A 110736-nucleotide genomic window follows, 5' to 3' on the forward strand; every position below is an offset into this window, starting at 1 on the left:
TTGCTTGAAAGACCTGGCCGGCGTCAAGTCGCTGCGGCAGATTTCGCTCAACGAGTGCTCGATCGATCCGCAAGACCTGGCGGAGGTCGAATCGATGCAGCTTGATACGCTGAACGTCTCGTGCAAACCATCGAAGCTGCCAATCGATGCCTTGCTTCGGTCGACGCTCGCCACGGTCGTTCTACACTGGAAACAGCCGCTCGACGACGAAGACCAGGCGGTGATCGATGCCTTCCAAAAAAGTGACCCAAAGCGTGCGATGTCGGTGTTCGACGTGTATAACCCAGGTTAATCCTGGCCAGCCTTTCCACACTTGAACCGTCATGATCCGCAGCTTGCGCTACGTTCGTATTTCGCTAAACACTTTTCTCGGCTTGATCGCGCTGGTCGGGCTGCTGCTTGGGTTCGTCGCTTGGACGTTGCCGCGCGATGACGACTCTGCCAGGGCCCGCTTGCTGCTCGCTCAGGGATTTAACGTGGTCAGTACGGTCGACGAAGTCTTCCTTCCCTGGTCGGCGGCGACAAAGATCATGATCATTTCTCTGGAATGCGAGCAAACGGTCGATCCCGAGAATCCACCGCGGCGCACGTTGAGCGAATCGTCCCTCGCGGCGATTCAAAGTTGTCGCCACCTGGTGACGCTTGACCTCACCGGCTGTCGCGTCACCAGCGACGATCTTCTGAAACTTCAATCGCCCCATCTCGAAGCCTATTATCTCGCCCATACGGCCGTCGACGATCGCTTTCTGGCGGCACTTCGCGATCGAGAATGGCTGATGGAATTAGACCTGCAAGGCACCCAAGTCACCGACGAAGGACTGAAGCATCTGGCGACCTGTCCGCATTTGATGTCGCTGCATGTCGGTGGTCCCCAGGTCACCGGATCGTTTCTCCCAGCGCTGGATGGGCATCGCCGACTGACCACGCTGACATTCAGCGGGGACGCGATCGATCCGCAGCACCTGGTGAACTTGACCGCGATGCCGGTCGTCTCACTGAAAGTTCCCTGCAAGCCAGCGGCCCTTCCACTGAATGCCCTCCAGCGTTCCTTTCTCTACAATATCATCTTCACCTCGCCCGAGCCTTTCGACAAAGAAGACTGGCAGTTTGTCAACGCGATCCGAGACAGCCGCTTCGACATCAAGTGCTCGCGAGAACCGCGCGGAACCACCACCAATCCCTAACCCGCCTTAAGCCCCCCTCGCATGAACCAACGCCCAAGCCACTTCCGCCTCTCGTTAAAAGCACTGCTGGGGCTGGTGACGGTGGTCGCGCTTCTGCTGGGGTTTGTTGTCTGGACGACGCCACGCGATGAAGATGCTGCCCGGGCGAAGGCGCTGCGTGAAGCGGGACTCGATGTCGATCTTGAAATTAGAAACGTGTACGGCTTGCCTTGGTCGAAGGAGGAAAGGATCGTTCGCGCGACGCATACGCTGCGTCCCTTTCCCCGCACGCGGCGAAACGGCCTTTCGGTTCCCAATCCGTTGGTGTTCGATGAACTGCAACATTGTCGCTTTCTGGAAGTGATCGCGCTGAGCGATTCCGAAATTCAATCCGACGACGTGTTACCCTTATTGCGGCTGCCATATCTTCGCAACATCGCGCTGATCGACACCGCCGTTGACGACCGCTTTCTGCAAGCCTTGGATGGCCACCGGCTGGTCACACTCGACCTGCGACACACGTTCGTCACGGGAGCAGGGCTATCGCACCTGCGAGGCTCACCCGATTTAAGAAGCTTGTGGGTGCGAGGCCCCGGCGTCACCGGCGACTGCTTTCAAGATCTGGCAACCTGTCCGAAGTTGGCTTATCTGTGGATCGGCGGAACGGATCTGACCGGCGAAGATCTGCATCACCTGGCCGCGGCTCCGTCGCTGCAAGAACTGCATCTGGTCGACGGCCATGTGCAGCCAGAAGACCTGGCGTTTCTCTCTCAGACGAGCATCCGTTTTCTGACCGTGACGTGCAAACCTTCTCAGCTGCCGGTCGATACCCTCATGCAGTCGGCGGTTACCAGCGTTTCCGTGAACTGGCATCAGCCCCTCGATGCCGAAGATGACGCCGCGATCGCTGAACTCCATCGACAGGTGGGCGTCAACATTGTTGGTCGACTCGACACCTTTTAAACGCCGCCGCAGCCCCGTCATCTCTACGTACAAAGCCCCGACATAACCGATGCCGGGCTGAAGTATCGGGCGACGTGCCCGCGACTGGTTCACCTAGAAGTGAGCGGCCCGCAAATCACCGGCGCGTTCCTCAGCGATTGCCAGCGCATGCCGGCGAATTTGGTACCTGCTTGGGCAAAGTAAGCCGCGTGCGTGCTTGCACTGCTAGACCGCTCCGCAGCAGCTTTTATGGAACTTGCTTTGCGATGCAGCATGTGCTGTCACTGACGCCACACGCGGAGCGTGGATCGTCTAGTCGTCGACTCGCAAATTACGTGACAGGTTTGTTCGTTCGTTTTATAACCCAGGAGACCTACGCCGAACCTTTGAGATTTTATGATTTTGCACCATTTTTCCTTTCGCATTTCGCTGAAAACCGTGCTCGGCCTGGTTGCCGTCGCGGGGTTGGCGTCTGGGTTCGTGGTATGGACCATGCCACCTGACGACGACGCGGCCGAAGCGGAACTGCTGCTCGAAAGAGGGTTCGACGTTCAGGTCGCCCATGAATCGTTCTGGGGTCTGCCATGGACCGAACACACCATCGTCACGAAGATCTACTTCGCTCGATCTCCCCAAGAGTTTTCTTCAGACAACCCGCCCCTACCGATCGATCCCGAGGCGATCGCCGCGATCCAGGCTTGCGGCAACTTACGGACGCTGCAACTGGAAGGTTGCAACCTTCGCAGCGAAGACCTGGCCGCGCTCAAGACGCGAACGATCCGGCATCTTTCTTTTTCCAATACGGCGATCGACGACCGCTTTCTCGACCAGCTTCCCCCCAACAACACGCTCGGCACGCTCGACATTCATGGCACCCGGGTCACCGATGCCGGTTTACGAAAGCTAGCCGGCTGCCAGGCGCTGATGCACCTGGAAGTGGGTGGGCCCGAAGTGACCGGGTCGTTTCTGCCGGTCATCGCCAAGCTGCCGCAGCTTCACTTTCTGTACATCGCAAGTGGTCCGCTCGAGCCGCACTACCTGGCTTGCCTGGCCGATAGCGAACTTGATATTTTGTGGGTGGCCTGCAAGCCTTCGTCGCTGCCGGTCGAATCGCTGCTGAAGTCCAACCTTTACAACATTAACTTCTTCTGCCCGCAACCCCTCGACGCGGCCGATCGCCTGGTGATCGAAACATTGCAAACCTCTCGCCACCAAACCGAGTGCCGCGTCAACTTCGGCCCGCCCGAGTTCGCCGACGCCCGAGCCAACCCATGACAAAGCGCCGCTATCCGTTTCGCCTTTCGCTGAAAGGACTGTTCGCCCTGGTTGCTGTGGCGGCGGTGCTGATCGCTTGTGTTCTGGCGATGACGCCGCGTGACGAAAAGGCCCTCAGTATCCGTTTGGCAGGGTATGGCCTGGCGGTCGGCAAGTTCATCAACACGCACCAGGGACTGTTTCGTCAGACCGTGATGGAGGTGACCGTCGTTCGGATGGAGCCGGGCAACTTCCCACCGCCGCGCGAAGATGGCCGCATCGTCCTTTCGCCAGAACTGATCGCCGACGTGCAGAAGTGCGAGACGCTGCATATCTTGGAACTTCCTCAAACCACGCTCACCAGCGACGACTTGTTGGCGGCGAACTCGCTCGATGAACTCGAGAGCCTCGTGCTGTCCGACACCCTGGTCGACGATCGCTTGCTTTCGCGATTGGCGGGCAGCGCGAAGCTGAAGGAGATTTCGCTGATGGGAAGCCGCGTCACGCCGGCCGGGGTCGTGAAGCTGGCCGATTGTCCGAACCTGCAATGGCTGTGGCTCGACACGACGATGATCGATGAAGCGAGTCTTCGCGCGATCGCGCAGATGCCGGATCTCGTTTCGCTGTCCATCCGCGGACAACGCAGCGACATCGACGACGATCGCTGGCCGGCCGACTCGGCCCGAACGCTTCCCCCGGAAACGATTGCCCGGCTGGCCGCCGGCAAGCTGGAAGTCCTGGCCGTGCCCTGCAAGCCTGCCAACCTTCCGCTGGACGCGCTCCGCCAGTCGAGCATCAATACGCTGACCATCTATTGGACGCCGGAGTACGACGCCGACGACGACCAAGCCACCAAGGCGATCCAAGCCGGCCCGAACACGATCACGCTGTGCCTCTTCCCCGATGGCTGACCGCCGCGAAGAACGGTGCGTCTCGACGCACCATCTTGCTTCGCGGTCATCCATTCAAGTTCGCATCTTGCCACTGCCGGACGAAGTCTTCGAAGTCGGGATACTGCCTGGTGGCCGCGGCGACGATATCTTCCCCGGTGCCCGGACACTCCGCATTCAGACGTGCTTTCAGCCAATCGCGAAGGGGCTGCGCGGCTTCCCAGTCCGGCGATGGCTTCGTCAAATCATCCCATTCCAATTCGTCGTAACCACATCCCAGCAGCCGACAGAACTCGCTGCAATTCGTCGCCAAGACCAGCATTGCCCCTTCCGACCCCAGCACGACGACCGGAGCGCGATCGGCCTCGATTCCCTCGCGTAGCCACAGAGCATAGACCGAGCCAGTGGATCCTCGTCCAAACACCGCGAAGCGATTCTGCATCGCTTCATCGTTGGGAAACCAGGCCCCCATGTCTTGATCGCCGATCGTGCTGATCTCGAAGCAGCCGCTGATCGGGTAACCATGGGCATCCAAGTAATCGCATAGCGTGCGAACGCCCAGCGGCAGACCAACCCCAGGCGGGAACTTCGAATGAACATCATTGGCGAGCATGGCTTGGACCGACCCTTGCCACCGTTCCCCAGGCCGCGAAGAACGATGTCGATGGAAGAATCCGCGCGGCCTGCGGCTTCGTGTGCCAGTGGTGTTATCCCGCGACGTCGTCCCCAGGAGATTCCCGCAACACTGGCAGCTTGCCACGTAAGACCGGTTCGACCCGATTTAAGAGGGAACTCCCGAAGACGCAAAGCGAGGCTTGCCACGGGTGCCCGAACGTTCCGAACGAAAAGTCGTCGGCCAGGAAAACGTAATAGTCCCCATCCGGATACCAATGAAAGGGGCGGCTGCCATCGGTAGCGTCGGGGTCGAAACGGTAACACGTATGCTGCCAATCGAGCCAAATCATGCGTTGGCCTTTCGGTGTAAGCGTTCGAAAGGATTCGAGCAGCAGCTCGTCGATCTCCGACAGTAACTCTTCGCTTAAATCGCCCGAGAGATCGAACGTGACCGAAGGCCGGGGCTCGTCAATCGCCGGTTGAAAGCGTTCAAAGTAGTCCGGTTTGAACTTGAACTCTGCGTAGAACCGATCCCAGATCTCGGCATATTCGTCGTCGGTAAACTCAGACCAGGCATTCATGCAACGGCTCAACTCACGTTCATCAGTTCACGATGCGACCCGAAGGTTCTTTCCGGCGTGCCGGTGTTGGCTTGGGTCGTCTCCAGTTTATCGTAGGGCGCCTCTCGACGCACGTTCGCGGTGGCTGGTCACCAGTGCCGAGAACAGCAGAGCGAACACCGACGCAGCCGCGAACATCAGCCGATAAACGAGATTGCGATCGGGGTAGAATTCCGGTTCGATGTGCGCTCGATCGGCAGCAGCCACGTTGTGGATCGAGGCAAGTTCACGCAAGCGGGCCTCAAACTGCGAAGCGTACTCAGGCGAAGCAAACGCTTCCAATCCCTTCGCCGCGAAAGCCGCCACGATGGCTCGTTCGTCGGCCGGAACCATCGCTGGCTGCAGTTCGATCTGCACCTGCGGGTTGAGGGCAAAGTTGAGCGACACTTTCTGCTGGTAACTGCCATTGATGAACCCATTCGCATATCCGGAACGGAACGTGAAGTCATCCTTCGCTCCCTTTCCGCGGGCCACCAGCGTCCAATCGACCTGGTCCTGGTTCTTGTAGGTCTCTTCCACCGCCGCGACGACGTGGTTGTATGGAGTCAAATTCCGCACCAGGCCAGCCGCCGGCACGTAGCAGACATGAAACACCAGCGACGCAAGAAACAGCGTCAAAAACGTGGTTGCCGCTGTCGAGAGATAGCGCTTGGTGATCAGCGCACAAGCACCATAAAGCAGTAACGCCAAGACGCTGAAGCCTGGCACGATAACGATCGCCCAGAGGTACCAGCCCGACAACATGCCATCAAAATCGATCGCCAGCAAGGCGGCGATCACAAGCGTAGGAATTGCCGGTAGCAGGAATTTCATACGTATCAGTTACCATTCGGATGTCTCGGCCCAGGGACCAATCTGATGGTGCTGGGCGACGGCCTCATCAAACAGAATCAGCACGTTGTCCGCCATGCCATACAGCTTATCCGAATCGCCCAGAAACTGCGCCGCCGATAAGTAAATGCTGCGCTGGTTCTCGAACGTTAGACGTATATCTTGCGGATAGTACGTCCGTTTCGCATCGGCCTCCATGCTCTCGCCCACCCACGACCAGTAGCTTGCGACGCTGCTGACTCTGCTTCCGATGAAGGGGAGCCACTGCGGATCCGCAGTGACATCGTACGCGACGCCGGCCAAGACCTTTTCGCCTGGCACATCGATCGAAACGCCCAGCCCGTATTGGAAGAAGGTCGCGTCCCAGGTAACACAAACCGATCGGCCTGAACGGTCAACCAGCTCGACACCATAGTCCAGAAAGTGGCCGGTATCCGCACGATCACGGAAGTGAGACTGGCCGTCCTGATAATCGAGTTCGAAGTAAGTGACACGTTCGATCACGAACCCAATCAGCCGGTTCAAGTTTGCTTCGTACTCTGCGCGTGTTTCCATGCGTGCTCTTGGCTGCCTCGAACCGTCGGTCATTCGGTTCCGTTTGAGTCTGGCGAAGGCAGACTGCTGTCCTCTTTTGGAAGAGAGCAAGCAACGTGGTCGATCAATTCTAACAACGTTTGCTTGTGGAGTGCACTGTTCATGCGATGGCTGATGAACACGATCCCTCGGTTTCGACAATACGTCGGCGAGCCAAGGCAATCGATGCTGACAAGTCTGGCATCTGCGATTGTTTCGCCGCCGAGGAAATGTCTTCGGGCCACAGACCGTACGCATCCAAGCCACAACAGTCGGCGACGCAATCCGTTTCCAGTAGGTCGAAGAATGGTTCCAGCGGCTTGATAATACCATCCAAGTCGACCCAGCAGGATCGTTCCGAATCGAGTTCGACGAACTTGATCCACTGCTCTTTGCCAATGTTGATATCGTGGGGGCCTTGCCTGGGCATGGGCATTTCCTGTTGGATGTCTGGTCTTCGCGACGCGAGCATCTTTCCGCCGGGCACTGTCATGCTGGTCCCCGTCACGCTGGCCCCTGTGCGTTCTCGAGCACTTCGAGGTAAATCTGCGCGACGAACTCATCGGTAAGGTACGGCTTATTGGATAGCAACCATCCGTCGCCGATGCGCTGAACATCGAGCGTGGTTGTCTCGAGCGTTTCGCGAATCCCTTCCGGCGTGACCTGGTCCGCGGCCGGCATCCGTTTCGCCAAGTCTTGCCACAACGCGTGCTGCGTTTCCGACGAGCGCGCCGGATGCCACACCAGCCGGTGTTGGGCGGCATCGAACGTTTTCAGCGGCGGCGTGACCGGGTAGGTCGCCAGGCCTTCTTCCCAGAGACGCCGAATGAACTTCAAGTCGTCGAGCAGCGCGGCTTCGTCGGCGAACCAGGTCGCATGCGCATTGAACGGCAAGCTCAAACTTCCTTCGGTAAACAGCTTCAGCGAGCGGGGCCCGGTCGCTTCGATCACGCGCACCAGCAACGTTCGCAGGGCGTCGTTGTTCTCGGCGACGCCCATGTTGTACGCCGCTCCGGCGGGATGGCCCGTGGTGTCGGACCGCGGCACGTAACACTCGACAGGCGTGATCGAAATCTCGGCCCGGCCGCCCAGCGAGGCGTCGTATTGCCGGCCCGCGTGCTCTTCGTTCCAGCACTCGACGTCGAGGCCCGCACGGCCGTCGACCATCCCGTTTGCTTCGCTCGTCCGACACGCGATTGGCACGCTGGCGAAGATCGAACCATCCGCCGGAATCTTCTTCCACGCGGCTACCTTCTGCAGTTCCGCCCAGGTCCAGGTCTCTTGGTTTGGCAACCGTACCTGGTGGTTCACCCCGTGCCCAATCCGCAGCGATTCCCACGCGTCGCGTTTCGACTGCCACGCTTCGACGCACTCGGTCAGCTGGGTAAACAAGGGCCCCGCCGACCGATGATCGCCATCGCCAAACCACCGCACGATCAGGCACTCCGACATGGACGCTGCTTTCTCTCTGAGGGAAGGGAGTCGGCCAGGAAAGGTCGCCGTCGATCGATCGCTACGTTAAGTCGATGCGAGTTCGCAGGAAGGCGAGGTACTTCGGGTTTTCGTCCTCGAAGATCGCCAGTCCTTCGGCCATGTAGGCCCGCGTGAGTTCGTCCGCCGCTTTGTCGAGGTTGTTCTCCTCGAACTGACATTGGCCGAGCCGCAGATGAATGAACGGATTGCCCAGGCCATCGGGGCAGAGCACCGCGTTGCTGAACGCTTGCCGGGCCCGGTCGAAATCTTGCTTCGCGAACCAGGCGTCGCCGATCGCCGCATACACCCACAGCGCCGCTTCCCAGGAAAGCTTCGGGCTGGGGATCAACGCCTCGGCGGCCTGATACTGCTCGAGCGCCGCGTCGGCATCTCCTTTGGCCAACAGCGCCTCGCCCCGTTCGCAATGCTCGTTCAACTGGTCGTAAATCTCGTCGGGCATTTCCATCTCAGATTCCTTCGTAGGATCGCTTTCCGCCATTCCGCAAAACGCACGATTGTACCGCGCCGGCAATCACGCAAACAACTCGCCCACATTCTCTGCAGCACGTTTCAGCCGCATTGTGCCACGGCGGACTTGGTGACTGACGTCGCTACGGGGTTGGTTCGCTTGGGCTGGCGAAATATCGCTTCACGTCCCGCAGCAGTTCTTGAGCTTGCTGACTCTCGCCATCGAAAGTTCGTGAGTCGTACTGGCCGGTGTCGTTGAGCGAGATATTGTTGCACTCCCAACAGATCGCCACCACCAGAAATTGCCCGTCGGCGAACTGGGCAGAGATCGCATAGCGCGGCACGTGGCAACGATACGGCTCACCGGTCGGCAGCGCGAATAGCCGCTGCAGCAGCGAATAGCCAACCTCGTTTTCCAGCATGGCACCGCCGTCGATCGTAAAGTGCGTCGACCGTCCGCTGCTGAGCGTGTGCGGACCAGGCTCGTCGCACAATGCCGCTTGGACCAGCATGACGGTTTGAAGCAGTTCCGCCTGCGGAAGCTTAAACGACATGACATGTTTCCCTTTTGCAATGGGATGGCGGCGACTCTTAATGAACGTGACAGGTCAGCGGTTCTCGTCGGCCTTATTCGCGTTCGCTGTCTGCTCTTTCAACTTCTCGAAGTAGAACTTGTTCCAGAAACAGCACGCCTCGGCATGAATCTCAGGCGTTACCAACTGTCGGTTCTGCGGATCGGTCGGGCTGCCTCCCAACGCCAGCGGCTGGACGAAGTGAAGCTCCTTCCCGAAGTGGACATGCGTCTGGTCGGCCACGATCAGGTGGGCCTCGGTCGCGTCACGCAGCGACTGGAAAGAATAAGCAAACGGGGTCGCATGCCGGGCAGTCATCGGAATGAAAGGTATCGCCCACACCGACTGGTCGCCTGCCAGGCACAAGGCATCGCCCGGTTTCGCAGGGCCATCGACCGAACCAATGATGGTATACCCTGGAATGTAAACGGATGCCTGATACTGCTGGTTGATACGCTCCCAGTGATTGGGATCGTACAAGCGGAGATACTGTTCGTTCAGAATGCCTTCGAGGTTGATCATCCATCGATCCCTTCAGTGAGCAGAGCCGGCTACTGCGGTTCTCAATCTTCCGTCGAGATTGGGCCGCTTTTCAGGCTCGCCAAGACTCGTCGCGCTTCTTCGACAAGGTAAGTCACCTCGCCTGGCGAAGGATCGTAGCTGGTGCCGTCGATCCAATCGCAACCATTATAAAGATCTCCGAGCCATGTCGCCGCCGGCGTTGCCTCGAGAAACTGCGCATCGAAGCGGCCAACCAGCTGGCACAACTCCGCTGGCCGCAGCTTTCCATCGAGAAACATCTGCAAACGCTCAGCCAGAATCCGCCGCGCGACACGCTGAACATCGCTTCCGTCGTCTGAGAACGCTGGCACCTCGGCGGCAACGACCTGACGTAGAAAGCCGACCAGCGTTTGCCGCGCGTCGGGTGAACACGGGTCGCACGCCACCATCGACTCAATTACTTGGGATGTGTCCCCCAGGGCTAAACGGTGACATGCCCATTGATGGATTTCGTCTGCGGAAGACTCCCCCATCAGCGCTTCTGCCAGCAGTTGTTCCGGTTTCAAGTTTCCACACTGCATTTCATCATCCGGTTCGTGATTCATCCAGATTCCATCAAGCTCACAACTTCCCCGTCCCGCGGAAGTCTTTCATGCGGTCTTCGAAGCCTTTTTGGATGGCCATGGCGTCGAGTTTGCGGCCGATCTGGCTGTTGGCTAGTTTCTGGGCGTCGACCGCTTTCTTCTTCAAGCCGGAAACGATCGCCTCGATCTGCTTGACTTCGGTCATCTTCATCAGCGACGCGCACTCGTGCAGGACGTCGTACACCTTATAGAACTCCCCGGCCAGCGCTTCCAGTTCTTCGGCGGTCAGCGTCTCGGCGCGGTTGGCGATCTTGCGGCCGATCCTGTCTTTGATGGCGGCTTTCTTTTTGCGAGAGGTCGCAGGCGTCCCTTTGGCCGAGATGGTTTTCGGGGCGGGGGAAGGGGAGGCGGTGCTCTTTTTGCGGGTGGCCATGGGGCGGATTGCTTTCGTCCTGGAAGCTGCCGAAGTTGCTCTGCAACCATGTTCTCACTTTCGTTACGCAATGTAAACCTAAGCGTTTGACAAAGCGTGACGCTTTTCCATATCATGACACAAGCGTCGCCAAAGCGTCACGCTTTTAACAACTGGTGGCACACTTCGTTTCGCCCTGGTTTTTTCGGCTTTTTAAGTGAACGTTGCCCTGCGTTGGGCTTGATTTGGAAGGGTATTTTTCACGTTGTTTTCTTTCTTCGTTGATCGCCGTTTTTCGACCCTCGGGACACCCTTTGCGGGGCTGTTGGGCCTGTCGCTCGGCTCGATTTGCCTGCCAGGCAGGCGGGCTGGTTCTGGGGTCGTTCCTTCTTTCACCGGAGCCTTCTTGATGCCTCGTACCGATCCCAACTTGCCGCCACGCTGCATGGCGGACGATTGCCAGCGGCCGGCTCACGCTCGCGGGCTTTGTTCTTCCCACTACCAGGCCGCCCTGCGAGTCATTCAGCAGACCGAGCTCACCTGGGAGGTCATCGCCCAGTCTGGCATGTGTCGCCAGCAAGCCAAGGCTGGTCGCGGTCGTTGCCGGTTTGCCCGGCGGTTGGTCGGTCTGGCCCAGCGACTTACCGGCGGGGCTGCCACAACAGAAGCCAACGCCAGCAACGACAGCGCCGCTGGCACTTCATCTTCGTGCGAAGCGTCCTGACGTGATCAGGCTGGTTCGTTTGGCTGCTGCGGTTGTTTTGCTTCGTCCCTTGGTTTGAAAGGCCTCGCCCATGTCCGATTCCTCGACCAATCCACCTCTCGCGGAAGATCGTCAGCGGCTGCAACAGGCCTGGGACGATGCCTTGGCGATGCAGGATGGGCAAACATTCTCCGGCGGTCGGCATCGTCGGCAGTCGTTCACCCAAGAGTGGAAGGCGCAGCAGCCGGAAGCCTCGGCCGATCGACGCCAACAGGTACCCCCGGCGGATGAACGTTCGCGTCCAATTCGTTAACTCTTCTTCAGGATGGTTGGTTCGATGCAGCATTTGATTTCGCAGCAACGCGTTCATCAGCTTCGCGAGAAAGCCCACGCCGGCTGGAAGCTGACCCTGCGTGCCCAAGGATGCCTCGCCACGTTTCGCACGCTGGGCGATCCGGTCGCGTTGGATCAGGCCGAGCAAACGCTCAAGTCGCTGGAGGAACACCTTCACGCGATGGCCAATGGCACGGAAAGCCCTTGTTCTTCCGCTTTGAAATCGCATTGTCACGGCTCGCCAGCTTGATTGCCGGGGCTGCTGTGCTCGTTCGTTTTGGTTTCGTTCGTTTTCCTTTCTCCCCCAGGAATTACCATGCTTGTTCTTACTCGACGTGCCCAGGAAGAGATCCGCATTGGCGACCAGATTCGCGTGGCGGTCCTCTCGGTTCGCGGCGGCCAGGTTCGCCTTGGGATCACCGCTCCGCACGAGCTGCGGATTGAACGTCACGACTTCACGCCTCCACCTGCTCGCGGTCCGGCCGCGTCTTTGGAAGGCTCTGTCCCATCCGCTTCCATCAATCGGCCGACAAGTGATTCGCCGGCGCTGAACGAGATCCCGCAGACCGATTAACGCCGCCGTGCGAAGGCTGTCGGCTTCCTCGGTTCGCCCCTTTCTCGTTCGCCACTTTGCCCAGGGAATCTCGCGATGAAACAGATTTTGACCACCAATCGCATGCAGTCGTTCAAGATGTGTCGCCGTAAGCATTACTTCGAGTACGAGTTGGGGCTGCGGCAACAGGTCGATGCCCGCTCGCTGCGGATCACCACTGCCGGACGTGCCGCGCTGCATGCCTTGCAGCACGAACGTTCGTTGGTGGCGGCGCTCGACGCGCTGCGACCGTTCTACGAACCTTGCCCACCGGCGACCGATCGTCGCGAGTGGGACTACGAACGCGAGACGGTGGCCTGTTTGATCGCCGGGTATCGTTGGCGATGGGGCGAACCGTTGACGATGATTGCCCGGCCGAAGCGATTTCAGCTGCCGGTCATCAACCCGAAGACCGGCGCCGCGTCGACCATCTGGGACACGGCTGGCCAGTGGGATGGCATCGCGAAAATGCCCAACGGGCAAACCGTCGTCGTCAAGCATCGCTTCACCGCCGAAGACCTTTCAAGCGAAGGTTCGTTCTGGACGCGGCAGCAGCTGGATCACCGCGTGACGCATCTGCTCGACGCCGGTCGCCAGCTCGGGCACACGCTCGACGGCGTGCTGCTCGACGTGATTCGCAAGCCGCTCATTCGACCCGGCACGCTGCCGATGCTGGACGAGGCAGGCCACAAAGTGGTGATCGATCGCAGCGGTCATCGCGTCTTCAACCCCAACGGCCAGCCACGGCAAACGGCCCATGCGGCGAAAGGGTTCACGCTGCAAACGCGGCCGATGACACCGCTGGAATGGGGCGAGAAGCTGCTGGAAGACATCGGCCAGCGGCCCGAGTTTTACTACGCCCGCCAGGTGATCTCGCGCCGCGATGAAGAGATCGCCGAGATGCAGTCCGAGGCATGGGAAGTGCAGCAAACGATCCGCGACGCACAGAACAAACAGCGTTGGTTCAAGACGGTAAGCCGCGATACCTGTTCGCTCTGCAGCTTCCTCACGCTTTGCACGTCGCAGTTCGATCCGCAGCAAGGAACCCCGCGCGGGTTCGTCCGCCTCGACGATGTCCATCCGGAGCTTCAGGGAGAATTCGATCGCCCGAAGGGTTCGTGCTGCCAACCACCTTCCGCCACCAGGCCTGAAGATGTCATCGCCACGCCGGTACAAACAGCCCGCCCAACCGGCCACCCGGAACGATTCACCCCGGCCAACGAGGCTTCCCAAACGCTACCAACCAGCACCATCCCGGAGGATGACATCCCGTTCTAAGCAAGGCTGCAGTGCCGTGTGCCACTGGCCTCTGGCCAGTGCGAAGCAAGTAATCGGTGGCCGACCGTTCGACCACAATCAAGACACTGGCCAGAGGCCAGTGGCACACCTCTTACTCCTGTCCCCTCGCCCCTACGGGGAGAGGGGACAGGATTTATTCCCCAACACCTATCCATCTTTTCTCCAGGAGTTCTTCATGACTCGTCCGACTGACGAGAGGCGTTTGTCTGGCAGTTTGCCGCCTGATTCCGTTTGTCCGGAGCTGCTTCAGGTTGTGGTCGAGTGCGACTGCGAGGAGCAGCAGCGGGCTTTGTTCGAGGAACTGGTTGCCCGGGGGTTGGTATGCCGACTGTTGATGCTGTAGTGCGGTGCCCGATCGCGCCGACGTTTCGTGTTTCGCAGCTTGCCGGAATGTTCGATCTGCCGCCGGAGCCTCACACCGAGCGGCGATTTCAGGTCGAACTGCCAGGACTCGATCAGCCGTGGCAAGTCGGCTTGATCGTCGGTCCTTCCGGTTCCGGCAAGACCACCGTGGCGGCCGCCGCGTATGGTCGCCGGCTGCGAAAACGACTCCGCTGGCGGCGCGATCGGGCGGTGGTCGACGGGTTCGATCGCCGCTTGTCGACGCGTGCGATCACCCAGGCCCTTGTCGCGTGTGGCTTAGGTTCGCCGCCGGCCTGGTGTCGGCCTTATCACACGTTGTCGACCGGCGAACAGTTTCGCGCCGACCTGGCTCGCGGGCTCGTTTCCCCAGGCAAACTGCTGGTTCTGGACGAGTTCACCAGCGTGGTCGATCGCCCCGCCGCGCGGCTGGCTTGCCATGCCGTCCGCCGAGCGCTGGATCGCCAGACGTTCGCCAAGCGGTTGATCGCGGTGACCTGCCATGAAGATGTGGCCCGTTGGCTGCGGCCGGACTGGGTGCTGCGGATGCCAGAGGGAACGTTGACACGGAGGTGTCTTCGGCGACCGCGACTTCGCCTGGAGATCTTCCGTTGCCGCCACGACGTGTGGCCCCTGTTTGCACCGCACCACTATTTGACCGGCAAGCTGAACCACGCCGCGCGCTGTTACGCCGGCCTGGTCGATGGCGAGCTGGCCACCTTCGCCGCGACGCTGAATCACTTTCGACCCGATCGCTTGCGGATCAGCCGGTTGGTGACGCTGCCGAAGTTTCAAGGCGTCGGTCTTGGCGGCGCGATGCTCGATGGCATGGGTTCGCTGCTGAGCGAGGCAGGGGCCGAGTCGATCACCATCAACGCGGGTCACCCGGCCGTGATCGGTCACTGCAATCGTTCGGCGAAGTGGGAGTTTCGCCGGCTGTACAAGACCGGCCGTAAGCCGAGCGGAATGTACCTTCAGCATCCCCACTGGAAGACATCGGCAGGCCGCGCGGTGGCGACGTTTCGTTGGAAGTTTTCGTGAACCGTGGCGAGCGGTTCGCTGCACGTTGTTTCATTCATCAAGCAGGAGATCAACCATGACCGGTAGTTGGATCAAGCTTCACCGCAAATCGCTCGACAGCCGAGTCTTCAGCGACGCCAACCTGTGGAGGCTGTTCACACTGTGCCTGCTGCGAGCCAACTTCCGCCCCGGCTACTTCCAAGGCGAACTGGTCGAAGCAGGGCAGTTTATAACAACGCAACGAGCACTCGCCGAAGAACTGGGTTGCTCGCGGACTAGTTTGATTCGGTGGATGTCCATCTTGGAAGAGTGGGAATGCCTGAAGGTCGATTACTTGACGCAGACAACGCGCGTCACCGTCGAGAACTATCCGCTTTACCAAGAGCTTGATCCGACATGGGAACCAACCGCTGTACCAGCAAGTGAACCACCAGGTGTACCACCAACTGTACCACGGGGTGTACCAGCAGCTGTACCACCAAGTGAACCGCGCGGTGTACCAGAGGTGGTCCCTATAGAAGAAGAAAGAGAAGAACAAGAACAACAAGAAGAACCAGAAGAAACAAAAGCCCCGGCGGGGCCCCTTTTGTCCTGTCGGGGGGAAGGGGAGAAGGCTCCGCCGGCAAGAGCTCGCCGGGCGACCTTCGACGCGACCACCTTGCCGATGCCGTTCGCAGGCGAGCCGTTTCGCCAGGCCTGGACGCAGTGGTGCGAGCATCGTCTCGAACGCCGCATGCCGCTGCACGCCCGTTCCGCCCAGAAGCAGTTACAGCAGCTCGAACAACTGGGAGAAGCCCAAGCCCTGGCCGCGATCGAGCATTCGCTCACGGCCGGCTACCTCGGCATCTTCGAGCCCCCGCGCCAAGCCAACGTGCCGCGTGGTTCCGGCGAACTCAAGAGCGTCGCCGAACTGCTCGCTGATCGAACCTTCGATTAGTTGAGCCTCGAACACCCAGGCACGTACGATCAAACGTCGCAGCAAGCAACGCAGCACGGTCGTGTGCCACGGGCCTCTGGCCAGTGCGAAGCAGGCAATCGGTGACCAACCGTTCGACAGCAACCAAGACGCTGGCCAGAGACCAGTGGCACACCTGCGAACCGTTCCACCGATTCAAGGTGCGTCAAGACGCACCCTACGAAACCAGGAACACCCCTCGATCCATGTTCCCCTCCGGTCCCCTCGACCCTATGGGGAGAGGGCGAGGGGACAAGACGTTTCATCACCCGTTCTTCACCACTTCCTTCATCTTCGTTCAGGATTTGCTGATGACTCCGGATCAGTTTGAAACCTGGTTTGATCGGGCACACGACTTTTTCCCGAGCGTGCGGTACTTCTTCGATCATGCGAAGGACCCCAACCAGTTGAAGCGGCGGTGGGCCGACATGATCTTGCCGCTCGACTATCAGGCGGCCCGCGACCTGCTCGACCAGATGTACGCTGGCATCGCCGAGCCACCCAGCCACATGAGCCAGCTTCCCCGGGCGATGCGCGAACGTTTGCTCAGCCGCCGTACCCGCGATCTCGACAGGCGGCCGAACTGGTGCCGCTGCTTGAATCCGGCGTGCGGCAAACGTTTTCGGATGCAGCCGCGGTGCTTCTTTTTCGACGACCGGCGGTGGGCGGTCGAGGTCGAATGTCCCTTGTGCGACGATCGCGGCGTGCTGCTGATCTGGTCGCTTGAAGCGATGTACGCCGCGCGGCATTCGATCGATCAATGCCTGCCGCCGATCACCCCGCCGCATCAACGCGAGTGTGTTCGATGCCACTGCGAAAAAGGCCAGCGGATGCGTTGGCCACGACTTGTTTTTGATTCGGCATGCATGTGCCTTACCAGCGAACCGCTGGAAACTTTTCTGCTGTGATCGCCCCCTGCACGATGCCTGGCCGATTGCCGCCTTGCCTTGAAGGAACCGATTGAATGCCTGACCCTACCGATGCGAAACCAGCCCCCAGCGTTTCGCCATCGACCCCGCCGGCGACGGATGCCCCACTGCGAACCCTGGTCGAACGATACCTGGCGGCCCGTGATGCTCGCCGCGAACAACAAGCGGTCGAACGCCAACTGCGCGGGCAACTTCTGCTGCACATGCTGCAGGCCAACCTCACCGAAATTCCGCTGAACGATCGTGGCGAGAAGCTGCAGCGGCGCAGCAAAACGTTCGTCCGCGTGCGGAAGCTTCGGCCCGGCGAGCTGTAACAACCATCGTTCGTTTCGCGCGGCCCACCTGGGCGGCGCGACGTTTCTGGCGGCATGCCGACGCGTTGTTTTCGCGGCGTGCCGCTTTTCCCCAGGCCTGTCATCTACGAGAGCGAAATGCCGAAAGCTTGTGCCACCGAACGCGACGCCGAACGAGTCAGTCGCGAGATCTTCAATCTGCTGCGAGCCGGAGCGTTGTCAGGCTGTATGCATCGGCTGGAATGTTTCATCGACACGTTGATCGTGCCGGTCAGCAAGTTCGCCGGCTTCGAGAACGTGAACGTTGTGCCACTGGCGCTCGCCGATTTAGAACTCGACGTCGAGAACGCTTTGGAAGACAACGGCATCCGCACCGTCGGTCAGTACCGCGCCGCGACCGAAGCCTTCATCCGCCGCATCCCTGGCATCGGTCCGAAACGATTCGCCCGGCTCGACGCCGCCATCGAAACGATGATCGACGAATTCGTCGACTGGCAAATCGACGGCACCATCCACACGCCAACCCCGATCCCACTTCCGGCCAACCTGCAACAACCAATCCCGCCCGACCAACAAAGCTTCCTGAAACGCTGCATCGAAACCCGCCTGCAATCGAGCAAAGACCTCTGCCAGGCCCTCCAAATCGCCCCGCCCGAGTGGCTAAAAGAAGAACAACAAGCCGCCGAAGCCGTGCTGCGGATGCTGAAGGCCGGGGAAGAGGAGTGAGAGGGCCTGATTGAAGCGGCGACGAACAACCAACGTGTGCCACTGGCCTCTGGCCAGTGCGAAGACATTCCGCCCCAGAGACGCATCGTCAGCCGGGCCAATGCGATTAAGAACTGTTTGCGTCCATTAAGGCACTCAACAGTACATCCCCGACAACCGAATCTAACCAAATGCCGGCAGGTTGCTCGGAACGCTCTGACACATCCACACACACCTATGCATTTGTCAATTAACACATGTCCTCTGCTTCTAGGTCCCACTCATAATTTTTAGCCTCTTGAACGAGCTCACGAATCTTGCGTTGAGTCAAATAACGTTTTTGGCCAACCTTCGCAAACTCCTCAGCAACCTCTTCCCGAAGATCGGAAGGAATATATGACCCCACATTTGACAACAACGTTGCTGGCAGGTTGATTGGGTCTGTCACGTTCTGTGTCAATGACGCTAACGTTGCAACACAGTTTGCCAGATAATCCATGCTCATGGCGACATGAAACACGTAGTCATCCGCTTTCCCAATATACCTTACAATTCTCCAATACATACGATCCATAGTCAGAAGCCACACTTTATACCCATAATCAGTACCCTCCACCTTAATAGTTCCGCGGAGCCTCTTGACAGCAGTATATGCATTAACATCATTTTGGACTAACACCTCAAACTGCTCTTCTTCCATTTTACCATAACGACGTTTGTTCCCTAGCCAAGATTCATATACAAGCGCCCACTCCTCTTGGTCAATTGGATCTACGACGCCCGGTACTTCCTCGACCTCGATCTTAAATTCATGCCGTACGAAATCCGTAGCATTCTGATATCGATTACTGAGACCGACAATTTCTTCAACAATTTGCTCCAATCCCGGCCCTCCAAGCCGACCTGATCGTGCAAATACCTCCAGCAGTCTAGGCGAGGCTTTAAAACGCTGCTCTTGCTGCTGGGGGCTCAAACTTCTAAAATGGTTTCTCCATTCCAAGAGAACCGGACCCCGCAGGTGTGCCACGAATTCTTCGATAAATGGACGAAATGTTTTGATCTTAATGCCCACACTCCTCGCTGTCTCAAGTGTTCGCAGGAGAAATCGCGGCGAATCTTGATCGTACAACTCAGCGGTGCAATGAATCAATGCCGTTGTATCCACATAGATGACATCCTGACCAAACAATTTCTTGCACGCCTTCTGTATATCCGGCGTTGCCTGCAAAAATGCTTGAGATACGAATATATCCGATTTCACTCTCAGATATGCCATTGTATCCTTGTCACCCTTTGAAATAACATAATACACGGCGGACGGCGCAATATCCATAATCTCCGTCACACTCATATTGGTCTTTGGCGACTCGGATCTAATGAACTGTAGAACAAGCTCCTCTGTATTTAAGATATTCACCAAGTTCGAAATAGGATTTTGTATCTGCTTTCCCTGTTCACGCATATACCACAGTATGCAGCTGTGGACAAGTTGAGCCATACCACTATAGTCTACATCATAATCAATTTCGTTCTCGTTACACGCTTGTCGTATTGCATTGGCAATATGTGCACGAAACATCACCTCTGAGTTTGTTGACGATTCGAGTTGTTGTTTAAGTCGTTCCTTCTTCGTCTTTGACAGCACCACCTTCCCCGTTTTCAAGGAGCACACTTCTCCTTTAGTCGTTAGCTCTACTATCCGATGAGGCACGATTTCGTGGATCCTCGCATGATGCCCTTCAGGGAACAACCGGCAAATCACTTCCAATATTTCGGATTGCGTGAGGCCGCCATCTGTTCTGGCGTCATTTAGTGCTCCAAGAATAAATGCCTCGAATATCGCTTTCGTTAGGTTTCGTCCTTGTCTCCTATCTTGGCTGTGGAGTTCTAAATAGCGAATCACTTGCACTTCCTCAACATCAGATAAAAGTGCGGAATACAGCGTGTTCGGTTGCCACGCTTCTAATAGAGGATAAAGAATCTGCTGAGCGAACGCTTCGGATAGTTGCGATCGCTCTGGGGAAGACAATACCCGTTCTGTAAACCACGTTGCGTCGCAGACCTGTAGGCTTACTCGTTCAGAACGAAGGGCTTTCCGAGTATCGTCTAGAGACAGTCCAATAGTTCCTGGCGTGCAGTAAACCAGCGTATGCGGAGGATTGTCATGGAGCTTTTTCCAAGTCCCCAGTACTTTTGTACGCGCGGATTTTGGCGGCGAAACACACGATTGAAAGACAATTTCGTTCTTCCCATCGACAGTGACGATTCTCGCGTCCATTCCCTTGTCTTTTTTTGCCCCAAGGCCCTCTAACTCAGGGTAGTCCTGAAGAAGGAAAGCATTGGCAAATCGCTCAAACGCTTCGGAATGTATTTCAGTTACTTGGTTTAACGCCTGAGCGAGCTTTTGCGGTAACGTCACTTTTATCCTCCGATAGAGGTTTACCTTTACAATTCCAGGATACGTCAGCAACAGTTGCGAGTTTGTGCTGGATTGCCGTTCAGACTTACTCCTGTCGCGGATTTTGACCATTCAACGCCTATGCTATTCTTTTCGATATGACGATACAATGATGTCGCCAATAAGTTCACCTTGCTGGCTAATTCCGCTTAAGACAGCAGTCCTTGACTCTGATCCAACAAATTCCAGCCCGGGTGCCATGGTCCCGCCCCTGCGTGGCCAGACTTTCCCTCGCGAAACGATCGATCCCGGTCGAAGCGAAATTGACCTGGTGGCCTGACACGCACTTCGCACTGGCCAGAGGCCAGTGGCACACCTGGGATGCGGAAGCTGGAAATGGTCGTTCTAACTGACCGGGATGCTATAGGACGGGGAAGGGGAGCGAGCGTCCCTGATCGAACGAGCAACCTAACATCAACCCCGTAGGGTGCGTCTCAACGCACCAGGCAGCGCCGGACGAGTGGCAACCTTGAAGCGGGCAAAAGTCAAACAACGGCCAACTTGTGCCACTGGCTTCTAGCCAGTGCGAAGCAGGGACCAGGTTGCGACCTGTTTCGGCCACGAAGACACTGGCCAGAGGCCAGTGGCACACTTAAGATGCGGGAGCTGGAATTGGTGGTTGGCAGTGCCACCCGGCCGACACAACGAGTTTGCCAACATTTAGCGGTCGAAATTGAAATGAGTGAGTTCTCGCAAGTCAACACTGATTGTTTGTCCGATGACGACATCAACGCACTTAGACAAATCGCATCGACTTATTTGCAGCAAGGCGAATCGGTTCTTCAAATCAGGGCATTTGGAGTTAATGAAGTACGAATAGACATTGGAATTGTAGTCAACCGCAGGGCGGGTTCGGGGCGAAAAATAACAGTAGAAAGGAATGAAGGGAGGTGGGACGTGAAGGATATCAAGGGTTGGATGGGATAGCACCGACGGTTGCCTCAACATGAGTTGCCAGTGTTACGGCAGGGTGGCACTGCTGGGCCATTCACTCCCTCGTGTGCCACTGGATTCTAGCCAGTGCGAAGCAGGGACCAGGTCGACAACCTTTTTCCGCCACTAAGACACTGGCCAGAGGCCAGTGGCACACCTACGATCCGGAAGCTGGAATTGGTCGTTGGCAGTGCCACCCGGCCGTTGCGATCAAAACCTTCGCAGGTGTGCCGAAGTCAGGTAGGCTTTAGCAATATCGCCATCGATGACCGCACGAATCACCCCCTTTCCTTCGCTTGATTGCCTCTCACAACTCAGTTGCCACCAACAAAACATCCACCTCTACCTCCACACTCACCAATGACACAACCAGCACACCACGACGTTGCTTCACGCAAAGAAGAATTTGAACTCCTTTACGGAATGTTAAAGCAGAGCCTCACGGGACTCATTGACTTCGAGTTCAAGCATTCGGGTTTCATGGCATTAGTCATCGGATGGCTTGCCACCTCTCGACATGCACAACTAATCGTAGCGACGTCGTTCAGCCTAAGAGTAATGGCCACAATCGCCATGATCTGCCTCACAAGCCTTCATTGCCTTTGGTGCATCCGATGGTATTCCCGCGCGACCAACGCATACAACAGACTGCAGGCTCTCAATTACATGCCATTTGGATACTTCGAGCCTCATCGAATGCATTTCTATTTGCCCGCATCGTTTGCATTTATTCATGCTTTGCTGTCGACTGTTTTCATTGTCATGCTCTGGCAAATGCAGGAAATCATTGGGGGCCCTCCGACAACACTCCCTTAGCTGGCCCCCTTATCATCTTAAGAACTATGCAGGAAGCCGACCGCAAACACCTTCCCGCCACACTGGATTCTAGCCAGTGCGAAGCAGCGACCAGGTTGCAACCTCCTTCAGCAGCAAAGACACTGGCCAGAGGCCAGTGGCACACCTAAGATGCGGAAGCTGGAATTGGTGGTTGACAGTGCCACCCGGCCGGGATGCTAAAGGACGGGGAAGGGGAGTGAGCGTCCCTGGTCGAACGAGCAACCTGACATCAACCCCGTAGGGTGCATCTCAACGCACCAGGCAGCGGCGGACGAGTGGCGACGTTGAAGCGGGCAAAAGTCAAACAACGGCCAACATGTGCCACTGGCTTCTAGCCAGTGCGAAGCAGGGACCAGGTTGCAACCTGCTTCGGCCACGAAGACACTGGCCAGAGGCCCGTGGCACACCTAAGATGCGGAAGCTGGAAATGGTCGTTGGTTGTGCCACCCGGCCGGGCAATCATTCAGGGTGCGTCGAGACGCGTCCTATGAACGACACGAACGGTTACGGCTAGGGGCCGATTCTCATGGGAATAGATCGCCATATTCGACAGCCAATAGCATTGGTAACGATGCTGCTGATTTCCATCGCCACAGGCACAGTCACGGCGGAACAGCCTGACTCGCAATTGAGCATGATGGACATCCAGGCGGCTCTTATTCAGCAATATGAGCAAGGCATCTTGCTGTTAGACTTTGAAGGTCAACTCAAAGCGGTCAAAGAACTGCACGATCGCACTCAGGGGAGTAAGAATGAGCCACTTATTCTTAAATTGCCCGAAATTGAGTTCATCATGAATGACCTGGAGAAAGTGGCCAAGCTTGATCCAGCCCGCCGCAAAATTGCCGAGCAACAACTCGCGGAACAAGCCAAGGCTCACTTCAGCTCTCAGGCCGGTAAACATCTTGAAGCGGCTCGACACTTCAAGCACTCGCTCGATCTTGCGGAACCCCTTTACGGCCACTCGTCCTATATCGTGGTCAATTTACAAAGCAAATTCGCTGGCACTCTGTTGTATTGCCAAGAGAACTTAGACGAAGCGACTTCTGCAGCCCTCGACGCCAAGAAGGTGCTTGAGACCTTGAACTTGACCGAGAGCTATTTGCACCGCGAACTCCTGGTTACCTTGACGGGACTTTATTACGAGAAGAAGGATCGCAAGTCGCTGATACAAACCGGCGAACAGGCTGTCGCTTCATTTCAGAAAGATGGGAACGAGCAAATTTACGCGCGATTTGCCCTCGTCACCGGACTACTCGCAGAAGCGCTGAATCAAGAGAAGCAGCATGAGAAGGCGCTGCAGTATGCTCGAGCAGGGCTCAACAAACAGCCACCTAAAGTTGGCCCAGAAGCCCCTTTCTACCTGCGCCTTTTGCAAGAGTATGCCCGGGCCAAAGTCGCAGGGAATGACTACGACAAAGTCCCCGAGGCCTACGAGGAACTGCTATCCGTTTCGGGTCAACTTCCCGGCTTTCCACTCGAAAGAAGGCTAAAATATCGCGAAGACTACCTGCCGATCCTGAAAACTCTCGGACAAACCGAACGGTACGATCAAGTTCAACTCGAAATCACTCGGTTGAAAGAAAGCCTGCAGGGACGAAAGAGCCGGTACTCGATGTGATGGGAACATGGCAGCTACAAACGAGCCAACGCTTTCATCCAAACAAGCTACGTTCATTCGATTACCGCTTTAGTAATCTGATGACTCAGATCGGCAGGGGGGCAATATCAACTCCCTCGTGTGCCACTGGCTTCGAGCCAGTGCGAAGCAGGGACCAGGTCGCAACTTCCTTCAGCAGCAAAGACACTGGCCAGAGGCCCGTGGCACACGTACGATGCGGGAGCTGGAATTGGACGTTACCCGTGCCACCCGGGCGAGCCTAGCCAATGGACCAAGTACAATGGAACTGGCAGGTAGTGCATTAACAACACATCACCGAACGGTAGACGCTTGAAATGAACAACATAACTGCAATTCTAGTGGTGTCACTTCTGCCTCTTGTTTGTTGCGTCGATACAGACCTGCTCTTAGGTGACGAAACCCGCATTCCTGAGGGGGGAATTTATCCTAGTAATGTAACCGAGTTTGAAAAATTCCCCGGTGATGCCTTCACTCTTCAGCAAATCAAACTAGGAACCCATGTGCGTTACAGCACGCCTCCAACGCGTTCAACAAATCAGCTACGAGAACCCGTGGACGAAGACATTGAGAGACTTTCACAAGTAATCCACCTGGAATCAGTGTACTTATATGGAGGGTCGATTAGCACGAAAGGAATTAGGCATCTTGACAATTGTGACTCGCTAAGATCCTACAGGCACTTCGGCATGAAGACATCCGACACTCTAGTCGCCGTACTTTGTGCCATTCAGCCACAGCTAGTAAGGCTGGAACTTCCTGACAGTGATCTTACAGATCATGCTGCTGATGCAATTTCGAAGCTGAGCACTCTCGAGTATTTGGATCTCTCTGGCACGAACATTACTAGCGCGTTTTTTATCGGTCATACGTTCCCGAAAGAGCTTTCGCATCTTTGCTTGTCAGGTACGCAAATTGACTCCAAGGCAATTGTTCATGTACCTCCATCACTTACACATCTCAACTTACATGGCACAAATGTTGGAGAAGAGTCTTTGCCTCACCTTGTGAAGTTAAAGAAACTCAAGGCTCTCTTCCTTCCTTCTCGAAACTTCTCTCCTGCGGCGTTAGATCGCCTAGCTGAGGAATTGCCAAACGCTCGCATCGGTGAGACAAGCTTCTCGATCTACGAATAGCCGAATCTCGTGGCGACGAGCGTAGTTTTTAAGTTGTCTTTGTCCTGCTGAAAACCAATCTTCCGTTTTCAATTCCCCGACGGCAGGCTGGCACTGCTGGGCCATACCCTCCCTCGTGTGCCACTGGCTTCTAGCCAGTGCGAAGTGGGGACCAGGTTGGCAACCTTTTTCAGCAGCAAAGACACTGGCCAGAGGCCAGTGGCACACCTGTTTCGGCCTGTGTCGGGCAGGCACGTTTTAAATGCGAGCTTTCCATGAACAGCAGCCAGGTATCGACTCGGTCAGGTCGCGATCGGTGGCTGGGGTGTGTTCGCCTGGCGGTGGTGGGGCTGGTGGGTATCTATGTTGCGAACGTGACGCTGATCGACTTTTGGGGCTATCGTTATGTCGGCAGCACGAAGGTGTCGGGCGGGGTGCTGGCCGAAACGTATGGCTGGCCGTTGACGTATTGCACGCATGTTTCTTCGTCGCCTGACATCGACACCGCGGAAGTCGTGCGATGGGCCGCGGCTGAAGGCTTCGCGACCGAGTCGTTGGATGGCGTCGCGCTGGCCGCGGATCTCGTCTTCTGCGGGGTGGTCGTGCTCGGAACGAATCGGCTGCTCGCTTCGCTTGGAAGTTCCCGCTTGCGGCGCGGGCAGCTTTCCGCGGCGCTTCTGTTTCGCTCGATCTTCTGGGTTGGCATCGCGGCCGCCCTGGTGCTGGGAATCGTGCCGGGCGATCGCTCGCTTCTGGGGGCCGCCGAGTGGTTGCGAATGCACTGGGAAAAGATCGTCGTGCTGCTAGGAGCTGTCGTCGCGATCGACTACGTCGTGTTCCAACTCGGGTCGTTCGCCCTGGCCATGCTTCGCCCCGCAAAGAGCCCAGCCGAACCAACGACGCCGACCGGGGAGTCTCCGTAGAAAAGGCGAGCCGGCCAAGCCAGCTTCGTGCGAATCCAGGAACAGCGATGCTAACCAGTCGGGCGCTCGTTGGGGTGTCAGTGCCGAGCCGGTCACACTTTTTTATGCCACTGCTGCCCTCAGCAGTGCGAAGTGCCCATAAGCTCAAATCCATCGGCAAATCATTCTTTTCTTTCTTCCAACTCAGTACGATGAACTCATGGAACGTTCATCCGCCCATCGCAAACAGGTCAGGCACTATGAAAGGGCAGACGAGGCACTTGCCGAATACCAACCGATTGGAAATGGTCCAGCGCCAAGTTCGACGAAGAGAGAATAACAAGGCCTGAGTGGCCTAGATTGACGTTTCCCGATCCAAGTTGGTCGAACGGTTTTGGAGGTCAGAAGGAAAACAGTTGATGGGCCGATTGGCAGGTTCACACTGCTGAGGGCAGCAGTGGCACACCCTGAAGCGTGACAAATGACTGGATTAGCAGTGCCACCCAGCCAAACAACAGCATTTAATCCCGCTGGGGTTACACTTGATCTCCTGAAACAGCTTGGTTATTCCGGAGATGCCGCCCAATTGCAAAAAGACGCAAGCAACAACGTGACTGTCATACGTATCGAAGGAGAAGTCGTGGGTTTCCTACCTGCCGCGGGACTTCCTCCCACCATCGGCAATATTCAAACCATTGATCCTGGTCTGCCGGACAATCTCCAAGAACTATGGGACCAGAAAATCATTGCGGGTTTCGTTCAACGTCACTCAATGGACTTTCTGCTTAACGAGTTAAGAAAGATAGTGGAGGGATCATAACACATGGCACTGCTATTCTGTTCGCTAAAGAGAGCAATAAGACAGCGCCAGTCGCGATTTTTCATGGCTGCGTGCATTACCATTGCCTCACTGCTTATCAACACGGCCAAATGCGAGAGACAAGTCTACGCGGTGGACCCCACGACTTTAACGCAAAGCCAGCTTCGAGCGATCGTTGAAAAGGCATTTGACGAGGAAACGACAGTTGAACTAACCATGGCCCTTGTTGCTGCACAGCGTCTCAAAGTTACAGCCCTTATTAACCAAAAAGGGGCTGACATCAATGCAAAAGGAAATTTTGGTGTACGTCCGATTCATCTTGCGACCGAATGCGGGACGTTGGACAGTGTGAAGCTGGCGCTAGAATTTAAGGCGGATCCGAATGTGGTTAACCAAAGTCACCTGACGCCCCTGTACATGGCAACTAAAACTCCAGAGTCTTTTGGCAAGTTCAAGTTATTACTTGCAAATGGAGCAGATCTCTCCTTGGCGGATGAACATGCCATGGTCGGGTACAACTACGGGCTGGCATTTCGTCTTTTAAGGCAGTCCTGGAAAGATGGTCGATATCACGTCGAACTGGCGGAAAACTATTGGTGGTATTTAGACCATGGGGGAGAGATTGACGCCAGGCTTTTTATCGGGATGCCAATTCTGGAATATCTCCACATGCGCAATTCCTTCGAGTTTATCCACGTATTGCTTTCGCGCGGGGCGAATCCATTCCTCGATTCGGACAGCTACGCATCCAAGATGAAGCAGGAATATTATACGAGAATGGCGGACGATCCCGACCATTGGCTGGAAAAGATCAGACAGAAGCTAATGACGCTTGAGGGCAACAAGGAACTGAAAGAAGAAGCAAAAAGAAAAGACGACCAACTGGAAAAGTTGCATGCGCGATATCCATCGAAAATGGAAATAGAAGAAGGTCTGAAGTGGGAGGAGATGGAAGACATTCTCGAGTCACTCAAATCGCATGACAATCCGGATCACTAGAGGCTGTTTCAAAAACTACGTAAACAAATGAGCCCGTACGCTATGTGCATGAAGGCCTGGTAAATCCACGAGTGATGTTCGAACCGCAACGAATCAAAGGCGGCGGCAGAGTGGCACGGCCAGGCCATACCCTCCCCCGTATGCCACTGGCTTCTAGCCGGTGCGAAGCAGGGACCAGGTTGCAACGTCCTTCAGCAGCAAAGAGACTGGCCAGAGGCCCGTGGCACACCTGCGTCCGTAGTGATTCCGTCGACTTCTGCATCACGAGATCCGCAGCCACGTTTGTTCGACCAGAAACGCGAGCCAGGGATCGTCGTCCAGCTCTTCTTCATAGAACGTGATTTGTTCGTCGAGCGGGATGCGGAAGATCGCACCGTAGCGTTGCCCCATGAGGACGTTCTCGAGGAAGTCGGCGAACGTGTCGGCGAGGAACTCGAACGTTTCGCTGCTGCTGGTGCCATCGCCGAGGGCGACCTGGCCACTTTCATGAAGCAGTAGCGGATCGCCGCCGGCATCGTAACCAAACGGCAGCCATCGTTTGGGCAAATAGACGTCACCGTACTGCTCGATCGCGGCGGGAATGCGTTCGACTTCCACGAACCGGCATTGAGCGATATCGGCCCCATTGGTTCGCTGCAGGAACCGCAAATAGTCGTCCGACACAAACGGAAACTCTGCCTGCAAACTGCTCAGCCCGTCGGCCGAAACGCCGGAAGGCTGAAGGTAGAAGTCCTGCTCGATCTCTTCGTTGACTTCCAAACAAGCTTCCACCACCGCAAACTTCTCGTTCCAATCCATCGGTCAGGCCTCAATCAGACAGGGAATAAGTGACGACGACCACGACACGATCAACATCAACCCGGCATCTTACGCCTGCGCTGAAGGTGACACCAGTAGCGCCCACGCGCTGCGGTCACTCTATAATGCCACAGGCTGACAGGCTGACAGGCGGCAGAGTGGCACTGCCGGGCCATTCACTCCCTCGTGTGCCACTGGCTTCTAGCCAGTGCGAAGCAGGGACCACGTTGCAACCTCTTTCAGCCACAAAGACACTGGCCAGAGGCCAGTGGCACACGTACGGTGCGGGAGCTGGACTTGGTTGTTGCCAGTGCCACCCGGCCGGGAGTTGGAATTGGTCGATGTCTATGCCACCTGGGCTGCCCCTCTTTCGCCGACAGGAATTAAGTAGTGAATGTCTATTGTTGTATACGACCAGTGGTATCTGTATTCGCCTATGCAGTATTGTGCAGTGGTTGTCAGGGCAAATCGACAACACCCCAGTTCAAACCCGTTAAAGGGATGTCGGCAACCGTTTATGCTGTACCCGATTTAGGGATTTCAGCTATTCCTAAGGTAGAAGTGCCTCAGGATCAGTTGCCGCTACTTGTGACTCTTCTAGCGCCCAGCGAGGTGTACCCATTTAAAATCTCTCAGATTGCCAGCTACCACGTTGCGGATATTGTTGTAGAGCACGTTGACGGGACTTCTACAAATGTAATGGTACGATGGACGGGAGATAATCCTGCAGCTGTCTCTCTCGATAACGGCGCATCATTTTTCTGTGGAGGCAGCGATGGTTTTTCCAACGGGGCACTCAGAATAGTTCACTTGCTCAACAAATATGACTACCAAAACCGCGAGGCAGGAGGGTGATATTTTGGCGATCCCCTTTGTCGAAGTTCCCGAAGACCAATTGGCCTCATTCGGCAGGCTGGTACTGCCAGGCCATTCACTCCCTCGTGTGCCACTGGCTTCTAGCCAGTGCGAAGCAGGGACCAGGTTGCAACGTCCTTCAGCAGCAAAGACACTGGCCAGAGGCCTGTAGCACACTTAAGATGCGGAAGCATGAATTGGTCGCTGCCTGAGCCGCCCGGCCGAAAGCAATAATCCAAGCAGACTTTCTTAATCCGCTGAAAAAGCAAGGTAAACAATGCTGCTTCTCAAAAAGATAATCCTCTTCAGTTTGGTCGCGATCATTGTGGCATCACGGGCACTGGATCTTCCGGCTCAAGCTGCAGATGAGGAGAAGTCTTTCGATTTCAACGCAGGCAAGACAGGCTACGTGCAAAATCCTGGTGGCACATTTTCCGATGCGGAAATTGCGCGTGGGGAAAGCGTTCAGTACTTAGGACTTCCTAGTAAGTTGTTGAAGCCCGGCGTCAAAGAACCGGAACCGACCGATGCCGATCTGGCGCTGATCAGTCGCTTTCCAAAGCTGAGGATTCTCAGCATGTGGGGCAAGTCCGTCACCAAGGAGGGTATTGCCCAACTGGCGAAGTGCCAAAAGCTGACGTCATATCGCCATGCTGGTCTCGAAAATTCGGATGAACTGGTCCCTGTGCTCTGCCAAGCCTGTCCCCAACTGGTAGATCTTCAGCTCCCCAATTGCGACTTGACCGACAAAAGTGCCGACGCCATCGCGAAGTTGGAGAAGCTGGAGCAGTTGGAGCTTAGGGGTACAAAAATTACGAATGAGTTCTTTATGGGTCGCACCTTTTCGAATGACATTACTCGTGTGGACCTACTGCAAACTGGCGTCGACTCACAAGTAATTGCTCATCTGCCGCCCAATGTCACCTCTTTGGACCTAAGTGGAACCAAGGTGGACGGCAAATCACTTCCCGAACTCCTAAAACGCAAGAATCTTAAATACTTAGAGTTGCCATTCTACAATTTTTCTCCTGATGAGCAGGAGGCGCTAAGTCGACAACTCCCGAACACCATGATCAACGGACACCGATACGCAGATTGAAACACAGAAGACAAACCGCGTAATTGAATTAAGCCAGAGTGCCACGGTCACGCCCCAACGTGGCCATGCTTTCCACCGCGACACGATCACGCACTTCGCACTAGCGAGAGGCCTTTGGCACACTTAAGATGGCAGGTTGAAATTGGTCGATGTGACTGGCATCTGGCCGTAGCGTTCTACCTTCTGCAACCGACAAGCGTTCTCTTTGAATGAACATGAAAGCACCGCGTTCCAAACCGGCGAAGCCTGCGGCCGCGATTCCGTCGCCAGATGGCAAGCCTGTGATTGCGTTTGCTACAACCAACAAGCTGGAACGATGGCTTCACAAGCATCATGCCGAGCATGGCGGTGTTTGGATTCAGTTCTTTAAAAAGGAGAGTGGCCACAAGAGCATCACGTATGCCGAGGCACTCGACGTCGCATTGTGTTACGGCTGGATCGATGGCCCGGTGCGAAAAGGGGATGAAGTCTCTTGGATCCACAAGTTCACACCGCGGGGGAAACGAAGCGTGTGGTCCCAGGTGAACAAGAAGCATATCGAACGCCTCACTCGCGACGGCCGGATGAAGCCTGCCGGTCACGCGGCGGTCGAGTTGGCAAAGTCAGATGGACGCTGGGACGCCGCGTATGCCTCGAGTTCGACGTTCCAAGAGTCGGAAGCATTCCTGGCCGCGCTCCAGAAGTCTAAAAAGGCAACGGCCTTCTACGCGACGCTTTCCAAGTCCAAAAAGTACGCTTTCTATTATCGACTCCACAACGCCAAGAAGCCTGAAACGAAAGCACGTAAAGTTGTGGAATTCATCGCCATGCTCGAACGCGAAGAAACCTTCGGTTGAGCCCCGGTGCCAGGGTCACGCCCCTGCGTGGCCATGCTTTCCACCGCGAAACGATCACGCACTTCGCACTGGCCCGTGGCACACGTACGATGCGTGAGCAGGGTCTGGTCATTGCCAGTTTCAACTGGTGGTTTACTTTTCGCTACGGTCGACGGCAAGCGTCTTCCACTTTTCAAGTTCCGACCGCTTCTCATCGTAGCTCATATGCTCGAAGCGACTCCCGTCGCGAGCGAAAAATCGAGCGTTCTCCACGGCGATGGTGCTATCGACATACTCTCCCTCCCACCATAACGCGCCATCCGGATAGAACCCTTGGGCCATACCGACGTCAAAGTCATCCTCGATTCGGCCCACATACTTTATCTTCCCGTTTTCGTAGGAATAGCGATACACGCCATTTCCCTGGCCAGAACGATCTGCATCGACACTCCATTCTCGCCACACACCACTCTTGAGGATTCGCAAGCACTTGCCATCTCTTCGCCAACGGGACTGTTGATCCTTCCTTCGAAGCGTATCTACCGTTCGCGTGAAGGTCCCCGAACTGACCGGCATCAAATGAAGACGCACTTTGACATTGGGATCTTGGCCAACGTAGTCAAAGCTCACACCGTCTGACTCGCTAACCGGTTTGGCATATTCTCTTGTCCACTCTTGGTCGTCAAAGGTAAGTGTCGGTGGAATTCGATAACTTTCTCCCTTGGATTCAACAACAATAAACTTTCCACGGTGCGGGTCTTTGACATTGCCTCGACAACCCGCGACAGACAGAATCACCACCGTCCACGTCAACGCATGGAACGCCATGTCTCTCCAGGTCACCGCGCCACCATTCATTTGCGTACTTCTCATCCATTTCCCCCGCCGTTCAAACACACATCTCCCGTGCCTTCCACCGCGAAACGATCACGCACTTCGCACTGGCCAGAGGCCAGTGGCACACGTACGATAAGGGAGCAGGGTCTGGTCGTTGCCAGGGTTACCCGGCCGTTGAGTGCCACCCCGCCGTCAAGAATGGTAGATGGTTCTTTACTCGAAAAGTCACGACTCCTAGGGAATAGCCTTTCCGAACTAGGGCCATTCGCACTGCTCAATCTTTTCGTAGAACTCTCCTAAGCAGAGCAATATTGAACCGCCTGATGTTTTGATGGTGCCTCCATTGGTAAACATGATCGAAGCGTTCATCAGCGACTTTCCATTCAGCAACGGCGTATTGAACTTGTCATTGGGGTCGTTCGTTGAATATTCAAATTCTGCTTCGCTCACCCACAACTCGCCAGAAGAGACACTGGAAAGCACAATGTCTTCGCAACCCTTCAGGGATAGTGAACCACGAACTGCCCAGACATCGGCGACATCAGATTTCATCGGGATGGCACAGTAGCAAATAAGCGTTTCAAATTTTATCTCACAATCACCAGTGCTTTGAATATCGATTTTCTCGATTCTCGCATCATGAAAATCGCACATCAGCAGTTCTTGCTCTATATCCATACGGTCTCATTTCTCCCGTGGGCCACAAAGAACCGCCCGATGCCACGGTCACGGCCCGTCGTGACCATGCTTTCCACCGCGAAACGATCACGCACTTCTCGCTGGCCAGAGGCCAGTGGCACACTTAAGATGGCAAGCTCAGGTTAGTTGTTGTCCGTGCCGCCTGGCCGAAATGCAGTTACACAGCCACCTTAAACAGAAGACACAGGATAAGCGATGACGTTCTGGTGCAAAATGGCACTGCTGCTGGTTGTTCACTGCGGTTGGGTCACGCTTTTCGTCGGATGTGATGGATGCGATTCGAAAACCTCAATCGGTGCGTTCTCGGGCCCTGCAACAGAGGCAGATGGTTCGAATCGGTTTATCGATGGTCCCGAATTGGACCAGCTGACGCAAGAGTATGCCGACATTGCATTCTTTGAAATGACTCATGAGTCCTACAGGATGATCAAGCAGGAACTTTCAAAGCAGTACACTGAGATGGACACGAACCTGTCGGTCATCAGAATCGAGAGGAGTAAAGGCGATCACATCATAGCAACTGTGGGCACTGTTACCGCTTCCGCGGCAGGGAAGGAGCCCTGGGAAGTGTCATTCGATATCCGTTTCTTGAGGACCATGGAGCACGACAGCGTAAGTCACAGATGCATCTACGCTAAGATAGGAGATGACCTCCTTCTTGACCGACGCAACGATCCTCTCGTTGTTAAGACGCTCAGCGGAATAGGTAGCAGTCAAGGAAATGACTAGAACGGCTGTTCCCAACCGGACTAAACCGTCAGGGTGCCATGGCCATCGCCCTGGGCAGCCATGCCTTCCACCCCGTAACGCGGAATGTTCTCGAAGCCCGATGCCCGCGGAAGTTGGGCACGCACTTCGCACTGGCCAGTGGCACACGTACGATGCGATCGTTAAAGAGTCTTCAAGGTGCCGTTTCGCATCGACTGCAGGAGCGAACTGGCCCACTCCCGGATGGAATGGTGCTCGATGGGTCGGTCTGAGTCTGATTTCCAAAAAGCAATCAGTTGGCCAGCCATGCCACCGTCGACGGCCTCGGTGTCGACGCAAAGGTAACTGCCGCCGCCGTTGTGCAGGAAAGGGATCCAGCCACGCCGCCAATACCGTGGATCTTCAAAATCGCTGCCGATCATGCCGTCCAGCTCTGCCTTCGTTTCACAGACCTCGTCGAACGTCATGAAGGTCCGATTGCCTTGCATGGCATCGCTTGACATCGGATCTTGCCCGTCATGCCAGCGGTACAACGCGATCAAGTCTGCCGGCAATTTCTGTGCGAATGCCGCCGCAAACGCCGAGAACTTCTCAGGCATCACGCCTGACCGCAACCGCCGGAGGTAAGCAGGCCGATGGTCACGCATCCAGGCATCGATGTCGTTCAGAATGTCTTCCATTTCGACCTTTAACGCAGAACGAAAGCGATACCGGTACCGCCGCCAATCAGCGATGAGCTTCTAGCCCGCGTCAGCGGCGGCCAACGTTTGATCCGATCGTTTATACTGAAAGCCAATCAGGCAGCCAAGAGAATCATCGCTACCCACACGTCGTTCACAACGATTGCCAGGGTGCCATGAAACGATCGAACTGGTAGAAGTCCAATTCCCGAGGAACCCTGACACGCACTTCACACTGGCCAGAGGCCAGTGGCACACTTAAGATGCGAAGTTGGTGTTAGTTGTTGCCGGTGCCACCCGGCCGACGCATAGCAACATTTCGATATTCTCGCTTGCCACAAGACACCTTCCATGCGCCACCTGAAGAATCGACTAAAAAGCGAACGAGCACGCTCTGCCATTCTACTCCTCGTCGCTAGCATAATTGCCATGCTGTCGATCATTTGGCTCTTGGCACGCGCTGGCCTAATTGGCAGGCCAGAACCAGTGCCACTCCCCACAGACATTAACACTTCAGCTAACAAGCCTGACAGGCACTATCACGCCTTACTCGAGCATGAAGCGATTGACGGCAATTCCGACTGCAATGCCGGAGTCATTGTGCTCCAGTGCACATGGCCCAACAAACTGGACGACAATAACTATCTGATGGTAGCAGAGTCGCTTGGCATCAATCCCCCTCTAGCACGTGAACACAGCCTTCTTGACGAAGCGTATTTTCAAGAGATCGACAAATGGCTTAGGTTAAATGGACGCAGCCATTGCTCTACAGATCACTTCCTTCGCGAAGCAATTCGAACACCATGGACCAGAAGTGATCTACCCACACTGGAAAACTCATGGACAAAAGAGCAGGGCCCCGTCTTGGATAAACTTCACGCAATTAATGATTGCGATGGCTTTTTTTTGCCAGAGCCAAACCTCTTGTCATCCAACCACCTCCCCCTTGGGGACCCAGGCAGCTTCGCGACCGAACAAATCTGGATTGCCGCGACCGCACTGGCGATGCGATCCATGTATCACCTTGGAAATGGTGAGCACACTCAAGCGTGGGCCGATGCAGAAACATGCCTCGCACTGTCGTCGCTACCAAATTGCCACTGCAACAACGATCTTCGTTACCGAATACGAACAAGACGGGTTGCTTTGCACTGCTGTATTGCGATTGCAACAAGCCCGGGATGCGACGAAAAAGTCCTCGACTTAATGAGCACACGCATTTCTAATATCTCGAATGACAACAAACTCCTATCTGACACCATCAGATATCAGCGAATGTCAGCACTCGACGTGGCGCAAAGACTCTTTATACGCAAGGACGACTCAAACGAGTCACACGACTGGAGCGTATTCGACTATATCCATGACAATAACTATCTTGAGTTCGACATTAACCTGCAAGCAATCACTCGAGAAGTGAACAAGTGGTTCGATGACATTGAGGACGTTGCCCTTCTGGAGAACACGTCAATATCGACCATACAAAAGAAATGCCTGGCCTTAGCAGGCAAGATTCCCAAGCCATTATCTAAAGCCACTCTTGCCGAGGACTTCGTAGCGATGTCACCTGAGCAACGAGGACAGGCAATTGCTGGTGTTCTTATTGGGTTCAGCGATTCGATTAACGTAATTTACACCACGCCGGTAATCGCCGGATTAAAAGTAGATGCCCAGCTTGCCCTGATTGCCATCAGCTTGGCACGCTACCAAAAAGACAATGCTCGATTCCCTGATTCACTTGAATGGCTACCCTTGCCCGCAGCACAGATCCAAGACCCTTTTTCCGGTGACCCACTTATTTATCGTAGAATTGACGATGGATATGTTCTTTACAGCATTTATCTAAACGCACATGACGATGGAGGCAGCGGCGGAGGGCCAATTGTTGGGCAAATTGTCGACAGCGAATGGGAAACCACGGTGTCTGATGCCTTTAATACTGGTGACTTGGTTATACGCATACCAATCCCACCTTTCCAGGAGTGCGATAGCCGCTAAATCTCTCCATGCGACCACCTTATGGCGCAGACAACAATGACCCAATCAATGCATTTATCTGAGATCCAGCCATGACCCTGGCGAGGAAATGATTGCCAAACATTAACTACAACTAGGCTCTGTCAGAAAACGGTGTTTTGACTTTCACCGACAACACTCGAACGCCAGGGTGCCACAGCCACGCCTCCGCTTGGCGATGCTTTCCACCGTGAAACGATCGATCTCGTCGAAGCGATATCACTTGGCCGCCTGAAACGCACTTCACACTGGCCAGAGGCCAGTGGCATACTTAAGATGGCAAGTCCGGGTTGGTCGTTGTCCGTGCCTCCCGGCCGATGCTACGGACCACACGCGGTTTATTCAGAGCCATCATGGGAGCAATGGGGAGTTTCGTCGTCCGATTGTGGACACGGAGGAGAGAAGCCCTAACTCAAAGTCGTTTCATGGTAGCAGCCGTCACCAAACCGATTCCCTCTGGCGTTATTGCCTCGCTCTTGCTCCTGGTCATCATCAACGGTTGTGAGCGTGGGCACGTAGATCCCACTAGTCTTACCGATCGTCCCGGGGGCCGAACAACAAGCCAGGAATTAGCTGCGATCGCTGCGACCTTTCAATGGGAAACGGACAGGGACGTGGCCCAACGAAGGGGGGCGGCCATCGATCGCTTGAGTGAGATTGGTCACGTTGACATCGCACACGACTCGATGGACTGGGTCAACTATCGCGTGGTTGAACTCGAGAATCGTATCGACGTACCATTGCCTGACGAGCTTGTGGAAGGTGTGGCGTTCGAAATCGAATGGCTAGGGGGAATAACCGAGACCGATCTCGGCGTTCCAATTCCACCCATGGCTGAAGAGCCCACCAACCTTCCCCAGTGGAGAGTCAATGACGAGTTACTCGCAGAGACGTTACCCCACCTTCCCGATTGTCGATATTTGATTCTGCAGGGGTCGCTAGTAACCGATAACGGTATCGCAACGGCATGCGAGATTCCTTGCCTGGCAGAACTTCGAATCGCCAATACCTGGATCCATCGCTATCCCTCGTTAGTCACGAATCAGGCCATGCGTCACGTCGGCCGACATCCTTCTCTGCGAGAGGTGAGTCTCAAGTGCCAGCCGATCACCGACGAGGGAATGGAGCTTCTGAGTCAAAGCCGCACCATCGAAGAAGTCGACCTATGCAACTGTCCGATTACGTCGAATGCGATCATCTCGCTGGCCCGGATGCCGAATCTGTCGTCGTTAAAGGTGGGCACTTCTGACAGCCAATACATCGCCCCTCGGGCATACACGCCAGACCTCAGCAGCTGGACCCCAGAAATAGGTCAGGCACTATCAGAATTGGATGGGAAGTTGATCTCTGTGACCATCCAGAATGTGCCGCTTCATCCCAAGATCCGGCAGGCATTTGAAAACATGGAATCGGTAACGGACTTTCAATTCGATGAAGTTGCTGAAGCGGAGTAGGGGGTTTGTCCAGAGCAAAGTGGATCATGGGCCTGAACGCCAGGGTGCGATGAAACGATGGATCTCGTCGAAGCGTTGCCCACCCATCAACCTTCCCCGAACTTCGCACTGGCCGAAGGCCAGTGGCACGCGTAAGATGCGAAACTACTTCTAGTCGTTGCCTGTGCCTCCCGGCCGTCAGTAGACGCCGCTATTCGTAACGGAGTTCCGCTCAATCAGATCATTCAGGTCGGAGGCTGCGATTTGAAATTCGGCCCGCCTCGAAGCCCCGAGGATTTGCCTGTATTGTTGCATTCTTTGCCATTAGAGTACGAAACATGCGAATCGACATCATTTCCCCCACTGTGCCGGTTGAGGTTGAGTGCGATAGTCATGTGCCATTAGTGATCCGATTTGACGGTTACAGCGGTCCGACGTCGTCGGCACCCAAATACTGGCGAACTGGAGACTTCAAGCACACGCTTATCGAAGTTGCCGTCAACCGATCGTCCGGGGCGATATGCAAGATGGTTGTCACTTCGCTTTGTCCGCTTCAGTCGGAACCGCTAGCCACTGACATTCAATCCAACAAAACTGGAATTCCATTTGTGTCCATGTCGCAATGGGCAGACGATCAAGAAAGGGTCGACGTCGAACAAGTTGTGACAGCCTCACTTGTTGATCGGGAGTTGATGGTAGTTTTCGGAAACGTTGAGCCGACATCTCTCATGAGGATTGCCTGCGATCGGATATCCTTTTTGATTGACCAACGCAATGAGTTTCGTGGAATCACAGTTGGAAACCTGTCTGAACAAGAGGTAGCGAATATCCGCTATGCTATTGGCCAGACGAGTGCATGACATTGCTTTTTACACTTAGCTCAGGTTGCCATGGCCACGCCACTGCGTGATCATGCTTTCCAACGCGAAATGATCGCGCACTTCGCACTGGCCAGAGGCCCGTGGCACACGTACGATGTACGCTCTTGTTTGCTGCACAACTCTTATGGCTTGCTACGGCACAGCTCGGGACTATGGCCAATGATCATTCGTGATCGCGAGGGGCGGAATCTGGCTCAGGTTTGGAAGTCGCAGCGGCGGGCGATTCGTGCCGAGTTTTCTGCCGGGAACATTTCGGTTTGGTTCACCGGCTATGTCGAGTCGTATTCCGAGACCGAGATCGTCCTGGCCCGCGACTCCGATCAGGTTTCGATCTCGCTCTTCTGTGCGAACTTCCGCGTGATCGAACCCGATGGGTCGTCCAGCGGCATCCAGTGGCAAGGCTTCTCGCGGGTCGTCGTGATTACGACCGACGCCAATACGGCCTGCACGCTGTGCGAACTGAATGCCTGACGATTCGCCCCACTTCGACTTTTTGCTGGCCAGCAATCGCGCCGCCACGTAAGATGCGGGTCAAACGCCAGGCAGGTCGCCACACGAGAGAGCATGCGTGACCGTGACCCAAGAGATGCAGTGCCACCTAACGCTGAACTACGACCGCGACTGCGCCGCAGACCCCAAGTTCTACGACGATTAAACCGCTGCGCGAACCCGTCCAACCACATCCAGGACATGCCATGAACACCAAGCCGATGCGACGTTGCTGGATGGTGCTGCTGCTGGGCGTTGGCACGTTGGTCGGATGCTTTGGCATGACGCAGGTCGAGCACGCGCATGTTGGGTTCGATCTTTCGCCGGACGGACAGACAGTGGTTTTCTCGTCTTCGAAAGGGGACTTGTTTCTGTGGGAGATCGAGACCGAAACGCTGACTCGGCTGACCGATACCAGCATCATCGAAACGCTGCCATGCTTTTCGCCGGATGGCAAGTCGATTGTCTATGCCCGGAGCCAGGCCAAGGACAATTCGTTTCAAATCTGCCGGCTCGATATCGACACGCGGAAGGTCACCGAGCTGACCACGACGCCAGACACGAACGACATGTGTCCGCAATTCAGCACCGACGGCAGCACGGTCTTCTTTGCTCTGGCCACGCTGCTTCGCGACTATAGCCTGGGCGGAAAGGTTTGGGACAAGTGGTATGTCTGCCAGGTTCCCGCCGCAGGTGGCCCGGTCACGCAGATCACCGACGAACCTTACTCTTCGCTCTATCGCATCGTGCAACAGGCAGATGGCACGCTGGTCTATTCCGCCGAAAACTATAAAATGCCCACGGTTTATACGCGACTATATCGCATTGGCGAAGATGGGATTCCCACGCCGTTCACGCCGGCCGATCAAGACGCGGCCAGTCGCAAGGACGCGCATTACTACGACGTGGCGCTGGCATCCGACCAGCAGACGCTCGTCTACGTGTGCGACACGCGAAAAGACTTCTATTACGACATCCGCTCCGACCACGGAGACGCAGTGCCGCAGTTTCTCGCACGCAGCGAAGTCCGCATGAATCGTTACCCGGCCATGGCGCCCAACGACGAGTACGTTTATTTTTTGGCCGGCACCAGCGCCAACTTCAGCAATCGCACCATCTATAGCCTGTGGCGAGTCGATCGCAACGGCGAAACAGAAGAGGTGCTGCCCGAAGCGATGCTAACCGACCCGGTGCCGTAACGGGCGCCAAAGCCAGGTGCTTTGACCACGTTCCGCCGCGATGCGAACAACCTCATCGAAGCGTTTTCCACCGATTGACCTTCCCCTGACTTCACACTGGCCAGAGGCCAGTGGCACACGTAAGATGCGAAGCTGCTTCTAGTCGTTACCAGTGCCACCCGGCCGATAAGGGGTAGCGAATATGACGGCCAGCTCCTCAGAGGTGATCATAGAATCCCGGACCACTCGCTCATTTAGTATTGGCGTTTTGAAGGGAACACAATCGAAGGAGAGATTAAAATTCACCCGCCCGCAAAAATTACCGATCCAGCACAAAGAACAAAAGAAATCAGAACAGTCGCAGGGATAATGCGTGGAAAACTATACTCTCAATAGCTGGCGTTTGTCCTACAGTCTATCGACACTATTCTTACTGACAGGCATCATCGCATTGCCAGTGGGGTGGTGGTGTCACCTTCAAAGGCGAGTGGAACTCCTTCACTATTGGCACGAGGAGCTGAGGCCTTATAGCTGTGAGCTAGAGTTAAAAGACGGAACAGAATCGATGTTTGGGTTTGGCCCACAGACGGAAGAGGCAACCAGCCTGATTGCTCTCTATTGGTCACCGCTATCTGAGCCGAAAGTGATTTCAGCTCTCAAGTCGGTGGGAACGATAAATAGTTTGAGTGTTGGAGGTAAAGAGTTTTCAGAGAGTTCCCTTCAGCGTCTCCAGGAAATTCCTCCGCTGCAAGACATTTCATTTTGGGAGGCTGGAGTTCAAGACTTTGGCGATCTTCCTGCTCGGCACAGGGCGAGTATTCGGTCTCTGTTGATATACCGGCCGGCTTACGATTTAAAGTCGCTTGATGCCATTGGAGATTGCCGGCATCTGACGAGGTTGGAATTCGAGTGGGTAACCTTCAATGATCGCTGTGAATGGCTGAAACACCTTCCTAATCTAAAGCGATTCTTGCTAAACCGATCGGACGAAGTAGACCATATCGTTCCCTATCTCAGGTCACCTAACCTTGAGGAGTTTCTAGCCGACTCGACCGATCTGAAGGATGCCCATCTCCCTAGGATTGCCAGCTTGCCTTCCTTGCGAACATGCATTATTTCGACTACGGGGATAACAGATCGGGGACTGGAGTACTTCCGCGGCCATCCCCAGCTAGAGACGCTGTTCATTGATCGGACCGCTATTACGGATGAGTCGATCAGCATTGTTGAATCGTTGCCATCTCTTAAAAAGCTGTCTCTCACTGGGACACAAATGAGTGAAAAGGCGATTAATGATTATTGCCTTAGACACCCCGAGGTAGAAATTATCGAGTATTGAACAATGCGGGCGGGGAGGCACTGCTAATCCAGTCACTTGTCAAGCTTCAGGGTGTGCCACTGCTGCCCTCAGCCAGGGTGCCAGGGCCACGGCCCTGCGTGGCCATGCTCTCCGCTGCGATGCGAACAACCTCATCGAAGCGTTACCCACCGATTGACCTTCACTTCACTTCACATTGGCCAGAGGCCAGTGGCATACGTAAGGTGCGAAGTTGGTGCCAGTGCCACCCGGCCGTGCCGGTGCTGGGGCCGTGGAAGCCTGCCGACCCAGCCAAGCTGCAACCGTTCAAACCGGTACAGCCTGCGAAGATCGTGATGCAGAAGCCGAAGACAGATAACGGCCTAAAACGTAACGTATAGCCCCTTTTGTGACTGAGAGGCTTGTTGTAACAGGTCGATGGCCTCATCAAGTTCTTCTGAGGAATGTTGCTCAACGAGTTGCTGCAAGAATTCAAGATTCTCGGCCACCTGCTCTTTGCTTTGAAAATATGCCCCCATCTTTCCGGGATCAAAAGGGTCTTCGTTGGCCCCGACGACGGAACCCAATATCGGCGACGTTGTTCTGTCGGCAGGGATGAATTCCTGAATGTTTTGCCAAGCCGAGCCAAGCCCGATGTCATCGGTCGGATCGTAGTATTTTGTCAATGCAAAATCGCCATACTGGTAAGCGTCCTCTGTTTCGATCATGCCCTCCCAATCATCGTTCAGTGGCTCACCCTCATAGGGATCGGTCAGCGAATCCATATTTTGTTGGATGAAAGAGATCAACGAACTACACTCATTTGTTGAGAGTGCATTTTGAAGCAGCGGAAGAAGCTCATGCTCGAACTTCTCGTAATCAAATATGAATGCCTTGTGCTCCATCATGCTTTATTGTCTCACGGCAAGAAATCGTTTGGCGAATAGAGTTCTGTCAGAACAGCTTGACCAGTTTTCGGATCATATCGCTGAATGCCAATCACGTCTGGCAAGTGTCCCTCTCGTTGTCGATACGCCTCAATAAAACGAATCATCTCCTGACGGTCCTTGGCAATCGGTCTGCCAAGCGGCTTATCGTCAACGATCAGCTTGCGGCGGGGTGGCACTGCTAATCCAGTCTTTTGTCAAGCCTCAGGGTGTGCCACTGCTGCCCTCAGCAGTGTGAGCCTGCCAATCGGCCCATCAACTGTTTTCCTTCTGAACCCCGAAACCGTACAACCAACTTGGGTCCGGCAATGTCAGCCTTGGCCACTCAGGCCTTGTGGTTCTCTCTTCGTAGAACCTGGCGCTGGACCATTTCCAGTCGACGGGTCTTCGGCAAAGGCCTCGTCTGCCCCATCGTAGTGCCTGACCTGTTTCCGATAGGCGGATGAACGTTTCATGAGTTCATCGTAACGAGTTGGAAGAGGGAAGAGAATGTTTTGCCGATGGATTTGAGCTTATGGGCACTTCACACTGCTGAGGGCAGCAGTGGCACACACAAGAGTGAACGGCTCAGCAGTGCCACCCCGCCCGTGCTGGGTATCACAGATATCTAAACTTACCAACAATTTTGCAGGTTACTTGCCACTGCGTGTGTCATTGAAAATCTTCAAGGTCTCGTAGTCGCTGGCATCGGCGAGGCCACGAGTCAATGTAAACAGGGACTCTGGTCTTGATGCTTCAGCCTCCAGGTACTTTTCAAGGGGATGGTATTGTTCTACTTGCTTGTGAAGCCTAGGCAAGCCGATTGATTCAATCACTTCCTTTCTTGCGTAGATCCCTCGTTGATCATGTCTCGCATTTAAATTGAGGTGAAAATCAAATATCGCCTGGTTGTAGTCGTCAGGAAGGTACATCAGAGAGACCCACTCAACGGGGTTTCTTTCCTCGAGTTGACGCATCAGATTTGAAATCGTTCGGGGATAAGTCACGTATTTCTCTCCCTTCGACGCCTCTCCTTTAAAAGACATGTGTGAAATTGCCAAGTCCGCTAAGCGGAAAATCGATTGGGCACAATTGATCCACTTCAACCAAGCAGAGGACGTTAGCTCAAAATCGTCGTACAGCACTAAGCAATATATGGTCGGTTCCGGTCTCATGGTGAACTTACAGATCCTTGGGAATCGGCTTTCCGGAGTGCTTTGATGGAATATTTTTCAATTTGCATTTTCCAGCAAGATCTCCCAGTTCCTTTTTAATGTCTTCAAGTTTATCTAATATTTCATTGTCAGTCTGCGACTTGCTGGGGACCTCATAGCCATCAATCTTGCCATCGCTTTTACGTTTACCAAATACGTCTGGTCGCCAATTCGGCGAGATTCCAGGACTGACATTTCGAAGGCCCTTGATTACCCAGATTTCAGAATAGTCTCCACTGTCTGCCATTTCCTCTACGATGCCTTTAACCGTTTCCCAGTGGCCAGGTGTCTCATTCGAATGTGGCTTACTCGGCCAATGAATTCTGGTGCCGTTAGGCCGAAGTTCTGTAATTCGGGCTATCTCAGCGGCAATTCTCCGAGATTCAAGCCCCACCTTTAACCAGTCTTGCTCTTCGGCTGGGTGGCACTGCTAATCCAGTCTTTTGTCAAGCTTCAGGGTGTGCCACTGCTGCCCTCAGCAGTGTGAACCTGCCAATCGGCCCGTTAGCTGCTTTCCTTCTGAACCCCGAAACTGTTTAACCAACTTGGATCCGGCAATGTCAGCCTTGGCCACTCAGGCCTTGTGGTTCTCTCTTCGTAGAACTTGGCACTGGACCATTTCCAGTCGACGGGTCTTCGGCAAAGGCCTCGTCTGCCCCATCGTAGTGCCTGACCTGTTTCCGATAGGCGGATGAACGTTTCATGAGTTCATCGTAACGAGTTGGAAGAGGGAAGAGAATGTTTTGCTGGTGAATTGAGTCGATTGGCACTTCACACTGCTGAGGGCAGCAGTGGCACACACAAGAGTGAACGGCTCAGCAGTGCCACCCCGCCCGCGGCTGACGATCCAACGCATCTAGCTTGGACTTCGAAGCATAACAAATTAGCAGTTACAACATCATGCACAAATCTTGCGTTGAACGAGATTGCCTCCCATCTCCTTAGATTTCTACGCTCTATTCCTTCGAAATCCGTTTAAACACCTGTTTACAATACTTTATTGCGTCACCATCTTGGCAAGGCATTTGCAGCTTTTCTTCTAGCACATTAAATGAAGACTCATTTGGATTGCAAATGATAATGCTGTTCGGTGAAACTTGCTCTTCTATGGCTTTATTGTCTATGGCGCGTACCCCAATGTAGTTCGGTCCCGTGACAACTTCGACGAGCGACTCTTTATTACTTTGCTTTGTTTCATATGCAACAATTAGCCCCGAATCAATGCACGCATATGTGTCAGACTCAAATAATACGACGAGCCCTTCCCATACAGTAGCTTTCCTTTCGACGAAAAGTGGGAATGTCCGAAACGAATCAAAATCGTTTGTTGCCTGTGTTGCTTGACTTGGTCCTGATTTGTCATTGCTGTCTGGATTCACCCCTTGAACTCCATCATCACAAGAGCAACCTTCAAGCAATCCGGTATAGCATATCAGGAATGCTACAAGTAAATGTCGAATAAGCATGACACACCCCATTAAACTATTGTTGAATTGCGATCCAATGCGTTCCATTTCTACTCTTCTGCAATGACATCTAGATCCTCTTGGTCATATGCAGTAGGCACCGCTGGAATCATTTTCATTGGCACGGATTTGATCGACATTCGGCCCCCATAGTAGACTATGCTCGACGTTGCCGCCGTCGTCTAGTTGCAGAACGATCTGGTTCCCGTCGTAGACAAAGTGGTCAGTCGAGTCATTCGTGCCGTCGCCATTGCTGTCGATAGTGCGGCCAATCAGCCGGTCGTTGATACTGTCGGCGTCGGTGTAATCGACTCCCTGCTGATTGACGCACCCCAGCAAAATCCAGACCACCCGACTGTGGCACAATACGAAGCCTCGATTGCTTAAGGGTGTGATTGTTCGTGCGGTAACACTCCTTGTGCTGATTCTAACTCGTGGTTTCAGCCACTTCACGGGACGAGAAGTCACTTGGACTTGCGTTCGTCCCAAATGAGTTTTCCGCTCGATGTCACATATCCGATTGAAGAGTCCGATATATAAAGTTGGGTCGTGTCTCGAAACCATCCGACCCGGGATACGCCGTTCCGCATTGGAAAAGCTTCGTCGAACTGAAAATCAATAACCACATCGCCGTTTGCGTCAACGAATCCAAACCTACCATCGATGAGATAGCCTTCTAACGTCCGCTGGCCACCTTTGTACGCAAGGAACAAACCTTCTCCACACTCACCAATGTACGTAAATCTGGGACTAATTACCCAGTTTCCGCTTCGATCGATCACGCCCCAAGTCCCATCATCGCTCTCTGCACCTAGATATCCAGATCGAAATCCATCGTCACACCCGCAAAAGATCGGACTGGTAATCTGCTCTCCAGTATCATCAGCAATTCCAAAGCGAACCTGGCGATTTGCTCGCGTTCCAAATGCGACTCGTTGCTGTGACACCTGTTTTAGAATGTCAAATTCTTTGGATGTTACCCTATTGCCCTCTTTATCAATCAAGCACCACTTCTCTTCAGTTGTAAACCGAACCGAAGTGAGGTTCGTTTGAGGCAAAAAGGAGTTCACGTCGGACAATGACGGCGCAATCAGCCAACTACCAACTCGATCGATCATTCCCCATAAGCAATCGACCTGTACAAACGCTCGTTGGCTTGAAAACGGAAGAGCATTGTCGAATTCTCCTTCGAAAGGGCGATTACCGACAATGTCGATATAGCAGTCGCGATTGCTAGAGCTGCTCTCAATGGCTAGTAACCCGTCTGAAAATGTGGTAAGGCTACGGGCGTTCGGCACGCGTCCGTGAACGTTGAACTCATTGTCATAGATGACCAACGAGTTGTCCTGAATCGCATGACCGTATCCATCATTAAATCTTCCCGCAAATTCAAGATTTGCGTCTCTCAGGACTTCTCCGTTGTGGTCCAAGTAGCCCCACAAGTTTTCAACCCTAAAAGGTAAAGGGCAGGCTAGTTCGCTTTCCATTTTTCATATTTTCTTTCATACGGCGTGTGAAGCAATTCTGCCCTGTTGAAAACCGATCTTCCGTTTTCGATTCCCCAGCGATAAATTATCAGGGATGAGCACGAAGCAAAACAACCTGATCGCTGTAGCTAGGCTGAGCATGAAGCTGGCGGGCAAGTTCATGCGGCCCTACTCGCACGAACAGGCACCCAAGCGATACACGCAGCCGGCTGGGTGGCACTGCTAGTCCAGTCTTTTGTCAAGCTTCAGCAGTGCCACCCCGCCGAACTTCTTCTTCCAGCGATAGAACGCCTGCTGCCTGACGCCCAGCTTACGGCAGACCTTCTCCATCGGAGTCCCTGCCTCTGTCTGTTTCAGTGGGAATGCGAGCTGCTGATCCGGTAATTTCGACTTCTTCACAGTCAGTTTCTCCTCGAAAATGACGACCAGATTTTACACTGACATTCTCACTTACGTTGGTTCAGTCTTGCGTTGCAGGTCGAAGGCAAAACCGTTTCTGCTGCTACAGTTCTTTCTTTTTAAATTGCTCCCAGAAACCTGGCCTTGGTAAAGGGTCAAGATGAATTGAAAAATGCGCCGAATCCTTAGAACAATAGACGGCAAAACACTTGTACGCACCAGTCGTCTCATCATACGACCCATCGCACCTCAGCAAGGACCTACACTTTGGGCAGTGAACATCCTCACCTTGCTCCATATGTCGAAACAGATCAGTAGACGACATATTATTCCTACCATATACCAACATAACTTCCTCCGCCTAATCAATAGCCAGGGTGCCATGGCTCTGCTATCCGTCGCGAAGCGATACACCTCTTCGAAGCGCAATTTCCCCATGAACCTTCCCCTCACGTCACGCTGGCCAGACGCCAGTGGCACACGCACGCTGCGAAGCTGGTGCCAGGCGTTGCCAGGGCCACCCGGCCACTGGGGGATTGAAGACAGAAGGTTGGATTTCAACAGGGCGAGCTTTATTCTAACCCTGCCCGGGTGCCACAGCCACGGCCACGGCCTTGCGTAGCAACGCTTTCCGCCGCGATGCGTTCAACCTTATCGAAGCGGTTCCCGCCCGTGAACCTTCACTTCACTTCGCACTGGCCAGAGGCCAGTGGCACACGTAAGATGCGAAGCTGGTGTTAGGCATTGTCAGTGCCACCCGGCCGCTCAAAAGGTCTGGTCTGCTGGAACAATCAATTTTAAAGAACAGTACCAAAATGCAACGGGCACAAGTCTAGATGACTTTTCCATCAAGAGAAATTAGGTTGGCGAGCCCTAGCTGCAGAGGAGAAGGCCAATGATGCATTTCCGTAATCTTCGGAGACGACCTCTCATTGGTCTCGGCCTCTTGTCGGCGATTTTCGCGACATCCAGCATTGCCAATGGTCAGCAAGCTACGGATTTCACGTCTCAGGGGGAATATCCACCAGGATTTATCCGTTGTGTTCTCGATCTGGATAGGAAGACGGCTCGTGTTGATGCGTCGGAAGTCCGACTCGGTTTGGAAGCTTGTTACGGCACTCTCTTCAAAGAACACCAGATCGCTGATGCAATGGATGGCGTAGGGACGTTCACTGCACTCGAAGAATGTTCTTGGAGTGGGGATATACCTATGAGCATCTTGCTGAATCACGAGAGCACTAGCAAGAGATTGCGGCGACTGAAAGTGAATCTGGGTGAATTCAGGTCTCACCCATCGGAATATCCGACTCTTCCAGAATTGGAATCGTTGTCGTGTTCTTGTAACACGATGAGCTTGAAAGATGCCGAGGTTATTGAAGCGGTTCGAAAATCTCCAAAACTAAGGGAATTGCACCTGAGGTTAGCCAAATTAACGGAGGTTCAATTAGCTGAACTGCTACAAGCGTCTTCAATAGAGCGTCTCACGCTTGAACAATGCGAGTTAGAACACAACACCCTAGCGGCGATACCGATGAGCAAGTCGCTGACCGACTTGACGGTAAACTACGATGATATCCCCGAAGACACCATCGATGACCTGAGTGAACTCAAAAGGCTGACTGTTATCTTCACAAAGCCTGTTGAAAATGTTGACAAGCTAAAACGGATGAAGTTGAGCGGGGTTCGCTTCCACTTGCCAAACCCTGATGACGCTCGCTCAATTCTAGCTGCCCTCCCCAAGACACATGTGAGGGAGTTGTCCATAAACGGAAGGCTCGACCCGTCCCTTGTTGATCAGATTGTTCGCCTGCCTCATTTAAATCGTTTATCACTCCGGGGTGAATTTGATCGAGATGCGCTCGAACGAATTGGGCAGGCAAAGCACCTTGAGTATCTCAGCATCGAAAGCATGGTACTTGGAGAATCGCCTCGGCTTTCAATCACCTGGCTATCGCAACTAACCGCGCTGAAGCGATTGAAGTTGTCGCATCTGGAAATCGTCAGTGACCCAGCTAGTTTGACTAGACTAAAACTTCCCTCCCTTGCTTGGATAGAAATTGTTTCCGTGGAGAACGCTGGGAAGATGGTTGAACAGTTGCTTGCTAATGGCGACACGTTAAAGACCATCGCGATGTACCCAGATCAATTCAACACGCTAAAAGAAGACTGGGAAATTGACGATCAGTCATTTTCACATGTGGTGCTCCATCTAATTGCTGATGGAGATGACGTTCATGAATTGGCTGTTCTAAGAGGTGTACTATCAGGGAAACCGCATTTCAAAGCACTGCAGGTTGTCACAGATTTTATTCACATTGACGAAGTTCGTAGGATCGCAGCGAAGGGGGCAAGCATGCCATAGCTCCTCGGCAAACACTGAGGATGACTCAATGAATATGGATGAACACAATCTCAGCTCAGGTGCCATGGCCACGGCCCTGCGTGGCCATACTCTCCGCCGCGATGCGATCAACCTCATCGAAGCGCTCCCCGCCCGTTGACCTTCCCCCTCACTTCGCACTGGCCAGAGGCCAGTGACACACTTAAGATGCAAATCTGCTTCTGGTCGTTGCTAGTGCTACCCGGCCGACATCTTGGTTGTGCTGTCGGTCTACCCGGTGCAGAACCGTTGGATGTCGAGGATCTGTTCGAATACGCGATATGAAACTGCACACCTTCATTACGAAATGGTCGTTGAAAACATTACTCTTGGTGCAACTCGCCATTGCTCTTGGCCTGTGGAGCGTTGCGAGCTATTACTGGAGAGATTATGAAACTCCAGAACTATTGCGGAAGGCAGGGGCAATACCAAAACACGCAAGTGCGTTTTACGTCTCACGCGGCGGCGACATAGGAATTATGGGGCGTTCGGTCAAGGACGTAGAGAGTGAGGAGATCCACCTGGCTGCAAGTGATGTTGCCGGTGTATTCGTCAAGGACAAGAATTGGAATAAACAGGTGGTATTTCGCCTTTTGGATTGGCTTCCAAACCTACAGTTTTTATCACTGGAGCATCGAGAAATCGGGGATGACGATGCCAGGTTCCTGGCGACACTAGACGTCCCAATGCTTAATATCAGTTATAACCCGATATCGGATGACGGTCTTATGGCACTTACCGCCAACAAGTCACTTCGACAACTATGGGTATATAAGACGAACACAACTGAAGAGGGAATACAGAGGTTTCGTCAACTTCGCCCAGATGTACTACTTTATGATCCTCTCTGACAATGCGCTCGTGAGGCACGATCACGCGGGGTGGAACACCCTGAAGCCTGACAAATGACTGGATTAGCAGTGCCACCCAGCCGCAGAACCGTTGGATGTCGAGGATCTGTTCGAATACGCGTTATGAAACTGCACACCTTCATTACGAAATGGTCGTTGAAAACATTACTCTTGGTGCAACTCGCCATTGCTCTCGGTCTGTGGAGCGTTGCGAGCTTGTACTGGAGAGATTATGAAACTCCAGAACTATTGCGGAAGGCAGGGGCAATACCAAAACACGCAAGTGCGTTTTACGTCTCACGCGACGGCGAAATAGGAATTATGGGTGATTCAGTCGAAGACCTAGAGAGTGAGGAGATCCACCTGGCTGCAAGCGATGTTGCCGGTGTATTTGTCAAGGACAAGAATTGGAATAAACAGGAGGTATTTCGCCTTTTGGATTGGCTTCCGAACCTACAGTTTTTATCACTGGAGCATCGAGAAATCGGGGATGACGATGCCAGGTTCCTGGCCACACTAGACGTCCCAATGCTTATTATCAGTTTTAACCCGATATCGGATGACGGTCTTATGGCACTTACCGCCAACAAGTCACTTCGACAAATATGGGTCTATAGGACGAACACAACTGAAGAGGGAAGACAGAGGTTTCGTCAACTTCGCCCAGACGTACTACTTTATGATCGAATCTGAAAGTGCGCTCGTGAGGCACGATCGGGCAGCAGTGGCACACCCTGAAGCTTAACTAATGACTGGATTAGCAGTGCCACCCAGCCGGGTTTTCAAGTCAAAGACTTTGGGTGAATGGAACCCAGGTTGAACAACATCCGCAAGGTTCTCTTAATTTGCTTCGGGAAGCCCATCCAGAAGATCCAACGTATGTTGCTCCTAGGAAGGTTGCGTTATGCATCACAACGTCCTAATGATGGTGTTATTGTGTGTGGTTTGCAGTATTAGCTGCCGGCATGATAGGGAAGGTCATGCAACAGCGGTAGAGTACGGGAGTTCTAGCATTCACTACGTGCGAGAATTTGAGACTCTATTTGGAGGTAGTGAGTCGGCTAGCTGGATCAGCTACTACGATGGCTACGGCGGTCAACCAATGTGGAACACGTTTACAACACTATATGATAGGTATGCATTAACAATGCAATTTCGAGTAACTGTAGATCGATGGAGAGATGAGGTCGGGGTAGTTGGCGAGCCGCACTTCGTATTGCTCGAAATAACGGAAGTTGAGGTGCCCAAAGACCCCAGAAAAGGCATTGGCTGTAAGTATGGAGAGAATTACAACTTTGGTCTGAAAGAATGGGAGACGCTTGTGAAGGCAGGTGGCGATTTTTCAGCAATTGACATCAACCTTTCTAAGAATTCACCTGTCACAAATATTGAGCATGTAAAGCAATAGGCGTACGCAATTCATCGACGTACCGGAAATGAGTGGGTAAATCGCCGCGGCTTGAATTCCAACAACTTGTTGGCACGTGAACGAGCCGTCCACTCTTGCGTGTGCCACTGCTGCCCTCAGCAGTGCGAAGTGCTCATAAGCTCAAATCCATCGGCAAAACATTCTCTTCCCTCTTCCAAATCGTTACGATGAACTCATGAAACGTTCATCTGCCCATCGGAAACAGGTCAGGCTCTACGAAAGGGCAGACGAGGCCTTTGCCGAAGACCAACCGATTGGAAATGGTCCAGTGCCAAGTTGTACGAAGAGAGAACCACTTGGCCTGAATGGCCAAGGCTGACGCTACCGGATCCAAGTTGGTTGAACGGTTCTGGAGTTCAGAAGGACAACAGATGGGCCGATTGGCAGGTTCACACTGCTGAGGGCAGCAGTGGCACACCCTGAAGCTTGACAAATGACTGGATTAGCAGTGCCACCCAGCCGGATGTACCTGGAGCGAAAGGAATCTTCAAGGGGGCGCCGATTGGCAGTGGGCCGATGAAAGGTCAATCGCCTATTCTTGCGGTTTTAGAGGACGGACGAATTGTGAAAGGGTTTGACAAGCCTCATCCGTTTGGCAAGCCGTACAACGTAATTGATCTGAACGACCTTCGGTGACCTGAGTGAGGATATGCCATGCCTAGAGAAAGCAACTTTTTTGAGGAAGCAATGACGCTATGCCAAGACAGTGACCCCAATGTGTCACGTCTCGCAGAAGCCATTTATCGTGCGATGTTGGAAGAAAACCAACATCGGAATCGGTCGCCGCAGAGGAGTTTCAACATCCTCTACTTTGTTCAAACGGTTGTCCGTGCTTGGCTTTCTGAAAGACCAGGCGTAGGACTGAAAGCCGACACTGGATTTCTGCAAGAATGTGAGTCGATCAGCGGTGTCAATTGGCCGAGGATAGAGACTTTCGGCAATCCCATAGCAAATCGCTTTGTCAATCTGGTGAAAGCTGACTCGGATTCCAAGGGAGATGAATTTGATGTCGCCTATGCAGTAAAGATCATTGAGTTGCTGTTTGGCGATGACGGCGAATTGCGATGCCGCAACTCTGGGGAAATGAACGCCGAAGAATTCGACTATTGGCTTTCTGGCTTCAATGGCGAACAGCCCTAATCACCTTGCCTCCTCACGATCCTCGCAGGCTGTGCCGGTTTGAAGGGCTGGAGCTTGGCCGGTTGAGCAGGCTTCCACGGCTTGAACACCGGCACGCCTGATGGCGGCGGCTTGGGCTTTTTGCTCAAGCTCTTGTTGACCGCTGAATCTCTCGGCAACGGATTCGCTGGCGACATGCCCTTGAGTCTCCCATCGCTGCCCAGCAACAGCACTTCCTGTTGCTTCTGCCGTTCTCTCAGCCATTCGTGAAACGTCTTCATGCCGGTTTCTAGGCGTTGGTTGACGGCTTGCCCCTGCGTGCGTGAGCAACTTGCCTTGCGATAAAGAACAGCATCACACGGAGCCGGTGCAGCAGCAGAAGCGACCACCTTGGCTGTCAGGAAAACGTCTGGAATTGTTGGGTTCGGATTTTTGCAACCCAACCGGCGGGGGTGGCACTGCTGAACCGTTCACTCTTGCGTGTGCCACTGCTGCCCTCAGCAGTGCGAAGTGCCCATAAGCTCAAATCCATCGGCAAAACATTCTCTTCCCTCTTCCAAATCGTTACGATGAACTCATGAAACGTTCATCTGCCCATCGGAAACTGGTCAGGCTCTACGAAAGGGCGGACGAGTCCTTTGCCGAAGACCAACCGATTGGAAATGGCCCAGTGCCAAGTTGTACAAAGAGAGAACCACTTGGCCTGAATGGCCAAGGCTGACGCTACCGGATCCAAGTTGGTTGAACGGTTCTGGAGTTCAGAAGGACAACAGATGGGCCGATTGGCAGGTTTACACTGCTGAGGGCAGCAGTGGCACACCCTGCAGCTTGACAAATGACTGGATTAGCAGTGCCACCCAGCCGTGCCATGACAGACCTCCGTGTATTGAAAAGACAAAATGTTCTTCAACAATTGTGGGTTATGAATTAAAAGTCACATAATCGGTTTCTGACAGAACCTAGTTCCAACCAGAGGGAATGACATTGTGAATCCCGAACGTTGTAAGGCGACATGTAATGATAAGACCAATGGCATTGCGAATGTATGTGGTCATGGTATTCCTCGGAGGATGCTTAGGTGTGATATCATTCATTCTGGATAGTCCGTTTTCAGGCACATTAAAGTGTTGTGCTGTCATCACGGCATTAACGGTGATCCTCAGCCAGATTAAAGCAGGGCGAATCCTAAGAGTCTATTGCGTGTTCTCATCAGCGATAGTGTTTGTTGTTGTAGTGTCTTACATCTTTTTCAAATGGTATTATGATCGACAAATCGCCCAAGAGATGGGCACGTCTCTGTTTGATGGACTCCAATATTGTGTCATTGTCTTATTTGCCTTGAGCCATTTTGTTTTCGCCTCGCTATTTTTCCTGAGTAGCCCCCCTGGTGGCCAAGAATTGTCTTCCCATGCTGCTAGCGGCATGGGAGGCAGGGACTACTAATGTCTATGCGTAAGTTCAACGATTGATCCGTCTAGGGACGCGATTCGATCGTGCCGATTCCAGTTCGCAGTCTTTGGTGCTATTCATTGCGGAGCTCAGTTTTGACGAACTAATTGTTGCAGTTAAAGGTCGCTCTCGTTGATCAGCACCAAGCTGTTTCTGCCTCTCGCCCTTTGCATGTACGAGTCCACGCTTCGCTACGTCTCGACCTTTTATAGAATGAGCCAACCGCTCCTGCGTACTCCAGGTGTCGAACGCCTTTTGAGGCAAAAGATGCGAATTGCACAGGTTCGTCGTGAGCTGATCTGGCGGCGGGCGTGGCACTGCTGAACCGTTCACTCTTGCGTGTGCCACTGCTGCCCTCAGCAGTGCGAAGTGCCCATAAGCTCAAATCCATCGGCAGAACATTCTCTTCCCTCTTCCAAATCGTTACGATGAACTTATGGAACGTTCATCAGCCCATCGGAAACAGGTCAGGCTCTACGAAAGGGCAGACGAGTCCTTTGCCGAAGACCATCCGATTGGAAATGGCCCAGTGCCAAGTTGTACGAAGAGAGAACCATCAGGCCTGAGTGGCCTAGATTGACGTTTCCCGATCCAATTTGGCTATACGGTGCCGGGGTTTAGAAGGACAACAGTTGGGCCGATTGGCAGGTTCACACTGCTGAGGGCAGCAGTGGCACACCCTGAAGCTTGACAAATGACTGGATTAGCAGTGCCACCCAGCCGCTGTTGGTCAGGGCGAGTGCTTTGCGTGACTTGCCGACTTATTTCCGTGGGAAACCTTGATGCCAATGCCTCTCGAACGCCCGGCTTGCACGTGCTTTCAGTCTGCTAGTGACTCTGTGATTCACACCGAGCCGCAAGACCTTGAAAGCGACGCGTGGCATCAACTGCTCGAATTGATCGATCGTGCTGTGGCGACTGGGGCAACTGAATTCGCCCCTGGGCCGGCTCTCGGCTGGCAGACCTGGTGGCAGATCGTCACGCTGCCGCCATCGATTGGCAGATTGACGTCGGTCCGAAAGCTGATGCTGTACGGCAGCAATCTTGATCAGCTTCCGCCAGAGATTGGCGAGATGGAGTCGCTGGAAGAACTGGACCTGTACACTTCGTATCGCCTGCATTGGCTTCCGTACGAAGTCACGCGTTGCCCCAACTTGAAATCGAGCTGCATCAGTACCCGGGCCTTGTACGGCAACTACAAACAGCGGCATCCATTTCCGCGTCTTCAGGACGGGCCCGATTTCCTGCCAGAGGTCACTCCCAGGCAGTGCAGTGTTTGCCGCTCGCCCCTCGCTTCGACGATCATGCGTCGCTGGATTTCGCTCAACATCGCCACCGATGTCGTCCCGTTGCTCGTGCATGCCTGCTCGAAGAACTGCCTCGATTCGCTGCCGACACCACCCAGCAATTACGTACGCCATCCGCACACCGGCGGCACACACCTGCAGCAACCTCAACGAGGTCGCATGTAAACGGCCCAAGTACGATCTGATCGTGGTGAAAAACCGGTTGAGTTGTTGTCGAAATCGAAAATGGACACGCCCGTTCACGACCTTCATGCTTGCGTTATTTCAACTGATTTGAAATCGTGTATTCTTAATTGGTTTTCAAAATAGCATCTGTGCACTTGCGACGAGGGCGGTTACGTCATGCTCGTATTTCAGTATGGTTCGAATATGTCTTCCGCACGTCTAAATGACAGCAGACGCCTAAATGGCGCTGCATCGATCGTTGGCGTCGTATCAACAGTCGAGACATTTGACTTCGGGTTCACGGTGCATAGCACCGGTAACAATTGTGCTGCCGCCGATATTGTCGCGAGCCCGAATGGACGAACAATCTTCGGTGTCCTTTATGACATTCCGGATGAGCTAGTCACCCGACAATCTGCGAAATCCGTGGGAAGAAAGTCCCTCGATGCAATCGAAGGGGAGGGAGGAAACTACAAACGTATAACGATTGACGTCCGAGACTCCGATCACAACAGAATATCGGCGTCGACCTACGTAGTGAGAATCAGGCACTCGAACCTCATTACGTCATTAGAATACGCGCAACATATCGTCGATGGACTCAAGGAGCACGTTTTCCCAAAGGAATATTGCGAATACGTTATCGAACAGATCGAACGGTGTAATCCTCAATTGAAAGGCCTTCTGACCGTTTGAGGTGACTGACGTCTCCAGCAACCGCCCGCACTTACCCTTGCTTTCCGCCGCGAAAAGCTCAACCTGATCGAGGCATTTTCCACTTAGTTGCCGGTTGCCAACTTCGCACTGGCCAGAGGCCAGTGGCACACCTAAGATGCGAGGTTGGTGATATTCGTTGCCCGTGCGGCCCGGCCGAGTCGAATGCCAGCCGTCGCTTGGAACCGGTTCGTGCAATGGTCTGCAGAACCAGGGCGACCTCGGCCTGATTTGGGATGTGATGAAGAGATGAATGACATTCACCTGAACGTTCATGGCTTGGGAGTATTCCTCTATTCCCCTTTTGCCGCAGAGACAATCGCACCTCACTCAAATTTCCTGGAGCAACGTTTTCTTACGCCCGAGCAAGTTCTGCCATTTGTTTACGAGGGCACATTGGTTGCGTTTCAGACTGGCGAAGGTTTTTTCCGACTTCGATTTCGTCAGGGTTACCCTGCTTACCCTGAAGAGTATTTAACCTACATGCTCCGGCTTGCCGTGCTCGTCAAGGGCGGCACGCTTTGTTTCAGAGACTTATCCGATCTCTATGACTGGAATCCGCAATGTAGCCTGGAACAACAATTGAGCTTGGATGACGGCTACTACCACCTTTCCGTCTGTAGCAATCGAGATCTCTCGCAGGATGAAATCGACATTTTGATCTACCTCAACCCCCTTGAAGAGATGCCCGCGCTTGATTTTCGAGGCAACGTGCCGGTCTTGTTCGGTTGACCGCCCAGGTGCCATGGCCACGGCCCTGCGTGGCCATGCGTTCCGCCGCGGAAAGCTCAACCTCATCGAAGCATTATCCACCGATTAACCTTCCACTCACTTCGCACTGGCCAGAGACCAGTGGCACACGTACGATGTGAAGCTGGTGCCCGGCGTTGCCAGGGCCACCCGGCCGAAGGACAACTTAAACACAAACACGCATCAGGGGATTTGGTTCAGGAAAGGGAGGTTGCATCGGCAAACGTCGGCATAAGCTAGTGAAGCCATCGGGAGTTGTGGTGAGTTAGCCTACGATGGGCAGCGGAAAACTTTGCTGCCCCACAGTCTGTTCATTATGACGTAGGACGTGTTCCGGGTCCGAATCCGAACAATCTGCGGCAGCGTGCGGTTACTTCACACACGGCAGGTGAAGGCGGCGTCTATCTCAAGCCGCAGAACGGTCAGACGAAGATCGGTTCAACAAACGATTTCCGTGGGCGATACGGTGCCAATGCACCGGATGGAATCGAAGTCGAGATTCCATTGACCCGCACTGGTCCAGCGGCAAACGACAGTGCGTACCGAAGGTCAGCACGACGACAACGACGTTTCGATGAAGAATACCGCGACCGTATCACACCATCGAATGTTCGATACCGTGATCCCAGCAATCCAAAGTCACCGGTTGATCCGGCGAAATGGGAGCAGTATCGGCACATCTTTGGTTACGGCGACCTTCCTGCCGACTTCGGATGTTAGGAGCGTTGGCAATGGAAGAATTGCTTCGTCAGTTGTTGAATCGATTGGAACAGGTCGGTAGCTCTCACGAAGAGTTGTACGACACGGAATGCAGGGAACGCATGGGCAACGCCGTCATGGATGGCTTTGTGCAAAACAAGAGTGACTTCGTTTTGGGTGACGATTTCGGACTGCACGCAGCAGGAACCAATCTCGCTGTCAAAGAAGCTCTTGCCGAGTACATCACCCAAGCGAACTCGCAGGCGGCAGGACTTGGCATGACCGATTTTCACGAACGGCTTGCTGCGTTTCAGAACTCCGATGTGGAATCCGATAACGAAGGAAGTTTCTACGATGACTTCTTTGGTCATTCGGCTCCCGATGCATTCGATTCCGCAGGGAATGTGATCGAGTAACAGCACCGATACCTTCTGTTCGCATCATGCCCCCGGCGTCGGCGGGGTGGCACTGCTGAACCGTTTACTCTTGCGTGTGCCACTGCTGCCCTCAGCAGTGTGAAGTGCCAATCGAATCAATTCACCTACAAAACATTCTCTTCCCTCTTCCGACTCGTTACGATGAACTCATGACACGTTCATCCGCCCATCGGAAATTGGTCAGGCACTACGAAGGCTCAGGTCACCTGCATGAGTTGACCTTTTCCACCTACCGACCGCCCAGGTGCCATAGCCACGGCCATGCGTTCCGCCGCGGAAAGCTCAACCTCATCGAAGCGTTATCCACCGATTAACCTTCCCCTCACTTCGCACTGGCCAGTGGCACACGTACGATGTGAAGCTGGTGCCCGGCGTTGCCAGGGCCACCCGGCCGTATCTGGGCGAAAGGCTCGTATCGAATGGGAACTCCGTTTAACGACATACGACTTAGAAACATTGGCTCTGCGGGACTGATCTTTGACGCTGCGTATCCAACTTTTGTCCAGCGAGGTCTTGAAGCAGGTACGATATAAATCATGTACAAGGGCGGAGAACCAGTTTACGTTTACGCTGTTGAGGATCAGTGATGACACCATCAACCCTATGGTTCATCGCTCTCTTGGTGTCATTCGCCTACCATTTCCTTATTTGGGAAGGTGTCGGCCGACTTAAGAATAGTCGGACTCTATCTCATCCATTTTGGTTTTTTCTCCGTCTGTTAGGATTTATCGCAATAGTAGTGTCGCTGGTTGGTTGCCTCATTGCCGAGATTGTCCAATGAGTAACCCAGCGACTTTACCATTGCTTATCATGACCGGCGGCATTGCATGGAATGTCGTGTGTGCCGTTTCTGCCGGTAGATTGTCCAAAGGACGTGAGTTCTCGACCACGAGTTCGTTCTGGTTACGGCAGGCCGGGTGGATCGGCTTTGCAATTGCAACGGTCCTAGCCATCATTGCATTTGTTCGGGGAGAATTCTGACGGCATCATGATCTTCGGCGGGGTGGCACTGCTGAGCCATTCACTCTTGCGTGTGCCACTGCTGCCCTCAGCAGTGTGAAGTGCCAATCGAATCAATTCACCTACAAAACATTCTCTTCCCTCTTCCGACTCGTTAAGATGAACTCATGACACGGTCATCCGCCCATCGGAAATTGGTCAGGCACTACGAAGGCTCAGGTCACCTGCATGAGTTGACCTTTTCCACCTACCGACGGCCCAGGTGCCATGGCCACGGCCCTGCGTGGCCATGGCTTGCGTCGCGAAGCGTTCAAGTCGTGGAAGCGTTATCCACCGATTAACCTTCACCTCACTTCGCACTGGCCCGATGGCCCGTGGCACACGTACGATGCGAAGCGGACTCTTGCCGTTGCCAGTGCCATCCTGCGGTCTCTCTTCCGATGAAGATTCGACTTCTCTTGAACTGCCCCGGTGGCATGCGTCTCATAAGACGTTTATGCTAGGCGTGATACCATATTCCATTCTCCTCTCGTTAGTAGCAGCAACGATTGACCATGGCGTACGTCCTCGGCTCTGCAGTTTTGAAGATGGACGCGAACCTGAAGACTTATGCGGCGTTTCGCAAGCGGTTCAAGTTCGACGAATTGCTGTTTGGGCGTGGGGCCGATCCGTGGGTCATTTCGTTCTGGCACGATCTGCCGGCCGGGCCACTCACCATCTTTCAGGTAGACCCTGGGCAAGATGAGCTTGCCTCGCTCGAATACTCTTGGTGGCAGTCGGCCAAAGACCGCACGCTGTTTCCAGCGACGATCGAGCTGGCAGGTTCACTTCTGCAAGATCGGATGGAGCTTCATTCGATCGGCAAATTCCCGGACGGAGACCTCTGGGTTATCCGAAACCGCGTGGATGGCGACACGTACGAAGTGAATTACGATTCACCGACAATGTTGCCGCCAGTCGACGTCGCTTGGATCCGGCGATGGCCAGCGACGGAGATCGAGATCGAGCTCTTCGAGCCAGGTAACGACACCGCGACGCTTTTGAAATTGACCGGACCAGACATCGAGAACTACTTCGCCACAGTCGACGCGACAAGTTTGCAATTGAAGTCGCTCAAGTTCAAAGGGCCCACGCCAGAGAACTTTCGCGAGCTGCTTTGCGAAATCAGCGAACCGCTTCTCTCGCTGGACGCCTATGTGCAAGTCGGCGTGAATCTTGCCCACCTGGAAGACCCGCTCGCTGCGCTTTCGCAGCATCGAGACCTGCTGCCCCATTTTGAAGGCGTGAAGGTTTCGGGAAAATACGCCGACGGTTTCGATCCGTTTGAAGCGACGCATGAAGGCATCGACACAGGCCGGCCTGTTCGCTATCCGCTGGCATGGCGTTTGTACGAGAAACGCGGGCTGCTTCAGCTCGACCTGCTTTATCGCGTCGATGGCAAGCCGCAGTTCGAGCTGCAGTTTATCCCGACGGCGCCCAAGGTGGACGGGGACAAAGAACTTCTCAAGCACTTGAAAAAGCTCGACTGCGAATACGAGTTATGGGGTGGCGCCCCATTTGGTCGCTGGCAGTAAACTTGTTGCGAACCACCTCGACGAACCTACGACGAAAGGCATCGCATGTTAGAAGACCCAGACCAGATCGACATGGTGCTGAAAGGCAAAGATGGCACGATCACCTTCGTGATTATCGACGCCGGCATCACGACCGACGAGGACAAGCGGCTGGAACTGCTGAACCACAAGATCCAATGCTGTGCCGCCGCCTTGTGCGACCCGGACCAGTGGCAAGAATTCGGCGGCCCGACCGAAGTCGCGGTGGAAGTTCAATGCAACTTCGAAGTCAACGAAGAAGCCCCACCCCAACAACTCAACTTCACCACCCCCGCCGGCCAAGACATCTCGATGACCGTCCGATTCGTCTACCGACCAAGTCGGTACGGCGGGTAGTGGGCGCCTTCAGGCAGCAATCGGTCAGGTACCATGGCCACGGTTCTGCGTGGCCATGCTTTTCCGCGCGAAAGATGCAAACTCTTGACCCCGGTGCCTTGCTACCACACCTCACTTCGCCCTGGCCAGAGTTTCGCGGAACCCGTACGATACGTGGCGAGCATCGCGGCCGCCTCGCGGTATCGTTCTTCGTACACCTCCACCATGTCTCGCCGCACAACCATCGTCGCCGGAAACAGGGCTTCGATCTCCGCAACCATCCGCGGCAACGTCAATGGGCCGAAACGGTACATGCCATAGGCGGTCGCGTACGAAACCCCGTCAAACTCCCACCTCATCGCCTACGCCTTTGCTCGACCTGACCATAGATATGCGCGACACGTAGGATACCACGCCACGTACTTCGCCTAGACGTTTCATCGTACAAACAGACCACGCCTTGAGCCACTGATTTCGGCCTGCCTTACCATAATGCCTTTTGCTACGTTGTAGGCGCGTAGCTTGGAATGGCTGTCGAGCCGCATTGACGGGAGATCGACTTAGCCATGTGCCCGACGGCTAGAAGACCTGACGCATCACCATCTGTTCACAAGATGACTAGCACTACTCCCTTCACATCTCCCCTGCGCCGCGGCCTGATTTTGAGACAGTTTAAGAAGAAGTAAGTGGAGCGATGATTGCGTCGTCGGGCAACGTATAATCGTAGCCACCTCCGCCGATCGATATTGAGAGCCTGTTTGTAGAAGATTTCCTATGTCGCACTTGCCCGCCTGCCCGTCACCTCTTTCTGATGACTTGCATGACCCACTCCGCCAGTTGGCCGAAGCCTGGGCGTGCTGTGACGCACGGCCAACGATACCGGCTCCACTCGAAACAGCCTGGGATGCACTACTGCGGGAATGGATCGACGACCACACGTTGCCGCTCTTGGTCCGCAAGCCGGCGGTCGGTCGCGGAGCGACGATCGTGCATGCGACCGAACGGAAGTTGATACCGGCAGACAATTCGCCAGCGCAATGGGCCTTCGCGTCTGCACTGCGAGGCGAATGCCCAACGCTCGACGAAGTGCGACAACGGCTTGCCTCGGACCAGATTCCGATCGCGATGATTTTGAAGAAGACGGAACGCGATCAGGCGAGTCACTGCTGCCCACTTGGCAAACCATGGAACTTGAACCTGGCCGGTTGGAAGCTCGCCCATATTGAATCGATTGGACTCAAACAGCGAGGCGATTTGGCGGTCACTCCAATCGAACGACTGGAAACGCACTTCTTCCGCTTCATGGCCCCCAGCAACATGTTCTTGGTGCCCAAGAGTTGGGCTGGCCTGGGTGAAATTCCGGAAATGATCGACGCCATCCGCTTCTCGAAAGATAGGAATGAAAACTCATCTCCGACGGATACCCGCTGCTGAGTCGCTCACGCAGCCTAAGGTGCGTCCAGACGTTGCCTCCGCCAGACTCGGCCAGGCGGTCGATTGCTTCGTTTACGGTCAGCAGCCCAACTTAGCCATCGGGCCTGGCGGTAACATGGACATGGGAAAGCGTCGGCCGTTTTCTGTCGGCTGCATTGTCGTATGCGTTACAATCGAGATCACGCGACGAGCCACTTTCTGCACGCAACCGATTCTTTCAGAGGCTAAGGCGAGAACCCTTTGCATTCATCGAATACGCGACACGGCTATGGGATGATACTCTTGGCCTGCGTCCTGCTAACGTCGCTGCTGGGCTGCGGGACGTCGTCGCCTGATCGGCAGGCGTTGGAAAATATTGCTCATGCGTTTAACAACTATCGCGACACATTTGGAGCGTGGCCACCGATTCAAGTCGAGCAGGCGGATGGTCAGCCGCTGCATAGTTGGCGGGTATTGATCCTCCCTTTCGTCGAGGCGAATGCTTTCTACGACGAGTATGACTTTACCTCGGCCTGGAATGCCCCCAGCAATGCCGACCTGGCGGACGGAACAAGACATCAGCCAGGCGCCAAGTTCCCGCAACCTGCCGGTGTCGGAACGTTTTATCAGACCGGCAATCGTAGCCATGCGAACGACACCCGCTTCGTGGCTTACGTGGAACATGCCATGCAGCGGTCTCCCTTTTCCGGTGTCAAAACCGAAGTCGCCTGTCATCTTCCGCCGCAGAAGAGTATCCTCATTCTCGAACTCACCGATTCCGGTATCCACTGGATGGAACCGAAGGATGTCGTCGCCGATTCTGAATTTCAGTCCGGCGGTTTGACACTGGAAGAGGTGGCGAAGCGAATCGTCGGCTCGGTCGAGATCGGCGCCACGACCATCATCCGCGACCGATCCCAAACCTTACATCGACTCGATTGGCCGACGACAAGCGAACCTTAGCGAAAGCGAGCTCACCATGGCAGGCTGGACGATTTCCACTTGTCAAGCATGCGGATTCGCAATCCGCAAGGTCGTACCATTTTTGCTGGTCGCTTCGAGCCTGCTTCCTGTCCTGAGTGCGTTTGCGGCGGAAGGCTCGGTCGGGTTTGCTCATCCGATTGGGATTCTTCCGGACGGCACCTTGATCTTAGGCATGTACGGCAACTCCGACGCGAGTGCGGTCCTCAGTTCGCCTCGCTGGTCACGGATTGATCAGGTGTTGGAATTCAACGCCAACGCATTTCCCCAGCGCAATCCCGAGACGGTGATCGTCGATTCGGTCAGCTCAGTGACATCGTCGGCTGACCGGACGCTGCATGGCTTCGGATGTAAGAGTGGCGTGATCTGGTTGTGGCACTCCACGTCCGACACCAAGGAACGGCTCGCTGGTCACGATGCGCCGGTATCTTGCATCGACTGGGGTCCCGGCGCGCCTAGCTTCGTCAGTGGAAGTTTAGATGGGCAATTTCTGGCCTGGACGAAAGTCGAAGGGGACTGGAAACCGACGAATCTCGGCAAGCAAGCAGGGGGAGCCCGCGCAGTCGCCATTTCGCCGACTGGCCAACGGGTTGCCACCGCCGGCGAGCGTTCGCCGGTGCAAGTTCGTCCGATCGATGGCAGCAAACCAGCCAAGACATTCTCGCCCCAGGAAGGGATCGTGACGGGCCTTATATTTCTCGATGACGAACTGCTTGCCGTCAGTGACTCGCGAAACCATATCTCGATCTGGAACACTTCCACTGCGGAACTGGTCCGCGTCATTCGGCGGGCCCATCATGGGACCATTCGCAATCTGGTGCCGATTGACAATGCGTCCGGCAGATTGATGACGACCGGAAACGATGGCTCGCTGCGGCTCTGGAACTGGAACACCGGCGAGCAACTCGACGAAGTCTGGTTGAGCTGCGGCATGATCAACTCAGCCCTGTTCGACCACGAGAAACAGCTCCTGTATCTCACCAGCGTGAACGACGGGCTGATGATGATTGAAGTCAAGGAAGACAACCTTGCGGAAATCAAGAACTTCCCGGAACCTGTTCTCGAGGAAGAGCCCTGACGTCGTGCGTTGCAGAAGCACCTCTTCCAGCGTCGCTTATGATAACCAGGCCCTATGCGATGAAACCTCCCAAGACGCCGACAAGAGCGTGTCCGGCAGGCACTTAGAACCGCTTGCAGAGTTCGTGAACGCTCGATGTTGTCAGGCACTTCAGGGCCAAGGAAGCAATCTTCTTCGCCTCGTTGCAGTCGACGTTTCTCAAAGCGTGACGCACATCGGCGGCACGCGAAGGGGCCAGGCTCAATTCGCGAATGCCCAGCCCAATCAGAAGCCGGGCAAAGTCGACATTGCTTGCTTCTTCTCCGCACACACAGACGGGGCAATTGTGCGTGCGTGCCTTTTTCACAATCCAGCGAATGGCTCGCAATACCGCGGGATGCATGGCCGTGCAGTCATCGTGCCCCTCGGCCAGATCTCTGTCCACGGCCAGCATGTATTGGGTCAAGTCGTTGGTGCCAATGGCAACGAAATCGGCTAACTCCAGAATCTCGTCGAGCGCAAACAGCGCCGCTGGCGTTTCGATCATGGCACCGATTTGTGGCCTTTGTTGGATACCAACAAAGCCCGTCGCATTTCGGACGGCATCGATCGCCTGAGAGAAATCGTCGGGACCGATCACCATGGGAAACAAAATACGAACGTCGGCCGTTCGACCGACTTGCAAGATCGCCTTCAACTGCGTGTTCAACAGTTCGACCTCTTTCAAAGAGAACCGCAGTCCCCTCAACGCCAGCATCGAATTGGTTTCGGCCCGCGACGACTGCAGAAACAGCGGCAGTTTATCGCTTCCCAGGTCAAATGTTCTCAGTGTCAGCGGGCGATTGTTCAAGCTCTTGGATACGCCGCTATAGATCTCGACTTGCTCTGCCAGGCTAGGCCGCTTGGTGGACTCGAGGAAGAGAAACTCGGTGCGAAACAAACCGACCCCGGCCAGGTTATGTTTCGTAACTTCGGGTGCCTCCATCGGGATCCCGATATTGCCTAACAACTGGATCGTTGTCCCATCGGCCGTGATGCAAGGAAGTTGTTCATCCACCACGCTCGCATGATGACGTTTCTCGTACAGCTTCTCCCGAATCCAAAATCGAGATTCAACTGCCTTCGACGGGTTTAACTCGATGCAGCCGGTTTCGCCATCGACCAGGACGTTTGTTCCAGCTTCGATGCAGGAGGTGATTTCCGGGATGCCGCTGATGGCCGGAATCCCCAAAGACCGGGCAATAATCGCCGTATGGCTGAGGGGACCGCCAAACTCGGTGAGTATCGCGACGACGCCTGAGTTGACGAGTTCAATGGTTTCCGATGGCAAAAGCTCCCGCGCGACGACAACCGAGCCTTTGGGCAACGGTTCCCGTTGATTCAAGGAGGGATCCAGCAGGTGTCTTAACAGTCGGTGTCCTACGTCGCGTACATCTTGTTCTCGTTCGCGAAAGTAGTTGCTGTCGAGTTGCTGGAAGCGCGTGGCGAATTCCTGGACAACCGCATTCAATGCGTCTTCGGCATTAATTCGATCGCTGGCAATTTGTTTACGGACGAGGGCCGCGAGTTCCTGCGCGATCGTCGCATGGGCAGATAATACCTCGGTAGCTTCCAGGCGTGCTGCCAGCCGGTTGGTCTGTTCTTCGATTGACGTTAACTCATGCGTGGACTGGGCGAGGGCATCGTCGACCCGATGTCCTTCGAGTTCGATCTCGACATCCGAAATGGGATGCTGCGGAAGTTCAATTCTTCGTTCGACCTCGAAGTCGTAGATAATCGCGATACCGCCTGCAAATCCAGGAGAGATTGGAGTTCCCGTCAATATTTTCATGTAGTACCGTCTCTTATTAGGATCTGAAGACCAGGGAACGAAGCCAATGGGCTCTCATCGCAAAGGTGAAGTTGTTTTGCCTGTCGAGCGAAACGTCGTCGTGGTGTGCCTACCCCTGGCCGCCAATATCGAATTCGAACGAAGACATGGGATCGAGGTGATCAGTAAGATCTTCCTGATCTTCGGCTGTTTCTCCATGATCGCTCTTAATCTGTTGAAACATCGCCTTGAGCCCATCCAGATCCAAAATGCCATGCGCCAGTATTGCGCACTGGATGTAGCCTATCCAACGATTTAGCTTCGTCGGTGGCGTATCTTCCGCGTGTTTCTCAATCTCATTGCACATCCAAATCAGATGCTTGGGCTGCATCGCATCTGGCAGCTGTCTGTTTAAGGTGGCTCGACTTCGAAGCACGCCTTGGCATTCTTTCGCCATCGCTCGAATCAAGAGATATGAGTTGTCCATGGAACAAGTTCTTTCTGGGAATACCCGGCGTCCGTCTCAGCGGTCAGCAGTTGCTGGCACGATCGCAGATTGTTTCGCGGCATTCGCGTCTCCGACAGCCACTCGCTATGGCCATCATTACGCCAAGGCTGCCAGGTGCTTGAGGTGCGGAAATGGGGAACGCACTTTTTGAGGCTTGCGCCTCTTCTGATCGCTTTGCACGCCACCGGCGCGGAACGCTTCGGCCATTGATTTGGGGATGGCAGCTTCCGCCAGGACAACGCGAACCTGGCTTTGGGAGCACTTGGCTCGCATCTCTTGATGCCGCGCAATTGCCATGGCGCGGCGCTGTTCGGCGAAGGCCAGCGCGACACGATAGTCCGCGTCTGCCTGATCGATCTGAAGCCGTGCTCCGATGTTTTGTCCGACTTCAATTTCAGCAATGTCGATGGATACGATGGCAAACGCCGTGTTGGCGTCGAGTTTCTCTGACAGCACTTTTCGCGTGATCAACATCGGATCGCGAAGCGCTTCGTGATAGTGCTCGCAGTTACCAATGGCGGAAATGACGCTTTGCCCCACACGAGCAATGATGGTCGCCTCTGTGGCTCCGCCTACCAGCTGCGCGATGTTCGTCCGGACCGTTACCAGCACGCAAACCTTCAGTTGAATTCCATCTCGAGCGATTCCAAACAGAACGTCGCTGCGGGCGTCCTTCGGGTCGGGGCATACGATCACTTTAGGATCGACGCTGGTCTTAACCGCCTCGAGGATGTCTCGGCCAGCCAGGTCGATGGCGGCGGCCGTATCCCAATCCAGAGGAATGCCGGCGCGGTCGGCGGCGATCACGGCGAGAGTCACCCGGCGGATATTTCCTCCGGCCAGGTACTGCGCTTCCAGCAACCTGGTTTCGACTGGGGGCATTCCCGATTGACTCACCATAATCTTGCATTCAACGATCTCGCGAGGATTGACCTGCCTCAGAGACATGAATACCAGGTCCAGGAAGCGGATCCCCGTTCCTGTCGAATAGGCTTGGACCCATAGCTGGAAATACCAATAGCCAACAAGAACCAATCCAATGGCGGTGGCGATCGCCAGGCTCCAGACGACGTACATGTTGTTCTGCTTTCGCACCACCAGGGTTGCCGGTCGCCATCATGCATGGCGACGGATCACACTTGGTAATGTGCTTGGTGACAGAGCGAGGCTGGAATAAGGCGACGAATTCTGCCGGAGTGTTGGTTGAGAAAAGATGAAAACCGTTCGGTCAGACAACGACCGTTGTCGAGAAACGGTGATTAGTGTGAGATCGCGCTCGATGCGTCTTTCACCTCGCACGGATCGCTGACGACGATATCGGCGGTGTCCGTTTGGCGAACGGGGGTGATTGTCGTGCTTGCCGAACGAGAAATCGTCACCTCCGGGGGAGCCATGATTCCGATTTTTACACGGTTACCACGAACCTCTAACACCGTGACGATGATTTCGTCACCGATCAGAATCTCCTCGGTTGACTTTCGGCTGAGGACAAGCATTGGTCACTCCTTTGTGCCATGCGATTTTGCATCGTCGTTAGACTCGGTGCCTGGTCCGCGATTCTATTTTGGCGAGCTTCTGCTGGGCGGCCTTTTTGACGTTCGCACCTGCTTCGTTCATCGCGAGAACCGCATTCAGATCTGCCGCGCCTTGCTCGGCCATTCCCGAGGCCACATAGACGAGCCCGCGGTTGTACAAAACCATCGCGGTCAGCTCCGGGGTGATTTCTGGGACATCCAAGGCAGATGTATAGAACACGACAGCCGCTTGATGATCGTGCTTCTGAGCACAAACCATGCCCCGTTTGTAAAGCACGTGGGCGCGGTCGCGTTGCGTAAACCAATCGGTCAGCCAGGAAAGTGAACTCATGAAGCGGTCCTTACTGTCGTGCGTCTTTTACCGGGCTTGGAGCGCTGCGTTGACTGCGCGGCAGAGTAGGCCCGGCAGCGTTCTTGAACCGACTGGAATCCGCTTCCTTCGATTCTCTCGTAGCGTTCCGCGCGAACGAACCAGAATGCCAGCCCACCGCTGTTATGACGAGGGACTTGATCGACCGTGGTCGCACGCACGCCGAGCGAGCCTTTTTTGCCAGTCTTACGCCACCCTCGGCGTTCCATGATCATCCGCACCAGAACACCGATCGCTTGGCGCAGTCGCGTGGTGCGTTTGACATGAATCTCGGAGAGAAACTTGTCGATATCAGGCTTCGACTCCAGCTCTCGCACGACACCGGCGAGTGGTGCACGATCGTGGTGCAATTCGGACTCTTCCATGCGTCGTTGTCGGTTGGCGTCGTTAAAAAATTCCAGCACCGCCTCGAAGGGCTGATCGGGATCTTCGACGACATCGGCAAACTTGTTTCCTTGGCGATCAGCTAAGAACGCGTTGCGGGTAATCCGTGCGATTGACATTGGGCTAAATCCTCGAAGTACCGATCAACGGCGTGAAGATACGAAATCAGTAGATGCAAATATTGTATGTCTAAATAAGCGCCAACAGGCCGACAATCGCCGCAAGATTCGCAACTATTACACTTCCAATACGTAGTTCCCGCCCGAAAACGGTAGTGTGGGCTGTTTGCGAGGGAAGGGGCGCATGACTTCGATCGACTCGGGACCCGATGCTTGAGATTGTTTGCCAATCTCTACAAGTCAACGACGGTTGCTTGCTTTGCGAATCGATCAGGCATAGGATGCGGTCAGACGGGAAGACTTCGCGACAATACGTTCCGATGCGAACCATTTCCGGAAGACGAACCACAAGCCTGCCTGCGGAAGTTCGCAGGAATGCAGAAAGAACATGTGGATTTCTGGTGCCACATCGCGAGGCTGTTGTGCTCTTGGACACTCACGAACAAATCGTTTTCGCTCGTTGGAACCGCGGAAACGGTCCCGGCAGATTGCTTTAAGAAATGTTCGTCGTGGATTGAGTGTGATCATTTCTCTGGAATCGCCTCGCACGCTCGAGAGGCGAATCGATAGAACGTGCATCCGGCTTTAGGCAAGAAGCGGTTGACGCGTGGCCAGGCGTCGCTCGGAGCTAACCATTGCGCCATCCAGGGCTTCAGACCAAAAGCCGGAAGCAGACGATCAACGATCTCGGAACCGAAGACCGGGAGACGTAAACCGGTGTCGCTGGACACCTGGTGTACGGCAACGGGACAAAAACACTTTTCGAGTTTCATAAAGGATTCCGCGATGAAAATGCAGACCAGTCATGTCAAGACACCCGTCGCTCGAGAGATCATGACCCAGGGGCCGCAGACGTTGGCGCCTGGGACGCTCGTACCCGTGGCGATGCAGCAGATACTGTCGCGAAGGATCACGGAACTTCCCATTGTCGATTCGCAGGGAAAGTACCGCGGTGTCTTTTCAGAGAAATGTTGCATGCGTGTGCTGGCCTCTCTCAATGAATGGATCGCGACTCCGGCAATCGCTCCGATGAACGCGGGTGAAGTCATGGTCTCCCGGGAGAAGCTATTCACGCTCGGCCCGGAAGAAGATGTGTTCGATGCGATGTCGTCGCTTTTAGCGCGAGGTTTTTCTGGAGCCCCGGTTGTTGACTCGCATGGAAAATTTATTGGTGTGTTCTCAGAGAAAACATGCCTGAGCTTTATTGCTGAAGCCGCCTACAACAAGATTCCATCCGCACGGGTTCACAACTTTACCGATCCAGACAGCAATCGGTTAATCGACATGAACACCGACGTGCGGAGCATTGCCAAGATCTTCATCGAGTCGAAGTTCGATCGGCTGCCAGTGGTCTGTGCCGATACCGTAGTCGGACAGGTTTCGCGGCGCGACTTGTTGGACTCGTCGAACGTGTTAGCCACCGTCTTAGAGTGTCGACTTGGGCAACCGACAACGCAGGGTGAAGCAAGTCTTCCGATCGCCGAAACATTTCGTGTGGCATATGGTCGTCTGTCAGAGCATACCGTGTCGGCATTCGCCGACTTGAACACCCGAACGATCGAGCCAGATATCGACCTGTTTTCGGTCGCTCAATTGTTCTTTGAATCGCCATTTCGCTGCTTCTCGGTGTTGGAGGCAGACAAACTGATTGGCCAGGTCAGCCGAAGCGATGTCATCCGCCACGCCATCGCCATTTTGAAGTAAACGCGTCGCTGGCAAGTCACACTCGAAGGCATCTTAGCCGGACTGAATAAGATCACACTTGATGTCAAAGCAACCAAACCAGGTTCAGTCATCCCCCCTCGCCGATTTGATCTTCGAGGCTGTGGCCAGGTGCGCGAATTGTCGACACGATCAGCTTACCAAGCAAAGCCGGTTGGTCGAGGACCTGGGAGTCGATTCGATTGATGTGCTGGCGTTAACAGCCGACCTGGAAGAAGAATTGCATATCCAAATCGATGACCAAGCCTTTCGGCACTTGCAGACCATCGAGGATGTCATTGTTTCTGTTTCCATGACGCTGGAGACGCAACATCCCCACCGCGAATAGCAGCGGGCACACGTTTTTTAACAAACATTGGCAGTCCCATACCGTTGAACATGGACTGCCTGGAAGGTAACGCAACAATGCGGCAAATAGTTGAGGATGTGTTGAGTACGATTCCCGATTCGGAATCATTCGCGACGCCCAAATATGTCTTGATGGACGAACAGAAACGAGTTGGGCCCCGGCTCGAGGAAGGAATAAGTCACTCTTCCTATCGAGTGATCTACGGGTTTTCCGATTCCCACGCCTACGAACGCTTCCGTTCCCACAACACGAATGACTACCGACCTTACCCGCTCGTGAAGGGCTATCTGCGCGAACAGCTTCAATCGGATTCAGAACGAATCGGCTTGATCGTGCTGAATGCAGTCAGTGCTTGCGACGAGCAGTTGAACGCGGCAGCGATGGACAACGTATTGCAGGCCCTTGAGGCATCCGAAGCCAAGGTCAGCAGCAGGTATCGTTTGACATACGATGCCGCGACGCTCGCCTATCAGGTAGACGAGCACGATAAATAGGTTAGGCGGCTTTCAGCCACGAAACCGAGGAGGGAATCACGTCGAGCATCACGCATCGACGGAGAGACTCTCCGCCTTACGACTTGGAATGCGCGTCGCAGAATCGGCGAACAATTGGCAGGTAATATGCTTATACGTGTTGGGTTTGATATTGAGTTTGATTCGCCCGAGCCAGCTCCGATGGTGCTGATGCTGTTTCTGCATCCATCTCGGGAGCTAACGACGAGGCGGCCAGATCGCCTCGTGATTGCACCGAATGTGCCGGCAACCGAATACTACGATCTTTATGGCAACCGCTGCGCACGCATCGTCGCCCCTGCAGGGCGGATTTCCCTGCGGAACGAGGCGGTTGTCGAGGATTGCGGTCTTACGGATCTTCAGGCACCTGGCAGTCGCCAACTCCAAATCCAGGAACTTCCCAACGAAGTCATGCTGTACTTGCTTGCGAGCCGCTATTGCGAGGTCGACAGCGAATTGAAGGATATTGCCTGGAGCTTATTCGGCAACACCGCGCCCGGCTGGCCCCGTGTGCAAGCGATTTGCGACTTCGCTCATTCCCACATCCGCTTCAACTACATGGAGGCGCGTGCCACGCGAACGGCCCTGGAGGTCTACCGCGAGCAAGTCGGCGTTTGCCGTGACTACATGCATCTGGCAATCACGCTCTGCCGCTGCTGCAATATTCCGGCGCGCTATTGCACCGGCTATCTGGGAGACATCGGTGTTCCCCCGGGGCACGATCCGATGGACTTCAGTGCGTGGTTCGAGGCCTATCTCGATGGCCAGTGGTATACCTTCGACGCGCGGAACAATGTCCCTCGAATTGGGCGGGTCCTGATGGCCCGTGGCCGCGATGCCGCCGACGTCGCGCTGACGACCACGTTCGGAAAGAACACCCTGCACAAATTCACGGTATGGGCCGATCCGATCCAGGAGTGAAGCTGGCTGCATGTTCCCAGGCCAGCCGTAGAACGGCGGCAAGGCCATGCGGGGCTCGAACCATCTTTCAATAAGCCAGGCACACCGTTACATGGGCGTCAGGCGATCGAGCGTGACTTCTCCATCCAGCTTTGAAGGATCTCTTCCAGGTCAATGCTTTGCGTTTCTCCCTGGCGGAAATACATCCGCTCGATCGAATCGATCGTCCCTTGAAGTTCCGAGCGGTCTTGCTCGCTGAAATCCGTTTCCTGCTTCAAGTGCCGCAGGAAGTTGATGGCCGAGAACGGGGTGATCTCTGGCGGCATTTGGATTCGCTCCGCTTCCGCTCGAACCTCTGCCTTCGGAGCGAGGTACAGGTAAGCCAGTCCGCCTGCCAGGCAGACGACGAAAATCATGCCCCCCACGATCCAGGGACGATAACGGAAGTGATAGACCGGTTCCGCGAGAGGAATCGTCGCGCCGACGGTCAGAATATCGGCGTCATCAAACCGCTGGTAAACGAGCTCTTCAATGGCCGCTTTCTCTTGCGGGTTCGCAAACTGGAACGTCGTGATCGGGGCCTGCGTGTCGACCGCCTGAAGCGAAACGTTGCATGCCCTTTCGGTCACAATGACATCGGACGAAGCCGAATCGAAGTTCGTGACCGATACCGGGGTGAACTTGAGTTCGGTGATCTCGAATCCCGGGAAGTTCATCTCGATCAGCTGGTCGACTTCGGGAAGCACCCCGTTTCCGGTAGCCTTGATTTCCAACGCCAGCTTTTGCTGGTCCAGTTCCCGCTCGTCGAGGGTCTGAACGAGCTTCACCTGGTCGTAAGGACGAGGATCTCCTTTCGTGGGTGACGCATCGAGCGGAATGATCGCCGACTCGATCGGCAGGACGACGTAGCCTGACGTGTCGACGAAATCCATGTCCAACGAAAACGACGGAATGGTATCGACCTGGGGTCCTTTCGCCTGCAACAGCAGGAAGGCGTAAGGCGTCACGCGCCAGCCATATTGGTTGAGCGATTTCGACTGGGTCCCTTGACCTTGAAAGGTAACCGAAAGGACGTCGAACTGTTCTTCCAGCGCGGCCCGGACCGCGGCCTCGAACTTGTCGCGATAGTTTTCCTTCGGACGTCCATAGTTATACGCGAACGCCATGCTGTTCTGGTTCTGCAGGTATTTGCCGAACCCGCCTGACTCGCGTTCGATCTCCGCCGTATGGCGAATATTCACGTAGACACCGAAGGGCGTCTCGTGGCCGACGACATCGCTTCCATCGATGGCGACATCCAACTGGATTTCAGTCACCAGATCTTTGTAAAACGAAAAGACCTTCTGGGCTTCATTCGTCAGGGGGTGATCACCTGCGACTTCCAGCCCGGTCTTCAGATATCGATACTTCGCGTTGGGACTGACCCCCGACAGCGTCTGAAACAATCCGTTGGCGAACTGCTCTTGATGATATTCGCGTGCCGGCGGAGGCAACTGTTCGATCGCCGCGATGATCCTAGGCGGCTGCGAAGGGGCCAGGCGGTTGCTTTCGTCGATGTTGCCAACGTCGCAGGCACCCAGTGCCGCCAGAAACCACAACTGGTAGACTTCGGGCGAATAGTCATCCTTCGAGAGCTGTGGGACCTGCTGACAGTACCACTCGGCCGCCTCGCGAAAGGCGGTGAAGGCTTTCTGTCGCTGCTCTTCAAAATTATGGTGGGCATCGATCTCGTTCAGGTAGGCGTTCTCGTCATGCAGCAGCGCGGCATAGGCAAGCTTGAGGGCCCAGCTTTGCGGATGGGCCGCCAGACCACGTTCGATCAGCTGATAGGCGACCTGGTATCCACGCAAGATCTCGGCCTGCAGGTCTTCCATTTTCCGGTTGGTCTTAAACCGCTGTTGGACGTTCGGATCTTTCCAGACCGTTGCCAGGTTGGTTCGCATGGTCTGGGCGATCTTTCCCAGGGTTGTGTCATCCAGCGTTGCCACGTCCCCCAACACGCTTTCGATCGCTTCCAACCGATAGACTTCCGCCGTGGAATGGCATTTCATGAACGCTTCCAGCAAGATGCCTTCATCGATCGGGTCGATCGGAAGTGCTTTCAGACGATCGAGCCAATCCGACAATTCGCTGAGGTTCCGTTCCTGCTGCGAACGGGTCAGAGGAATGCTCGCCGAGCGGGGCTGATATCCATAGGCCATGAATACCTGACCAGCATTGGCCCGGTTCTGCGAATTCAGATCGTGATTGGTGATCCAGGTCTTCATGAACGCTTCGGCTTGCTGGTGGGCCCGGTCAGGCATCAGCGTTGCCAGCTGCTCGATGTAGGGGAATGCCTTGATCTCTTCCCCTGCTTTCAAATAAAGCTTCGTCATCATGGTGATGAATTCTGGCTTCAAGCTCGGAACGATCATCGCCTCCCACGATGGTTTCGGAGCGAGCTGAATCATCTCGCTGAGGGCAATTGGCTGCACCGGCCCATTCTGCTGCATCATCTGGTTGGCGTTGATGAAATACGTGTTGCCATACGGGTCTCGACGAAGCTGCGAGTTGATATTGCCTCCCTGGGCCAGGTCCAAGGTGATCTCGGCTTCTCGCATCCAGTTTTCGGCCAACAGCGAAACCATCGGCATCCAGCGCGAACGCTTTGCCTCCGGCTCTGCTTCGAGCGTCGTCACCAGTGCATCGACCGCTTGCGATTGCAGACGCAAGTACTTCAACCGCTGCGGAACATCGCGGGCATAGCGAGGAAGCCCCTGCGAGACCTGCGAACCGAGGCTCGAAAGGATCATGATGCCGCGCTGCGACTTCTCTTGGAAGCTTTCCCGCAGCCAGGCTTTTCCCTGGTCTTCCGGCATCGACGGCACGAGGTCCAAACAGCGCGTCACCGCCTCCATCTCGACCCCTTCCGGCAAGTCGTCGAGGCTTAGGATCGCCTGCAGCGACTTCCACGCTTGTTCGTTTTGATCTTTGCTCGCGCCAGCTTCTTTGGCGGCAAGGAAGTGTTCGGTGAGTAGCAGCAAGACGTCGTGATCATCCTCGGCGATCGCTTCGTCCAGCGTCGGCAGAAATGGGCCTGCGTTGGCCGGATACCCTGCCAGGACCAGCAGCCGTGCGACCTCGCGCTGATTCAGCGGGAAGCTGGAATCGCTTTCCAGTTGTTTCGAGAATCGCGTGGCGAAGGTCTCGACGGCGTGTCCTTGCTCCAACGAAAGCTCCAGGATCGGTGCGAACTTGGTCGTGGTTTCCTTATCGAAGGAACCAGGACAAGCAGCGATCAGTCCCAAGACATCATCCGCGGTGAAGACATTGGTCACGGCGTACTTCTTCATCGCCGGGTCACCCATGCCAGGCTGAGGAGTCCCCTTGTTCTGGCTGCCGGCCAGCGAAGTGAGCATCACCTGATAGACCCGCGAACCGGTCTCGTCCGGCAGGCTCTTCAGGTAGTCGGCTACTTCCGCCCACTGCGAGAGGGTCACGTTTCGCAACAAGGCTTTCAGCTCGCGCTGCACGTCTGAGCCTTCTTCGGTCGCCTCGTCCGCGTCGCGTGAACCTTCCAGCTTCCAGGCTTCCAGGATGCTGGCCGGAAGGCGATCGAACTTGAATTTCTCTGCCGCTTGCAGAAGCGACTCTTCGGCTGGCTTCTCGTCAGCAGCATCTTCGCCAGCTTTCGCATCCGCCGGATTAGCTTCCGTCGCGGACGGTTCTGCCTTAGCTGGTTGCACTTGTTCGGCAACTGGCTTGCTGGCCGCCGTAACGATTTGTCCGTACGTCGTGCCAACCAACCCGGCAGTGGCCAACAGCATCGCCATCAGCGGCTTGAACAACTTGAAATTCACCTCTGCCTGTCCTCGGTATTCGCACATTGTGTCGGTCGATGAGATATTCATAAGGTTGAAGAATTCATTCTTGGAAGTTGCACGGTTGGGTCTGCCGCTAGGAACCATCTCGTTGGTTGAGGTTGCCTACGCCAGCCCCTTCGCGGTCGTCGGTTGGTGGGCCTTGGCCCTCACCTTTTCCTTTGCCTTTGCCCGGGCCTTTGCCTTCGCCCATATCGCCTGAGCCCTCGCCTTGGTCGCCTGACATGGCATTGCTTACCGCTGGAGGAAGGGGCATCCCTTGCAGCTCTTCAATGGTCATCCGTTCGAGTCGAATGACCCGTTCCAGGTTCTGCCGATACGTCAGCGCGTCGTCCGAGTTCGGCGCGGTGGCCTCGCTGAGATATCGAAAACGTTGTCGCGACGATTCGGCGAAGGGAAGCCAGACTTCCTTCGGTTTTCCTTCCAGTCGCATGATCCACGTGCCGTAGAACTCTGCTGCCCCTAAAGCCGATGTTAGCTCGTTCTTCAGCGATGCAGGCAATTGTTTATCTGGCAGCACCAGCGGCGCCATCTCGACCAGATCGGCATATGCCTTGGGAGTGGCGCCCGCTTCGATCTGCAGCTTCGCCTTCTCGATCCGAACCTCGAACACCTTGGCCCGCTGTTCACTGGGAAGCTTCGACAACGCCTGATCGTAAAGAGGCAGTGCCGAGTCATACTCTCCGTCCAGCGCGTGACGGTGAGCCGCCGCCAGCTGGCGCGAAATCTGGTCGCGCGTCATTTGCCCCTGACCTGGCCCGAAGTGATAAGCCAGACCGGCAACGGCAACCAGGATCCAGATGGTGAACACAATCAACTTCACAGCAGTTCCCTCCGCCCGAGACCAACTTTCTGAGACGCGGCGGAACGGGCCGATACGGTGGCCATCTCTTTCCGGCGAAATGGACGCGGATGTCGCTGGCCAGGACTCCACTCGGTTCCGAACCAATCCAGCAACACCGGCAACGTCGCCAACAGCAGGCTACCCAGACCGATCGCGAGCATGGCGTACTCACGCATGGTGAGATTCTCGAACGGCTTCGCCTCTGGGACCGCCATGATCGAGCGTGCGAGCGAGGTTTCCAGGTGCTGGCTGTTTCCATTGTGATAGTGCCCACCCAGGCGAATCGCCGTGTGGTTCAAGGTCGAAACATCTTGTCGCGATTGATGGCCATCGATGAACGTGCCGGAGGCGGTGTCTCCGACTCCCAGCACCAGGATCTGACTGACCGACGGAGGCATCCGCGGCATGCCGGTTGCCGGCACCGTGTCGCCATCGCTGACGATGATGATCGACGTGCTGTTGGCCTCCCAGCGGCTGGCCAGCTCGGCCGCTTTTTCCAGCCCTGAAAACAGATTGGTCTTGCCGCTCTGGAAGACCGAGTACATCGGCAGATCGTCGAGAATATTGCTGATCACCTCGGGGTCGGTCGTTTCTTCCACCACGGCAAACGCATCGGTATAAACGGCAAACACGCTGGTCTTGAAGTTATGAACGACGGTTCGCTGAAAGATCGACTCCAGCAGTTCTTTGCCCCGGGCTTTGCGCGTCTGCTTGCCATCGACACCGGCATCTGGCAGATCCATGCTCGGCGAGACATCCAGCAGCACGATCAGATGCTGATTTCGTTCGGTTTCGATCACGCTGTTGCCGCCTGACAGGGGCTCGATCAGCAGCAGCGTTACCAGCCCCCAAGTCGAGAGAGAAAGCGCCAGCACGCGCAGCGCCGGCGCGGCTTGAGCCCAACGCTGCGGCCGACCGATCGGACCGAACGCCAGGATTCGAATCTTGTTGACCCGCCGCAGGTGAAGCCCTTCGGCCAATGCTACCAACAAGCCAACGCCCAGTGCGGCAAACAAGGCTACCATGGGGTGTACCTCCAGCCGAACAGGCTCATTTGAAACAGGCCCGAGAGACACAACGCCACCAGGCAGTAAGGCTGGAAGTTATCCAGCGGCTGCCCGACCGTCCGTTCGATTTCCGCCGGTTCCATTTTGTCGATCTGTTGAAACACTTCGGCCAACGTTTCCGGATCGCCAGGGTGATACACCTCGCCGCCGGTCAACATCGCAATCGTGGCGATCTCGGCCGGTGTATCCTCTTCGGCAACGTGAATGTCGTAGACGACGATATTGCTGTCGCGGAGCAACTTGCCAATGGCCTCGGCCTGGCCGTTGGCGAGATCGGCACTTTGGCCATCCGAAATCAGCACGATCAAGCGATCCCCCTCGGAACGCGCACTGAGCACTTCCTGGCAAGCGAGCAATGCCTTACCCACTTCCGTGCCCTGGAACCAGTCCGAGCGATTCGGATTCGAGGGATGCATGAAGGGCGGCGCGCACTTCAGTGCCGACGAATCGGTCGTCAGTGGAACCCAGTGCACCACCGCGTTGCCAAAGAAGGTTAAGCCAAAGGCGTCCCCCTCTCGGTAATCGAGGAAGCCATTGATCGCTTCCATCGCCTTGTCGTAACGGGTCGCGTCGCCAAACTTGGCGGTCATGCTGCCAGAAACATCGACGCAAAACTGAATGTTGGTCAGCGAACGCTTCGCTTGCGGTACGCCCATCCGCTGCGGGCCGGCCAAGATCAAGATCACCACCGCCAACAGCAGCACCGGCAGCGATTCGACCAGACGCAGAACATTCAACCAGAAACGCGACGGAGGTAGCTCGGAGTGATCGAGCGGAAACGCAATTCTGCCCGTCTGACGTGTCCACACCCAGACCATCAACAGGGCTGGCACGCACAACAGGAACAGCCATAAGGGTGCCGAGAAATAGATCATGATGTTCCCATCGCCTCCTTGGCCGCAGTGGGCAATGGGGAAGACACCTCGTCACGTGGCTGCTGACGACGCAGTTGCCGCAAGACATCTTCCAAGTCGATCGCTTCCCCCTCCGGCACATGTAACCACTGCTCTAGCTTCCGCAGCATGGGGCCGGCGTCGGGGTCTTGCTTCAGTGCCACGAACGCTTCCGAGGCACTCTGGTCCGACGCTTTTAGCCGATACCAGATCGTATAGATCAGCCGTTCGATTTCCGCCTTCTCCGAGCCGGTGAGTTCTCCGATCGGCTTGTGGCCGATCTTCTCTTGCAGCCGGGCCCATGGCGTTTGTACCTGGCGTGGAGCGACCGCTGGGGCTTCCTTCTTTTTGCCAAGCCTCAAAATCCAAACCAGCCCCGCAATCCAGCCGATCACAGCCATCCAGAAGAGGACCGTATACGTCCGAAACCACGACGTGGCACGAAACAGAATCCCCTGGAGCGAGAGTGATTGGTTCTCGGTCAGTTCCGAAGTCACCTGCACCCACAGTTCCGGAGCTTCGGCGAGCGGTTCCCCTTCGACCGGGGTCAGGTAATCGATCAGATTGTGCTGGCCAGGCTCGAGCGCGTAGTACTCGAAGTCGTAACGATAGGCCTGGTCGGCTCGCTTGGCGGCGAGAACACGGACGACTACCGGGGTCATGCTGTTCTCGATCGGCCGAGCTTCGAGCAACGGGCCAGGGATCTCGACGTCTCGCAGGACGGACGGAATTCCGACCGTCGACGAAGTTGATGTTTCCGGCAACCTCTGGCCATTCGCCGATCGTTCACTCGAGCAAAGGAAGCCGAAGACCAACAGCAGAAAGGCAAGCTGGGGCAAAGTTCGTTTCATCGCTGCGCCTTTCCCAGTATGCTGCGGGAAGCGAAGAAATGCCTCAGGTTGCGCTCGTACGGTTTGCCCGTATCGATCAGCATGTGGTCGATGCCGCCTCGCTTCATGCTTTGTTCTATCGCACTTTGCTTGACGAGCTCTTGCGTCCCTTTCGCCATATAGAGGTGGCCAGTTTCGACCTCGCGAGCGCGAATGAAGCCGGTTCCTTGCTGACCAACCTCGGCTGGATCGCGGAACTGCAAGACGCAGACATCGTGGTTTTGCGCCAGCAGGCGAATCGCGCCGACGCAACCAGGATCGTGCAGATCGCTTAGCACGATCACCATTGCCCGGCTGACCAGCATCGGAGCCAACTCGGTTATCCGCCGAGTCAGCGAAGTGCTTTCGTCGAAGCGATACTTTTTCAGTTCGTGCGACCACGTCAAGATTTGATCGCGCGACAACGACGGACGGATCCGAAGATCGCGGCTGCCGACGGCGATCATGCCGACCGGGCTCACGCGATCCAAACAGGCCAAGGCGAGCCCTGTGGCGATGATGACCGCATGCCCATACTTGCTGCGCGGCAGCGAACTGACCGTCATCGAGGCCGACGTGTCGATCAGCAAATAGCAAGGCAACGCCTTGGTCGCTTCAAACTGCTTGACGAACGGCTTGCCGGTTCGAGCCATGACACGCCAGTCAAGCGAGCGAATCGGGTCGCCACTTTGATAAAGCCGCGACTGCACGTATTCGGTGCCCGATCCTAGGAACTGGGAAGGATCGGTACCATACGCCAGGTCGTTGGCAAGTCGTTTCGCCGCGACCAGGAAACGTCTCGAGTCGAGGAACTCGTCGTCCGACAGTACTGCATGATGCGTCATAAGAATTTCAGCAAGGTCATTCTGGCCGGGTCTCCGGCAGGATTGGCAAACAAGGGAGAAGGCAAATCACGCGCGAAACCGTTTAGTCGGTCACCGCCGAGTTCGATTCCGCAGGCAGGTAACCCACTTCACTGAGAATCTGTTCCAGGACCATTTTGCCGGTCAAACCATCTGCCAACGCTTCGTACGTGAGCCGAATACGATGCAGCAGCACGTCGTCGGCCAACGCGTACAAATCTTCCGGGGTTACGTAGTCGCGACCATGGATCAAGGCACGTGCCCGGGAAGCTTTGATCAGCGAAATGCCGGCACGAGGGCTCGCTCCCAGTTCCAGGGCTGGGTGGCGTCGCGATTTCTCGACGATCGCCGCAATGTGTTCGATGAACGTGTCGCTGACATACACATCGTGAACGGCCTGCATCGCGGCGATGAGATCCTCGAGATCGCCGACCGGTTCGTTTTCGAGAACGTCGAACTCGGTCTTGGCGATCGCTCCGGCACCTTCGCGGCGGATCCCCAGGTTCGCATTCCGACGAAGAACAATGATTTCTTCTTCCGGGGTCGGGTAACGCAAACGATGGCAAAGCATGAAACGATCGAGCTGCGCTTCGGGAAGCTCGAAGGTTCCGGCTTGTTCCACCGGGTTCTGCGTCGCGATCACCAGAAACGGAGCGGGCAGCGAGAAGTTCTCGCCCCCCAGGGTCACCTTACGTTCCTGCATCGCTTCGAGCAGAGCCGATTGAACTTTCGGCGCGGCGCGATTGATTTCGTCCGCCAACATCAGGTTCGTAAAGATCGGACCCTTCTGAACTTTGAACTCTTGCGAACGTTGATCGAGGATCTCGGAACCAAGAATGTCGGAGGGGAGCAAGTCGATCGTGAACTGCACGCGCGAGAAGTCGAGCGAGATCGACTTCGAAAGCACCGACACCAACAGCGTCTTCGCCAGCCCAGGAACCCCTTGCAGCAGAAGATGCCCCGAAGAGAGCAGGGCGATCAGCAGACGTTCGACAACAATATCTTGACCAACAACAACCGTGCCGATGCGAGCGCGGACCTGGGCGATGTATTCCGCGGTGCGAGTCACCGAGGAAGGGGGCGAATCATGAGACATGAGAAACCTTGTCAGTGGACGGAGGCCGTTCCGATGCGTGGGAAAAATAAGCGTATTTATCAGCGTTTTATTGAATACACGCTTCCGGCGTTCGATCTCGATGGAGCGTGCCGTTGCCTGATTAAAACGGCAATCGTCATGCCTTACGACCACCACCTCTTGCCCTGGTAGAGTTTGGTTCTCCTTCGATGAACGCGGTACGTCGTTTCCAGGTAAGCACTTGAGGTGGGTACGAACCGCTCGAGGGTAAGCCGTTTCCTGCCGTAAGAATCTTCGCGGTACCGTCTTGGTTTCAGAAATGGACGCGCGGGGCCAGGTGGACTCGCCTACCAAACAGACGGCCATGCCGGAAAAAGTGGCAGCGTCCGCTGCGCTTCCCCAGCAAGATGCGCGGCTAGTCGATGAGCCGATCGTTCGCCAACGGTCCGACCAGGAGAGCAGGGGAGGGAAGTGGCTACGTCTTTCAGGGGGCGAACCGAGAGAAGACGAAACCGACAGATCGCGACCACCAAGACGCGTCGACGGAAAGAAAACAAGTCCTGGAAGGGAGACTAAATCGGATCAAAGCATCCAGCCCCATGGCACCAGCTCGCCTAGGACCGAAGCCGCTGCCCCCAAAGGTGTCACGACTCCGGACCCTGGCAATGAATCATGGCCACTTCCACAACGGACCAATGCCGCTGGCATTTGGCCAGTAAGAAATACCTAGCAGGGAATTGCCGGATCGTTACTTTTTGCGAACTGGTAGTTCCACTTCGTAGTAGCGCGATTGCGATGCGACCTGTGGGCTGTTGTAACCGAGCAGGCGTAGTTTGCCGGCTCGCTCGTATTCGGAACCCTCGCGGGCCAACCACTTTTCCAGTCGCTGCTCAACTTCCGCGAGGTTCGCGCGGTCGCTTTCTCCTTTGAGCCCCATGCAGACCGTCGTCATCGCGGGAACATCTTCGACTTTCACGCCACCCATCTTCTTACCAACTTCGCCAAGCTTTGGGTCGCCATACAGAAACGCCATGTCGACCTGCTCGAGCGATTTGTCGTCGCTCGATTGATAGGTCATCTCGACCGGGGCGGTCATTTCAATCCGATTGACCGTGATGTGGGCCAGCAGTTTGAAGAAGCCGGAATCTTTCTGCGATTCCGTTCTGGCGAGGCGATACGCCGGGTAGTGCTTCACCCGGATCTCGCCAACCGGTGTCGGTTCGGGAAACCCGGCAGGCAAATCGGCCTCTTGCTTCATTTGAAACGAAAGCATCTCGTACGATTCGCGAAGTGCTTTCTCGAGCGTCTCGGCATTGTCGGCTGCCTGAAGTTTTTCGGCAATCAGAACATTGTTGGGGCACTTCTCTTGGACAGCCTTGGCGACGCGTTGGTAGCTCGCCATTCGAGCTTCCGCCGGTTGGTCTTTCGCCTGCGTGAGCGTTTCGGAGATCAACTTCGCGGCCTCGACTTGCGATGGAGGATCTCCCTCGTCCAATTCCCGGGCGCTGACTGAGCCCACCAAACAGAACAAGGAAGTCAGCGCGAGTACGATCTGCAAACGCATCATGATTCGATCTCTCCATTAATAAGTTGCATCCCTTCGGCACGTGCTTGGTGGATTGTTTCCGATGGACCGCCTTGGGGAAACCGAAAGACGGAGGCTTCCTCAACAGGTGTGCCGGTAGATTGAGCCTCTTTTTCACTGATTCATTCGACAGAGGCGGACCGACAGATTCATTTTCTCGGAAACCGGGTGTTTTATCCACGATTTTTGGGAAACAACGCGACTCGGACAACTTATTCGAATCCGTCACCCAAGTCGTTACGAATATCACCGTGAACAGACTGAAATGGTCGACCTGAATTGCTTTCCGGCCGGAAGCATCCGAACGAAACTTTTACTGAACACAGGAAATTGACTATGAAGATGTTAACTGCTGGTTTGATCGCACTTGCCGCCGTATTGGGTACCTCGACCTGGGCTGTCGCCGAAGACGCCAAGCCGAAGGATATTGTCGACACGGCTGTCGCCGCAGGACAGTTCAAGACCCTGGTTGCCGCGGTCAAGGCGGCCGACCTTGTCGACACCCTTAAGAGCGAAGGGCCTTTCACCGTCTTTGCTCCGACCGACGAAGCCTTCGCGAAGTTGCCCAAGGGGACCGTCGAGTCGCTGCTGAAGCCTGAGAACAAAGACAAGTTGATTGCAATTCTGACCTACCATGTTGTGCCAGGCAAAGTGATGGCGGAAGATGTGGTGAAGCTTTCCAAGGCCAAGACGGTCCAAGGCTCGACCGCCAAAGTTACGGTCAAGGAAGGGAAGGTCATGATCGACGAAGCCAACGTCGTGAAGACCGACATCGTGACCTCGAACGGGGTGATTCACGTGATCGACTCGGTCATCATGCCAGAGTAGTTCCCACCCGCTGAAATCACAGTTCATTCGCGAGGTCGGCCCGTTTGCCGGCCTCGCGTTTTTGTGATGGCTCTCAGGAGATTGACGTTGGAGAACTCGCTTTTGCAGCGCATCGCGGCCGGAGACTCGACCGCAACGACCGCATGCATCGAGAAATATGGCGGCCTGGTATGGTCGCTGGCACGCCGCCTTTCGCCCACCACCACCGACGCGGAAGACGCCGTCCAAGAGATCTTCGTCGACATTTGGCGGAACGCCGAACGGTATCGGGCAGAGCTTTCGGAAGAAGCGACTTTCGTGGCGATGTTGGCGCGACGGCGATTGATCGATCGGCTCCGCAAGCACCGCCGCGAATTGGACTCGCAACCGATTGACGAACAAGCCCTGCAATACCCTTCGCCCCCCCAGACACCTCAGACTGAAATCGCCGAAGAAGCGTCGCGGGCCACCGCCTGCATGGAAGGTCTCCGTAGCGACGAACGCAATGTGCTCGAGTTGTCGATCTATCATGGCTTACCGCAGACGCGCATTTCCGAGCGAACCGGCATTCCCCTGGGCACGGTCAAAACGCATGCCCGGCGCGGCCTGGTGAAACTGAGGGACTGCATGCAGCTAAGAGCATTGCGGCCGCGGAAAGGAGCGGAGGCGCGATGAGCAACAACTCGAACGAAGAATCCGATCGCTGGGAAGAACTTCAGGTCACGCGGCTGCTCTTCGGCTTGTCGCCGGAGGAACAATCGGAGTTTGATGAATTGGCCCGACAACCTGCGCGAATGACCGATGCTTCCCTGGAAAAGGCAGTGGCTTCACTCGACATGGCCTGGACCGATCACCCATCGGAACATCTGCCCGAGCACTTGAAGCAAGCCATCCTGGCGCGGGCCGAGCAAGAGCTTGCCTCGAAGCGCGCCGGTTCTGTCGAACGTCCATCCCGTAGCGAAGATCCCCAATCCAATGCCTCACGACGCGAGGCCTCCCAATATTGGCCTTGGCTCGTCTCGGCTGCCTGCCTGGCGTTTGCCTTGTTTTCATGGTGGTCTTCCACCGTGCGCGACGTTCCCCAGCCCGACCTCGCCCAGCGCCGAGCGCAGCTTCTGGCCGCCGACAACGATCATTTGCACGTTGATTGGTCGAGCGGTCCCACGCCGGTCGAAGGTGCCAGCGGCGATGTCGTGTGGAGTAACCGCCAACAACAGGGATACATGCGTTTCCGTGGTCTGCCGATCAACAAGCCCACCGAAGAGCAGTACCAACTCTGGATCTTCGACAAAAACCAGAGCGAGGCTACACCGATCGACGGGGGCGTCTTCAACATCAGCTCGACCGGAGAAACAATCGTTCCGATCGACGCGAAGCTGAAAGTGGAACAGCCCTACCTGTTCGCCGTTACCATCGAGAAGCCCGGCGGCGTGGTCGTCTCTTCCCGGGAACGATTGCCGCTGCTGGCAGAAGTGAAATAGCAACGATCGCCAACCGACGCGGGTATCGCTGTTGACTGGACAAGACCATCACGCACCCGAAGCAGCCTGCGACGGGTGCGTGACTGTTTCTTGGTTCGACCTATGGTTTCTCTCAGCGACCGAACGGACACCTTTCACTCCGGCTTCTTGCAAGTGGCCTGGATGGAATATAACCTCAGTCGAAGTCGAAACTGCCGAATCCAACCCAAGCGTTTTTCCAATGTTGAGCGAATTCCTAAAACGCTACCAGACGCGCTGTCGTGAGGCCTCTGAGGCGAAGGAATATTCGAAAGTCACGCGTATCTCGGAAGAAATGACGCGGGAGCTTCGCGCGACACCTCCTTCCAGCGATGAAGTGCTTGCGCTGTTGCGAGTGATTCCTGAGCAACCGCGGTATGAATTGGCTTCCTCGGTCATGGTCTCGGCGTGGTTCCAGCTCAGTCAGGACTATGTACCGGTGCTGTGCGAGATCGTCTTGGATACGCGGTGCAACAGCTGGCACGAGCAAGCGATCGAACTGCTGGACGAGTTGCGAGACCCAGCCTCCGTTCCGGCCCTCGTCGCGGCGATCGAATACCGCTGGGGCTATGATCCGTGGTACAGCGTCCCGCGAAAAGCGTTACAGGCGCTTGCTGTGATCGAAACGCCTGAGGCGATCGCAGCCATCCAGTCGGCCACAACCTCGGACGTCGATCTCATCCGGCAAGAAGCGATCGATATGCTCACGAATTGAAACCGATCTGCCTGCGAATGCCGTAGAAACAACCAACTCCTAAAGACACGCCCATGAATGCCCCATCTCCATACCTGGCTGCGATTGACGAGCATGGCGAACTGCCGTTCCCGGTTCGATTGTCGATCTTAAGGTCGCTCGATCGCAAGGCGCGAGAAGTATTGGCCTACCGGTGCGCGAAGCATGTCGAACCGATATGGGTAACGTCCTTTCCCACGGAAACCGACCCGTTCGATTTGCTGGACAACTACTTCGAGAAATCGAGGACAACCGGTCTCGACTTTGGAGCAGAGATCACGCCGCTCGATGATTTGGAGAACTTCTTAGGTGAGAAAGGGGACTCGCCTGACGAGTGCTTTCCGGCCCTATGTGCCGGACACGCAGCGTGGGCGGCTTGTCATGTACTTTGCCATGATGAGTCCCTTGAAAACGAAACCCCAGAAGAAGAAGGCGACCTCGACGACTGCGGTCCCGCATTCTACGCCGCATGTGCATTCTCAGGCGGCATGTATTGGAGATCCGACTTCCCCGGCGACCGCTCCAAACGAAAAGAGTTCTGGACCTGGTACCTCGCACAGCTTGGCGAATCGTCGTAGAGAAAGGTGAGCGTTTTCTCAGGCTGGATTCCATCGCGCCTTACTTCTATCCTGCCGCGATCCAAACCAACCCGCCTCACCGCTGGAAGTCGTCACGCGTTTGTTGCTTCCGAAGATACCGCTCCAGGCGCTCTTGCGCGGTGCGGTTTTCGGGGGCGATTGAGACGGCCTGGCGATAGAGGGCTTCGGCTTGTTGCCAATCGCCTTGGGCCTGGCGGACATCCCCCAGGCACCAATAGGGACACGCTTCGTCCGGCATCAGATCGATCGCGGTTTGAAACGACTCGGCGGCCTGATCGTAGCGGCCAATGCGATACCATAAGTGGCCAATGTAGATATGTGTCCACGCGTCGCTCGGGTCGAGCCGCAGGGCCCGGTGCAAATAGGTGCTGGCCTGACGAAGGTCTTGCCGCTTGATGTATCGCAGGCCAATCTGCACCAGCAAATCGACATCGCCCCGCTGCTGCTGCTCGATGGCCAACAGGCTTTCAAGATCCAGCGACCGGTAGTATTCATACGAATCGAACGCGTCACATCCCATGCCGCAAAAGACACGAAGCTCGTACCGAGGTTCACCAATCGACGCTGTACGTGACTAGCCGGATTCCTTTAAAGTCATGCATTTTCCACCAGACCAGGGCTTCCGTGAAGATTTCTAGATCCCGTTCCTACTCCGGTCCGTCGCTCTTGCCACAAATGAACCCGGTCGTTTTCGGAAATAGATCTGAACGACGTTTTAAGTGGGCGAATTTCCTCCCAAGTTCAAACGATCGTTGCTGTTAACAATGTTTCGCCATCGACGTTCTTCAAATCAACGGCAGCGGGCAACTCCCAATCAAGATCTGGTATGAACATCTCTGCCCTGACTTTCCCTGATCCAATGGCTTCTTGCAGGTGCACAACACATGCCACCACCGTATTGCCCATGTCACATTGCAGCGGCAGAAACAGGTTTGGGCCGATTCTTATCGACGAGGCAACTTGCTTCAGTTTATTGGAGTAAAGGCTCTCTTCAAACTCACTTTGATCCTCGCACAACCAAGCAACAAGCGACTCGGTGCGCAATCTCAATTCGAATTCGCGGAGGGAAGCAATGTTCGCTTTGAAGGTCCAAGTATTATTCAGTGTGTCTTCGCAACCTCCTTCAATCAGGATGCTAATTGTTTGGACTGAGACACAACTTTGTTCGTCCAGAAAACTGAAGGCAGGAACTTCAGTCCCATCACTTAGATTGAGCACCTCAAACGTCAACCAATTCTCTGGGATGCCGATGACGACACTTTCTTCGTAGTGCTTCGATTTCGTGTCGAATTGTCCTTCATAGGTAGCAAATTCCGACTCACCTGCTACCCGAAAAACAAGCGATCGACCATCCGCGGTATTCAGCCTGATCGCGTGAGCAGAATCGATCAAGTTTGATGGATCAGGTACGCAAACAATTACTCGAACCGATTCTCCTTTTTTTCGCATCATCCAGGAGAAACAACTGCACGCGAGGAACCTTTTCAGTGGTTTGCTTGTTTGTCTAGCCGAACAAACTTACCGACTAACAACTTATCTGCGGATTCTACATCCCACGACTTACTTTGACCTGAAACGTGCCTAGATGATTGTCTAACTGATCGGAATCGTAGAGATACACGTCCAATATCGTGATTGGCTGTCCGAAATCGCGTTTCACGTAACTCTTCTCACCTCCCAGTCTCGATAAATCGTTGACTCCCCAGTATCCATTCGGTGGAACCTCGAAGGGAAGCTCACAAACGACCTTCTTTTCGTCGTCCAAGGTGACTTGCACTTTTGCTAACTTATCCTTCGGCATCACGAATTTAATCTTGTGCGTTCCTGGATTCAAAGCAAACACATTTCCTTTTCCAACAATGGCAAGCTCCAGGTCGGGACCGGTACTCAACCAGTCGATGGAACAGGAATCGCCTTCAGGAATGTGAAGTTCAACAACAATCACTTCGTCATCTTGCCTTAGCTCTCTGCTAAGCACAAAGCAACGCGGGTATATCTCAACGACATCGGCGAATTTCCCATCAACCAACCTTTCGTGCGCGTCCTTGCGTAGCCAGGCAGTTACTCCAAGGCCTGCGCAAAACACCAGGATGGCGACCATCATTCCCGATAGTGAGATTCGCATTGATTTGATGCGGTCCCGGGCCATGCCGTTTAAATCCTCAAGATTGCCAGCCTGTTACCCCGCTGTAAGCGTGCTTGCATGACCACAGCACGGTCCAGCCCCTAACCCACCAGCGTCGCTCCTTTGATCTTGCCTTCATAAATCGTGACGTCGATGCTGTGGCCGCCGAACATGTCGGAGTCTTCGAAGAAGACCGAGGCGGCGTTCAGGTCGTCGAAGATGACGATCTTGGGCGAGACCAGGTTCGCCTCGAACTGGCTGGCGTCGAGTTCAGGGAAGCCTTCTTCTTCGTCGGCCCATGAATCGTTGTAGGTTTCCAGCAGCGAGTCCGTCGCCGCCTTCTTCATCGCAGGCAACATGCCGATCAATTTGCGTCCAAACTCGGTGGCGGCCGGAGTCGCTTTGCCCGCTTCGACGTAAGGACCTTCCATCACGCGAATCTCGTGACCCTCGACCGTCATCATCGTATCCATGCCTGCTTCCTTGTTCGTTGCTTGCCGCCGCTGAGCTGCTCCGTCAAAACAGAAGAAGCGAATGCGCCTCCGCACGGCGAATGTTGATGCGTATCTTACGTCGCCCGAACGCGTCAGGAAAGTCGCCATTCAGGGGCTGCGCAGGTTTGACGACGAACGTGGCGAAAGGTAACTTCAAAGCAACTTTTGCCAACCTGACCGCATTGATAAGTGGAACCGATGCCCAACCTTCCTGACTGCGACGATCTCTTCCAACGCTTCTTCGCGCCGTGGTACTCGGAGGCGGACCTGGCATCGCGCGGCTTCGAGGCAACGCGTCCTGATTTGTTGTGTTACGGCGATCATATCGGAAAGCCTGCGGCGGAGCTCAGCCGACTTCACCCCGACGCCCAGGCAGGCGTCATCCAGCATCTTTCCGTCGCCATGACCGACGCGGCGATTGCTGACTTCGGCCAACTTGTCGGACTCGAGCCGCCGCTGAGTGGCCGCTGGATTCAGGCGATCGATCAGTATTACGATGAACAGAACATCGCGGAACTGATCGCCGAGTCCGACCCGACCGACGATGCCAACACTTACTTCATTACCTGTATCGAACTGGGGACGCTGATCGCCAAGATGCTTCAGGCGATGGTGCCCGAGTTAGAGTGGTGGGCCGAGTCGCCTTACTGGGAATCGTCGCTCTGGCATCCCGCGACCGGGCACATGATTCCGCCGACCCACTGGGCGATCAAGAAATTCAGTGGCTATGGCTGGGACGATGGCCTGGCCCCGAAGATCTTCGCCGCCGTCCAGGCCCTGCGTGAAGACAGCAACGACAACGAAGCCGAGGCAGACTAAGCGATCCGATGAAAACTTTCTTGTGGCTTAGCTTGGCGTTTGGTCTGTTGCCGGTGACGGCATTCTCGCTGGTGCACCTGATCGCGACGGTGATGATGCGGCGAGCGATTCCGGCGGAGCTGACCGAGGAAGAGGGCTCGTTCACGCTGGTGACCCGTTCGTTCACGGCGTTTGGTGAATCGTCTCCGCCAACCATTGTCAGCAACCAGGCCTGGCCGGCGATCCTCGTGCTGACCGGCACCCTTTGCTGTGTGATTGGGCTGCTCTATCTGATTCCGAGACAACCGCTTCGCGTTTCGCACGATGGCTACGCCCAGTTCGAGCCGTTGATCGCGAAGCTGCTTCGCTCTTCGCGCGAGTACCCATCGCTGATCATCTCGGCCCGGGAAGGGCACGAAGCGTTACTCATCATGCGGGGTGAAAGCGGCTTCGAGCTAAGCTTTTCCGTGGATGGCCAGCACCAGAACCTGGCCGCTGTGAAAGCCCTGTTCGCCAGCCGCGGCGTGCAGCCGCTGGAGGAGACGACCACCCACGACGATCAATTCGACATCGACACCACGTACGTGTCGTTCCCACTTCCAGCAACCGCCCCCGAGATCGCCACCCTCTGCACCGAAGTCTTCCGCGACGCATGCGGCGTGAAGGAGGACGAACCCATGGAATTTGCGCTGCAGGATTAAGTTCCGCTAGAGTACATCCCTCGCACCCAATCGCTACATTTATCTTCAGGAACCATCGAATGGATGGCGTGTTTTGGTTTGGGGAGGTTGGGTTTGTGGTTGATCCTCAGGCGATGGCTTCGCGGTTTCCGGATGGGGTTCGGGTGGAACAAACGTCGCTCGATGCGTTGCTGGTCGAAGGGGATCGGTTGCCTCCGCTCGGTGCGGCTCCGGTCGCTTCGTGGTTACTCGCTCGATTGATGTTTCTGACGAACGAGCGGCTTGGCTTCGAAGCGAATGACACGCTGCATCACGACGGCGGCGGTTACTACCTCAACTTTATTGCCTTCTCGAAGCAGATGCAGCCGCTCGCGTTTTTCAATGTGCATGGCACCTCGGCCGGGTGCCAACTGTGGGGCCAATGCGATCGCGGCTGGTCGGCGGAGCAATTGCTGTCGACTTTTCGCGACGCGCTGCTGGAAGATCCCACGGCGCTGATGTCTTGTCGGCTGCAATCTTACGACACCGACCCGCCGGACCTCGATCGCCGACGGGTTCGCAAGCTACAACCGCTCGGCTGGGATGGCGAGCACTTTCTGGGAACGAAGCCTCGCTCGCGTTAATCAATGGATATCGCGACGCGCTGGAACTGTTCATCTGCTTCTAAGGATGAGCAGCCTACGCAGGCGAACGGTCCCCATCGCCGACCAGGTACTTCGACCGCTCGCTGCAGCCGCAGCTCAATAGAATCGGCAGCGTATCGCCGGGGAGCCAATCGTCGCTGTAGGCAACCTGGCACTCGGGACAACGCCAAGCGACATGGCCAGTGCCTTCCTTTAGAAGAAGCTGCACCGGAATCAGCAATGCCGCGACCTTGACTTCCCGGATGCGCCAACCATCGTCTCCCTCGGCCTTCGCCCACTGGTCGCTTAGGGCATCCTCGCTTTCGGCCGGATCGCCGAACCGCCAGCTCGACTCGACCAACTTCTTCGCCGCAGCAGGGTCGAGCGCGAAGACAAAATCGCGTCCTGCAAATTCGCCAAGGTAAATCGTGATCGTCGTTGCCTGGGCGTCCATCGTTATCCTGAAGAAGTTCGTCTGTGCGGAAGATTCATCGAGAGATCGTTCGCGATTGCTTTGTTGTCCCTGACACGGCGCGGCGTGACAATAGCGGAAGATGAGACCCATCGCATTTCTTTTCACGCGTGATGCGATAGCACGTCCCCCGCACTGGCAGGTTTTGCGAACTCCCCTTGATGGATCGGCAGGGGCCAGGGACACTAGCCTGACGTGGGTCTGGTGGCTGGGGCATCGCTTTGGCGGGGAATCAGGCCAAAGGCTTGTTTCCTTTTGAGTGGCGGATTTTCGATGACCATGCGCGAGCTTCACTACCCAGGCTTCTCTTTGCAATGTCCTGCGAACTGGGAGGACATCACCGATCAAGTCGACGCCGACGATCCGCCGATCACGCTGGCCGACCGCGACGCCGATACCGGAGCGCTCCAGTTTTCGGCGGCGATGTTCGAGTCAGGCGAGCTGCCGCAGATCGACGAAGCATCGCTCCGCGAACTGCTGAAAAACTACGCCGAAGCGTACGAACTGGGCGAGCCGCTGGAAACGACTTACCACTCCGAACCGGTCCAGCGCATCACGGCCACCTTCGAGATGTACGACGACCTGATCTGCCTCTGGTATCTGACCGACGGCAAGAGCCTGGTCTTCGCCAGCTTCATCACCGAGCGTCCCGCCGACCCAACCGCCGTGGCGACTGTTCAGCAAATGCTCGACAGTTTGAAGATCGACCCGCGATAGCGTGTCTGGCCCGCGCGAGAGCTGGGCATCATTCGTCCCACAGAAACGAAATGTTGTCGTGCTGTTCTCGAAACTGGGTGCCTGCGTGGTCACTGATGCCTGAGAGAATATCGACCGATTCCAGCGAAACCGAAGGGATCACACCTTCCAGGTGGGCGTCGGTCGTTCCGTTGTCGGCGAGGCGAATGTACTTGATCTTCGACAAGCCCATCAGCCGTTGAAAATTCGACTTGTCGATCGGGACACCATGCACGTGAAAGTCGAACAGCGTGGGATGATCTTCCGGGATGACCATGCTGTGTGCATTGACCGACTTGCAGTCCCCGCCAAAATATTCCAGCTTCGGCAGGTCTTTCAAAACCGTCAGACTGCGTCCATCGAGAGGACAATCTTCGACAAGCGACACGTGCGTCAGGGCAGGGCACGCCGCCAGAAAGTCGATGCGATCGTCGGCGAAGGTACAGTCCATGAACGTCACTCGCGTTAGCTGGCGACATCCTTGCAGCACCTCGTCCCAGCCGACGACCTTGTTCTTCATCTCGCGAATGATGAGTGTTCCGGTGACCTGGGCACGCTGCAGCAGCCGAAAGTCGTCGTTGTCAGGCGTGTTCAGTTCCAGGTCTTGGATCGTGTTAGGCTCGGTCGAGGAAACGACCACGTGATGGCGACGCGCTCGAAGCTGCACCACCAGTTCGACAAACGAGGCATCCTCGTCGGTGCGCGGCGCCGCGAAACCAACGGTTCCACCACTTAACAACAGCAGCCCAAGCAAACTCACGATTGGTCGCCGAGAAAGAAGATTGTCGGACATGGTGAAACAACGCTCGTAAACTGGCGATCCCAAAACCGGTGGGCACAGTCTGCCTATCGTACCACACCCGATATGTCGGAGCGACGAATTTGCCACGCGGTGCCCTCAAGGAACGATCGCTGGATTGCGTCGGCGACGCACCGTGGCTAGAACAACAAGATAACTTTCAGGCCGATATGCATCGCGATCCTCTATGACAACGACGTACCGCCAACAGCTTCAACAGCACTATGCCCAACAGTGGTCCGTATCGGGCGAGGCGTGTGTGTGGTCTCTGGGGCCGACCGAGGCGTTGAACGCCCGGTTTCAGGTGTTGAAGTTTGCTAGTCGTCCAGGGCGGGCGATGGTCACGTATGCGACGTGTGGCATGTCATCGGAAGATGACGAAGCCCCGCTCGAGCTTCATCTGTTCGCACCGTACGAAGACGAGTTGTTGGTCGAACTGCTTTATGCAGTCGCCTATTACCATCAAACGACGCGGCCGCTAGGACTGGGGCACACCGTGAATTTCGGCCGTCCCTGGCTGGCAACCTCGCACTGTACGCATGGCCTGTTGTCGCTCCCTTACCTCGATGGTCCTCAACTCGAATGGCTGTCGGTCGCGGACGCCCAAGCGCCGGTCCGCTGCTTGTGGCTTGTACCGATCACGCTGGCCGAGAAAGATTTCGCCCGCGAATTCGGTGTCGACGCCCTGGAACAGAAGTGGGAAGAAGCCGAGTTCAACTACCTCGACCCGCTACGGGCGAGTGTTGTCTGAAAATCCTTCGACCGAGATCGGCTGCGCTAGTTGATACCGGCACCCACGTGGAGAGTTCGGATATCTTGCGGGTAAATGCCGGTCTGAAGCCGCAGTTTTTCAAGTTTCCCTTCCGCATGGGCACCTGCCCGAAAACCTAAGACCGTGACACGGGCACCTTGGTCCGCTTCAAAATGAAGATCGCAAGACTGGGCGCGACCGATCGAGTTATTCTCCCGCATATCGGGCGTGATGATGAAACCTCGGTTTGCCAGATCTTCCAGATCCATATGAAACTCGCATTACCCTGGCGGCCCCACTGCCTGCATCGCAACCAAGCGTCCCCGGAAACCTCTTCGGTATAGAAAGTCCTCCGCTGCGATTGTCTGACTCTTCCAGAGAAATCGCTCGACTTCCGTTAATTCATCCACGTCCCGCAGCGGAAATTCCAACGAAGCTATCGCATTGACAACTCTCACAAAATCCTCACGCAGCGAACATAGAAAGATCGCGCCGACGACAACAAGCGTGAATCCGATGCCACCGAGGTGATTTAGCGATTTCATGAGCACAACCCAACCGTGAGACACGTGCGTAGACGAAGCTTCGAGACGATGGCAACAAGATCGCTCCCTTTTGGGCAATGCAAATCGAAGCCACAGCCAGCAACACCTCACGCCAGCTTCGTGGCCCGTTTTCTAACTTCCTGGCTGCGGTCGGTTTGGGCTTGCTGGATCAGTGCGATCACTTTCGGGTCGGTCGGGGCGATCTTCGCGGCGACGCGCAGGACGTGGGCTCGTTGTTTGGCGAGAGGGCTGTCGAAGTACGGCAGGACGTGGTCGAGTGCCTCGGCGGCGGCTGGTCCGAGGAACTCGAGGATCCGCAGCGCATGGACGCGGCACTCTGAGTCAGGCAGCGCGGCGATGCTCGGCCCGATGCACATCTTGGGATCGGTATGAGCGATTTGCCCAAGCGCTTGCACCGCCACGATTCTGGTCATCAGCTCGCTCGACCGGGTAAGCTCTACGACGCGTGGCCCGGCCGCCAAGGCTGGCGTTCCGATGTCGAACAAAGCCCGCAGCGTTTCCTGCTGAACGAATGGATCCGGGTCGTCGAGAAAGGTAATCAACCGAGGCACGATTTCCTGAGCATCTTCAGGCGACCAGCGGCAGCGATGCAGCTTCTGCGAATAGTTCGCATTCAACGACTTGAGATACGCAAGCGGCTTTTGTTTCATGGGGCGTCACACGGGGTGAGAAAAGAGTTGGGGCAGGGGATCGCGATCGATCATGTTGGCATAAAATCAGGCGGAATGCCACACTTCGGGAAGTGCAATCGCCAGGCTTGGCCGCAGCGCTGCGTTCTGTTCGTCGCGACGACTTCGCGATAAAGTAAGACTGCCAGACCTGACCCTTTAAACCGTGCGATCGAATGCCTTCTGACCCATCCAATCCGTTTGCCTCGCCACACGAAACGCAAGCAGCGACACGCGTACGTGTTGCTCCCATGCTTCGTCTGTTGTCGATTGGTTCGTTTGTGTGCGGCCTCGGGCTGTTCATGGCGTACTATGGATACGCCGGACTTGTGAACGGACCGCTATGGATCTTTTGGATCAGCCCGCTGCTGGCTATAGTGACCTGCGTGCTGGGCGTGGCGGCGATCATCCCTCCATGGCAGCCGTCGGAACATTCACGCTGGTCGTGGTCGATGTACCTGCTGGTGATCGTGATGACGATCGCCTGCTTTCTCGTACCGGCGATGCTCGAACCGATCGAGAACCTTGTCGGCTTCTTGCCTCCCCCCAGAGTCATCTTATTCTTCGTCGCCGCGACAGGTGCCTGGTTGAGCGCGAATAGCACTCACGGCACAACCCGAGGACGCCGCCTCGCCGCGATCGGATACGGCCTGGGCACCCAGCACTGCATGACGGCCGTGATCGATGCCTGGTACATCACGTGGGCTTTCTAAATCAGATGAAAGCCCCGCTTTAGCGCAGAACCTATCGCTGCATAGTCGCCCCAGGCTGGGTGGCGACGTTCATGCGTTGATAGTTGCGGGGTAAGATCCACGTGTTGTGGCTGAAGTTGTTGAGGTTGGCGGCGGCCAGGTCGGCTTCGGGATCGATCAGCATTTGTGGGATGGTGTAGTTCATCATCACGTAGCTTTCGACGCGGACCTGAGCCTGACGTCCGGTCACTTCGCGCCAGCGTTTGCTCACGCGCTGAGCATATTGGTGGATCATCCAGGGACGGACGGCTGCCTTTTCCAGCTGGAACAACTCGATCTCTTGATAGTGGTTCCACACCATGTGCAGCGAGCGGTCTTCAAACGTCACGTAGTGCAGCGGCAAGCGGCGGAAGTCGTCGGGACGCAGCCGCGAGAAATCTGTCCAGACGATGTAAGGTTCGCCACTGGAAAGTTTCAATAGTTCGACTTCGGTCTCACTGGCAGAGGCGTCTTTCAGTGCCGGGTCGAAGATCACCAGCAGCGGTTTGCCACTGAGCGGGGCACCTTGCAATCGGAATGGTTCGAGGCGATCGAACACCGGGCGAACGATGTCGGCCAGCGGCGAGTTGTACAGACCTTGCAGCTTGCCAACCAACTGAGCTCGCTGCGATTCGTGCCCAGGCTGGGCGTCGTCGTGGGCCAAGTCTTGCAGTTGCAGTGCTTCCAGTTCGCGCAGAAACTCGGCCGTCGAGGCTTCGCTGAGCTTCAGTTCTTTCGCTTTCACAGCGAAGTCTTGGCGAATCTGGGCGACTGCTTCAGTCAGCGAAATGGTCGTTTCGATGCGGGGCGTGCGGGCAAAGGTCTTTTCCCACTGCGCTTCAACATTCTGGGTGCCGACGGTGATCGCTTCGTCCCGTTCGGTGTGCAGGGCACTCGGGTTGTAGATCAACCGGCGACCGAGAATCGGATCTTGCGTGATAGTTAGGCCAGGGTGGTGCGACCAGTTGAACTGATGCGAATCGATCGCCACGTGAATTGCTTGCGGCGTGCCGGCAGGACATGCGTTCCAATCGATGCCAGGGCGGCCTTCGGGCGTGGTGGTTTGCAGCACCGGATCGACGACGCGGCAAGTGAGGTGCCCGGCCGCTTTCGCACGAAGCATCATGCGCCAGCTGAAGTCCTGGCCTTCCTCGGTCCAGTTGGCATCGCCAGGGATGAAGAAGTGACGCAGCGGCCAGGTGGCCTGCCAGGCGATGAAACAGCTGAGGGCCAAGGTCGCTCCGAGGGCCAGCGGCATCGGGCGCGGCTCGGCTGGGACGTTCTTCTTCCCCTTTTTCTTTCTGGTGTCGTTCGCGGGCGCATTGGTCTCCCACAGCTTCCACGTCGGGCGACGAACCCAGGCCATCAATTGCCGTGGCCATTCAGGACGGAAGAAGATCAGCGTCGACGTGAACGCCATCGCCGGGAAGATACCAATCGGGAAGATGAAGTGATTGTGCAAATGGAACAACGCTGTCGCGGCGATCGCCAGCAAGCGAGTACGGCTCGAAAGCAGCAGGAAGCCAATGCTCAGGTCGTACACCAGCCCAGACCAGGCAAGGAACAAGCAGAGATGAATCGGCTGCACCGCGGCAGGCAAGCCAATCGTGCTGCTGAGGAAGTCGTGCAGTATGGTGCCTGGCATCAGCAGCGGTTCGCCGGTCAGCCAGTCGTAGTTGAACTTGGCGATGCCGCCGTAGAAGTAAACCAGGAACAACTGCGTTCGCAGCAACAGCACCGGCCAAAACGGAATGGTCGATGGCAGCGGTTCGGTTTCACCACGCCGCTTCGCCATGTACTGCGCAATCAGCCGATCGACCGACCAGCAGCGCTGCGCCGGCATGAAGATCAAAACGAACGACAGCAGGCTGATCAAATAGTAGTGATTGTTATACAGCGACGCTTCCATCAAGAAGATGTAAGTGTACCCCAGGAAGAGCGTGACGATCGCGGTTCGATAAAACAGCCCCAGCATGACCAAGGCTGCCGCCATCGCGACCACGCCGAAGTGGATACTCATCCAGGGTTCGCTGAAGGCCTGAACCCAGCCGAAACCAGGGTACGTGAAGTGCATCACCGGCCGGGCAAAGAGGGCGTCGACCTGGTTGGTGTCTTGATAGCTGCCGAAGTACTTCACCATGTGCCAGACCATTACCGCACCGAAGCAGATGCGGAACATGGCCAGCGAAGCTCCATCGACCGGCCGGGCCAGCAGCACGCGGAAGCGATCGAATAGTTTCGCGGAATCGGCGTTGGTACGAGAGGCAGATTTCATGGTCGGCACTCATTCAGCAGACATAGCGGGTCACCCCTAAGAAACAGGGCGAGAGTATGTAATCAATCGGCCGCTATCACGTCAAGAGAAGTTCGCCGCCCAAACCTATGAAAAGCGTGGTTGCGAAACCAGTTAGCGTCGGCTACCACCGGTCGCTAGCAGGCCATTTAATGGGTACCAACGCGAAGACGCCTTCGTACCAGGCAGGCACGAAGGCGTCTCGTTCGTTCCAAATTGTCGTGGGCCGGTTGGCCAGCACCGGTTTAGTACTGGATACCACCGCCCAGGGTGAAGCCGACGAAGCCGAGGTCTTCGTTCATCACGTCGTCGAAGTTACCGACGTCCGAGTCGTCCATGAAGGTGGCCGATGGGTTCGGGCTACCAACGTTCGCCCAGTACTGAGCTTCCAGACCCGACTTGAAGAAGAAGCGATCGTTACGCGAGGTCCACTTCACGCCTGCCTGCAATTCAAACGCACCAGCCAGGGTGCCCGTGTTGCGATTCTTATAGGTGATGTTCGAGTTGTCGTCGGTGGCCAGGAAATCTTGCTGACCGTACAGCAACGATCCACGACCACTGGCGAAAACGTCCCAGCGACCGATCACGTTGCGGCTGTATTCACCAGCGAAGGTCGGACCATAACCGCGGAACTTGATATCCCCCATGCCAATCCCAGAGTCGGTAACGGCCAGGTAGTTCTGGTCGATTTCCGAGTAGCGGAAACCACCGCTGACCAGGAAGTTCTTGGTGGCCTGGGCTTGCAGTTCCAGGTCCAAGACATTGACGCGGATCGACTGGGTCATGGTGGCGGTGTCGACGTCAACCAGACCAATGATGTCGCTGTCGGTCTGAGCCCAAGCAATCACGCCTTCGTCCTGCACCAGGCCACTATTCGAGTCAACGGTCAGCGAGGTGTTCTGGTCGAACTGCCAGTAGCGAGCACGCCAGCCGAAGCCACCCTTAGGTGCCAGGTAGCCCAGTTCGATACGGTTCGACTGCTTCAGATCCCAATCGAAACCGAGGTGTTCGATCACTGGGTCGTTCTGAGCGATGATCGCCGTGTTGTTCGATTGATAAGGCGTCACAAAGACCGATTCGTAGGTAGCGTAATAGCGACCGCATTCCTGCTGGCAGCCACAAACGTCCTGCGAACCGCAAGTGTCGCAATTGATACCGCTGTAGATCTGGTGCGACTGGGCTTGAACCTGCTGTTCGAGGTTCTCCATCCGCGACAACAGGTCGTTGTACGAGGTTAGCGAAGCCTCTTGAGCCTGCACGGCACCGCTCATTACGACCAACAAGGTCGGTAGCACGGCTACCCAAATTTTGCGTTCCATCGCACTCACTCTCTTAATTTGCAGAAGGCCACCTGGCTGAGATCGACCAGTTCTTGGTCTACCGGTGGGTCAACAATTCTCGCCTTTGCCGCGATGCAACGCATCTCGACAATCAATATCCCCATCCCTGGCATCGGCTGACTGCAATATATGATTGAGCTCGGATAGAGGTTTCCCGCAGAATTTTAGAGATTGCTAACATCCCGCCGGCAAAGTCTGACATCGATCAGAATATGACCCGAGATATCAACACTGCTAGCGGATCAACAGAAGAACAAAACGTGATCATGTTGCCGTAGAACCGAGGGAACGGCAGCGAGCCTTCAGCGAACGAGCAACCCTTCATCGCCTGCGCTCCGGTCCCCTCGCCCCTGAGGGGAGACGGTTGGCGAGAGGGGCCATCCCCTTCAATCGTTCAACCCAGGAAGGTCAGCCGGCAAACCGCTTTGCCCGTTCGCCTCGCGCGCCGATTCCTTTCCTTCCCCAGCACCCACCCGGTAAGATGCACGAGTCCGTTCTCTTTTCAGCGGTGAGGCGATGCCATCGATCGACGAACAACGCGTGATCTTGATTTGGCGTCCCGGCGATGCACGCTACCTCCGGGCGTTCGTTCGCGGTATCCATCCCGACGGCTTTTTCTACGGCGAGGTCCGATCCGACTGGCCAGACGATCGCATCGCTCTCACCGTCGAAGGTTCGTTGTCCGCCGCCGAGAACCAGAGGCTTCGCCAACACATCCGCCAGGTGCAAACCTACGCCGAGCCCGAGCGACTTCCCCCAGGCAACCACGTCGGCCTGATCGGCCTGGGACCTCTTCACGCCCCAACGCTTGTGCTGAAGCAGCCGACCAACAGCATCACGAACCCAGCGTTAAGACCCCTGTGGCATCAGATCGTAGAAACCATCGAACCACACCTCCCCCTCAACGCCGACCGCACCCGCATAGTCCGCCAATAAACAACCAACCCTTCCTCGCCTGCGCTCAGGTCCCCTCGCCCCTGAGGGGAGAGGGTTAGGGTGAGGGGCCTGGGAATCGGCCTCTCATCAAACCGCCTTAGTCGTAATACCCTTCGCGATAGATCGACGAACTCTCGATCCTCTTTTCCGGGCAATAGAAGATGATTCCCAGTTCGCGAAAGTCGTAGCTGCCGTCGTCGAACGGGACCTGGTGCCCCCGTTTTTCAAATTCGCCGATCACCTCCTTGGTCGCCTTGTCGGTTAGCGCGATCCCATCGAACGTCGCTTTCGATGGCGAGAAGACTTCGATGAACTCGAGCGTGTCTTGGTCGTCGTATCCCAGGATCAGCCCATCCGATACATAGAAATCGTTCCGCGGCTCGCTGGTCCGGGTCACGAACCGTTTCCCCTCCAACACCACGTCGCGAACTTCGCTGCGCGGCGTCCCAAAAGGCAACAGATCGGTTCCCATGTGCGGCTTGAAATCGAGTTCCATCGTTCGCTCCCAAAAAGTTTCCAACGCAGATCGCGGCAGCGACGCATCAGCTTGCCCGTTACCGTTTCCGCACGTTAGCATATCGCAGGCCGATTCCCGACGCGAAACTTGCTTCGCACGGTGGCATCGGTTGGCGAGTTTCTTTTCCTCTCGGGTTTAACCGGCACACCATGTCCAACGAATATCAGCGCCAGCTTCGCGAGCGGCTGGAAGGTCTGGCTTATGCCGATGCGCCGGCCCCTTGGCGATTGATGGGTGGTTGCGGCGTTGGCGGGCTGACGGAAGTTGGCTTTGTCGATGGGTCGGACGACTTGCTGGTTGTTTCGCATCAAGGCCGCGGGCTGTTCGATGGTCGGACCGGCGAACGACTGGCCCGCGATCGGGAAGAGTTCTTCGCGAACGACGATCGCACAGGCCTAACCGTCCCAGGCATTGGCCGCCAGCAGGATGCCATCGTTCGGATGGCTGGGCTTTGCGGCGGCGGCCTGGCAACCGGCACATCGGACGGATGGAGCCTGCATGTGATCCAGCTTCCCTGGCCGAAGCATGACATCTTTCTGTCGTCGAACTATGAAGGCCTGACCGGCGAACTGGCCAACATCACAAGACTGGGAACCGACCAGCCATGCGAGTTCCGCGCCGCTGGGTTCTCTTCCACGGGGCGAACCTTCGTGGTGGCGACCTCGTGCGAAGTGCTGATTTACGGTCGCGACTCGGCCTGATACTTTCCCGATGGCGGCTCCCTTGAAACCAGGCAATTGGTACTACGTGATCACCGGCGCGTCGGGTGCTGGCAAATCGACACTGATTGCCGCGCTGCGCGAACTGGGCTACGCTACGGTTCCGGAAACGGCCAACACGATCTTGCGTGAGCAGCGGAAACTCGGAGGCACGTTGCTTCCAGCCACCGATCGCAAGGCATTTATGCAGGCCGTTTTCGAGCGAAGCGTAGCGGACTTTGAACGTGCCGCAACCTACGCTGGCCCGGTCTTTTTCGATCGCGCGATTCCGGAATGGCTCCGTTTTCTCGGCTGGAAACAAGCCGCTTGTCAGCAGGCTTTGGCGAAATATCGCTACGCGGCGAAGGTGTTCGTCGCTCAACCGTGGGCCGAAATTTATCAGCGCGACGACGAACGCGTTCATCACTTCGACCAGGCGGTCGCTTCGTATCCGCCGACCGTTTCCGCTTACACCGACGCCGGCTACCAGGTGTGCTCCCTTCCGCAACAACCGGTTGCCGAGCGAGTTACCTTTGTGCTGAACGAGGTCGCAGCCGATGCCGGGCGGCATGGTTCCTAATATCTTCTTCGGAAAGAAATCGCATGAGCAAAGTCTTTGTGAACATCGGCCTGAGTCTTGATGGCTACATGGCCCCAGAGGGGATGGACCTGGAACATTGGGAAGATCCCAGCTACAAAAATTGGGGCGCCAAGTGGGGCTCGCTGATGGGCTGGATTTTGAAGCAGCAATATTTTCGCGAGAACCTGCAGTTCGGCAGCGGCGGCGAAACCGGGCCGGTCAACGACATGCTGCGCGAGACGATGCAGCGCAGCGGAGCCAGCATTATGGGCAAGCGCATGTTCGACGCCGGCGAAAGAAGCTGGCCTGAGGAAGCTCCCTTTCATACGCCAGTCTTCGTGCTCACCCACGAAGAGCGCGAGCCCTGGGAACGGCCCGGCGGAACAACGTTTTTCTTTGTGAACGATGGCCCCGAGAGTGCATTGCAAAAGGCGCGCAACGTCGCCGGTGATCGCGACATTCGGATCTCTGGCGGAGCCGATGTCGTGCAGCAATACTTAAACCTGGGCGCAGTCGACGAACTCGAAATCGCCTTGGCCCCGGTTCTATTCCACGGAGGCCGTCGCCTCTGGGAAAACCTCGACGAAGCGATCCCCCAATTTAAAATCGACTCCGCCCACTCGACACCCGACGCAACCCACCTGCGTTATGTTCGGGTTTAAAGATGCGGGCGACCTTTACTTTCCAGCAACGCAACCTTTCTAACGGCAGTTAGCACGATGACCGAAGACCAGTTCTGGCAGATCATCGAGACATCTCGAGCAGCGGCTTTGGAAGAACAGGGAGAGACTTACTCGGAAGACGACCTGTTTGATGCACACCTGGCGACGCTGCAGGGGGAGCTATCGAAGCTGAGCGGCGTGGAGCTGGGGGCGTTTATCACGTTGTTTCAGCAGAAAAAGATCGATGCGTATCGCTGGGATTTGTGGGGCGTGACGTATTGGTTGTTTGGTGGCTGCGGCGACGATAGCTTCAGCGACTTCCGGAGCAATTTGATCAGCCTGGGGCGAAGCGTTTTCGAGACTGCGATTTCCAACCCGGACCAACTGGCCGCGACGATGCAGCGGGAAGACTTGCCGTATATGCTGAGCGAAGGTTTCCAGAACGTTGCATTCGACGTGGCGGAAGAGCAGGGGGTTTCGGAAGAGGGACTAGCGTTCCCGCGTTACCCGAGCGACCCGGCCGGCGAAGATTTCGACTTTGACGACCACGCCGAGATGGCACGCCGCTATCCTCAATTGCTCGCCGCGTTCCCTGATTCTGGCGAACTTGGCTAGTCGATTCTTTGAGGAGCAGACTGCTCGGCCACGAACACCGACGTATCAGGTGCTTTGCCAGAGTAGTACGAAACGTAGTGCTTTCGCCCGATCGCCGTGGCGTTGGCGTTGCCCGAGTCCCAGGCAATCGTGCTGCCAATGGCAATCACCTTCGACCCAGGCCAGCTTAGCGGCTGATCGAACACTTTCTGCGGATCGACCACGCGACAACGGACCAGGCCTGTGCCACGTTCGTAGTAATAGTTGCTCACCAGGCCGGTGTCGGCATCGAAGATCAAGCTGGGGGTCGACGCGGAGATATCGCTGATGTTGGTCGAGCTTCGCTTCCAGGTCTTGCCTGAATCAGTCGACGTCAGTTGATACTGGCTGCGGGCACTTTCGGTCCGGCCGATTCCCAGAATCTTGCCATCGCCCAGGTAAACGGCGGCCGGCTCGGTCGGCCACTCTTCGTGCGTCAGGCCAGACTCGATCGTTGTCTGCGTCCATGTTTCGCCATCGTCGGTACTGGTCAGCGTTCCCCAGGCATGGCTGTTGTCCTTCTTGTAATTGCCGGCGAACCAAAGCGACATCAGGCCAACCTCCGGCACGTGGAAGATGTCGGTCACTTGCATCGGCTGCACTTCCATCTTCGGCGTCGCGATTCGCTCGAACGTGATGCCATCGGTGGTGCGATACAGATCGTGATTCCAGTCTTTCCCAATTCGGCGAACCCACAGCAGCATCGCTCCCTGGGAATCGAGCCCTTTGCCAACCGTCACCTCGCCATAGCCTGGTGTATCGGCGACCACCGTTTCCTCGGTCCAGGTCTGACCACCATCTTTCGAAGTGCGGGCGAAAACCGCGCGGGCATCTTCGCCAATCGAATGAGCCGATCCGCGGCTGTAGGTGCAGACCAGCTTATTGCCGATGGCCTGAGTCATCGGCCACGAGTTGTAGCCAGGCACATCTTGCACGAGGTGAGCTTTGCCTGGAGCATACAGCGGCGTGACCTTCACCAGAGCCAGCCCAGTCGGCCGCGTGAAGGTGTCTTCCGGCATTGCTGGTTCGCGTTGGATGCGGACGGTGATCGGAGCGTCCGGCACGATCGGGTAATACGATTCGAGCAAGATCGTCCGCGTATAGAGCGGTCCGGCCGGCAAGGCCGTTTGCACCGGCTTCCCCAGCCGATACCGCGACGTGAAGGGTTCGCCATCGACCATCTGCGAAAGATGAACGCGATAGACATCCGCGAACTGTGGGCTGGTCGCTTCGTCGTTGCTGGTCACGACGATTTCAACTTTCACCGCCGCGTATTCGCGGGGGAAACCGCCGACAACGCCAGAGACCGATTGCCCTGCGGTTCCGCCGGAGAGAGACCAGACCGGGATATGGGTCGACACGTGCGACATCAACACGAGCGACGGTTTGCCGGTCGCGATGGAAAGTTCGTTCGCCGACAACGTGACCGGTGCCGGGCTGCTTTCCGCCCAGTCGCCGGCCCAAGCCGTCGCTTCCAGAACAAGCACCACACCGATCGCTAACCAACTGACACGCATAAGTTCCGCCCCTTCGTTTCCGAGTGGAATAACACTATTCTTATGTTCTAAGGGCATTGATACATGGTTTCAACTCGATAATACCTCGTGTGGCGGCCAAGATAGAACTGGGCGATGAATGACTCGACCGACTCTTACGACGACGACCTTGAACTAACTTCTTATATCTGGCGACACTACGCGTCGCTGCTAACCGATGTCGAACGAAAGGCGAACAGGGCGATCCTGGCGGAACAGAAGGCGGAAGCTGCGGACCCGTCCATGGCGAATCTTCTCAGAACTCGCTGGGGAAGTCTCAATGATCCCGAGGTAATTGCGGCGCTGCGCGAAGGCCCAGAGACCTTTCGGCGCCGCGTCTCCGAGCGAATCGTGCGTGACTTCCCTGAGCAGATATTCATCAATCGCTGCCCCGCATGCCAGCGCATTGTTCGAACGCCCAAAGCGCAGCAGTGTCTCTGGTGTGGCAAAGACTGGCACGACAATTCTACGTCGTAGATCGAAAACCCAATCAGTCTTGGTAGGGTGCGTCTTGACGCACCAGCCCCAGGGATGTGATTCCCTGAATGAGCAAGGCCGGTGCGTCGAGACGCACCCTACGGGACGATGTACCGACGAAGTACTACGTTCCTTCGCTCCACTTGAGCGACTCTTGGATCGCGGTGGCAGTTTGTGGGTCGGTTTTCCAGCGGCCGAGCAAACTAAGATTGTTGCGATCTTCCAGGAAGTGTTCGAGGAAACCGTTCTCGATGCAAAGCTGCGTTTCAGCCGAGCCGCGCAGGTAGAGTTGCCGCAGCCTTTCGAGCGTCTCTGGCACGAGCGTTTGTTCTTCGCCAGGCTGAAGTTGCCAATGCCGCATCATGCCCAGCAGATCATGCATGGCCAAATAAGGCGACAAGACGTACTCGTCCAGCTCTGGCTTTTGCTCGACGCATAGCAGCAAATAGGTGACAATTGCCCGGCGGCAATCCATCCAGTCAGGCTTTGGGAAGATGCGATTGGGATGTCGCGTGACCACTTCGCGCAGCAGTCCTAGCACTAACAGGTTATTCGACTCCATCGCGGCATGCACATCGCGCAGCGGAATCGTCTCGTTCGACTCCAAGTGCCGCACTAACAACGTCGCGTCGACCACGTTCTTCTCCCATTTCCCCGCCCATGGTTGTTGTTGGCATTAATATAGAAAGGGATAACGGCGCGCTCGATAGATGCGTGATAGAATTCCTGAAATATCGTCCCATGGCCACATTATGGTCACCGATTGATAACCGATTGCCGCATTCTGTAACACTGGGCAAGTCTCACGTCGGGGCACACAACTCGAAAGTCACCATGCAATCAATGATCGAGCGCGTGCGAGCGCATCTGAGCACGCTGGGAATCACGCTTCAGTTTGAAGCCAATCCGCCCGCCACTCAGGCCGACGTCGACGAAGCGCAAGAGCGACTACAGCTTTCGTTGCCGGCATCCTACGTTTCGTTCGTAACGCAGTTCGCCAATGGCTTCGACCTGGCGTGGACTTCGCCCAAAGACAAAGTGTTTGGCACGTTCACGATGGAACCAATCGCGTCGTCGGTCGAAGGCTTGCTGGGCATGCGTGACTGGCGACTTTATAGCGAGAAGGCGGCCCGCCAATATGGCTTCCCTTACACCGACGACCCTGAGCTGGCCATGCGAACCAACGCGCGGATGCACCACTGGCTACCGCTGGTTCGCATCGCCAACGGCGATTTCCTGTCGATCGATCTGAACGAAGACCACTTTGGCCAAGCCATCTTCGACAAGCATGACTGGCTCGACGGTGGAAGCGGCGACAACGGTAGCCCGCTCGCCGATGACTGGCCCACCTTCTTCGAAGCCTGGTCCCGCGTCTGCTTTGTCCACCCCAAGAGCTACTATTGGCCGAACATACTCCAAGACACCGGCGTCGAGTGGAGTTCACCTGAGTTTTTAAATCGCTTTCGATTGGGTAAGGACTCTATTCGATGAATGAAGATTTCAATCCGAGCGGTGTTTCTCTTTTGATCACCTGGCTGACGCGCAAGTATGGTCTCACTGAAAGTTCCGCGCCGATCTTCCATTTAGTCGTAGCCAACGAGCGAAAAGAGGATGACCTGCCTAAAGATTGGCCGACCGATAACGACCTGGCATTTTTGCGGGCCCTGTTTACGGATTGCCGTCCCGATGAGCTCACATATTTGCTGCTAAAACTGCCCTATCAGCAACTGCCCGCCAGCTTCTTTCAGCAGACGATCGCTGCGTTGCTGGATGTCGAAACATCGTTAGCGAACCCTGATTTGATGGGGCTCGCTGCAAATTACCTGGCGACCCATTGGAATGCGTTTCAGCTTCCGACCGAACCCGTTCGCCGGTTGGTTGAGTCGACCGACTTCAACCAACGTCTCGCAGGACTGAACGCGCTTGCCCATACCAATGTGCCGCTTGCCGACACGTTGACAATCATCAAACCCTATCTCCTTGAGGAGGAAGAGCAAGAGTTCTGGGCAGGCATGGCGAACCTGCTGAGAATCCTAGAGAACTGGCAATCAATCCCCACCTCGGCGGAAGCCGTCGATCGGTTGCCCGAAATACGTTCCACCCTTAGGGCGATTTCGAGAGAAGATTCCCTCGCCCAAGTAGCCAGCGCGACAGACTACCGCGTGGCATTGATTGATAAGATATTGGCGGAGAATGCAACTTAGAGTTAGCCGATGGGTTTCTAATCCGCTGTAGTTTTACAAGATCTACCTACCACTAACATATTGCTACATTTGCGCATTCTTAAATGGGCATTTTTCTAGCATTACTAGGTAGCTTTCTATGGGAATACCGTTAACAATGGCCCCTCACCGAGGCGGACAACAATGTTATTATCACCATGGAGCCAACAGTGGACCCGAACAATTTTGAATCCCAAACCCAGGACATCCGCCGCGAATTAGCCTACCTGTCAGGTAAATTGGACGGCGCCAATCTAATCCAGCGAATTGACGCTTTGGAGACCGAACTGCGAAACCTTCGTAGTTTCGCACGGGCAGCAACTGGAGCTATCACCGTCTGTGGCATCGTCATTGTGTTGGTATTTGGAGCATCCGCAGCACAGATGCCGCGCGAAATCCTCGAGAAAACAAAGAAGGATATCGGGATTGCTACTATCGAGACCGCCAAACTAGACGCTGAAATGGCGCTAAATGCAATCAAAGGAATCCGCGAGGATGCCGCCAAAGCCTTGAGTGACATGGAAAATGGAAAGGTTGCCAGGTTAGAGCAACTTCAGCTCGCCGATGAAGATGGTCATGTCGTGGAACTGACGGCCAAGTCAATCCAGCAACTCGAAAATCTAAAGTTCCTCGGCGTACACTTTGATGAGCGTCAAGATCAGGGCAAAAAGCGTCTCGAATTGAAAACCAATTACCTGATGTTTGATGAAAACAACTCAATAGGAATCCACGCGCGCCATTCGAACGATGATCCCAAAGGCAACATCACAGAACGCTTTAGGATTCAAACAAAGGGTGCGGCCTACGATTTCTGGAACAAACTCGATCCAGGACATGGATTTCATCTGGTAGATGGCAACGGCGCAAACACTGTCCAACGCGTTACCGAGACTGGCGTCGTTAAAAAATAGCCCATCTGACGTTAGTCCAACGGCCACTCATTAACTGCATACGATGTCAACCTCTGGCCACCAATTCCATTTTTTCGCTACGCCTTGTAATTGGTGGCAGTACCAAAGGTTTGCTCGTATCACAAAGTAATTTGCGTTCTCGATTCCACCGCCCATCAAGCCCAAGGGCAGGGTGGTGCAGTTTCTGTTGGCTCAGGTAAGATCTTGACTGTGCCCGGTATTCTTGGCGCTGCATGGCAAAACGTTTGGCGACTGCCGGGTGACGACGCTTCGACGGGCCGTTGATGGTCGGCCGATTGGTTTGTTGGGGTTTTCGGGATGAGTTATCGGATTGCGGTCTATCGGACAGGGCGGCTTTCTTCGCGGGCGTTTGAAATGCGCGTCGCGGGGCAAGAGCCGTTTCCGTGCGAGTTACATCAAGGCCTGTTCTGCTGGGAAGCGGGATCGTTGATGGGGCTCGAAGTTCGCAACGGCATCTTGCGTGACCTGCGTAGCAAGAAGGCGATGCTGACCTACAAAGGCGACTCCTTGACCGGTTCACGATACGAACTTGGCTCGGAAACGATCTTCTGCCAGGCACCTTCCTATCGCAAGCTGGTGGCGCGACTCGGTAAGCGGAAGCTGTTTCAAGTTCACTACCGCTTCTTTGCCCGCAACCAACCCTGGTGCGAAGCAGTCGTCTCGCAGCACTTACCCAGCAGCATCCCGATCGCCATCATCTTGCACTCGTTCTACACGCACTAGCACGGCGCGATGGTGACATGCCATTTTGCAGTTGATAGCCAAGGCTGTCGTTCATGCCGGTCTGACCTGTCTGCGGTGTCTGCAGAACCTGGATCGTTTCCGGCGAGACGGGCGACGCTTCACCTGACATGCGCGGG

125 protein-coding genes (1 of these 125 cut by a window edge) are annotated in these 110736 nt (G+C 55.5%); 73 read left to right on the top strand and 52 right to left on the bottom strand.

Annotation, left to right across the window (positions count from 1 at the left end):
- The 5 genes from ABD890_RS23510 to ABD890_RS23530 form a co-directional block, all read left to right on the top strand.
- Positions 1-292, top strand: the 3' end of a protein-coding gene (locus ABD890_RS23510; RefSeq protein ID WP_345095188.1) for a leucine-rich repeat domain-containing protein. Its footprint begins 551 nt before the window's first position; the window shows 292 of its 843 coding nt (coding positions 552-843); its start codon lies beyond the left edge, outside the window; its stop codon occupies positions 290-292.
- Positions 293-323: 31 nt separating this feature from the next.
- Complete coding sequence (locus ABD890_RS23515) at positions 324-1184, top strand: leucine-rich repeat domain-containing protein (RefSeq protein ID WP_345095190.1); 861 nt, start codon at positions 324-326, stop codon at positions 1182-1184.
- A gap of 21 nt (positions 1185-1205) precedes the next feature.
- Positions 1206-2126, top strand: coding sequence for a hypothetical protein (locus ABD890_RS23520; protein ID WP_345095192.1), 921 nt, complete (start codon positions 1206-1208; stop codon positions 2124-2126).
- A gap of 471 nt (positions 2127-2597) precedes the next feature.
- Positions 2598-3380 (top strand): leucine-rich repeat domain-containing protein, encoded by a 783-nt coding sequence (locus ABD890_RS23525; protein WP_345095194.1) that lies wholly within the window; start codon positions 2598-2600, stop codon positions 3378-3380.
- Positions 3377-4270 (top strand): leucine-rich repeat domain-containing protein, encoded by an 894-nt coding sequence (locus ABD890_RS23530; protein ID WP_345095196.1) that lies wholly within the window; start codon positions 3377-3379, stop codon positions 4268-4270. Before ABD890_RS23525 ends, ABD890_RS23530 begins: the two co-directional genes overlap by 4 nt.
- A gap of 46 nt (positions 4271-4316) precedes the next feature.
- Here ABD890_RS23530 and ABD890_RS23535 read toward each other — a convergent pair whose 3' ends face one another.
- From ABD890_RS23535 to ABD890_RS23585, 11 genes are all read right to left on the bottom strand, one after another.
- Positions 4317-4862 (bottom strand): hypothetical protein, encoded by a 546-nt coding sequence (locus tag ABD890_RS23535; RefSeq protein WP_345095198.1) that lies wholly within the window; start codon positions 4860-4862, stop codon positions 4317-4319.
- 94 nt (positions 4863-4956) lie between these two features.
- Positions 4957-5445 carry a DUF2716 domain-containing protein gene (locus ABD890_RS23540; RefSeq protein ID WP_345095199.1) on the bottom strand — a complete coding sequence of 163 codons (489 nt, stop codon included), beginning with the start codon at positions 5443-5445 and terminating at the stop codon, positions 4957-4959.
- Between the two features lie 87 nt (positions 5446-5532).
- A complete protein-coding gene (locus tag ABD890_RS23545; protein ID WP_345095201.1) occupies positions 5533-6297 on the bottom strand; it encodes a hypothetical protein in 765 nt (254 codons plus the stop codon).
- 9 nt (positions 6298-6306) lie between these two features.
- The gene (locus ABD890_RS23550) at positions 6307-6870 is read right to left on the bottom strand and encodes a hypothetical protein (RefSeq protein ID WP_345095203.1); all 564 of its coding nucleotides are present in this window, start codon (positions 6868-6870) and stop codon (positions 6307-6309) included.
- A gap of 139 nt (positions 6871-7009) precedes the next feature.
- Complete coding sequence (locus ABD890_RS23555) at positions 7010-7318, bottom strand: DUF6331 family protein (protein WP_345095205.1); 309 nt, start codon at positions 7316-7318, stop codon at positions 7010-7012.
- A gap of 74 nt (positions 7319-7392) precedes the next feature.
- Positions 7393-8340, bottom strand: a complete 948-nt coding sequence (locus ABD890_RS23560; protein ID WP_345095207.1) for a hypothetical protein — start codon at positions 8338-8340, stop codon at positions 7393-7395.
- 61 nt (positions 8341-8401) lie between these two features.
- Positions 8402-8827: a tetratricopeptide repeat protein gene (locus ABD890_RS23565; protein ID WP_345095209.1), complete on the bottom strand. Its 426-nt coding sequence runs from the start codon at positions 8825-8827 to the stop codon at positions 8402-8404.
- A 145-nt stretch (positions 8828-8972) separates the two neighbouring features.
- On the bottom strand, positions 8973-9383 hold the full coding sequence (locus tag ABD890_RS23570) for a hypothetical protein (RefSeq protein ID WP_345095210.1): 411 nt from the start codon (positions 9381-9383) through the stop codon (positions 8973-8975).
- Between the two features lie 54 nt (positions 9384-9437).
- Entirely contained in the window at positions 9438-9923 is a 486-nt protein-coding gene (locus ABD890_RS23575) for a hypothetical protein (RefSeq protein WP_345095212.1), read from the bottom strand.
- Positions 9924-9964: 41 nt separating this feature from the next.
- The gene (locus ABD890_RS23580) at positions 9965-10507 is read right to left on the bottom strand and encodes a hypothetical protein (protein WP_345095214.1); all 543 of its coding nucleotides are present in this window, start codon (positions 10505-10507) and stop codon (positions 9965-9967) included.
- Between the two features lie 16 nt (positions 10508-10523).
- A complete protein-coding gene (locus tag ABD890_RS23585) occupies positions 10524-10919 on the bottom strand; it encodes a hypothetical protein (protein WP_345095216.1) in 396 nt (131 codons plus the stop codon).
- 388 nt (positions 10920-11307) lie between these two features.
- Between ABD890_RS23585 and ABD890_RS23590 the strand changes: the two genes are divergently transcribed.
- From ABD890_RS23590 to ABD890_RS23640, 11 genes are all read left to right on the top strand, one after another.
- Complete coding sequence (locus ABD890_RS23590) at positions 11308-11622, top strand: hypothetical protein (RefSeq protein ID WP_345095218.1); 315 nt, start codon at positions 11308-11310, stop codon at positions 11620-11622.
- 70 nt (positions 11623-11692) lie between these two features.
- Complete coding sequence (locus ABD890_RS23595; protein ID WP_345095220.1) at positions 11693-11914, top strand: hypothetical protein; 222 nt, start codon at positions 11693-11695, stop codon at positions 11912-11914.
- Positions 11915-11938: 24 nt separating this feature from the next.
- Positions 11939-12184, top strand: coding sequence for a hypothetical protein (locus ABD890_RS23600; RefSeq protein WP_345095222.1), 246 nt, complete (start codon positions 11939-11941; stop codon positions 12182-12184).
- Between the two features lie 66 nt (positions 12185-12250).
- A complete protein-coding gene (locus ABD890_RS25580; protein ID WP_373356768.1) occupies positions 12251-12508 on the top strand; it encodes a carbon storage regulator in 258 nt (85 codons plus the stop codon).
- Between the two features lie 75 nt (positions 12509-12583).
- The gene (locus ABD890_RS23610) at positions 12584-13804 is read left to right on the top strand and encodes a hypothetical protein (protein WP_345095224.1); all 1221 of its coding nucleotides are present in this window, start codon (positions 12584-12586) and stop codon (positions 13802-13804) included.
- A gap of 196 nt (positions 13805-14000) precedes the next feature.
- Positions 14001-14168, top strand: a complete 168-nt coding sequence (locus ABD890_RS23615; RefSeq protein WP_345095226.1) for a hypothetical protein — start codon at positions 14001-14003, stop codon at positions 14166-14168.
- Positions 14147-15226, top strand: a complete 1080-nt coding sequence (locus tag ABD890_RS23620; protein WP_345095228.1) for a hypothetical protein — start codon at positions 14147-14149, stop codon at positions 15224-15226. Before ABD890_RS23615 ends, ABD890_RS23620 begins: the two co-directional genes overlap by 22 nt.
- A gap of 55 nt (positions 15227-15281) precedes the next feature.
- On the top strand, positions 15282-16142 hold the full coding sequence (locus ABD890_RS23625) for a hypothetical protein (protein WP_345095230.1): 861 nt from the start codon (positions 15282-15284) through the stop codon (positions 16140-16142).
- 329 nt (positions 16143-16471) lie between these two features.
- On the top strand, positions 16472-17068 hold the full coding sequence (locus ABD890_RS23630; RefSeq protein ID WP_345095232.1) for a hypothetical protein: 597 nt from the start codon (positions 16472-16474) through the stop codon (positions 17066-17068).
- A gap of 56 nt (positions 17069-17124) precedes the next feature.
- Positions 17125-17403: a hypothetical protein gene (locus ABD890_RS23635; RefSeq protein WP_345095234.1), complete on the top strand. Its 279-nt coding sequence runs from the start codon at positions 17125-17127 to the stop codon at positions 17401-17403.
- Positions 17404-17520: 117 nt separating this feature from the next.
- Positions 17521-18108 (top strand): helix-hairpin-helix domain-containing protein, encoded by a 588-nt coding sequence (locus ABD890_RS23640; protein ID WP_345095236.1) that lies wholly within the window; start codon positions 17521-17523, stop codon positions 18106-18108.
- Between the two features lie 229 nt (positions 18109-18337).
- Here ABD890_RS23640 and ABD890_RS23645 read toward each other — a convergent pair whose 3' ends face one another.
- The gene (locus tag ABD890_RS23645; RefSeq protein ID WP_345095238.1) at positions 18338-20617 is read right to left on the bottom strand and encodes a hypothetical protein; all 2280 of its coding nucleotides are present in this window, start codon (positions 20615-20617) and stop codon (positions 18338-18340) included.
- Between the two features lie 2269 nt (positions 20618-22886).
- Between ABD890_RS23645 and ABD890_RS23650 the strand changes: the two genes are divergently transcribed.
- The 5 genes from ABD890_RS23650 (at position 22887) to ABD890_RS23670 (ending at position 27790) form a co-directional block, all read left to right on the top strand.
- On the top strand, positions 22887-23936 hold the full coding sequence (locus ABD890_RS23650; protein ID WP_345095241.1) for a type 1 periplasmic-binding domain-containing protein: 1050 nt from the start codon (positions 22887-22889) through the stop codon (positions 23934-23936).
- A 335-nt stretch (positions 23937-24271) separates the two neighbouring features.
- On the top strand, positions 24272-25090 hold the full coding sequence (locus ABD890_RS23655; RefSeq protein ID WP_345095243.1) for a hypothetical protein: 819 nt from the start codon (positions 24272-24274) through the stop codon (positions 25088-25090).
- Between the two features lie 254 nt (positions 25091-25344).
- On the top strand, positions 25345-25992 hold the full coding sequence (locus ABD890_RS23660; RefSeq protein WP_345095245.1) for a hypothetical protein: 648 nt from the start codon (positions 25345-25347) through the stop codon (positions 25990-25992).
- A 460-nt stretch (positions 25993-26452) separates the two neighbouring features.
- Entirely contained in the window at positions 26453-26791 is a 339-nt protein-coding gene (locus ABD890_RS23665; protein ID WP_345095247.1) for a hypothetical protein, read from the top strand.
- A 3-nt stretch (positions 26792-26794) separates the two neighbouring features.
- Positions 26795-27790, top strand: a complete 996-nt coding sequence (locus ABD890_RS23670) for an ankyrin repeat domain-containing protein (protein ID WP_345095249.1) — start codon at positions 26795-26797, stop codon at positions 27788-27790.
- 261 nt (positions 27791-28051) lie between these two features.
- Here the strand turns inward: ABD890_RS23670 and ABD890_RS23675 are convergent, their stop codons facing one another.
- The gene (locus ABD890_RS23675; protein WP_345095251.1) at positions 28052-28588 is read right to left on the bottom strand and encodes an SMI1/KNR4 family protein; all 537 of its coding nucleotides are present in this window, start codon (positions 28586-28588) and stop codon (positions 28052-28054) included.
- A 390-nt stretch (positions 28589-28978) separates the two neighbouring features.
- Here ABD890_RS23675 and ABD890_RS23680 point away from each other — a divergent pair, with 390 nt between their 5' ends.
- The 3 genes from ABD890_RS23680 (at position 28979) to ABD890_RS23690 (ending at position 31378) form a co-directional block, all read left to right on the top strand.
- Positions 28979-29443: a hypothetical protein gene (locus tag ABD890_RS23680; protein ID WP_345095252.1), complete on the top strand. Its 465-nt coding sequence runs from the start codon at positions 28979-28981 to the stop codon at positions 29441-29443.
- A gap of 277 nt (positions 29444-29720) precedes the next feature.
- Positions 29721-30542: a leucine-rich repeat domain-containing protein gene (locus tag ABD890_RS23685; RefSeq protein ID WP_345095254.1), complete on the top strand. Its 822-nt coding sequence runs from the start codon at positions 29721-29723 to the stop codon at positions 30540-30542.
- A 215-nt stretch (positions 30543-30757) separates the two neighbouring features.
- On the top strand, positions 30758-31378 hold the full coding sequence (locus ABD890_RS23690; protein WP_345095256.1) for a YdeI/OmpD-associated family protein: 621 nt from the start codon (positions 30758-30760) through the stop codon (positions 31376-31378).
- A gap of 132 nt (positions 31379-31510) precedes the next feature.
- Here the strand turns inward: ABD890_RS23690 and ABD890_RS23695 are convergent, their stop codons facing one another.
- Together ABD890_RS23695 and ABD890_RS23700 are read right to left on the bottom strand one after the other, a co-directional pair.
- Entirely contained in the window at positions 31511-32215 is a 705-nt protein-coding gene (locus ABD890_RS23695; RefSeq protein ID WP_345095258.1) for a toxin-antitoxin system YwqK family antitoxin, read from the bottom strand.
- Positions 32216-32449: 234 nt separating this feature from the next.
- A complete protein-coding gene (locus ABD890_RS23700; protein WP_345095260.1) occupies positions 32450-32872 on the bottom strand; it encodes a hypothetical protein in 423 nt (140 codons plus the stop codon).
- 216 nt (positions 32873-33088) lie between these two features.
- On the opposite strand from ABD890_RS23700, the gene ABD890_RS23705 reads away from it, so the two are divergent.
- The gene (locus ABD890_RS23705) at positions 33089-33622 is read left to right on the top strand and encodes a hypothetical protein (protein WP_345095262.1); all 534 of its coding nucleotides are present in this window, start codon (positions 33089-33091) and stop codon (positions 33620-33622) included.
- A 161-nt stretch (positions 33623-33783) separates the two neighbouring features.
- Here ABD890_RS23705 and ABD890_RS23710 read toward each other — a convergent pair whose 3' ends face one another.
- Positions 33784-34281 (bottom strand): SMI1/KNR4 family protein, encoded by a 498-nt coding sequence (locus ABD890_RS23710; RefSeq protein ID WP_345095264.1) that lies wholly within the window; start codon positions 34279-34281, stop codon positions 33784-33786.
- 429 nt (positions 34282-34710) lie between these two features.
- On the opposite strand from ABD890_RS23710, the gene ABD890_RS23715 reads away from it, so the two are divergent.
- The 6 genes from ABD890_RS23715 to ABD890_RS23740 all read left to right on the top strand — a co-directional run bounded on the left by ABD890_RS23715 (position 34711) and on the right by ABD890_RS23740 (position 41617).
- A complete protein-coding gene (locus tag ABD890_RS23715; protein ID WP_345095266.1) occupies positions 34711-36279 on the top strand; it encodes a hypothetical protein in 1569 nt (522 codons plus the stop codon).
- Between the two features lie 632 nt (positions 36280-36911).
- Entirely contained in the window at positions 36912-37751 is an 840-nt protein-coding gene (locus ABD890_RS23720) for a leucine-rich repeat domain-containing protein (RefSeq protein ID WP_345095268.1), read from the top strand.
- Positions 37752-38068: 317 nt separating this feature from the next.
- The gene (locus ABD890_RS23725; RefSeq protein ID WP_345095270.1) at positions 38069-38590 is read left to right on the top strand and encodes a hypothetical protein; all 522 of its coding nucleotides are present in this window, start codon (positions 38069-38071) and stop codon (positions 38588-38590) included.
- Positions 38591-38770: 180 nt separating this feature from the next.
- The gene (locus ABD890_RS23730; RefSeq protein ID WP_345095272.1) at positions 38771-39082 is read left to right on the top strand and encodes a hypothetical protein; all 312 of its coding nucleotides are present in this window, start codon (positions 38771-38773) and stop codon (positions 39080-39082) included.
- 224 nt (positions 39083-39306) lie between these two features.
- Positions 39307-40299, top strand: a complete 993-nt coding sequence (locus tag ABD890_RS23735; RefSeq protein ID WP_345095274.1) for a TolB family protein — start codon at positions 39307-39309, stop codon at positions 40297-40299.
- Positions 40300-40651: 352 nt separating this feature from the next.
- Complete coding sequence (locus tag ABD890_RS23740) at positions 40652-41617, top strand: leucine-rich repeat domain-containing protein (protein WP_345095276.1); 966 nt, start codon at positions 40652-40654, stop codon at positions 41615-41617.
- Positions 41618-41958: 341 nt separating this feature from the next.
- On the opposite strand, the gene ABD890_RS23745 is transcribed toward ABD890_RS23740, so the two are convergent.
- From ABD890_RS23745 to ABD890_RS23770, 6 genes are all read right to left on the bottom strand, one after another.
- Entirely contained in the window at positions 41959-42483 is a 525-nt protein-coding gene (locus tag ABD890_RS23745) for a hypothetical protein (protein WP_345095278.1), read from the bottom strand.
- Between the two features lie 671 nt (positions 42484-43154).
- On the bottom strand, positions 43155-43676 hold the full coding sequence (locus ABD890_RS23750) for a hypothetical protein (protein WP_345095280.1): 522 nt from the start codon (positions 43674-43676) through the stop codon (positions 43155-43157).
- A 7-nt stretch (positions 43677-43683) separates the two neighbouring features.
- Entirely contained in the window at positions 43684-43962 is a 279-nt protein-coding gene (locus tag ABD890_RS23755; protein ID WP_345095282.1) for a hypothetical protein, read from the bottom strand.
- A 709-nt stretch (positions 43963-44671) separates the two neighbouring features.
- On the bottom strand, positions 44672-45229 hold the full coding sequence (locus ABD890_RS23760) for a hypothetical protein (protein ID WP_345095284.1): 558 nt from the start codon (positions 45227-45229) through the stop codon (positions 44672-44674).
- A 36-nt stretch (positions 45230-45265) separates the two neighbouring features.
- The gene (locus ABD890_RS23765; RefSeq protein WP_345095286.1) at positions 45266-45547 is read right to left on the bottom strand and encodes a hypothetical protein; all 282 of its coding nucleotides are present in this window, start codon (positions 45545-45547) and stop codon (positions 45266-45268) included.
- A gap of 98 nt (positions 45548-45645) precedes the next feature.
- On the bottom strand, positions 45646-46668 hold the full coding sequence (locus ABD890_RS23770; RefSeq protein ID WP_345095288.1) for a WG repeat-containing protein: 1023 nt from the start codon (positions 46666-46668) through the stop codon (positions 45646-45648).
- 94 nt (positions 46669-46762) lie between these two features.
- Between ABD890_RS23770 and ABD890_RS23775 the strand changes: the two genes are divergently transcribed.
- Positions 46763-46894, top strand: coding sequence for a hypothetical protein (locus ABD890_RS23775; protein ID WP_345095290.1), 132 nt, complete (start codon positions 46763-46765; stop codon positions 46892-46894).
- Here ABD890_RS23775 and ABD890_RS23780 read toward each other — a convergent pair.
- A complete protein-coding gene (locus ABD890_RS23780; RefSeq protein ID WP_345095292.1) occupies positions 46891-47067 on the bottom strand; it encodes a transposase in 177 nt (58 codons plus the stop codon). The two genes, ABD890_RS23775 and ABD890_RS23780, sit on opposite strands and share 4 nt — an antisense overlap.
- 895 nt (positions 47068-47962) lie before the next feature.
- Between ABD890_RS23780 and ABD890_RS23785 the strand changes: the two genes are divergently transcribed.
- From ABD890_RS23785 to ABD890_RS23805, 5 genes are all read left to right on the top strand, one after another.
- Complete coding sequence (locus ABD890_RS23785) at positions 47963-49429, top strand: leucine-rich repeat domain-containing protein (protein ID WP_345095294.1); 1467 nt, start codon at positions 47963-47965, stop codon at positions 49427-49429.
- 299 nt (positions 49430-49728) lie between these two features.
- Positions 49729-50298, top strand: a complete 570-nt coding sequence (locus ABD890_RS23790; RefSeq protein ID WP_345095296.1) for a leucine-rich repeat domain-containing protein — start codon at positions 49729-49731, stop codon at positions 50296-50298.
- A gap of 123 nt (positions 50299-50421) precedes the next feature.
- Positions 50422-50991, top strand: a complete 570-nt coding sequence (locus ABD890_RS23795) for a hypothetical protein (protein ID WP_345095298.1) — start codon at positions 50422-50424, stop codon at positions 50989-50991.
- A 211-nt stretch (positions 50992-51202) separates the two neighbouring features.
- Entirely contained in the window at positions 51203-51706 is a 504-nt protein-coding gene (locus ABD890_RS23800) for a hypothetical protein (RefSeq protein WP_345095300.1), read from the top strand.
- A 675-nt stretch (positions 51707-52381) separates the two neighbouring features.
- Entirely contained in the window at positions 52382-52867 is a 486-nt protein-coding gene (locus ABD890_RS23805; protein ID WP_345095303.1) for a hypothetical protein, read from the top strand.
- On the opposite strand, the gene ABD890_RS23810 is transcribed toward ABD890_RS23805, so the two are convergent.
- The gene (locus ABD890_RS23810) at positions 52864-53127 is read right to left on the bottom strand and encodes a hypothetical protein (RefSeq protein WP_345095306.1); all 264 of its coding nucleotides are present in this window, start codon (positions 53125-53127) and stop codon (positions 52864-52866) included. The two genes, ABD890_RS23805 and ABD890_RS23810, sit on opposite strands and share 4 nt — an antisense overlap.
- A gap of 1950 nt (positions 53128-55077) precedes the next feature.
- On the opposite strand from ABD890_RS23810, the gene ABD890_RS23815 reads away from it, so the two are divergent.
- From ABD890_RS23815 to ABD890_RS23840, 7 genes are all read left to right on the top strand, one after another.
- Positions 55078-55767, top strand: coding sequence for a leucine-rich repeat domain-containing protein (locus ABD890_RS23815; RefSeq protein ID WP_345095309.1), 690 nt, complete (start codon positions 55078-55080; stop codon positions 55765-55767).
- 177 nt (positions 55768-55944) lie between these two features.
- On the top strand, positions 55945-56463 hold the full coding sequence (locus tag ABD890_RS25585) for a gamma-glutamylcyclotransferase (protein WP_373356753.1): 519 nt from the start codon (positions 55945-55947) through the stop codon (positions 56461-56463).
- 267 nt (positions 56464-56730) lie between these two features.
- Positions 56731-57213: a hypothetical protein gene (locus ABD890_RS23820; RefSeq protein WP_345095311.1), complete on the top strand. Its 483-nt coding sequence runs from the start codon at positions 56731-56733 to the stop codon at positions 57211-57213.
- A 749-nt stretch (positions 57214-57962) separates the two neighbouring features.
- A complete protein-coding gene (locus tag ABD890_RS23825; protein ID WP_345095313.1) occupies positions 57963-58346 on the top strand; it encodes a hypothetical protein in 384 nt (127 codons plus the stop codon).
- Positions 58347-59594: 1248 nt separating this feature from the next.
- Entirely contained in the window at positions 59595-59771 is a 177-nt protein-coding gene (locus tag ABD890_RS23830; RefSeq protein ID WP_345095315.1) for a hypothetical protein, read from the top strand.
- A 110-nt stretch (positions 59772-59881) separates the two neighbouring features.
- A complete protein-coding gene (locus ABD890_RS23835) occupies positions 59882-60901 on the top strand; it encodes a hypothetical protein (RefSeq protein WP_345095317.1) in 1020 nt (339 codons plus the stop codon).
- Positions 60902-60946: 45 nt separating this feature from the next.
- Positions 60947-61276 carry a hypothetical protein gene (locus ABD890_RS23840; protein WP_345095319.1) on the top strand — a complete coding sequence of 110 codons (330 nt, stop codon included), beginning with the start codon at positions 60947-60949 and terminating at the stop codon, positions 61274-61276.
- Between the two features lie 101 nt (positions 61277-61377).
- On the opposite strand, the gene ABD890_RS23845 is transcribed toward ABD890_RS23840, so the two are convergent.
- A complete protein-coding gene (locus tag ABD890_RS23845) occupies positions 61378-61614 on the bottom strand; it encodes a hypothetical protein (protein WP_345095321.1) in 237 nt (78 codons plus the stop codon).
- A gap of 415 nt (positions 61615-62029) precedes the next feature.
- On the opposite strand from ABD890_RS23845, the gene ABD890_RS23850 reads away from it, so the two are divergent.
- From ABD890_RS23850 to ABD890_RS23860, 3 genes are all read left to right on the top strand, one after another.
- On the top strand, positions 62030-62689 hold the full coding sequence (locus ABD890_RS23850; RefSeq protein ID WP_345095323.1) for a hypothetical protein: 660 nt from the start codon (positions 62030-62032) through the stop codon (positions 62687-62689).
- 282 nt (positions 62690-62971) lie between these two features.
- Positions 62972-63631: a DUF1559 family PulG-like putative transporter gene (locus tag ABD890_RS23855; protein ID WP_345095325.1), complete on the top strand. Its 660-nt coding sequence runs from the start codon at positions 62972-62974 to the stop codon at positions 63629-63631.
- A 16-nt stretch (positions 63632-63647) separates the two neighbouring features.
- Positions 63648-64727, top strand: a complete 1080-nt coding sequence (locus ABD890_RS23860) for a WD40 repeat domain-containing protein (protein ID WP_345095327.1) — start codon at positions 63648-63650, stop codon at positions 64725-64727.
- Positions 64728-64830: 103 nt separating this feature from the next.
- On the opposite strand, the gene ptsP is transcribed toward ABD890_RS23860, so the two are convergent.
- From ptsP to ABD890_RS23890, 6 genes are all read right to left on the bottom strand, one after another.
- The gene (gene ptsP / locus ABD890_RS23865; RefSeq protein ID WP_345095329.1) at positions 64831-66537 is read right to left on the bottom strand and encodes a phosphoenolpyruvate--protein phosphotransferase; all 1707 of its coding nucleotides are present in this window, start codon (positions 66535-66537) and stop codon (positions 64831-64833) included.
- A 109-nt stretch (positions 66538-66646) separates the two neighbouring features.
- Complete coding sequence (locus ABD890_RS23870; RefSeq protein WP_345095330.1) at positions 66647-67003, bottom strand: non-structural maintenance of chromosomes element 1 family protein; 357 nt, start codon at positions 67001-67003, stop codon at positions 66647-66649.
- A gap of 117 nt (positions 67004-67120) precedes the next feature.
- The gene (locus ABD890_RS23875) at positions 67121-68101 is read right to left on the bottom strand and encodes a flotillin-like FloA family protein (RefSeq protein WP_345095332.1); all 981 of its coding nucleotides are present in this window, start codon (positions 68099-68101) and stop codon (positions 67121-67123) included.
- A 182-nt stretch (positions 68102-68283) separates the two neighbouring features.
- Positions 68284-68520, bottom strand: coding sequence for a carbon storage regulator (locus ABD890_RS23880; RefSeq protein WP_345095334.1), 237 nt, complete (start codon positions 68518-68520; stop codon positions 68284-68286).
- A gap of 37 nt (positions 68521-68557) precedes the next feature.
- On the bottom strand, positions 68558-68890 hold the full coding sequence (locus tag ABD890_RS23885; RefSeq protein WP_345095336.1) for a tetratricopeptide repeat protein: 333 nt from the start codon (positions 68888-68890) through the stop codon (positions 68558-68560).
- Positions 68887-69432: a hypothetical protein gene (locus ABD890_RS23890; RefSeq protein ID WP_345095337.1), complete on the bottom strand. Its 546-nt coding sequence runs from the start codon at positions 69430-69432 to the stop codon at positions 68887-68889. Before ABD890_RS23890 ends, ABD890_RS23885 begins: the two co-directional genes overlap by 4 nt.
- Positions 69433-70218: 786 nt before the next feature.
- Between ABD890_RS23890 and ABD890_RS23895 the strand changes: the two genes are divergently transcribed.
- The 4 genes from ABD890_RS23895 to ABD890_RS23910 all read left to right on the top strand — a co-directional run bounded on the left by ABD890_RS23895 (position 70219) and on the right by ABD890_RS23910 (position 72936).
- Positions 70219-71136: a CBS domain-containing protein gene (locus ABD890_RS23895; protein ID WP_345095339.1), complete on the top strand. Its 918-nt coding sequence runs from the start codon at positions 70219-70221 to the stop codon at positions 71134-71136.
- A 61-nt stretch (positions 71137-71197) separates the two neighbouring features.
- Positions 71198-71482, top strand: coding sequence for an acyl carrier protein (locus tag ABD890_RS23900; protein WP_345095341.1), 285 nt, complete (start codon positions 71198-71200; stop codon positions 71480-71482).
- A gap of 77 nt (positions 71483-71559) precedes the next feature.
- Positions 71560-71997 (top strand): hypothetical protein, encoded by a 438-nt coding sequence (locus ABD890_RS23905; RefSeq protein WP_345095343.1) that lies wholly within the window; start codon positions 71560-71562, stop codon positions 71995-71997.
- A gap of 243 nt (positions 71998-72240) precedes the next feature.
- Positions 72241-72936 (top strand): transglutaminase-like domain-containing protein, encoded by a 696-nt coding sequence (locus ABD890_RS23910; protein WP_345095345.1) that lies wholly within the window; start codon positions 72241-72243, stop codon positions 72934-72936.
- A gap of 98 nt (positions 72937-73034) precedes the next feature.
- Here ABD890_RS23910 and ABD890_RS23915 read toward each other — a convergent pair whose 3' ends face one another.
- From ABD890_RS23915 to ABD890_RS23945, 7 genes are all read right to left on the bottom strand, one after another.
- Complete coding sequence (locus tag ABD890_RS23915) at positions 73035-76754, bottom strand: hypothetical protein (RefSeq protein ID WP_345095347.1); 3720 nt, start codon at positions 76752-76754, stop codon at positions 73035-73037.
- Positions 76755-76851: 97 nt separating this feature from the next.
- Positions 76852-77598, bottom strand: a complete 747-nt coding sequence (locus ABD890_RS23920; protein ID WP_345095349.1) for a hypothetical protein — start codon at positions 77596-77598, stop codon at positions 76852-76854.
- Positions 77595-78644, bottom strand: coding sequence for a VWA domain-containing protein (locus ABD890_RS23925; protein ID WP_345095351.1), 1050 nt, complete (start codon positions 78642-78644; stop codon positions 77595-77597). The genes ABD890_RS23920 and ABD890_RS23925 overlap by 4 nt, the downstream gene beginning before the upstream one ends.
- Positions 78638-79561 carry a vWA domain-containing protein gene (locus ABD890_RS23930; protein ID WP_345095353.1) on the bottom strand — a complete coding sequence of 308 codons (924 nt, stop codon included), beginning with the start codon at positions 79559-79561 and terminating at the stop codon, positions 78638-78640. The genes ABD890_RS23925 and ABD890_RS23930 overlap by 7 nt, the downstream gene beginning before the upstream one ends.
- Complete coding sequence (locus ABD890_RS23935; protein WP_345095355.1) at positions 79558-80430, bottom strand: hypothetical protein; 873 nt, start codon at positions 80428-80430, stop codon at positions 79558-79560. Before ABD890_RS23935 ends, ABD890_RS23930 begins: the two co-directional genes overlap by 4 nt.
- Positions 80427-81293, bottom strand: coding sequence for a DUF58 domain-containing protein (locus ABD890_RS23940; RefSeq protein WP_345095356.1), 867 nt, complete (start codon positions 81291-81293; stop codon positions 80427-80429). The genes ABD890_RS23935 and ABD890_RS23940 overlap by 4 nt, the downstream gene beginning before the upstream one ends.
- Positions 81294-81375: 82 nt before the next feature.
- Positions 81376-82407: an AAA family ATPase gene (locus tag ABD890_RS23945; protein ID WP_345095357.1), complete on the bottom strand. Its 1032-nt coding sequence runs from the start codon at positions 82405-82407 to the stop codon at positions 81376-81378.
- Positions 82408-82440: 33 nt separating this feature from the next.
- Here ABD890_RS23945 and ABD890_RS23950 point away from each other — a divergent pair, with 33 nt between their 5' ends.
- Entirely contained in the window at positions 82441-82578 is a 138-nt protein-coding gene (locus tag ABD890_RS23950; RefSeq protein WP_345095358.1) for a hypothetical protein, read from the top strand.
- Positions 82579-83134: 556 nt separating this feature from the next.
- Here the strand turns inward: ABD890_RS23950 and ABD890_RS23955 are convergent.
- Positions 83135-83953 carry a heme-binding protein gene (locus ABD890_RS23955; protein WP_345095360.1) on the bottom strand — a complete coding sequence of 273 codons (819 nt, stop codon included), beginning with the start codon at positions 83951-83953 and terminating at the stop codon, positions 83135-83137.
- A 354-nt stretch (positions 83954-84307) separates the two neighbouring features.
- On the opposite strand from ABD890_RS23955, the gene ABD890_RS23960 reads away from it, so the two are divergent.
- The 5 genes from ABD890_RS23960 (at position 84308) to ABD890_RS23980 (ending at position 87588) form a co-directional block, all read left to right on the top strand.
- The gene (locus ABD890_RS23960; RefSeq protein ID WP_345095362.1) at positions 84308-84799 is read left to right on the top strand and encodes a fasciclin domain-containing protein; all 492 of its coding nucleotides are present in this window, start codon (positions 84308-84310) and stop codon (positions 84797-84799) included.
- An 87-nt stretch (positions 84800-84886) separates the two neighbouring features.
- Entirely contained in the window at positions 84887-85453 is a 567-nt protein-coding gene (locus ABD890_RS23965) for a sigma-70 family RNA polymerase sigma factor (RefSeq protein ID WP_345095364.1), read from the top strand.
- Positions 85450-86259: an anti-sigma factor domain-containing protein gene (locus tag ABD890_RS23970; RefSeq protein ID WP_345095366.1), complete on the top strand. Its 810-nt coding sequence runs from the start codon at positions 85450-85452 to the stop codon at positions 86257-86259. Before ABD890_RS23965 ends, ABD890_RS23970 begins: the two co-directional genes overlap by 4 nt.
- A gap of 220 nt (positions 86260-86479) precedes the next feature.
- Positions 86480-86992, top strand: coding sequence for a HEAT repeat domain-containing protein (locus ABD890_RS23975; RefSeq protein WP_345095367.1), 513 nt, complete (start codon positions 86480-86482; stop codon positions 86990-86992).
- A 53-nt stretch (positions 86993-87045) separates the two neighbouring features.
- A complete protein-coding gene (locus ABD890_RS23980) occupies positions 87046-87588 on the top strand; it encodes an Imm5 family immunity protein (protein ID WP_345095369.1) in 543 nt (180 codons plus the stop codon).
- 76 nt (positions 87589-87664) lie between these two features.
- Here ABD890_RS23980 and ABD890_RS23985 read toward each other — a convergent pair whose 3' ends face one another.
- From ABD890_RS23985 to ABD890_RS24000, 4 genes are all read right to left on the bottom strand, one after another.
- On the bottom strand, positions 87665-88129 hold the full coding sequence (locus ABD890_RS23985) for a tetratricopeptide repeat protein (RefSeq protein WP_345095371.1): 465 nt from the start codon (positions 88127-88129) through the stop codon (positions 87665-87667).
- Positions 88130-88350: 221 nt separating this feature from the next.
- Entirely contained in the window at positions 88351-89001 is a 651-nt protein-coding gene (locus tag ABD890_RS23990) for a hypothetical protein (protein ID WP_345095373.1), read from the bottom strand.
- 154 nt (positions 89002-89155) lie between these two features.
- Positions 89156-89758: a hypothetical protein gene (locus tag ABD890_RS23995; RefSeq protein ID WP_345095374.1), complete on the bottom strand. Its 603-nt coding sequence runs from the start codon at positions 89756-89758 to the stop codon at positions 89156-89158.
- Positions 89759-89835: 77 nt separating this feature from the next.
- Positions 89836-90207, bottom strand: coding sequence for a DUF2262 domain-containing protein (locus ABD890_RS24000; RefSeq protein ID WP_345095376.1), 372 nt, complete (start codon positions 90205-90207; stop codon positions 89836-89838).
- A gap of 219 nt (positions 90208-90426) precedes the next feature.
- On the opposite strand from ABD890_RS24000, the gene ABD890_RS24005 reads away from it, so the two are divergent.
- The 3 genes from ABD890_RS24005 to ABD890_RS24015 are packed head-to-tail and all read left to right on the top strand — an operon-like array spanning position 90427 to position 92329.
- Positions 90427-91047, top strand: coding sequence for a hypothetical protein (locus ABD890_RS24005; RefSeq protein WP_345095378.1), 621 nt, complete (start codon positions 90427-90429; stop codon positions 91045-91047).
- Between the two features lie 8 nt (positions 91048-91055).
- Positions 91056-91727, top strand: a complete 672-nt coding sequence (locus tag ABD890_RS24010; protein WP_345095380.1) for a hypothetical protein — start codon at positions 91056-91058, stop codon at positions 91725-91727.
- Positions 91728-91786: 59 nt separating this feature from the next.
- Positions 91787-92329: a hypothetical protein gene (locus tag ABD890_RS24015; RefSeq protein ID WP_345095382.1), complete on the top strand. Its 543-nt coding sequence runs from the start codon at positions 91787-91789 to the stop codon at positions 92327-92329.
- Between the two features lie 55 nt (positions 92330-92384).
- Here the strand turns inward: ABD890_RS24015 and ABD890_RS24020 are convergent, their stop codons facing one another.
- The gene (locus tag ABD890_RS24020) at positions 92385-92783 is read right to left on the bottom strand and encodes a hypothetical protein (RefSeq protein WP_345095384.1); all 399 of its coding nucleotides are present in this window, start codon (positions 92781-92783) and stop codon (positions 92385-92387) included.
- 291 nt (positions 92784-93074) lie between these two features.
- On the opposite strand from ABD890_RS24020, the gene ABD890_RS24025 reads away from it, so the two are divergent.
- Positions 93075-93518, top strand: a complete 444-nt coding sequence (locus ABD890_RS24025) for a hypothetical protein (RefSeq protein WP_345095385.1) — start codon at positions 93075-93077, stop codon at positions 93516-93518.
- 28 nt (positions 93519-93546) lie between these two features.
- On the opposite strand, the gene ABD890_RS24030 is transcribed toward ABD890_RS24025, so the two are convergent.
- Positions 93547-94329 (bottom strand): hypothetical protein, encoded by a 783-nt coding sequence (locus ABD890_RS24030; protein WP_345095387.1) that lies wholly within the window; start codon positions 94327-94329, stop codon positions 93547-93549.
- 193 nt (positions 94330-94522) lie between these two features.
- On the opposite strand from ABD890_RS24030, the gene ABD890_RS24035 reads away from it, so the two are divergent.
- Positions 94523-95086: a suppressor of fused domain protein gene (locus ABD890_RS24035; protein WP_345095389.1), complete on the top strand. Its 564-nt coding sequence runs from the start codon at positions 94523-94525 to the stop codon at positions 95084-95086.
- A gap of 26 nt (positions 95087-95112) precedes the next feature.
- On the opposite strand, the gene ABD890_RS24040 is transcribed toward ABD890_RS24035, so the two are convergent.
- The gene (locus ABD890_RS24040) at positions 95113-95355 is read right to left on the bottom strand and encodes a hypothetical protein (protein WP_345095391.1); all 243 of its coding nucleotides are present in this window, start codon (positions 95353-95355) and stop codon (positions 95113-95115) included.
- A 383-nt stretch (positions 95356-95738) separates the two neighbouring features.
- Positions 95739-96302, bottom strand: coding sequence for a HEAT repeat domain-containing protein (locus ABD890_RS24045; RefSeq protein ID WP_345095393.1), 564 nt, complete (start codon positions 96300-96302; stop codon positions 95739-95741).
- A gap of 194 nt (positions 96303-96496) precedes the next feature.
- On the opposite strand from ABD890_RS24045, the gene ABD890_RS24050 reads away from it, so the two are divergent.
- The gene (locus ABD890_RS24050) at positions 96497-97033 is read left to right on the top strand and encodes a hypothetical protein (protein ID WP_345095395.1); all 537 of its coding nucleotides are present in this window, start codon (positions 96497-96499) and stop codon (positions 97031-97033) included.
- 31 nt (positions 97034-97064) lie between these two features.
- Here the strand turns inward: ABD890_RS24050 and ABD890_RS24055 are convergent, their stop codons facing one another.
- Together ABD890_RS24055 and ABD890_RS24060 are read right to left on the bottom strand one after the other, a co-directional pair.
- The gene (locus tag ABD890_RS24055) at positions 97065-99326 is read right to left on the bottom strand and encodes an HTTM domain-containing protein (RefSeq protein ID WP_345095397.1); all 2262 of its coding nucleotides are present in this window, start codon (positions 99324-99326) and stop codon (positions 97065-97067) included.
- 263 nt (positions 99327-99589) lie between these two features.
- Entirely contained in the window at positions 99590-100663 is a 1074-nt protein-coding gene (locus ABD890_RS24060; RefSeq protein ID WP_345095399.1) for an Lpg1974 family pore-forming outer membrane protein, read from the bottom strand.
- A 537-nt stretch (positions 100664-101200) separates the two neighbouring features.
- On the opposite strand from ABD890_RS24060, the gene ABD890_RS24065 reads away from it, so the two are divergent.
- Positions 101201-101620 (top strand): hypothetical protein, encoded by a 420-nt coding sequence (locus ABD890_RS24065; protein WP_345095402.1) that lies wholly within the window; start codon positions 101201-101203, stop codon positions 101618-101620.
- Between the two features lie 97 nt (positions 101621-101717).
- On the opposite strand, the gene ABD890_RS24070 is transcribed toward ABD890_RS24065, so the two are convergent.
- Positions 101718-102116, bottom strand: coding sequence for a hypothetical protein (locus ABD890_RS24070; protein WP_345095404.1), 399 nt, complete (start codon positions 102114-102116; stop codon positions 101718-101720).
- A 170-nt stretch (positions 102117-102286) separates the two neighbouring features.
- On the opposite strand from ABD890_RS24070, the gene ABD890_RS24075 reads away from it, so the two are divergent.
- Genes ABD890_RS24075 through ABD890_RS24090 form a run of 4 tightly spaced genes read left to right on the top strand, consistent with a single transcriptional unit; the run spans position 102287 to position 104692 of the window.
- Entirely contained in the window at positions 102287-102838 is a 552-nt protein-coding gene (locus ABD890_RS24075) for a hypothetical protein (RefSeq protein ID WP_345095408.1), read from the top strand.
- Between the two features lie 10 nt (positions 102839-102848).
- Complete coding sequence (locus ABD890_RS24080; protein WP_345095411.1) at positions 102849-103415, top strand: AAA family ATPase; 567 nt, start codon at positions 102849-102851, stop codon at positions 103413-103415.
- A gap of 23 nt (positions 103416-103438) precedes the next feature.
- Entirely contained in the window at positions 103439-104077 is a 639-nt protein-coding gene (locus ABD890_RS24085; RefSeq protein WP_345095413.1) for a dihydrofolate reductase family protein, read from the top strand.
- A gap of 57 nt (positions 104078-104134) precedes the next feature.
- A complete protein-coding gene (locus tag ABD890_RS24090; RefSeq protein ID WP_345095415.1) occupies positions 104135-104692 on the top strand; it encodes a DUF4240 domain-containing protein in 558 nt (185 codons plus the stop codon).
- Here ABD890_RS24090 and ABD890_RS24095 read toward each other — a convergent pair.
- The gene (locus ABD890_RS24095) at positions 104689-106227 is read right to left on the bottom strand and encodes a sialidase family protein (RefSeq protein WP_345095417.1); all 1539 of its coding nucleotides are present in this window, start codon (positions 106225-106227) and stop codon (positions 104689-104691) included. The two genes, ABD890_RS24090 and ABD890_RS24095, sit on opposite strands and share 4 nt — an antisense overlap.
- Before the next feature lie 114 nt (positions 106228-106341).
- Here ABD890_RS24095 and ABD890_RS24100 point away from each other — a divergent pair, with 114 nt between their 5' ends.
- Positions 106342-106722 carry a hypothetical protein gene (locus tag ABD890_RS24100; protein ID WP_345095419.1) on the top strand — a complete coding sequence of 127 codons (381 nt, stop codon included), beginning with the start codon at positions 106342-106344 and terminating at the stop codon, positions 106720-106722.
- Between the two features lie 124 nt (positions 106723-106846).
- Here the strand turns inward: ABD890_RS24100 and ABD890_RS24105 are convergent, their stop codons facing one another.
- Complete coding sequence (locus ABD890_RS24105; RefSeq protein WP_345095420.1) at positions 106847-107359, bottom strand: hypothetical protein; 513 nt, start codon at positions 107357-107359, stop codon at positions 106847-106849.
- 197 nt (positions 107360-107556) lie between these two features.
- Here ABD890_RS24105 and ABD890_RS24110 point away from each other — a divergent pair, with 197 nt between their 5' ends.
- From ABD890_RS24110 to ABD890_RS24125, 4 genes are all read left to right on the top strand, one after another.
- Positions 107557-108213 carry an SMI1/KNR4 family protein gene (locus ABD890_RS24110; RefSeq protein ID WP_345095423.1) on the top strand — a complete coding sequence of 219 codons (657 nt, stop codon included), beginning with the start codon at positions 107557-107559 and terminating at the stop codon, positions 108211-108213.
- Positions 108210-108926: a hypothetical protein gene (locus tag ABD890_RS24115; RefSeq protein WP_345095424.1), complete on the top strand. Its 717-nt coding sequence runs from the start codon at positions 108210-108212 to the stop codon at positions 108924-108926. The genes ABD890_RS24110 and ABD890_RS24115 overlap by 4 nt, the downstream gene beginning before the upstream one ends.
- Positions 108927-109114: 188 nt before the next feature.
- Complete coding sequence (locus tag ABD890_RS24120) at positions 109115-109855, top strand: hypothetical protein (protein ID WP_345095426.1); 741 nt, start codon at positions 109115-109117, stop codon at positions 109853-109855.
- A 318-nt stretch (positions 109856-110173) separates the two neighbouring features.
- Positions 110174-110599, top strand: coding sequence for a hypothetical protein (locus tag ABD890_RS24125; RefSeq protein ID WP_345095428.1), 426 nt, complete (start codon positions 110174-110176; stop codon positions 110597-110599).
- Positions 110600-110736: the final 137 nt, after the last annotated feature.

It is taken from the genome of Bremerella cremea (assembly GCF_039541315.1).
In the GTDB taxonomy this organism is placed as follows: domain Bacteria; phylum Planctomycetota; class Planctomycetia; order Pirellulales; family Pirellulaceae; genus Bremerella; species Bremerella cremea.

Coding starts and splice junctions, on each gene's coding strand:
- ABD890_RS23515 (WP_345095190.1), top strand. CDS start 324: ATGATCCGCAGCTTGCGCTACGTTCGTATTTCGCTAAACACTTTTCTC.
- ABD890_RS23520 (WP_345095192.1), top strand. CDS start 1,206: ATGAACCAACGCCCAAGCCACTTCCGCCTCTCGTTAAAAGCACTGCTG.
- ABD890_RS23525 (WP_345095194.1), top strand. CDS start 2,598: ATGCCACCTGACGACGACGCGGCCGAAGCGGAACTGCTGCTCGAAAGA.
- ABD890_RS23530 (WP_345095196.1), top strand. CDS start 3,377: ATGACAAAGCGCCGCTATCCGTTTCGCCTTTCGCTGAAAGGACTGTTC.
- ABD890_RS23535 (WP_345095198.1), bottom strand. CDS start 4,862: ATGCTCGCCAATGATGTTCATTCGAAGTTCCCGCCTGGGGTTGGTCTG.
- ABD890_RS23540 (WP_345095199.1), bottom strand. CDS start 5,445: ATGAATGCCTGGTCTGAGTTTACCGACGACGAATATGCCGAGATCTGG.
- ABD890_RS23545 (WP_345095201.1), bottom strand. CDS start 6,297: ATGAAATTCCTGCTACCGGCAATTCCTACGCTTGTGATCGCCGCCTTG.
- ABD890_RS23550 (WP_345095203.1), bottom strand. CDS start 6,870: ATGGAAACACGCGCAGAGTACGAAGCAAACTTGAACCGGCTGATTGGG.
- ABD890_RS23555 (WP_345095205.1), bottom strand. CDS start 7,318: ATGCCCAGGCAAGGCCCCCACGATATCAACATTGGCAAAGAGCAGTGG.
- ABD890_RS23560 (WP_345095207.1), bottom strand. CDS start 8,340: ATGTCGGAGTGCCTGATCGTGCGGTGGTTTGGCGATGGCGATCATCGG.
- ABD890_RS23565 (WP_345095209.1), bottom strand. CDS start 8,827: ATGGAAATGCCCGACGAGATTTACGACCAGTTGAACGAGCATTGCGAA.
- ABD890_RS23570 (WP_345095210.1), bottom strand. CDS start 9,383: ATGTCGTTTAAGCTTCCGCAGGCGGAACTGCTTCAAACCGTCATGCTG.
- ABD890_RS23575 (WP_345095212.1), bottom strand. CDS start 9,923: ATGATCAACCTCGAAGGCATTCTGAACGAACAGTATCTCCGCTTGTAC.
- ABD890_RS23580 (WP_345095214.1), bottom strand. CDS start 10,507: ATGAATCACGAACCGGATGATGAAATGCAGTGTGGAAACTTGAAACCG.
- ABD890_RS23585 (WP_345095216.1), bottom strand. CDS start 10,919: ATGGCCACCCGCAAAAAGAGCACCGCCTCCCCTTCCCCCGCCCCGAAA.
- ABD890_RS23590 (WP_345095218.1), top strand. CDS start 11,308: ATGCCTCGTACCGATCCCAACTTGCCGCCACGCTGCATGGCGGACGAT.
- ABD890_RS23595 (WP_345095220.1), top strand. CDS start 11,693: ATGTCCGATTCCTCGACCAATCCACCTCTCGCGGAAGATCGTCAGCGG.
- ABD890_RS23600 (WP_345095222.1), top strand. CDS start 11,939: ATGCAGCATTTGATTTCGCAGCAACGCGTTCATCAGCTTCGCGAGAAA.
- ABD890_RS25580 (WP_373356768.1), top strand. CDS start 12,251: ATGCTTGTTCTTACTCGACGTGCCCAGGAAGAGATCCGCATTGGCGAC.
- ABD890_RS23610 (WP_345095224.1), top strand. CDS start 12,584: ATGAAACAGATTTTGACCACCAATCGCATGCAGTCGTTCAAGATGTGT.
- ABD890_RS23615 (WP_345095226.1), top strand. CDS start 14,001: ATGACTCGTCCGACTGACGAGAGGCGTTTGTCTGGCAGTTTGCCGCCT.
- ABD890_RS23620 (WP_345095228.1), top strand. CDS start 14,147: ATGCCGACTGTTGATGCTGTAGTGCGGTGCCCGATCGCGCCGACGTTT.
- ABD890_RS23625 (WP_345095230.1), top strand. CDS start 15,282: ATGACCGGTAGTTGGATCAAGCTTCACCGCAAATCGCTCGACAGCCGA.
- ABD890_RS23630 (WP_345095232.1), top strand. CDS start 16,472: ATGACTCCGGATCAGTTTGAAACCTGGTTTGATCGGGCACACGACTTT.
- ABD890_RS23635 (WP_345095234.1), top strand. CDS start 17,125: ATGCCTGACCCTACCGATGCGAAACCAGCCCCCAGCGTTTCGCCATCG.
- ABD890_RS23640 (WP_345095236.1), top strand. CDS start 17,521: ATGCCGAAAGCTTGTGCCACCGAACGCGACGCCGAACGAGTCAGTCGC.
- ABD890_RS23645 (WP_345095238.1), bottom strand. CDS start 20,617: ATGGTCAAAATCCGCGACAGGAGTAAGTCTGAACGGCAATCCAGCACA.
- ABD890_RS23650 (WP_345095241.1), top strand. CDS start 22,887: ATGCTGCTGATTTCCATCGCCACAGGCACAGTCACGGCGGAACAGCCT.
- ABD890_RS23655 (WP_345095243.1), top strand. CDS start 24,272: ATGAACAACATAACTGCAATTCTAGTGGTGTCACTTCTGCCTCTTGTT.
- ABD890_RS23660 (WP_345095245.1), top strand. CDS start 25,345: ATGAACAGCAGCCAGGTATCGACTCGGTCAGGTCGCGATCGGTGGCTG.
- ABD890_RS23665 (WP_345095247.1), top strand. CDS start 26,453: ATGACTGGATTAGCAGTGCCACCCAGCCAAACAACAGCATTTAATCCC.
- ABD890_RS23670 (WP_345095249.1), top strand. CDS start 26,795: ATGGCACTGCTATTCTGTTCGCTAAAGAGAGCAATAAGACAGCGCCAG.
- ABD890_RS23675 (WP_345095251.1), bottom strand. CDS start 28,588: ATGGATTGGAACGAGAAGTTTGCGGTGGTGGAAGCTTGTTTGGAAGTC.
- ABD890_RS23685 (WP_345095254.1), top strand. CDS start 29,721: ATGCTGCTTCTCAAAAAGATAATCCTCTTCAGTTTGGTCGCGATCATT.
- ABD890_RS23690 (WP_345095256.1), top strand. CDS start 30,758: ATGAAAGCACCGCGTTCCAAACCGGCGAAGCCTGCGGCCGCGATTCCG.
- ABD890_RS23695 (WP_345095258.1), bottom strand. CDS start 32,215: ATGAATGGTGGCGCGGTGACCTGGAGAGACATGGCGTTCCATGCGTTG.
- ABD890_RS23700 (WP_345095260.1), bottom strand. CDS start 32,872: ATGGATATAGAGCAAGAACTGCTGATGTGCGATTTTCATGATGCGAGA.
- ABD890_RS23705 (WP_345095262.1), top strand. CDS start 33,089: ATGACGTTCTGGTGCAAAATGGCACTGCTGCTGGTTGTTCACTGCGGT.
- ABD890_RS23710 (WP_345095264.1), bottom strand. CDS start 34,281: ATGGAAGACATTCTGAACGACATCGATGCCTGGATGCGTGACCATCGG.
- ABD890_RS23715 (WP_345095266.1), top strand. CDS start 34,711: ATGCTGTCGATCATTTGGCTCTTGGCACGCGCTGGCCTAATTGGCAGG.
- ABD890_RS23725 (WP_345095270.1), top strand. CDS start 38,069: ATGCGAATCGACATCATTTCCCCCACTGTGCCGGTTGAGGTTGAGTGC.
- ABD890_RS23730 (WP_345095272.1), top strand. CDS start 38,771: ATGATCATTCGTGATCGCGAGGGGCGGAATCTGGCTCAGGTTTGGAAG.
- ABD890_RS23735 (WP_345095274.1), top strand. CDS start 39,307: ATGAACACCAAGCCGATGCGACGTTGCTGGATGGTGCTGCTGCTGGGC.
- ABD890_RS23745 (WP_345095278.1), bottom strand. CDS start 42,483: ATGATGGAGCACAAGGCATTCATATTTGATTACGAGAAGTTCGAGCAT.
- ABD890_RS23750 (WP_345095280.1), bottom strand. CDS start 43,676: ATGAGACCGGAACCGACCATATATTGCTTAGTGCTGTACGACGATTTT.
- ABD890_RS23755 (WP_345095282.1), bottom strand. CDS start 43,962: ATGGCAGACAGTGGAGACTATTCTGAAATCTGGGTAATCAAGGGCCTT.
- ABD890_RS23760 (WP_345095284.1), bottom strand. CDS start 45,229: ATGGAACGCATTGGATCGCAATTCAACAATAGTTTAATGGGGTGTGTC.
- ABD890_RS23770 (WP_345095288.1), bottom strand. CDS start 46,668: ATGGAAAGCGAACTAGCCTGCCCTTTACCTTTTAGGGTTGAAAACTTG.
- ABD890_RS23775 (WP_345095290.1), top strand. CDS start 46,763: ATGAGCACGAAGCAAAACAACCTGATCGCTGTAGCTAGGCTGAGCATG.
- ABD890_RS23785 (WP_345095294.1), top strand. CDS start 47,963: ATGATGCATTTCCGTAATCTTCGGAGACGACCTCTCATTGGTCTCGGC.
- ABD890_RS23790 (WP_345095296.1), top strand. CDS start 49,729: ATGAAACTGCACACCTTCATTACGAAATGGTCGTTGAAAACATTACTC.
- ABD890_RS23795 (WP_345095298.1), top strand. CDS start 50,422: ATGAAACTGCACACCTTCATTACGAAATGGTCGTTGAAAACATTACTC.
- ABD890_RS23800 (WP_345095300.1), top strand. CDS start 51,203: ATGCATCACAACGTCCTAATGATGGTGTTATTGTGTGTGGTTTGCAGT.
- ABD890_RS23805 (WP_345095303.1), top strand. CDS start 52,382: ATGCCTAGAGAAAGCAACTTTTTTGAGGAAGCAATGACGCTATGCCAA.
- ABD890_RS23810 (WP_345095306.1), bottom strand. CDS start 53,127: ATGAAGACGTTTCACGAATGGCTGAGAGAACGGCAGAAGCAACAGGAA.
- ABD890_RS23815 (WP_345095309.1), top strand. CDS start 55,078: ATGCCAATGCCTCTCGAACGCCCGGCTTGCACGTGCTTTCAGTCTGCT.
- ABD890_RS25585 (WP_373356753.1), top strand. CDS start 55,945: ATGCTCGTATTTCAGTATGGTTCGAATATGTCTTCCGCACGTCTAAAT.
- ABD890_RS23820 (WP_345095311.1), top strand. CDS start 56,731: ATGAATGACATTCACCTGAACGTTCATGGCTTGGGAGTATTCCTCTAT.
- ABD890_RS23825 (WP_345095313.1), top strand. CDS start 57,963: ATGGAAGAATTGCTTCGTCAGTTGTTGAATCGATTGGAACAGGTCGGT.
- ABD890_RS23830 (WP_345095315.1), top strand. CDS start 59,595: ATGGCCACGGCCCTGCGTGGCCATGGCTTGCGTCGCGAAGCGTTCAAG.
- ABD890_RS23835 (WP_345095317.1), top strand. CDS start 59,882: ATGGCGTACGTCCTCGGCTCTGCAGTTTTGAAGATGGACGCGAACCTG.
- ABD890_RS23840 (WP_345095319.1), top strand. CDS start 60,947: ATGTTAGAAGACCCAGACCAGATCGACATGGTGCTGAAAGGCAAAGAT.
- ABD890_RS23845 (WP_345095321.1), bottom strand. CDS start 61,614: ATGAGGTGGGAGTTTGACGGGGTTTCGTACGCGACCGCCTATGGCATG.
- ABD890_RS23850 (WP_345095323.1), top strand. CDS start 62,030: ATGTCGCACTTGCCCGCCTGCCCGTCACCTCTTTCTGATGACTTGCAT.
- ABD890_RS23860 (WP_345095327.1), top strand. CDS start 63,648: ATGGCAGGCTGGACGATTTCCACTTGTCAAGCATGCGGATTCGCAATC.
- ptsP (WP_345095329.1), bottom strand. CDS start 66,537: ATGAAAATATTGACGGGAACTCCAATCTCTCCTGGATTTGCAGGCGGT.
- ABD890_RS23870 (WP_345095330.1), bottom strand. CDS start 67,003: ATGGACAACTCATATCTCTTGATTCGAGCGATGGCGAAAGAATGCCAA.
- ABD890_RS23875 (WP_345095332.1), bottom strand. CDS start 68,101: ATGTACGTCGTCTGGAGCCTGGCGATCGCCACCGCCATTGGATTGGTT.
- ABD890_RS23880 (WP_345095334.1), bottom strand. CDS start 68,520: ATGCTTGTCCTCAGCCGAAAGTCAACCGAGGAGATTCTGATCGGTGAC.
- ABD890_RS23885 (WP_345095336.1), bottom strand. CDS start 68,890: ATGAGTTCACTTTCCTGGCTGACCGATTGGTTTACGCAACGCGACCGC.
- ABD890_RS23890 (WP_345095337.1), bottom strand. CDS start 69,432: ATGTCAATCGCACGGATTACCCGCAACGCGTTCTTAGCTGATCGCCAA.
- ABD890_RS23895 (WP_345095339.1), top strand. CDS start 70,219: ATGAAAATGCAGACCAGTCATGTCAAGACACCCGTCGCTCGAGAGATC.
- ABD890_RS23900 (WP_345095341.1), top strand. CDS start 71,198: ATGTCAAAGCAACCAAACCAGGTTCAGTCATCCCCCCTCGCCGATTTG.
- ABD890_RS23905 (WP_345095343.1), top strand. CDS start 71,560: ATGCGGCAAATAGTTGAGGATGTGTTGAGTACGATTCCCGATTCGGAA.
- ABD890_RS23925 (WP_345095351.1), bottom strand. CDS start 78,644: ATGGTAGCCTTGTTTGCCGCACTGGGCGTTGGCTTGTTGGTAGCATTG.
- ABD890_RS23930 (WP_345095353.1), bottom strand. CDS start 79,561: ATGATCTATTTCTCGGCACCCTTATGGCTGTTCCTGTTGTGCGTGCCA.
- ABD890_RS23935 (WP_345095355.1), bottom strand. CDS start 80,430: ATGAAACGAACTTTGCCCCAGCTTGCCTTTCTGCTGTTGGTCTTCGGC.
- ABD890_RS23940 (WP_345095356.1), bottom strand. CDS start 81,293: ATGACGCATCATGCAGTACTGTCGGACGACGAGTTCCTCGACTCGAGA.
- ABD890_RS23945 (WP_345095357.1), bottom strand. CDS start 82,407: ATGTCTCATGATTCGCCCCCTTCCTCGGTGACTCGCACCGCGGAATAC.
- ABD890_RS23950 (WP_345095358.1), top strand. CDS start 82,441: ATGCGTGGGAAAAATAAGCGTATTTATCAGCGTTTTATTGAATACACG.
- ABD890_RS23955 (WP_345095360.1), bottom strand. CDS start 83,953: ATGATGCGTTTGCAGATCGTACTCGCGCTGACTTCCTTGTTCTGTTTG.
- ABD890_RS23960 (WP_345095362.1), top strand. CDS start 84,308: ATGAAGATGTTAACTGCTGGTTTGATCGCACTTGCCGCCGTATTGGGT.
- ABD890_RS23970 (WP_345095366.1), top strand. CDS start 85,450: ATGAGCAACAACTCGAACGAAGAATCCGATCGCTGGGAAGAACTTCAG.
- ABD890_RS23975 (WP_345095367.1), top strand. CDS start 86,480: ATGTTGAGCGAATTCCTAAAACGCTACCAGACGCGCTGTCGTGAGGCC.
- ABD890_RS23980 (WP_345095369.1), top strand. CDS start 87,046: ATGAATGCCCCATCTCCATACCTGGCTGCGATTGACGAGCATGGCGAA.
- ABD890_RS23985 (WP_345095371.1), bottom strand. CDS start 88,129: ATGGGATGTGACGCGTTCGATTCGTATGAATACTACCGGTCGCTGGAT.
- ABD890_RS23995 (WP_345095374.1), bottom strand. CDS start 89,758: ATGGCCCGGGACCGCATCAAATCAATGCGAATCTCACTATCGGGAATG.
- ABD890_RS24000 (WP_345095376.1), bottom strand. CDS start 90,207: ATGGATACGATGATGACGGTCGAGGGTCACGAGATTCGCGTGATGGAA.
- ABD890_RS24005 (WP_345095378.1), top strand. CDS start 90,427: ATGCCCAACCTTCCTGACTGCGACGATCTCTTCCAACGCTTCTTCGCG.
- ABD890_RS24010 (WP_345095380.1), top strand. CDS start 91,056: ATGAAAACTTTCTTGTGGCTTAGCTTGGCGTTTGGTCTGTTGCCGGTG.
- ABD890_RS24015 (WP_345095382.1), top strand. CDS start 91,787: ATGGATGGCGTGTTTTGGTTTGGGGAGGTTGGGTTTGTGGTTGATCCT.
- ABD890_RS24020 (WP_345095384.1), bottom strand. CDS start 92,783: ATGGACGCCCAGGCAACGACGATCACGATTTACCTTGGCGAATTTGCA.
- ABD890_RS24025 (WP_345095385.1), top strand. CDS start 93,075: ATGACCATGCGCGAGCTTCACTACCCAGGCTTCTCTTTGCAATGTCCT.
- ABD890_RS24030 (WP_345095387.1), bottom strand. CDS start 94,329: ATGTCCGACAATCTTCTTTCTCGGCGACCAATCGTGAGTTTGCTTGGG.
- ABD890_RS24035 (WP_345095389.1), top strand. CDS start 94,523: ATGACAACGACGTACCGCCAACAGCTTCAACAGCACTATGCCCAACAG.
- ABD890_RS24040 (WP_345095391.1), bottom strand. CDS start 95,355: ATGGATCTGGAAGATCTGGCAAACCGAGGTTTCATCATCACGCCCGAT.
- ABD890_RS24045 (WP_345095393.1), bottom strand. CDS start 96,302: ATGAAACAAAAGCCGCTTGCGTATCTCAAGTCGTTGAATGCGAACTAT.
- ABD890_RS24050 (WP_345095395.1), top strand. CDS start 96,497: ATGCCTTCTGACCCATCCAATCCGTTTGCCTCGCCACACGAAACGCAA.
- ABD890_RS24055 (WP_345095397.1), bottom strand. CDS start 99,326: ATGAAATCTGCCTCTCGTACCAACGCCGATTCCGCGAAACTATTCGAT.
- ABD890_RS24060 (WP_345095399.1), bottom strand. CDS start 100,663: ATGGAACGCAAAATTTGGGTAGCCGTGCTACCGACCTTGTTGGTCGTA.
- ABD890_RS24065 (WP_345095402.1), top strand. CDS start 101,201: ATGCCATCGATCGACGAACAACGCGTGATCTTGATTTGGCGTCCCGGC.
- ABD890_RS24070 (WP_345095404.1), bottom strand. CDS start 102,116: ATGGAACTCGATTTCAAGCCGCACATGGGAACCGATCTGTTGCCTTTT.
- ABD890_RS24075 (WP_345095408.1), top strand. CDS start 102,287: ATGTCCAACGAATATCAGCGCCAGCTTCGCGAGCGGCTGGAAGGTCTG.
- ABD890_RS24080 (WP_345095411.1), top strand. CDS start 102,849: ATGGCGGCTCCCTTGAAACCAGGCAATTGGTACTACGTGATCACCGGC.
- ABD890_RS24085 (WP_345095413.1), top strand. CDS start 103,439: ATGAGCAAAGTCTTTGTGAACATCGGCCTGAGTCTTGATGGCTACATG.
- ABD890_RS24090 (WP_345095415.1), top strand. CDS start 104,135: ATGACCGAAGACCAGTTCTGGCAGATCATCGAGACATCTCGAGCAGCG.
- ABD890_RS24095 (WP_345095417.1), bottom strand. CDS start 106,227: ATGCGTGTCAGTTGGTTAGCGATCGGTGTGGTGCTTGTTCTGGAAGCG.
- ABD890_RS24100 (WP_345095419.1), top strand. CDS start 106,342: ATGAATGACTCGACCGACTCTTACGACGACGACCTTGAACTAACTTCT.
- ABD890_RS24110 (WP_345095423.1), top strand. CDS start 107,557: ATGCAATCAATGATCGAGCGCGTGCGAGCGCATCTGAGCACGCTGGGA.
- ABD890_RS24115 (WP_345095424.1), top strand. CDS start 108,210: ATGAATGAAGATTTCAATCCGAGCGGTGTTTCTCTTTTGATCACCTGG.
- ABD890_RS24125 (WP_345095428.1), top strand. CDS start 110,174: ATGAGTTATCGGATTGCGGTCTATCGGACAGGGCGGCTTTCTTCGCGG.